The organism is Candidatus Ornithobacterium hominis, assembly GCF_900538215.1.
Classification (GTDB): domain Bacteria; phylum Bacteroidota; class Bacteroidia; order Flavobacteriales; family Weeksellaceae; genus Ornithobacterium; species Ornithobacterium hominis.
In genome coordinates, this window is record NZ_UNSD01000005.1 from 57672 (window position 1) to 173014 (window position 115343).

Annotated in this window: 106 protein-coding genes, 3 tRNA genes and 1 pseudogene (2 of these 110 cut by a window edge); 51 read left to right on the forward strand and 59 right to left on the reverse strand. The window is 35.6% G+C overall.

Annotated features, from left to right (window positions below; all coding sequences use genetic code 11):
* Positions 1–772, forward strand: the 3' portion of a protein-coding gene (gene alaS, locus D5J18_RS05335; RefSeq protein ID WP_119057987.1) for an alanine--tRNA ligase. 1841 nt of this gene lie to the left of the window's left edge; 772 of the gene's 2613 nt are visible here — the last part of the coding sequence; the start codon falls outside the window, past its left edge; its stop codon occupies positions 770–772.
* 171 nt (positions 773–943) lie between these two features.
* On the opposite strand, the gene D5J18_RS05340 is transcribed toward alaS, so the two are convergent.
* Positions 944–1270, reverse strand: a complete 327-nt coding sequence (locus D5J18_RS05340; RefSeq protein ID WP_119057988.1) for a DUF4286 family protein — start codon at positions 1268–1270, stop codon at positions 944–946.
* 58 nt (positions 1271–1328) lie between these two features.
* Here D5J18_RS05340 and D5J18_RS05345 point away from each other — a divergent pair, with 58 nt between their 5' ends.
* The 3 genes from D5J18_RS05345 to D5J18_RS05355 all read left to right on the forward strand — a co-directional run bounded on the left by D5J18_RS05345 (position 1329) and on the right by D5J18_RS05355 (position 5166).
* Positions 1329–2333, forward strand: coding sequence for a glycosyltransferase family 2 protein (locus D5J18_RS05345; protein WP_119057989.1), 1005 nt, complete (start codon positions 1329–1331; stop codon positions 2331–2333).
* Positions 2326–2769: a nucleoside deaminase gene (locus D5J18_RS05350; RefSeq protein WP_119057990.1), complete on the forward strand. Its 444-nt coding sequence runs from the start codon at positions 2326–2328 to the stop codon at positions 2767–2769. Before D5J18_RS05345 ends, D5J18_RS05350 begins: the two co-directional genes overlap by 8 nt.
* Before the next feature lie 126 nt (positions 2770–2895).
* Positions 2896–5166 carry a GH92 family glycosyl hydrolase gene (locus D5J18_RS05355; RefSeq protein WP_119057991.1) on the forward strand — a complete coding sequence of 757 codons (2271 nt, stop codon included), beginning with the start codon at positions 2896–2898 and terminating at the stop codon, positions 5164–5166.
* Positions 5167–5249: 83 nt separating this feature from the next.
* On the opposite strand, the gene rpoN is transcribed toward D5J18_RS05355, so the two are convergent.
* From rpoN to gcvP, 5 genes are all read right to left on the reverse strand, one after another.
* Positions 5250–6719: an RNA polymerase factor sigma-54 gene (gene rpoN / locus D5J18_RS05360; RefSeq protein WP_119057992.1), complete on the reverse strand. Its 1470-nt coding sequence runs from the start codon at positions 6717–6719 to the stop codon at positions 5250–5252.
* Between the two features lie 12 nt (positions 6720–6731).
* Complete coding sequence (gene asnS, locus D5J18_RS05365) at positions 6732–8180, reverse strand: asparagine--tRNA ligase (protein ID WP_119057993.1); 1449 nt, start codon at positions 8178–8180, stop codon at positions 6732–6734.
* A 149-nt stretch (positions 8181–8329) separates the two neighbouring features.
* On the reverse strand, positions 8330–9874 hold the full coding sequence (locus D5J18_RS05370) for a glycine--tRNA ligase (RefSeq protein WP_119057994.1): 1545 nt from the start codon (positions 9872–9874) through the stop codon (positions 8330–8332).
* A 169-nt stretch (positions 9875–10043) separates the two neighbouring features.
* Complete coding sequence (locus D5J18_RS05375; RefSeq protein ID WP_119057995.1) at positions 10044–10499, reverse strand: copper resistance protein NlpE; 456 nt, start codon at positions 10497–10499, stop codon at positions 10044–10046.
* 27 nt (positions 10500–10526) lie between these two features.
* Positions 10527–13400, reverse strand: coding sequence for an aminomethyl-transferring glycine dehydrogenase (gene gcvP, locus D5J18_RS05380; RefSeq protein WP_119057996.1), 2874 nt, complete (start codon positions 13398–13400; stop codon positions 10527–10529).
* A 102-nt stretch (positions 13401–13502) separates the two neighbouring features.
* Between gcvP and D5J18_RS05385 the strand changes: the two genes are divergently transcribed.
* From D5J18_RS05385 to obgE, 5 genes are all read left to right on the forward strand, one after another.
* Positions 13503–14303, forward strand: a complete 801-nt coding sequence (locus tag D5J18_RS05385) for a UbiA prenyltransferase family protein (protein ID WP_119057997.1) — start codon at positions 13503–13505, stop codon at positions 14301–14303.
* A gap of 58 nt (positions 14304–14361) precedes the next feature.
* Positions 14362–15018 carry a fructose-6-phosphate aldolase gene (gene fsa / locus D5J18_RS05390; protein ID WP_119057998.1) on the forward strand — a complete coding sequence of 219 codons (657 nt, stop codon included), beginning with the start codon at positions 14362–14364 and terminating at the stop codon, positions 15016–15018.
* A gap of 107 nt (positions 15019–15125) precedes the next feature.
* The gene (gene recF, locus D5J18_RS05395; protein WP_119057999.1) at positions 15126–16205 is read left to right on the forward strand and encodes a DNA replication/repair protein RecF; all 1080 of its coding nucleotides are present in this window, start codon (positions 15126–15128) and stop codon (positions 16203–16205) included.
* Between the two features lie 26 nt (positions 16206–16231).
* Complete coding sequence (locus tag D5J18_RS05400; protein WP_119058000.1) at positions 16232–16528, forward strand: DciA family protein; 297 nt, start codon at positions 16232–16234, stop codon at positions 16526–16528.
* The gene (gene obgE, locus D5J18_RS05405; protein WP_375730846.1) at positions 16528–17520 is read left to right on the forward strand and encodes a GTPase ObgE; all 993 of its coding nucleotides are present in this window, start codon (positions 16528–16530) and stop codon (positions 17518–17520) included. Before D5J18_RS05400 ends, obgE begins: the two co-directional genes overlap by 1 nt.
* Before the next feature lies 1 nt (position 17521).
* On the opposite strand, the gene D5J18_RS05410 is transcribed toward obgE, so the two are convergent.
* Positions 17522–18049 (reverse strand): hypothetical protein, encoded by a 528-nt coding sequence (locus D5J18_RS05410; protein ID WP_119058002.1) that lies wholly within the window; start codon positions 18047–18049, stop codon positions 17522–17524.
* A gap of 69 nt (positions 18050–18118) precedes the next feature.
* Between D5J18_RS05410 and D5J18_RS05415 the strand changes: the two genes are divergently transcribed.
* From D5J18_RS05415 to D5J18_RS05455, 9 genes are all read left to right on the forward strand, one after another.
* Positions 18119–18430, forward strand: a complete 312-nt coding sequence (locus D5J18_RS05415; protein ID WP_221407273.1) for a YbaB/EbfC family nucleoid-associated protein — start codon at positions 18119–18121, stop codon at positions 18428–18430.
* A 12-nt stretch (positions 18431–18442) separates the two neighbouring features.
* Positions 18443–19714, forward strand: a complete 1272-nt coding sequence (locus tag D5J18_RS05420; RefSeq protein ID WP_119058138.1) for an MFS transporter — start codon at positions 18443–18445, stop codon at positions 19712–19714.
* 93 nt (positions 19715–19807) lie between these two features.
* A complete protein-coding gene (gene gdhA, locus D5J18_RS05425; RefSeq protein ID WP_375730847.1) occupies positions 19808–21145 on the forward strand; it encodes an NADP-specific glutamate dehydrogenase in 1338 nt (445 codons plus the stop codon).
* 448 nt (positions 21146–21593) lie between these two features.
* Positions 21594–22823, forward strand: coding sequence for a phage tail-like protein (locus D5J18_RS05430; RefSeq protein WP_119058004.1), 1230 nt, complete (start codon positions 21594–21596; stop codon positions 22821–22823).
* A gap of 360 nt (positions 22824–23183) precedes the next feature.
* A complete protein-coding gene (gene dgt / locus D5J18_RS05435; protein ID WP_119058005.1) occupies positions 23184–24551 on the forward strand; it encodes a dGTP triphosphohydrolase in 1368 nt (455 codons plus the stop codon).
* 9 nt (positions 24552–24560) lie between these two features.
* Positions 24561–25826 carry a serine hydroxymethyltransferase gene (glyA, locus tag D5J18_RS05440; protein WP_119058006.1) on the forward strand — a complete coding sequence of 422 codons (1266 nt, stop codon included), beginning with the start codon at positions 24561–24563 and terminating at the stop codon, positions 25824–25826.
* A 73-nt stretch (positions 25827–25899) separates the two neighbouring features.
* Positions 25900–26823 (forward strand): N-acetylmuramoyl-L-alanine amidase, encoded by a 924-nt coding sequence (locus D5J18_RS05445; RefSeq protein ID WP_119058007.1) that lies wholly within the window; start codon positions 25900–25902, stop codon positions 26821–26823.
* A gap of 90 nt (positions 26824–26913) precedes the next feature.
* The gene (locus D5J18_RS05450) at positions 26914–27672 is read left to right on the forward strand and encodes a Rossmann-like and DUF2520 domain-containing protein (RefSeq protein WP_245952940.1); all 759 of its coding nucleotides are present in this window, start codon (positions 26914–26916) and stop codon (positions 27670–27672) included.
* A 30-nt stretch (positions 27673–27702) separates the two neighbouring features.
* The gene (locus tag D5J18_RS05455; protein ID WP_119058009.1) at positions 27703–28200 is read left to right on the forward strand and encodes a KdsC family phosphatase; all 498 of its coding nucleotides are present in this window, start codon (positions 27703–27705) and stop codon (positions 28198–28200) included.
* On the opposite strand, the gene D5J18_RS05460 is transcribed toward D5J18_RS05455, so the two are convergent.
* The 3 genes from D5J18_RS05460 to D5J18_RS05470 form a co-directional block, all read right to left on the reverse strand.
* A complete protein-coding gene (locus D5J18_RS05460) occupies positions 28197–28973 on the reverse strand; it encodes an amidohydrolase (RefSeq protein WP_119058010.1) in 777 nt (258 codons plus the stop codon). The genes D5J18_RS05455 and D5J18_RS05460 overlap by 4 nt on opposite strands.
* Positions 28974–28988: 15 nt before the next feature.
* Positions 28989–29648, reverse strand: a complete 660-nt coding sequence (locus D5J18_RS05465) for a phosphatase PAP2 family protein (protein ID WP_119058011.1) — start codon at positions 29646–29648, stop codon at positions 28989–28991.
* Positions 29649–29752: 104 nt separating this feature from the next.
* Positions 29753–31903, reverse strand: coding sequence for a S46 family peptidase (locus D5J18_RS05470; RefSeq protein ID WP_119058012.1), 2151 nt, complete (start codon positions 31901–31903; stop codon positions 29753–29755).
* A gap of 188 nt (positions 31904–32091) precedes the next feature.
* Here D5J18_RS05470 and rbp point away from each other — a divergent pair, with 188 nt between their 5' ends.
* From rbp to dnaJ, 3 genes are all read left to right on the forward strand, one after another.
* Complete coding sequence (gene rbp / locus D5J18_RS05475) at positions 32092–32376, forward strand: RNA-binding regulator (RefSeq protein ID WP_119058013.1); 285 nt, start codon at positions 32092–32094, stop codon at positions 32374–32376.
* A gap of 140 nt (positions 32377–32516) precedes the next feature.
* On the forward strand, positions 32517–33065 hold the full coding sequence (locus tag D5J18_RS05480) for a nucleotide exchange factor GrpE (protein WP_119058014.1): 549 nt from the start codon (positions 32517–32519) through the stop codon (positions 33063–33065).
* Between the two features lie 6 nt (positions 33066–33071).
* Positions 33072–34187: a molecular chaperone DnaJ gene (dnaJ, locus tag D5J18_RS05485; protein WP_119058015.1), complete on the forward strand. Its 1116-nt coding sequence runs from the start codon at positions 33072–33074 to the stop codon at positions 34185–34187.
* Between the two features lie 117 nt (positions 34188–34304).
* Here the strand turns inward: dnaJ and D5J18_RS05490 are convergent, their stop codons facing one another.
* From D5J18_RS05490 to D5J18_RS05510, 5 genes are read right to left on the reverse strand one after another with little or no spacing between them, the layout of a single operon-like run.
* Positions 34305–34544 carry a hypothetical protein gene (locus D5J18_RS05490; protein ID WP_119058016.1) on the reverse strand — a complete coding sequence of 80 codons (240 nt, stop codon included), beginning with the start codon at positions 34542–34544 and terminating at the stop codon, positions 34305–34307.
* 55 nt (positions 34545–34599) lie between these two features.
* Positions 34600–35157 (reverse strand): RdgB/HAM1 family non-canonical purine NTP pyrophosphatase, encoded by a 558-nt coding sequence (rdgB, locus tag D5J18_RS05495; RefSeq protein ID WP_119058017.1) that lies wholly within the window; start codon positions 35155–35157, stop codon positions 34600–34602.
* On the reverse strand, positions 35126–35953 hold the full coding sequence (locus D5J18_RS05500) for a CPBP family intramembrane glutamic endopeptidase (protein ID WP_119058018.1): 828 nt from the start codon (positions 35951–35953) through the stop codon (positions 35126–35128). The genes rdgB and D5J18_RS05500 overlap by 32 nt, the downstream gene beginning before the upstream one ends.
* On the reverse strand, positions 35946–36419 hold the full coding sequence (locus D5J18_RS05505) for a 23S rRNA (pseudouridine(1915)-N(3))-methyltransferase RlmH (RefSeq protein ID WP_119058019.1): 474 nt from the start codon (positions 36417–36419) through the stop codon (positions 35946–35948). Before D5J18_RS05505 ends, D5J18_RS05500 begins: the two co-directional genes overlap by 8 nt.
* On the reverse strand, positions 36416–37261 hold the full coding sequence (locus D5J18_RS05510; protein ID WP_245952941.1) for an ion transporter: 846 nt from the start codon (positions 37259–37261) through the stop codon (positions 36416–36418). The genes D5J18_RS05505 and D5J18_RS05510 overlap by 4 nt, the downstream gene beginning before the upstream one ends.
* 140 nt (positions 37262–37401) lie before the next feature.
* On the opposite strand from D5J18_RS05510, the gene D5J18_RS05515 reads away from it, so the two are divergent.
* Positions 37402–38229, forward strand: a complete 828-nt coding sequence (locus tag D5J18_RS05515) for an OmpA/MotB family protein (protein ID WP_119058020.1) — start codon at positions 37402–37404, stop codon at positions 38227–38229.
* Positions 38230–38231: 2 nt separating this feature from the next.
* Here D5J18_RS05515 and D5J18_RS05520 read toward each other — a convergent pair whose 3' ends face one another.
* Genes D5J18_RS05520 through dnaA form a run of 3 tightly spaced genes read right to left on the reverse strand, consistent with a single transcriptional unit; the run spans position 38232 to position 40829 of the window.
* Complete coding sequence (locus D5J18_RS05520; RefSeq protein WP_119058021.1) at positions 38232–38951, reverse strand: SAM-dependent methyltransferase; 720 nt, start codon at positions 38949–38951, stop codon at positions 38232–38234.
* Positions 38944–39405, reverse strand: coding sequence for a low molecular weight protein-tyrosine-phosphatase (locus tag D5J18_RS05525; RefSeq protein ID WP_119058022.1), 462 nt, complete (start codon positions 39403–39405; stop codon positions 38944–38946). The genes D5J18_RS05520 and D5J18_RS05525 overlap by 8 nt, the downstream gene beginning before the upstream one ends.
* A complete protein-coding gene (dnaA, locus tag D5J18_RS05530) occupies positions 39402–40829 on the reverse strand; it encodes a chromosomal replication initiator protein DnaA (protein ID WP_119058023.1) in 1428 nt (475 codons plus the stop codon). Before dnaA ends, D5J18_RS05525 begins: the two co-directional genes overlap by 4 nt.
* 140 nt (positions 40830–40969) lie before the next feature.
* Between dnaA and D5J18_RS05535 the strand changes: the two genes are divergently transcribed.
* Positions 40970–41389 (forward strand): acyl-CoA thioesterase, encoded by a 420-nt coding sequence (locus tag D5J18_RS05535; protein ID WP_119058024.1) that lies wholly within the window; start codon positions 40970–40972, stop codon positions 41387–41389.
* A 5-nt stretch (positions 41390–41394) separates the two neighbouring features.
* On the opposite strand, the gene D5J18_RS05540 is transcribed toward D5J18_RS05535, so the two are convergent.
* From D5J18_RS05540 to D5J18_RS05550, 3 genes are read right to left on the reverse strand one after another with little or no spacing between them, the layout of a single operon-like run.
* Positions 41395–42000 carry an IMPACT family protein gene (locus D5J18_RS05540; RefSeq protein ID WP_119058025.1) on the reverse strand — a complete coding sequence of 202 codons (606 nt, stop codon included), beginning with the start codon at positions 41998–42000 and terminating at the stop codon, positions 41395–41397.
* The gene (ribD, locus tag D5J18_RS05545) at positions 41969–42976 is read right to left on the reverse strand and encodes a bifunctional diaminohydroxyphosphoribosylaminopyrimidine deaminase/5-amino-6-(5-phosphoribosylamino)uracil reductase RibD (protein WP_119058026.1); all 1008 of its coding nucleotides are present in this window, start codon (positions 42974–42976) and stop codon (positions 41969–41971) included. Before ribD ends, D5J18_RS05540 begins: the two co-directional genes overlap by 32 nt.
* Before the next feature lies 1 nt (position 42977).
* The gene (locus D5J18_RS05550) at positions 42978–45011 is read right to left on the reverse strand and encodes a DUF349 domain-containing protein (RefSeq protein WP_119058027.1); all 2034 of its coding nucleotides are present in this window, start codon (positions 45009–45011) and stop codon (positions 42978–42980) included.
* 74 nt (positions 45012–45085) lie between these two features.
* On the opposite strand from D5J18_RS05550, the gene D5J18_RS05555 reads away from it, so the two are divergent.
* Positions 45086–45499 (forward strand): OsmC family protein, encoded by a 414-nt coding sequence (locus D5J18_RS05555; protein ID WP_119058028.1) that lies wholly within the window; start codon positions 45086–45088, stop codon positions 45497–45499.
* Here D5J18_RS05555 and D5J18_RS05560 read toward each other — a convergent pair.
* The 8 genes from D5J18_RS05560 to D5J18_RS05595 form a co-directional block, all read right to left on the reverse strand.
* Positions 45487–46242: a shikimate dehydrogenase family protein gene (locus tag D5J18_RS05560; RefSeq protein ID WP_119058029.1), complete on the reverse strand. Its 756-nt coding sequence runs from the start codon at positions 46240–46242 to the stop codon at positions 45487–45489. The genes D5J18_RS05555 and D5J18_RS05560 overlap by 13 nt on opposite strands.
* Positions 46217–47230: a DUF368 domain-containing protein gene (locus D5J18_RS05565; protein ID WP_119058030.1), complete on the reverse strand. Its 1014-nt coding sequence runs from the start codon at positions 47228–47230 to the stop codon at positions 46217–46219. The genes D5J18_RS05560 and D5J18_RS05565 overlap by 26 nt, the downstream gene beginning before the upstream one ends.
* Positions 47223–48227, reverse strand: a complete 1005-nt coding sequence (locus D5J18_RS05570) for a DUF368 domain-containing protein (protein ID WP_260377550.1) — start codon at positions 48225–48227, stop codon at positions 47223–47225. The genes D5J18_RS05565 and D5J18_RS05570 overlap by 8 nt, the downstream gene beginning before the upstream one ends.
* A gap of 38 nt (positions 48228–48265) precedes the next feature.
* The gene (murA, locus tag D5J18_RS05575; protein ID WP_119058032.1) at positions 48266–49582 is read right to left on the reverse strand and encodes a UDP-N-acetylglucosamine 1-carboxyvinyltransferase; all 1317 of its coding nucleotides are present in this window, start codon (positions 49580–49582) and stop codon (positions 48266–48268) included.
* Between the two features lie 3 nt (positions 49583–49585).
* The gene (locus D5J18_RS05580) at positions 49586–50221 is read right to left on the reverse strand and encodes a DUF4290 domain-containing protein (RefSeq protein ID WP_119058033.1); all 636 of its coding nucleotides are present in this window, start codon (positions 50219–50221) and stop codon (positions 49586–49588) included.
* A gap of 159 nt (positions 50222–50380) precedes the next feature.
* Positions 50381–50878: a dihydrofolate reductase gene (locus D5J18_RS05585; protein WP_119058034.1), complete on the reverse strand. Its 498-nt coding sequence runs from the start codon at positions 50876–50878 to the stop codon at positions 50381–50383.
* A complete protein-coding gene (locus D5J18_RS05590) occupies positions 50875–51825 on the reverse strand; it encodes a TerC/Alx family metal homeostasis membrane protein (protein ID WP_119058035.1) in 951 nt (316 codons plus the stop codon). The genes D5J18_RS05585 and D5J18_RS05590 overlap by 4 nt, the downstream gene beginning before the upstream one ends.
* A 6-nt stretch (positions 51826–51831) precedes the next feature.
* Positions 51832–52371 carry a hypothetical protein gene (locus tag D5J18_RS05595; RefSeq protein ID WP_119058036.1) on the reverse strand — a complete coding sequence of 180 codons (540 nt, stop codon included), beginning with the start codon at positions 52369–52371 and terminating at the stop codon, positions 51832–51834.
* Between the two features lie 57 nt (positions 52372–52428).
* On the opposite strand from D5J18_RS05595, the gene D5J18_RS05600 reads away from it, so the two are divergent.
* From D5J18_RS05600 to D5J18_RS08815, 4 genes are all read left to right on the forward strand, one after another.
* A complete protein-coding gene (locus D5J18_RS05600) occupies positions 52429–54618 on the forward strand; it encodes a RelA/SpoT family protein (protein ID WP_119058037.1) in 2190 nt (729 codons plus the stop codon).
* A gap of 36 nt (positions 54619–54654) precedes the next feature.
* The gene (locus tag D5J18_RS05605) at positions 54655–55116 is read left to right on the forward strand and encodes a Fur family transcriptional regulator (RefSeq protein ID WP_119058038.1); all 462 of its coding nucleotides are present in this window, start codon (positions 54655–54657) and stop codon (positions 55114–55116) included.
* Positions 55117–56673, forward strand: coding sequence for an OstA-like protein (locus D5J18_RS05610; RefSeq protein ID WP_119058039.1), 1557 nt, complete (start codon positions 55117–55119; stop codon positions 56671–56673). It abuts the gene before it with no gap.
* A 303-nt stretch (positions 56674–56976) separates the two neighbouring features.
* On the forward strand, positions 56977–57126 hold the full coding sequence (locus D5J18_RS08815; RefSeq protein WP_165844967.1) for a hypothetical protein: 150 nt from the start codon (positions 56977–56979) through the stop codon (positions 57124–57126).
* 310 nt (positions 57127–57436) lie between these two features.
* Here D5J18_RS08815 and D5J18_RS08890 read toward each other — a convergent pair.
* From D5J18_RS08890 to D5J18_RS05620, 3 genes and pseudogenes are all read right to left on the reverse strand, one after another.
* A pseudogene (locus D5J18_RS08890) lies at positions 57437–57583 on the reverse strand (transposase family protein); the annotation flags it as partial.
* A gap of 85 nt (positions 57584–57668) precedes the next feature.
* Positions 57669–57752 (reverse strand) — tRNA-Leu (locus D5J18_RS05615).
* An 18-nt stretch (positions 57753–57770) separates the two neighbouring features.
* Positions 57771–57846, reverse strand: a tRNA-Gly gene (locus D5J18_RS05620).
* Between the two features lie 573 nt (positions 57847–58419).
* Between D5J18_RS05620 and D5J18_RS05625 the strand changes: the two genes are divergently transcribed.
* Together D5J18_RS05625 and D5J18_RS05630 are read left to right on the forward strand one after the other, a co-directional pair.
* On the forward strand, positions 58420–58947 hold the full coding sequence (locus tag D5J18_RS05625) for a hypothetical protein (protein WP_119058040.1): 528 nt from the start codon (positions 58420–58422) through the stop codon (positions 58945–58947).
* Positions 58944–60128: an LOG family protein gene (locus D5J18_RS05630; protein WP_185124700.1), complete on the forward strand. Its 1185-nt coding sequence runs from the start codon at positions 58944–58946 to the stop codon at positions 60126–60128. The genes D5J18_RS05625 and D5J18_RS05630 overlap by 4 nt, the downstream gene beginning before the upstream one ends.
* Here D5J18_RS05630 and D5J18_RS05635 read toward each other — a convergent pair.
* Positions 60105–61526: an SLC13 family permease gene (locus tag D5J18_RS05635; protein WP_260377551.1), complete on the reverse strand. Its 1422-nt coding sequence runs from the start codon at positions 61524–61526 to the stop codon at positions 60105–60107. The two genes, D5J18_RS05630 and D5J18_RS05635, sit on opposite strands and share 24 nt — an antisense overlap.
* A gap of 285 nt (positions 61527–61811) precedes the next feature.
* Between D5J18_RS05635 and D5J18_RS05640 the strand changes: the two genes are divergently transcribed.
* The 4 genes from D5J18_RS05640 to truB are packed head-to-tail and all read left to right on the forward strand — an operon-like array spanning position 61812 to position 64503.
* Positions 61812–62708, forward strand: coding sequence for a cell division protein FtsX (locus D5J18_RS05640; protein ID WP_119058042.1), 897 nt, complete (start codon positions 61812–61814; stop codon positions 62706–62708).
* Positions 62705–62995 carry a DUF3098 domain-containing protein gene (locus tag D5J18_RS05645; protein WP_375730848.1) on the forward strand — a complete coding sequence of 97 codons (291 nt, stop codon included), beginning with the start codon at positions 62705–62707 and terminating at the stop codon, positions 62993–62995. The genes D5J18_RS05640 and D5J18_RS05645 overlap by 4 nt, the downstream gene beginning before the upstream one ends.
* Positions 62992–63807 (forward strand): undecaprenyl-diphosphate phosphatase, encoded by an 816-nt coding sequence (locus D5J18_RS05650; RefSeq protein ID WP_119058043.1) that lies wholly within the window; start codon positions 62992–62994, stop codon positions 63805–63807. The genes D5J18_RS05645 and D5J18_RS05650 overlap by 4 nt, the downstream gene beginning before the upstream one ends.
* The gene (truB, locus tag D5J18_RS05655; protein WP_119058044.1) at positions 63808–64503 is read left to right on the forward strand and encodes a tRNA pseudouridine(55) synthase TruB; all 696 of its coding nucleotides are present in this window, start codon (positions 63808–63810) and stop codon (positions 64501–64503) included. It abuts the gene before it with no gap.
* A 64-nt stretch (positions 64504–64567) separates the two neighbouring features.
* On the opposite strand, the gene hisE is transcribed toward truB, so the two are convergent.
* The gene (gene hisE, locus D5J18_RS05660) at positions 64568–64864 is read right to left on the reverse strand and encodes a phosphoribosyl-ATP diphosphatase (RefSeq protein WP_119058045.1); all 297 of its coding nucleotides are present in this window, start codon (positions 64862–64864) and stop codon (positions 64568–64570) included.
* Between the two features lie 334 nt (positions 64865–65198).
* A complete protein-coding gene (locus D5J18_RS05665) occupies positions 65199–67280 on the reverse strand; it encodes a S9 family peptidase (protein ID WP_260377552.1) in 2082 nt (693 codons plus the stop codon).
* A gap of 86 nt (positions 67281–67366) precedes the next feature.
* Between D5J18_RS05665 and D5J18_RS05670 the strand changes: the two genes are divergently transcribed.
* The gene (locus D5J18_RS05670; protein WP_119058047.1) at positions 67367–67855 is read left to right on the forward strand and encodes a TrmH family RNA methyltransferase; all 489 of its coding nucleotides are present in this window, start codon (positions 67367–67369) and stop codon (positions 67853–67855) included.
* Here D5J18_RS05670 and D5J18_RS05675 read toward each other — a convergent pair.
* From D5J18_RS05675 to D5J18_RS05690, 4 genes are all read right to left on the reverse strand, one after another.
* Entirely contained in the window at positions 67850–69655 is a 1806-nt protein-coding gene (locus D5J18_RS05675) for a hypothetical protein (RefSeq protein ID WP_119058048.1), read from the reverse strand. The two genes, D5J18_RS05670 and D5J18_RS05675, sit on opposite strands and share 6 nt — an antisense overlap.
* A gap of 67 nt (positions 69656–69722) precedes the next feature.
* Positions 69723–71036 (reverse strand): 4Fe-4S dicluster domain-containing protein, encoded by a 1314-nt coding sequence (locus tag D5J18_RS05680; RefSeq protein ID WP_119058049.1) that lies wholly within the window; start codon positions 71034–71036, stop codon positions 69723–69725.
* Positions 71037–71065: 29 nt separating this feature from the next.
* On the reverse strand, positions 71066–72043 hold the full coding sequence (locus D5J18_RS05685; RefSeq protein ID WP_165844968.1) for an MlaD family protein: 978 nt from the start codon (positions 72041–72043) through the stop codon (positions 71066–71068).
* Positions 72044–72188: 145 nt separating this feature from the next.
* Positions 72189–73529: an N-acetylmuramoyl-L-alanine amidase gene (locus D5J18_RS05690; protein WP_260377553.1), complete on the reverse strand. Its 1341-nt coding sequence runs from the start codon at positions 73527–73529 to the stop codon at positions 72189–72191.
* Between the two features lie 111 nt (positions 73530–73640).
* Between D5J18_RS05690 and D5J18_RS05695 the strand changes: the two genes are divergently transcribed.
* The 3 genes from D5J18_RS05695 to D5J18_RS05705 are packed head-to-tail and all read left to right on the forward strand — an operon-like array spanning position 73641 to position 77034.
* Positions 73641–76208 (forward strand): putative LPS assembly protein LptD, encoded by a 2568-nt coding sequence (locus D5J18_RS05695; protein WP_133298109.1) that lies wholly within the window; start codon positions 73641–73643, stop codon positions 76206–76208.
* 2 nt (positions 76209–76210) lie between these two features.
* Positions 76211–76588: a RidA family protein gene (locus tag D5J18_RS05700; RefSeq protein WP_119058053.1), complete on the forward strand. Its 378-nt coding sequence runs from the start codon at positions 76211–76213 to the stop codon at positions 76586–76588.
* On the forward strand, positions 76588–77034 hold the full coding sequence (locus tag D5J18_RS05705) for a hypothetical protein (protein ID WP_119058054.1): 447 nt from the start codon (positions 76588–76590) through the stop codon (positions 77032–77034). The genes D5J18_RS05700 and D5J18_RS05705 overlap by 1 nt, the downstream gene beginning before the upstream one ends.
* 25 nt (positions 77035–77059) lie before the next feature.
* On the opposite strand, the gene D5J18_RS05710 is transcribed toward D5J18_RS05705, so the two are convergent.
* Together D5J18_RS05710 and D5J18_RS05715 are read right to left on the reverse strand one after the other, a co-directional pair.
* Positions 77060–78499, reverse strand: a complete 1440-nt coding sequence (locus D5J18_RS05710) for an ArnT family glycosyltransferase (RefSeq protein ID WP_119058055.1) — start codon at positions 78497–78499, stop codon at positions 77060–77062.
* Positions 78500–78503: 4 nt separating this feature from the next.
* Positions 78504–79253, reverse strand: coding sequence for a YaaA family protein (locus D5J18_RS05715; RefSeq protein WP_119058056.1), 750 nt, complete (start codon positions 79251–79253; stop codon positions 78504–78506).
* Positions 79254–79722: 469 nt separating this feature from the next.
* On the opposite strand from D5J18_RS05715, the gene pta reads away from it, so the two are divergent.
* Together pta and D5J18_RS05725 are read left to right on the forward strand one after the other, a co-directional pair.
* Positions 79723–81813 (forward strand): phosphate acetyltransferase, encoded by a 2091-nt coding sequence (gene pta, locus D5J18_RS05720; RefSeq protein WP_119058057.1) that lies wholly within the window; start codon positions 79723–79725, stop codon positions 81811–81813.
* Between the two features lie 6 nt (positions 81814–81819).
* Entirely contained in the window at positions 81820–83004 is a 1185-nt protein-coding gene (locus D5J18_RS05725) for an acetate/propionate family kinase (RefSeq protein ID WP_119058058.1), read from the forward strand.
* A 185-nt stretch (positions 83005–83189) separates the two neighbouring features.
* On the opposite strand, the gene porT is transcribed toward D5J18_RS05725, so the two are convergent.
* The 5 genes from porT to D5J18_RS05750 all read right to left on the reverse strand — a co-directional run bounded on the left by porT (position 83190) and on the right by D5J18_RS05750 (position 88126).
* Complete coding sequence (gene porT / locus D5J18_RS05730; RefSeq protein WP_119058059.1) at positions 83190–84005, reverse strand: type IX secretion/gliding motility protein PorT/SprT; 816 nt, start codon at positions 84003–84005, stop codon at positions 83190–83192.
* A gap of 24 nt (positions 84006–84029) precedes the next feature.
* Positions 84030–84758, reverse strand: coding sequence for a bifunctional demethylmenaquinone methyltransferase/2-methoxy-6-polyprenyl-1,4-benzoquinol methylase UbiE (gene ubiE, locus D5J18_RS05735; RefSeq protein ID WP_119058060.1), 729 nt, complete (start codon positions 84756–84758; stop codon positions 84030–84032).
* 6 nt (positions 84759–84764) lie between these two features.
* Complete coding sequence (locus D5J18_RS05740) at positions 84765–85328, reverse strand: hypothetical protein (protein ID WP_119058061.1); 564 nt, start codon at positions 85326–85328, stop codon at positions 84765–84767.
* 156 nt (positions 85329–85484) lie between these two features.
* Complete coding sequence (locus tag D5J18_RS05745; protein WP_119058062.1) at positions 85485–86759, reverse strand: acetyl-CoA hydrolase/transferase family protein; 1275 nt, start codon at positions 86757–86759, stop codon at positions 85485–85487.
* 233 nt (positions 86760–86992) lie between these two features.
* The gene (locus D5J18_RS05750) at positions 86993–88126 is read right to left on the reverse strand and encodes a M14 family zinc carboxypeptidase (RefSeq protein ID WP_119058063.1); all 1134 of its coding nucleotides are present in this window, start codon (positions 88124–88126) and stop codon (positions 86993–86995) included.
* Between the two features lie 262 nt (positions 88127–88388).
* Here D5J18_RS05750 and D5J18_RS05755 point away from each other — a divergent pair, with 262 nt between their 5' ends.
* Positions 88389–88844, forward strand: a complete 456-nt coding sequence (locus D5J18_RS05755; RefSeq protein ID WP_119058064.1) for a helix-turn-helix domain-containing protein — start codon at positions 88389–88391, stop codon at positions 88842–88844.
* Here D5J18_RS05755 and D5J18_RS05760 read toward each other — a convergent pair.
* Positions 88823–89944: a GNAT family N-acetyltransferase gene (locus D5J18_RS05760; RefSeq protein WP_119058065.1), complete on the reverse strand. Its 1122-nt coding sequence runs from the start codon at positions 89942–89944 to the stop codon at positions 88823–88825. The genes D5J18_RS05755 and D5J18_RS05760 overlap by 22 nt on opposite strands.
* 124 nt (positions 89945–90068) lie before the next feature.
* Here D5J18_RS05760 and D5J18_RS05765 point away from each other — a divergent pair, with 124 nt between their 5' ends.
* From D5J18_RS05765 to gap, 4 genes are all read left to right on the forward strand, one after another.
* Positions 90069–90758: a zinc metallopeptidase gene (locus tag D5J18_RS05765; RefSeq protein WP_119058066.1), complete on the forward strand. Its 690-nt coding sequence runs from the start codon at positions 90069–90071 to the stop codon at positions 90756–90758.
* 86 nt (positions 90759–90844) lie between these two features.
* A complete protein-coding gene (gene uvrB, locus D5J18_RS05770; RefSeq protein WP_119058067.1) occupies positions 90845–92848 on the forward strand; it encodes an excinuclease ABC subunit UvrB in 2004 nt (667 codons plus the stop codon).
* A 128-nt stretch (positions 92849–92976) separates the two neighbouring features.
* Entirely contained in the window at positions 92977–93963 is a 987-nt protein-coding gene (gene pfkA / locus D5J18_RS05775; RefSeq protein ID WP_119058068.1) for a 6-phosphofructokinase, read from the forward strand.
* A 24-nt stretch (positions 93964–93987) separates the two neighbouring features.
* Positions 93988–95010, forward strand: coding sequence for a type I glyceraldehyde-3-phosphate dehydrogenase (gene gap, locus D5J18_RS05780; protein ID WP_119058069.1), 1023 nt, complete (start codon positions 93988–93990; stop codon positions 95008–95010).
* 172 nt (positions 95011–95182) lie between these two features.
* Here gap and D5J18_RS05785 read toward each other — a convergent pair whose 3' ends face one another.
* Entirely contained in the window at positions 95183–95383 is a 201-nt protein-coding gene (locus D5J18_RS05785; protein ID WP_119058070.1) for a CsbD family protein, read from the reverse strand.
* Positions 95384–95498: 115 nt separating this feature from the next.
* Here D5J18_RS05785 and D5J18_RS05790 point away from each other — a divergent pair, with 115 nt between their 5' ends.
* Both D5J18_RS05790 and rocD read left to right on the forward strand, forming a co-directional pair.
* Entirely contained in the window at positions 95499–96164 is a 666-nt protein-coding gene (locus tag D5J18_RS05790; RefSeq protein ID WP_119058071.1) for an HAD family hydrolase, read from the forward strand.
* A gap of 306 nt (positions 96165–96470) precedes the next feature.
* A complete protein-coding gene (gene rocD, locus D5J18_RS05795; protein ID WP_119058072.1) occupies positions 96471–97718 on the forward strand; it encodes an ornithine--oxo-acid transaminase in 1248 nt (415 codons plus the stop codon).
* 195 nt (positions 97719–97913) lie between these two features.
* Here the strand turns inward: rocD and D5J18_RS05800 are convergent, their stop codons facing one another.
* From D5J18_RS05800 to D5J18_RS05830, 7 genes are all read right to left on the reverse strand, one after another.
* On the reverse strand, positions 97914–98618 hold the full coding sequence (locus tag D5J18_RS05800) for an SIR2 family NAD-dependent protein deacylase (protein ID WP_119058073.1): 705 nt from the start codon (positions 98616–98618) through the stop codon (positions 97914–97916).
* Positions 98608–100386 carry an AMP-dependent synthetase/ligase gene (locus D5J18_RS05805; RefSeq protein WP_119058074.1) on the reverse strand — a complete coding sequence of 593 codons (1779 nt, stop codon included), beginning with the start codon at positions 100384–100386 and terminating at the stop codon, positions 98608–98610. Before D5J18_RS05805 ends, D5J18_RS05800 begins: the two co-directional genes overlap by 11 nt.
* Before the next feature lie 38 nt (positions 100387–100424).
* On the reverse strand, positions 100425–101009 hold the full coding sequence (locus D5J18_RS05810) for a DUF8439 domain-containing protein (protein ID WP_119058075.1): 585 nt from the start codon (positions 101007–101009) through the stop codon (positions 100425–100427).
* Between the two features lie 68 nt (positions 101010–101077).
* A complete protein-coding gene (dnaX, locus tag D5J18_RS05815; RefSeq protein WP_119058076.1) occupies positions 101078–102172 on the reverse strand; it encodes a DNA polymerase III subunit gamma/tau in 1095 nt (364 codons plus the stop codon).
* Between the two features lie 64 nt (positions 102173–102236).
* Entirely contained in the window at positions 102237–103391 is a 1155-nt protein-coding gene (locus D5J18_RS05820; protein ID WP_119058077.1) for a cysteine desulfurase family protein, read from the reverse strand.
* Positions 103392–103476: 85 nt separating this feature from the next.
* The gene (locus tag D5J18_RS05825; protein ID WP_119058078.1) at positions 103477–103797 is read right to left on the reverse strand and encodes a hypothetical protein; all 321 of its coding nucleotides are present in this window, start codon (positions 103795–103797) and stop codon (positions 103477–103479) included.
* A 49-nt stretch (positions 103798–103846) separates the two neighbouring features.
* Complete coding sequence (locus D5J18_RS05830; protein WP_119058079.1) at positions 103847–104179, reverse strand: phage holin family protein; 333 nt, start codon at positions 104177–104179, stop codon at positions 103847–103849.
* A gap of 575 nt (positions 104180–104754) precedes the next feature.
* Between D5J18_RS05830 and D5J18_RS05835 the strand changes: the two genes are divergently transcribed.
* The 4 genes from D5J18_RS05835 (at position 104755) to metF (ending at position 111953) form a co-directional block, all read left to right on the forward strand.
* Positions 104755–105690, forward strand: coding sequence for an alpha/beta fold hydrolase (locus D5J18_RS05835; RefSeq protein WP_119058080.1), 936 nt, complete (start codon positions 104755–104757; stop codon positions 105688–105690).
* A 46-nt stretch (positions 105691–105736) separates the two neighbouring features.
* Entirely contained in the window at positions 105737–108157 is a 2421-nt protein-coding gene (thrA, locus tag D5J18_RS05840; RefSeq protein ID WP_119058081.1) for a bifunctional aspartate kinase/homoserine dehydrogenase I, read from the forward strand.
* Positions 108158–108263: 106 nt separating this feature from the next.
* Positions 108264–110765 (forward strand): M1 family metallopeptidase, encoded by a 2502-nt coding sequence (locus D5J18_RS05845; RefSeq protein WP_119058082.1) that lies wholly within the window; start codon positions 108264–108266, stop codon positions 110763–110765.
* Positions 110766–110999: 234 nt separating this feature from the next.
* Positions 111000–111953 (forward strand): methylenetetrahydrofolate reductase [NAD(P)H], encoded by a 954-nt coding sequence (gene metF / locus D5J18_RS05850; protein WP_119058083.1) that lies wholly within the window; start codon positions 111000–111002, stop codon positions 111951–111953.
* A gap of 335 nt (positions 111954–112288) precedes the next feature.
* Here metF and D5J18_RS05855 read toward each other — a convergent pair.
* The 4 genes from D5J18_RS05855 to D5J18_RS05870 form a co-directional block, all read right to left on the reverse strand.
* A tRNA-His gene (locus D5J18_RS05855) sits at positions 112289–112362 on the reverse strand.
* A gap of 67 nt (positions 112363–112429) precedes the next feature.
* The gene (bshB1, locus tag D5J18_RS05860) at positions 112430–113134 is read right to left on the reverse strand and encodes a bacillithiol biosynthesis deacetylase BshB1 (protein WP_119058084.1); all 705 of its coding nucleotides are present in this window, start codon (positions 113132–113134) and stop codon (positions 112430–112432) included.
* A 25-nt stretch (positions 113135–113159) separates the two neighbouring features.
* Positions 113160–113756 carry a glutathione peroxidase gene (locus D5J18_RS05865; protein WP_119058085.1) on the reverse strand — a complete coding sequence of 199 codons (597 nt, stop codon included), beginning with the start codon at positions 113754–113756 and terminating at the stop codon, positions 113160–113162.
* 41 nt (positions 113757–113797) lie between these two features.
* On the reverse strand, positions 113798–115343 hold the 3' portion of the coding sequence (locus D5J18_RS05870) for an ATP-dependent Clp protease ATP-binding subunit (RefSeq protein ID WP_119058086.1). 968 nt of this gene lie beyond the right edge of the window; 1546 of the gene's 2514 nt are visible here — the last part of the coding sequence; its start codon lies off the right edge, out of view; its stop codon occupies positions 113798–113800.

A 115343-nucleotide genomic window follows, 5' to 3' on the forward strand; every position in this document is an offset into this window, starting at 1 on the left:
CCGCATTAAAGAAGAAATTCCCCTAGAAGAAAATCGTGAAATTTCGCTTGCCAAAGCTTTGGAGAAAGGCGCTATGGCACTTTTTGGCGAGAAATATGGAGATAAAGTACGAATGATTCAGTTTGGAGATTCCAAAGAACTTTGTGGTGGAACTCACGCGGGGAATACGGCTGATTTGTTCACATTTAAAATTATTGCAGAAACATCATCGGCGGCGGGCATTCGCCGAATTGAAGCGGTAACAGGGCAAGGCGCTTTAGAATTCTATCAATCTTATCAAGCTAAATATGAGCAAATCGAAGAACTCATGGGGAATCCAGCGCATTTGAATGCCGCGATTGAAAAACTGATAGCCGAGAATCAAAAAAATCAAGAAAAAATTAAAGGCTTAGAAAAAATAGCCGTAGGCTTAGAGAAAGAAAAATGGCTAAAGGAAGAAAAAAACATCAAAGGAATTTCGAGCATTTTAGTCCAAACTGAAATGGATAATAGTGGCATCAAAGATTTGATTTTCAATTTGAAATCTGAAAATCCTGAACGCTTTATTCTAGTGATGAATACTCAGAATGATAAACCAACCCTTTCGGTGGGAGTGGGTAATGATTTAGTCAAAAAAAGAGGATTAAACGCAGGGCAATTGGTGCGTGAGTGGGCTAAAATCATCAAAGGCGGTGGCGGTGGCCAACCTGATTTTGCTAGTGCGGGGGGGAAAGAAGTAGCTCAATTACCTGAAGTTTTGAAAACGGCACAAAAGTTCCTAGAAAATTTGTAACCTGAACTCATAGCAATTTTTTACTTAATATGAAATAGAGCGAGGGCTAATGGAGAAAATTGATAAAAGATTTTGAGATAACAGCTGTCATAGCACATTGCAAGAAAAATAAAAAATAAATGTGGCATATGTGAGGTTAATAAAAATTTGAGCAATAGCAAGGAAGATTTATCAATTTCCGTTGGAATAATAGTCTTTTAGATATTCCATTTCGGTGGCAAAAGCAATCACTTTTTGCTGAAATTTTTGATTTAAATCAGCTAAAAATTTAGAGTATTCATTCTTTAAGAAAAAATGAAAATCTTCCTCGTTTTCAGAAAAAAATTGGATAGAATAATTGGTAGCATCGGGCTGTGGATGAGATAAAACTTTACTGAATCTTGCTGATTTGAAGCCACCTTTTTTCATCAGCTTTTTGATGAGATATTGCTCAAACCAAGTCAACCATTCTTCTTGAATGTCTTTTTCTACAATGTAAGTTATGTTAAAAATAATCATCGAAACAAAGATAGATTATTTAAAATTAATTAAATTCACTTTTCAATGAAGTAAAGCTATGAATTCACCCTTTTTTGCCATCATTATTGCTGTATATGAGCGAGAAGAAGAGTTAAAGAAACTTTTAGAAAGCATAGGGAATCAGGTTTTCAGAAATTTTGAAGTCATTGTAGTAGACGATGGTTCTCCTACGCCTCTGCAAGAAGTGGTGGAAGAATTTCAGCCGAGGCTAAGCATCAGATATTATTACAAAGAAAATTCAGGGCCTGGACAGAGCCGAAATTATGGGATGCAAAAATCTGAAGCTAACTATTACATTTTCTTAGACTCTGATACTATATTGCCACCGCAGTATTTGCAAGAAATTTCTAAAGCCTTAGAAAAAAATAAATATGATTTCTTCGGAGGGGCAGATGCTGCTGCAGAAGATTTCAATGCGTTGCAAAAAGCAATTTCATTTGCCATGACATCGATGATTTCAACAGGCGGTATCCGAGGAAGAAAACAATCAGTGATGAGGTTTCAGCCGAGGAGTTTCAATATGGGCATCTCACGTGAATGTTTTTCGGCAACGGGTGGTTTTTCCGATTTGCGTGTAGGCGAAGACCCAGACTTGAGCATGCGTCTTTGGGAGAAAGGATTTCGGTCTGGTTTCATTGAGAAAGCATGGGTATATCATCAGCGTAGGAATAATTTGAAATCTTTTGGTCGCCAGGTTCGTTCTTTTGGTCGTGCTCGCCCTGTGCTAAATCGTCGGCACCCACAATATCGGAAGTTGAGTTTTTGGTTTCCAAGCTTTTTCATTTTAGGCTTTTGTATAGCTATTTTACTTGCATTTTTTGGTATTTGGTGGCTGCTGATTTTCTATGGTTTCTATTTTTCAGTTGTTTTTATTTCAGCTTTTATAGAGACAAAAGGCTTGAAATCAGCGATTTTAGCCTGCTTAGCTGTTTTCATTCAAATGGAAATGTACGGCATTGGTTTTTTAGAAGCTCAAATTAAGTTAAATTTATTGCGTCAGAAGCCAGAAAAAGCTTTTCCACAACATTTTACCCATGATTGAATTATTTTCTCATGAATATTTTATGAAAAAAGCCTTACAGGAAGCTGAAATTGCTTTTGAGAAAGGTGAAATTCCTGTAGGAGCTATCATTGTAGCTCAAGACAAAATCATCGGGCGAGGGCATAATTTAACCGAACAGCTCACTGACGTGACAGCACATGCTGAAATACAAGCTATTACCGCGGCAAGCCAGTATTTGAACGGGAAGTATTTAAGGAACTGTAAATTATATGTGACTTTAGAGCCTTGCTGCATGTGTGCTGGGGCGCTTTATTGGAGTCAGATTGATGAGATTTATGTGGGGGCAAAGGATCTGAAGCGTGGTTTTTCTAACTTTAATGTCCCTTTGCATCCTAAAACTAAAATCAGATTTGGTGTTTTGGCTGAAGAAAGTTTAAATTTAATTCAAAAATTTTTCAAGAATAAAAGAAAATAGGCTGAAGATTTTTTTAAGCCTTAAAAAAAGTCTATTGAAATCCTAGAATTTGCTTCAAATTTAAAAATTTTTAAAGCCTTTAGAAATTATATGTTTTTGTATCTTTAGAAATCAAAAATATTTTAAATGAATCAATTTAAATTAACCCTATTGGTAGCATTGCTTTCAAGTCTCGCCATAGGGCAGCAAAAGTCCAGTCATCAGTCTGTCATTGAATATGTGAATCCGTTTATTGGGACATCCAATTACGGTGCGACTAATCCTGGAGCAATTGCACCCCGTGGGATGTTAAGTATTTCACCATTTAATGTGGCCTTTGATGCTAGCGGTAGAGAAATCCCACTAGAAAAAGACTCACAGTGGTTGTCTACGCCATATGTGCATGAAAATGAGTTTTTAACAGGTTTTACTCACGTTAATTTGAGCGGTGTTGGCTGCCCAGACTTGGGAGTGATTATCAGTATGCCGACTACGGGTGAAATAAAGACCAATCATTTAGATTACGGCTCAGCTTATGAGAATGAAAAAGCTGAACCAGGTTATTATTCAGTAGATTTAAAAAAATATGGCATCAAGACGGAAGTTACGGCAACCCAACGAGCGGGGATGAGTCGTTTTTATTTTCCTGCAGGAACTTCAAATGTGTTATTAAATTTAGGGCTAGGGCTAACAAATGAGCAAGGAGCAATGTTGAAATTTGTTTCACCCACCGAAGTGGAAGGTTTGCGTATGGTTGGTTCATTTTGCTATAATAGTGAGGAAAAAGCTTACCCAGTTTATTTTGTAGCGAAAGTTTCTAAAGAGCCGCAAAGGCGAGGAATCTGGAAAAAGCATCAGTTTTATGAAGGCTTAGAGGCTCAGTGGATGGGCTATAATGGCGAAACGAGAATGAAAGAAAACTTTAGCCGAGCAGTAGTAGGGGATAGCATTGGAGGCTACTTTTCTTATAATTTTAAGCAACCTACTGTGGTTGAATTAAAAGTTGGGATTTCTTATGTGAGTATAGAAAATGCACGGGAAAATTTAGAAAAAGAAATCGGTGAAAAAAACTTCACACAAGTTAAAATGATGACGCAAAGAGCTTGGGAAAAACAGCTTTCTGCAGTTGAAATCGAGAGTGATGATGAAAACAAGAAGAAGATTTTCTACTCAGGTTTGTATCATGCGTCGATTCACCCTAACATCTTCCATGATTTTAATGGCGATTACGTGAAATCTAATGGAGAAATCGGCCATACCGAAGGTGAACGTTATACCGTTTTTTCACTGTGGGATACTTACCGAAATTACCATCAACTCTTTAGTCTATTGTATCCAAAGCAGCAAATGCAGATGGTAAATTCAATGCTATCCATTTATGATGAGAGCGGTTGGTTGCCTAAATGGGAACTGAACTCCACAGAAACTTTTACAATGGTAGGCGACCCGGCAGCCATTGTTTTAGCAGATACTTATTTGAGAGGTTTAACGCAATTTGATGCTGAAAAGGCTTTCACAGCAATGAAAAAAAGTGCTGAAACACTAGAGGATAACCCTCTGAGACCAGGAATCAAAGAATATTTAGAGAAAGGATATCTGAGTGTGGATAGAGGTGTATCTGGCCCAGTTTCTACCACGCAAGAATATAATATTGCTGATTTTGCTATCGGGCAGATGGCAGAAGCTTTGGGCTATGCAGAAGAAGCAAAAAAATATAAAAAACAAAGCTTATCGTACCGAAATTTATTTGATAAAGAGTTTAATTTACTTCGCCCCAAGCATGCAAACGGGAACTGGTATTCGCCGTTTGACCCAGACAAAGGAGCAAACTTTGAGAAAAATGTGGGTTACATTGAGGGAAATGCATGGCAATACGCATTTATGGTTCCACATGATATGAGAGGACTCATCCAGTTGATGGGAGGCGAGAAAAAATTTGTGAAACAATTGAATGAAATATTTAATAATCAAAAGTTTGATATGGCAAATGAACCAGATATTGCTTACCCATATCTGTTTAATTATGTAAAAGGAGAGGAATGGCGAACACAAAAAAAGGTGGATGAATTATTGCAAAAATACTATAAAAATAAGCCTGATGGTTTGCCAGGGAATGATGATACTGGTGTGATGTCGGCTTGGATGATGTACGGAATGCTCGGATTTTATCCAGTGGCTCCGGCACAGCCGATTTATACATTTACTTCGCCAAAATTTGATAAAGTTACGCTGAACTTAGATACTGATTTCCACCCCAATGGGAAAATTGAAATTTTGTCTAACGCATCTGAAGGAGGGAAGTACATTCAGCAAATTTGGGTAGATGGGAAGGTTTATAAATCATACTTTATTACAGATCGGGTCTTGAAAAACGCAAGACAAATCCGTTTTGAATTAGGCGAAAATCCCAAAAAATAAAAATTAGAATATTTTTAGACCTTAAAAAACTGTTTCAATGGGTTTTGAGACAGTTTTTTTATGGGAAAATTTTTAAAGGCTTATTAAATTTCTTTTCGCAGCCGTGCTACAGGAATGCTGAGCTGTTCACGGTATTTGGCAACCGTACGGCGAGCGATAGAATAGCCGTTTTCTTTCAATTTTTTAGCTAATTTTTCGTCGGTAAGGGGTTTACGTTTATTTTCATTTTCTACGATTTCAGATAAGATTTTCTTTATTTCTCGTGTAGAAACTTCCTCGCCATCATCATTAGTCATACTTTCAGAGAAAAGTTCTTTTATCAAGAACGTTCCATATGGTGTGTTGACGTATTTAGAATTAGCTACCCGAGAAATGGTAGAAATATCCATATCGACGATTTCTGCAATATCCTTTAATATCATCGGGCGGATGTCTCTATCATCACCAGTCAAGAAATAATCCTTTTGGTAATTCATAATGGCCGTCATTGTAGCCATCAGTGTATTTTGCCGTTGTTGAATGGCTTCGATAAACCATTTGGCTGCATCTAATTTTTGTTTGACAAAAAGAACGGCTTTTTTTTGCTCTTTGTTCTTATTTTCGGATTTTTTATAAGTATCAAACATTTCTGCATATTGCCGAGAAACATGCAGTTGCGGAGCATTTCTCCCGTTCAGTGTCAATTCCAGTTCACCTTCAATGATACGGATTGTAAAATCAGGAACAATGTGCTCTATGATTTTAGTGTTTCCACCAAAAGCTTTTCCTGGCTTGGGGTTTAATCCTTCTATTTCTTCGATAGCATTGCGCAGTTCTTCCTCGTCAATGTCAAATTTTTTAAGCAATTTTTTGTAATGCTTCTTCGCAAAACTGTCAAACGATTGATTGATTAATTCATAAGCCAATTCCACCTCATCGGTTTGAGTTTTTCGTTTTAACTGTAAGAGCAAACATTCCTTTAAATCTCTAGCGCCAACACCAGTAGGGCTGAGCCGCTGAATGTAATCTTCTAGCAAATGCGTCAGATGTTCTTCTGTAGTAGAAATATTGAGATTAAAAGCTAAATCATCAACAATAGAACGAACTTCTCTGCGTAAATAGCCATCTTCATCCAAATTCCCGATGAGAAAATCAGCCAAAGCCAAATCCTGTTCATCCAGTCGAAACATGTGGAGTTGCTCTTTCAGGTGGTCATAGAAAGTGGTTCCCTGAGCGTAGGGAATACTTTTTTCGTCATCATCAGCGCTATAATTGTTGGTATAAGATTTATAAGAAGGAAATTCATCATCACTCAAATATTCATCCACATTAATTTCAATATCATCAATGCTATCACGTTCCGCCATCTCATCATTATACAATTCATCAGAATTATCTTTAAAGAGGTCATCTTCTTCATAATCTGGCTGATCCTCTAGAGCAGGATTTTCCTCCATTTCCTCTTTTACTCGTTGCTCGAAGGCTACAGTCGGCAATTGCACAAGTTTCATCAGCTGGATTTGCTGAGGAGATAATTTCTGTTGAAGTTTCTGTTGTAATTCTTGTTTTAGCATTTTGATAACAAGTTAAAATTCAGCGTTTTTAGGATATCGAGGGAAAGGAATAACATCACGGATATTTCCCATTCCTGTTACAAACAAGATTAATCGTTCTAAACCTAAGCCAAAGCCACTGTGTGGGACGCTACCAAATCTTCGTGTATCGAGATACCACCACAATTCCTTCTCATCGATATTATGTTCCGTCATTTTTTGTTTGAGAACATCCAAACGCTCCTCACGCTGCGAACCACCGATAATTTCTCCGATTCCAGGGAAAAGAACATCCATCGCACGAACAGTTTTTTGGTCATTGTTTAAACGCATGTAAAAAGCCTTAATCTTTGCAGGATAGTCAAATAAAATCACTGGAGAATTAAAGTGTTTTTCAACTAAATAACGCTCGTGTTCTGATTGCAAATCAGCACCCCATTCTTCGATTAAGTAATTAAATTTCTTCTTCTTATTAGGCTTACTATTTTTCAATATTTCAATAGCCTCAGTGTAAGAGAGACGCACAAATTTATTTTTCAGCACATATTGTAAGCGTTCTATCAGCCCCAGTTCAGTACGTTCATTTTTAGGTTTTTCCTTTTGAATTTGAGCAAAACGTTCGTCCAAAAATTGTAAATCATCTTGGCAATGCTGAAAAAGATATGCGATGACTGATTTTAGAAAATCTTCAGCCAAATCCATATTATCATCCAAATCATTGAAAGCTACCTCTGGCTCAATCATCCAAAACTCAGCTAAATGACGACTTGTATTTGAATTTTCAGCTCTAAAGGTAGGGCCAAAAGTATAAACTTTACCCAACCCCATTGCAGCAGCCTCAGCTTCTAATTGCCCCGAAACCGTCAAATTGGTTTTTTTACCAAAAAAATCTTGTGAATAATCAATTTCATTCGCCTCATTTTTAGGTAAATTCTCCAAAGAAAAGTTTGTGACATGAAACATCTCACCCGCCCCCTCAGCATCGCTTCCAGTAATGATGGGCGTATTGATATAGAAAAATCCTTTTTTGTTGAAATAATCATGAATTGCAAACATCGCATGATGGCGAATACGCATAATGGCACCGAACGTGTTGGTTCTGAACCTTAAATGCGCTTGCTCTCTTAGAAATTCTAAGCTGTGCTTTTTGGGCTGCAGAATAGTTTCTTGCACTTCCTCAGGATTCGCCTGGCCATATACGGATGTTTTCTGGGCTTGAATTTCAATTTCTTGCCCTCTCCCTTGGCTTTCAACGACAGAACCAATGACTTTGAGTGAAGAGCCAATGGTGATTTCTTTTAATTCCGTTTCACTCATTGAGTCAAAATCTACGACGATTTGAATGTTTTGCAACGAAGAACCATCATTTAAAGCAATAAAGCGATTGCTGCGGAAAGATTTTACCCAACCTTTTACGATAACGTCTTCGTGGATAGCATTTTTCCCTTTCTCGATTAATTCTTTAATAGTGTATAAAATCATGCTTTTTTACATATTTTGAATCTCTACAAATGTACTTAAATTTTAACACATATAAAGTCTTGAGGTATGATTTTTGATGAAAAAGATCAAAAATTCAAAAGGCTTAGGGAAAATTTTCTAAGCCTTTAAAAAAAAATCTACAAATTTTCTCACTCTAAATTTTTTAGTAAAGCATTTAAACTAACTCTTTTACTGAGGTAACTTCTGAGATTTTCAATTGAAATTCGTTCTTGACTCATGCTGTCGCGGTCTCTCACTGTTACTGTTTGATTTTCTAGAGAATCATGGTCGATAGTGATGCAAAATGGTGTGCCAATAGCATCGTGGCGGCGGTAGCGCTTACCGATACTATCTTTCTCATCAAACTCAATATTGAAATCAAACTTTAAATCATTTAAAATTTGATGAGCGAGCTCAGGTAATCCATCTTTTTTGATGAGTGGTAAAATTGCAGCTTTGATGGGCGCTAGTGCTGCTGGAATTTTTAGCACGACGCGCTCACTGCCGTCTTCCAGCTCTTCATTCTTCAAAGCGGAAGAAAATACGGCTAAAAACATTCGGTCGAGCCCAATGGAAGTTTCAATCACATAAGGAATATAATTTTTTTGCTGTTCGGGGTCAAAGTATTGTAATTTCTTTCCTGAATGTTGCTCATGTTGTCTTAAATCAAAATCAGTGCGGGAGTGAATTCCTTCCAATTCCTTAAACCCAAAAGGGAAATTAAATTCAATATCAGCTGCTGCATTGGCATAATGAGCCAATTTCTCATGATTGTGAAAACGGTAATTGGCCTCACCCAAGCCTAGATTGAGGTGCCATTGCATTCTTTTTTGCTTCCAAGCTTCGTAAGCTTCTAGCTCGGTACCTGGCGTCACAAAAAATTGCATCTCCATTTGCTCAAATTCTCGCATTCTAAATATAAATTGACGAGCGACAATTTCATTTCTAAAAGCTTTACCAATTTGAGCGATTCCGAAGGGAACTTTCATTCGCCCCGTGCGTTGAACATTCAAAAAATTCACAAAAATACCCTGAGCTGTTTCTGGCCTGAGGTACAAAGTCTGACTTTGCTCTGCGACTGAGCCTAGCTGCGTGCCAAACATCAGATTGAATTGCCTTACATCTGTCCAGTTTTTACTGCCACTCACGGGGTCTGCGATGCCTAATTCTTCGATCAATAATTTGACGTCAGCCAAGTCATTATCTGTTAACGATTTAGCCAATCGAGAAGATATTTCATTAATTTCAATCAAGTAGCGTTGAACTCTCGGGTTGGTTTTTTTGAACATTTCAGTATCAAATTCATCACCAAATCGCTTAGCTGCTTTAGTAATTTCTTTCTCGATTTTAGCTTCGATTTTAGCAATGTGGTCTTCTACCAAAACATCGGCACGATATCGTTTTTTGCTATCTTTGTTGTCAATCATCGGGTCGTTGAAAGCGTCTATATGCCCCGAAGCCTTCCAAGTGGTGGGGTGCATAAAAATAGCGGCATCAATTCCTACAATATTTTCGTGCAATTGAATCATACTCTTCCACCAATATTCTTTGATGTTGTTTTTTAGCAAAACACCGTTTTGTCCATAATCATAGGTTGCTGATAGACCGTCATAGATATCACTGGAGGGGAAAATGTATCCGTATTCTTTTGCATGAGAAATCACATTTTTGAGTTGATCTTCTTGTTGTGCCATATTTTTATTTTTTCGAATGAACAAAAGTAAACAATACGGTTAAATTTTTGAAGAAACTTAAATTTTTTTAAGGCTTAAAAAATTTTAAAATAAACTTTAAATCAAAAAATCCTCTAAATCTAAGGTTTCCCTTAAAAGTAGAGGATTGTTGATTTTTATAAAAAGAAAATTATTTCTTAACTAAAACATAAGTCTCTGCTGTTTCGCCAGTTACTTCAGTACCGTCTGCATTTAGCAATGTGATTTTACCTTCACTTACTTTGAAAGAAGCTGGAGCTTTATCTCCATTAGGAGTTAAAGTAAACTGAGTTTTATCTGCATTCCAAGTAATGGTACCGTCTTCTTTTGACTCGTTTTCACCTTCTGTTTCCAAGTATTTTTCTGATTTCATGTAAGTGTTGTCATGGTGTAACATGATTTCAGTTTCGATACCAGGGCAATCTGCGCAAGGCAAAGTTCCTGCATAGGTTCCAACCCAAGACTCTGTAGCAGCCATCTCATGGCTATCGTGAGTTTCATCTACTACAGAAACAGGTTCTTGAGTTTCTACATTTTCAGCTTTCTTTTCACATGAGGTTAATACAAATGCGGCAGCTGCAGCCATTAAAATTGTTTTTTTCATCATTTTTTAATAATATATTTAATTAGGTTTTTATTTATAATCTTCGGTTGGTGGACAAGTACAGATGAGGTTTCTGTCGCCATAAGCATCATCTATACGTGAAACACTTGGCCAAAATTTCCGCTCTCTTACCCATTCTAGCGGATAAGCGGCTTTTTGTCTTGAATATCCAAAACTCCATTTATCAGCTGTTAAAATTGCTGTGGTGTGAGGCGCATTTTTTAAGACATTATTGTCTTCTGGGTAGTTTCCATTTGCAATTTCATCAATTTCTTTTTTGATTTCGAGTAGAGCTTCAACAAATCGGTCTAGCTCTGCTTTACTTTCACTCTCGGTAGGCTCTATCATTAGCGTGCCCGCCACGGGGAAAGAAACTGTAGGAGCATGAAAACCATAATCCATTAGACGTTTAGCTATGTCTACAACTTCTATGCCATATTTTTTAAACGGACGAAAATCGATGATCATTTCATGCGCTACGCGACCATTTTTATTGGTAAACAAAACGTCATAAGCTGTTTCTAATCTTTTTTTGAGGTAATTGGCATTTAAAATGGCAAATTGTGTGCTGCGCTTCAATCCTGCGCTACCCAGTAATCGGATGTAGGAATATGAAATGCTGTGAATCAAAGCTGAGCCAAATGGGGCTGAGGAAATGGCATAAAGTCCTTTTTCTGTATCGCTTCCAGAGTTTACATTTGGATTGCCTGGTAAAAATTCCTTTAGATGTTCTGCTACACAAATCGGCCCAACACCAGGGCCACCGCCACCGTGTGGGATGGCAAAGGTTTTGTGTAAATTTAAATGACAAACATCTGCCCCGACATTGTACGGATTGGTTAAACCTACTTGAGCATTCATATTTGCACCATCCATGTAAACTTGGCCTCCATTTTCATGAATGATTTTTATTACTTCCTTGATGTTGTCATCAAAAAAACCGTAAGTAGAGGGGTAAGTAACCATCAGAGCAGCTAGTTCATTCTTATGTTTCTCTACTTTAGCTTTTAAATCTTCGATGTCAAATTCTCCATTCTCAAGATTTTTGACGATGACGACATTTAGTCCTGTCAATACAGCAGAAGCGGGATTGGTTCCGTGTGCGCTTTCTGGAATCACAACCACATTCCTTTGTGTTTGCCCAATGCTTTTCAGGTATTCTTTTATCACCATCAGCCCTGCGTATTCTCCTTGTGCACCTGAGTTTGGCTGGAGAGAAGTGCTGGCAAAGCCAGTAATTTCTGAAAGATAATTTTCTAAGTTATTAATTAGTGTTAAATACCCCTGTGTTTGATCTTGTGGGGCAAAGGGATGAATAGAGCCAAACTCTGCTTTACTCAGCGGTAGCATTTCTGCAGCAGCATTCAATTTCATAGTACAAGAGCCCAGTGGAATCATCGAGTGATTTAGGGCTAAGTCTTTCTTTTCTAGTCGCTTGATGTAGCGCATTAATTCTGTTTCGGTATGGTAGAGATTGAAATTTTCATGCGTTAAAAAATCAGAAGACCTTTTTAAGGCTTTAGGAATTTTGCTTTCAATCGTATCAGGCATTTCAAATTTATATTCTACACCTTGGTATTTAGCAAATCCGCTGATTAAATCTTTAAAGCCTTCGTCGGTAGCAACATCTAGATCGTCTAGCGAAATGCTCACAAAATCGGGATGAAAGAAATTAATGTTGATCTCGTAAGATTCCAATAGAGATTTTAATTGATAGCGGTCGATTCCTTTTGTCGAAACGCGAATTGTATCAAAAAAGTCATTATCTAAAACTTCAAAATTTAATTCTTTAAGAACTTGAGCTAAATAAACCGCCTTTTTATGAATTGTTTCGGCAATATACTTTAGGCCATTTGGCCCGTGGTAAACGGCATACATTCCTGCCATCACAGCTAGTAAAACTTGTGCAGTACAAATATTAGAGGTTGCTTTTTGGCGCTTGATGTGCTGTTCTCTTGTTTGCAAAGCCATACGCAGGGCAGGTTTTCCATTACTGTCTTGACTAAGTCCAATAATCCTCCCTGGGATTTCCCTTTTATATTTTTCTTGGCAAGCCATGTAAGCCGCATGTGGCCCACCGAACCCCATCGGAATCCCAAATCGTTGTGTTGTCCCGATAGCCGCATCTACACCAAATTCGCCAGGCGCTCTTAGTAAAACCAAGGAGAGAATATCTGCCGCCATAGCTACCTGTATTTCAGCATGGTGTGCTTTCTCTACAAAGTCAGAATAATCGTGGAGTTCGCCATGCTTCCCAGGATACTGAACTAAGGCGCCAAAAAAAGCACTAGTTAATTCAATATTTTCATGATTTCCTGTAACAATTTCTATACCTAAGCCAGAAGCTTTAGTCTCTAAGACAGATAAAGTTTGTGGTAAAATTAAATCAGAAACGAAAAATTTATTTACATTATTTTTCTTCTGCTCCCTTGTGCGTGAAGAAAAAAACATTGACATGGCCTCAGCTGCAGCGGTTCCTTCGTCTAGCAAAGAAGCATTGGCTATGGGAAGCGCCGTCAAGTCAGAGACCATCGTTTGGAAATTCAGTAAAGCTTGCAAGCGACCTTGAGCGATTTCTGCTTGGTAAGGCGTGTAAGCCGTGTACCACCCTGGGTTTTCTAAAATATTTCGCTGAATCACCGGTGGCAAAATCGTGTTGTGGTAGCCAAAACCAATGTAGCTTCTGTAAATTTTATTCAAAGACCCCAAAGCCTGCATATGACGAGAAAGCTCTAGCTCAGTCAAAGCGTTTGGTAAATTAATATCTTCGCTTATTCGGATATTTTCTGGCAAAGCTTCATTAATTAATTGGTCAATACTGCTAGCGCCAATGTTCTTTAGCATTTCCTCTTGGTCTGCGCCATGCACGCCAATGTGTCGGAGCGAAAAGTCGTTCGTATTCATGGATGAAAGATTTATTTTTAAAATTTAAAGAATAAATTTACATACTTTTGAATTTATCTAAAAATCATTGAGGCTTAAAGATTTCCACAATTTATTCAACCGATGCTAAAAAAATGGAAAATTCGATGGGTAGAAAACCAAATTTGGGTAGCGATATGTTGTACAGCATTGGCTTTCTTTATTCAATTAAATTTAAATGAAATCAACATCAATTTACTTATTATTCAATTTTTAGCAACACTATCGATGTACAGATTAGCCGTACATAGTCAGCAAATAAATTTTAAAATTTTCAGTTTTCATATTTTATTACCAAGTTTATTATCAGGTTTATTAGCAGCAATTATTGGTTTTGTTTATTTGAAGACAGAAACCCTATTGCTATTGGCTTTTTTAGCAGTGCTTAGCCTGCAATATTCGTTCCCACTTTTAGGTAAAAATTTCAGAAAAATTCAAAGGCTTAAAATTTTCATTATAGCCAGTATTTGGGCGAGTAGCATTGTTTTTCTTCCGATTTTAGATTCAGGTGAATTGATTGGAATTCAAACCCTTTTGCTGTGGGTTAGTATTTTTTTGTTTGTATTGGCTATTAGTATTCCTTTTGATTGGCGAGACTCAGATTCTGATGCTGCTGAGCTGAAAACCTTACCGCAAGAGCTAGGGAAAGAGCAAAGTTTGAAATTAGCAAATCGGGTACTTGTTTTATCAGTTCTGTTTTTCATTTTAGCACAGGAGACAATAGTTAATTCATTTATTTTCAGTTTTTTATTAACGGTGGTGCTAGCTTCTTTTTTATTCAAAAAATCCTCAAAATTTTCTAAAAAATACTTTGTAAGCTTTTGGGTTGAAATCCTATCTGCGATGCCCTTGCTCATTTATGGAATGCTTCAGCTTTTGAATTAAAAAATTTTCTAAGCCTTAAAAAAATAAAATCCTTAATTTTGAAGCAAATAAATATTGCATGAAATTTTTTATAGATACAGCCAATTTAAGCGAAATAGAAGAAGCTGCAGCTCTAGGAATTTTAGATGGCGTGACGACAAATCCGTCTCTCATGGCAAAAGAAGGCATCACGGGTGAAAAAAACATTTTAAATCATTATAAAAAAATATGTGAATTAGTCGACGGGGATGTGAGTGCAGAAGTCATCGCTACCGATTTTGATGGAATCATAAAGGAGGGTGAAACGCTAGCAGAACTTCATGAGCAAATCGTGGTGAAGGTTCCCATGATAAAGAATGGGCTGAAAGCGATTCATTATTTTTCTCAAAACGGCATTAGAACCAATTGCACTTTGGTTTTTTCGGCATCGCAAGCTCTTTTGGCAGCCAAAGCCGGGGCCACTTATGTTTCGCCGTTCGTTGGCAGATTAGATGACATATCCGCAGATGGCTTGCAGTTGATAGAAGATATTCGCGAGATTTATGATAATTATGAATTTATGACAGAAATTTTAGCAGCCTCTGTTCGTCATCCTATGCATATTCACCAGTGTGCATTGATTGGTGCAGATGTTGTTACCACACCACTGGCGGTGATTTCAGCTTTGCTCAATCATCCGTTGACAGACATTGGCTTAGAAAGATTTTTAAACGATTATAAAAAAGGAAATCTCTAAAGGCAGAAATGAATTTTTATTTTTTTTAAATTATTTAAGCCTTAAAAAATATTTAGTCAAAAAAAAACGACAAAAAGTAAATTGGCTCTAAGCCCGAAAGAAATTAAATGTATCTCAAGAAAATCCATCTCGTTCATTTTAAAAATTTTCAAGAAAAAAGTTATGATTTTTCGCCTAGAATCAATGCATTCGTGGGCAATAACGGCATGGGGAAGACCAATGTTCTGGATGCGATTTATTATTTAAGTTTTTTTAAAAGTTATTTTAATCACATCGATGCGCAGAATATACACTTTGGCGAAGAGTTTTTTTTTCTAGAAGGTTGGTTTGAGAAAAATGAAAAAGAAGAATGGGTGCAAGTCAGCGTAAAAAAAGGCGAAAAAAAACAAGTTCAGCGTAATAAAAAAAAATATGAGCGAATGGCAGACCACGTAGGGAGCTTCCCCGTAGTCATTATTTCGCCAGCAGACCGTGATTTAATTACAGAAGGAAGCGATGTTCGGCGTAAATTTATAGACCGAATTATCTCTCAGTCAGATGCGCTTTATTTGGCTGATTTACTCAGGTACAATAAGGTATTGCAGCAGCGAAATGCTTTGTTGAAATATTTTGCGGCCAATCGTACATTTAATGAATTGCAGCTTACTATTTTTGATAAAGAAATTTTAGAATTAAGCCAAAATATTTACCTCAAAAGAGAAGAGTTTTTGAAAGGATTCATCCCGATTTTTAAATCGTATTACGATCAAATTTCAACAGGTAAAGAAAGTGTTGATATTTCTTACCAAAGTCAATTGCAAGAAAACCCTACCGATTTCCTCAGAAAAGCCTTAGAAAAAGACCGACTTTTGCAACACACCACAGCGGGAGTACATAAAGATGATTTGGAATTTAAATTAGGGGGGAATCGAATTAAAAAATTTGGTTCACAAGGGCAGCAAAAATCTTTTTTAATAGCACTAAAGCTAGCGGAACTGGAAATGATAAAAAAACAGACGCAAATTACCCCGATTCTACTTTTAGATGATATTTTTGATAAACTAGATGAATCTCGGGTAGAGCAAATCATCAGTTTGGTAAATCATGAGCACTTCGGGCAAATATTTTTGAGCGATACACACCCTGAGCGGACAACGAAAGTTTTGAAAAAAATTAATGAAGAGCATCAGGTGTTTCATCTTTATTAAAAAATTTTTTAAGCCTTAAAAAAATTATGATGAGAAGGAGAAAAAATGAAATGACAGTAGGCGAGGCGGTAAAAGAATTTATCCGTTGGCACGGCATGGAAGAACGAGTACTACAGAGTATGGCAGAAGATGCATGGGAGGAGGAAATGGGTGGTTTTTTAAAGAGTTACACCGAGCGCATTTATGTGAAAAAACGTATTATGTATGTGAAGCTAAATTCACCAGCGCTGAAGGAAGAACTTTCTTTTGGAAAGAGTAAAATAATTGCTCATCTTAACGAAGGCATAGGAGAGGAATTTATTCAAGATTTAAAATTTTTATAATGCAAGATAACTTTATAGACCATGTGAAAATTAATGTCAGTAGCGGGAAAGGTGGAGCTGGCTCCTCGCATTTGCGCCGAGAGAAATACATACCCAAAGGCGGGCCTGATGGCGGTGATGGTGGTAGAGGTGGGCACGTAATTGTACGGGGGAACGACCAATTATGGACGCTTTTCCACTTACGCTATACTCGCCATTTGCACGCAGAGAATGGGAAGCCTGGCGGCAAGCAACGCTCTACGGGTGCAGATGGTGAAGATGTTTATATTGAAGTTCCGCTCGGCACGGTGGTGAAAGATGAAAATGGTGAACAAATTTTTGAAATTACGGAAAATCAACAGGAAAAAATCTTGCTAAAAGGTGGACGTGGAGGCTTAGGGAATTGGCATTTTCGCTCGGCAACTAACCAAACGCCGAGGTATGCCCAGCCCGGGGAAAATGGTGAAGAAATGAGCATAATTTTTGAACTAAAAGTGTTGGCAGATGTAGGATTGGTGGGATTCCCCAATGCAGGGAAATCTACGCTACTGTCTGTCATCACAGCAGCTAAACCTAAAATTGCTGATTATCAATTCACTACCTTAACTCCTAATTTGGGTATTGTAGAATACAGGAATCATCAATCTTTTGTAATGGCCGATATACCGGGAATTATTGAAGGAGCAGCAGAAGGGAAAGGCCTAGGGCATCGATTCCTCAGGCATATAGAGCGGAATGCAGTCTTGTTATTGCTCATTTCTGCCGATGCGGAGGATTACGCCAAAGAATATGAAATCCTAATCACGGAATTGAGAAATTACAATCCTGAATTACTAGATAAAGAGCGAGTTTTAGCTATTTCAAAAAGTGATATGTTGGATGATGAACTGAAAGAAGAAATTACCAAAAAATTACCAAAAGACGTTCCGCATGTTTTTATTTCATCAGTGGCACAACAGAATTTAAATCAATTAAAGGATTTACTGTGGAATAAAATAAAGAGCGAAAGCTGATTCAAATTTTTAAATTTCCCATTAAATTAGCCCAAAGCTGTGTATACTTCTTTCGATGTTTTTGAGGGTAAGAAAGTTGAATGGAATAAATCACGTTGACTTTGCTGTTAGCGTCCTCTTTCTCCTTTATCAGAATTCTCTCGTGGTAGATTTTCCCATCATTTTTACCAAAGCCTATGAAATTATAGCCATAAGGAACTCTAGCAGAATCTTGAATTTTGATTTGATTTTGTATGAAATGAAGATGAGGTTCTAGCCCTGCATTATCATAATCCAACTCTCCAAAAGCAACGATTTTAGCATCATCTAATTTATTGATAAAAGTTTTCCCATCACCATTGGCAGAGCTAGGCTGTGCAGAAAAATGACTGGGGTAACTGAAGCAAAAATTAAAACGATCATTGCAATACTCTATATAATTAAATAATTCTTCATTGGTGATTTCTAGAGGCTTGGCTTCCACAGATTCTATGTTTTTTGATTGGCAACAAAAGAAAATAAAGAATAGAAAAATATAATAGCAACGCATCGTGATAATTTATGCCAAAAATAGAAATAATCTCTTATTAAATAATTATATTGGCACAAAATTTTGAATATGGATATGATGAAAATGCTGGGGCAATTGCAAGAATCCCAACAGCGTGTAGAAACTCTAAAGAAGAAATTGAGCCAGGAAACGATAGAAGAAAAAACTGGAGATCAGTTGCTAAGCGTAGAGGTTTACAAAAACGGACGTTTAAAAAACATTCAAATCGATGATGAGTTGTTAGAAGATAAAGAACAATTGATTGATTATATAATTTTAACTTTAAATAAAGCCTTAGAAAAAGCACAAAAAGATTTTGATAATCAAGTAGAAGCAGAAGCAAGAAAAGGACTGCCGAGTATCCCTGGCATGGGATTTTAAATAATGGCAATAATGCTAAAGAAACAACAATGGGCTTGGGCTTTTTATGATTGGGCGAATAGCGTATATTCCTTGGTCATCACTACGGCTATTTTCCCAATTTATTATGGTGAAATTTTAGATGATACGGCGGGAGTAAAATTTTTAGGAATTTTATTTTCAGACAAAGATATACTGTACTCTTATTCCATCACCACATCATTCATCATTGTTGTTTTGATTTCACCAATTTTATCAGCTATTTCAGACCAAATGGGTGATAAAAAACGATTTCTCAAGATTTTTTCTTGGCTGGGAGCCACTGGTTGCGCTTCACTTTATTTTTTTACAGGCTTAGAAAATTTATGGATAGGAATCTTCGGGAGTATTTTAGCCAGCGTTGGCTACTGGGGGAGCTTGGTATTCTACAATGCCTACTTGCCAGAAATCGCTACCAAAGAAAAGCAAGATCAGTTATCTGCCGTTGGTTTTGTGTACGGATACATTGGTTCAGCAATTTTACTAATTATATGTTTAGCTCTCATTCTGTTTGTAGACACTTCACTCACGCGGTATTCATTTTTACTGGTAGCATTGTGGTGGATAGGTTTTGCACAAATTACCTTTCGGTATTTGCCAGCAAGTTACTCACAGCCAACTAGCAAAACTCAGAAATCTTTATTCAGCTCCGCACATTTGGAATTGATAAAAGTCGGGAAGAAACTTTTTAAGTACGAGCGTTTAAAGTATTTTCTCATTTCATTTTTCAGCTTGAGTATTGGGATCCAAACCATCAATTATATGGCAACTCGCTTTGGCGACCAAGAATTAGACCTGCCGGCGAAGAATTTAATTATCACAATTTTATTAATTCAATTTGTAGCCGTAGCAGGTTCTTATTTATTCTCGTGGCTATCTTTAAAGTTAGGAAACATCAAAGCTCTGCAATTAGGCTTATTGATATGGACGGGGATTTGCATCGGCGCCTTTCTCATGCGAAAAGACGACCCATGGGTCATGTATAAATTTTATGCACTAGGAGCCTTCGTAGGTTTAGTACTGGGCGGAGTCCAAGCCTTGGCACGGTCATTTTATTCCAAGTTATTACCACCTACGGGAGACAATGCCATTTACTTCAGTTTTTTTGACATTGTAGAGAAATTAGCACTGATTTTAGGCAGCTTTATTTTCGCTCAGGTTTTGTATCTCACGGGCAGCATGCAATATTCAGCTTTGTGCCTAGCTACATTCTTCATTCTTTCAATTTTTCTTTTAAAATTAATTTCAAAAAAAATAAAGGCTTAAAAAAAAACAGAAGTTTTATCATCAAAAGAATAAGAATTAAAATGGCTGAGAGGAAATTTAATTTTTTTAAATTTATACTTTAAAAATATAATCATGAGTTTACTAGAAAAATTTATTCAAAAAATAAAAGAAAATAACCCCAATGAACCCGAATTTCATCAAGCAGTAGAAGAAATAGCAGAATCTATTTTACCATTCATAGAAGAAAACGAAAGATACCAAAACAAAAAACTATTGGAACGCATAGCTGAGCCCGAGCGTATAATCATGTTCCGTGTGCCATGGGTAGATGACCAAGGCGAAATACAAGTAAACAAAGGTTACCGTATTGAGATGAATTCTGCCATAGGCCCTTACAAAGGAGGGATAAGATTTCACCCAAGTGTTAACCTTAGTATTTTGAAGTTTTTAGCCTTTGAGCAAACATTCAAAAATAGCTTAACGACATTACCGATGGGTGGAGGAAAAGGCGGCTCCAACTTTGACCCCAAAGGAAAATCTGATGCAGAAATCATGCGATTCTGCCAAAGCTTCATGGCAGAGCTTTATCGCCACATTGGCCCAAATACCGACATCCCAGCTGGTGATATAGGTGTAGGATCCAGAGAAATCGGTTACCTCTTTGGCATGTACAAAAAATTAGCCAATGAATTCACAGGAGTACTTACGGGCAAAGGATTAGAATATGGCGGGTCTTTGATAAGGCCAGAAGCCACTGGCTACGGTGTCATCTACTTTGTGCAGAATATGCTTGAGAGAATCGGAGAGAGTATTGACGGAAAGAGTTTTGTGATTTCAGGTTCAGGAAACGTAGCACAGTTTGCCGCAGAAAAAGCCATCGAGCTAGGCGGAAAAGTTTTAACTCTTTCAGACTCTTCAGGATATATTTATGATGAAAACGGAATCAATGAAGAAAAATTAGAATTCATCAAACAACTTAAAAACGAAAAGCGAGGGCGAATCAAAGAATACACCGAGCAATACAATGATGCTCAATATTTCGAAGACGAAAAACCATGGGGGCAAAAATGTGACATTGCACTGCCTTGCGCAACCCAAAACGAGATTCAGAAAGAAGATGCACAAAAGTTAGCCGATAATGGTGTGCAAGCCGTGGTAGAAGGCGCCAATATGCCATCTACGGCAGAGGCAATTCACATCTTCCGGAACAGTGGAATGCTTTATTCGCCAGGAAAAGCCAGTAACGCTGGCGGAGTAGCTACCTCTGGGCTAGAAATGTCTCAAAACTCACTGAGCCTTAATTGGAGTCGGGAAGAAGTTGATCAGCGGCTCAAAGATATTATGACAGACATTCATGAGCAGTGTGTGAAATACGGTAAAAAAGGAGATAAAATTGATTATATGAAAGGGGCTAATATCGCTGGATTTGTGAAAGTAGCCGAAGCCATGTTAGCACAAGGTGTAGTGTAAATGATCATTTAAGTTCACCTACCTCAAAACAAATTTGCATAATTCAAAAACGTAAAATACATTTGCGGGCAGGTTGAGAAAAGTGAAAAAATCTCAACGGAAAGTTTTAACAAAAAAATAACGAAATTTTAACAAATGAAATTTGTGAGTTTCAAAATAAAGTGTAAACACACACACACACACAAGTAATGAGCTAAACAACTCATTATCAGTAACTTATAATAATTTTTGCTTCCCCTCGGGAGCGAACCGCAAAACCGTGCAAGAAAATCTTGTGCGGTTTTTCTATTTTCACCTGTGTGGAAGTAGTAATTTCTTCAAAAAAAAAGAGCCTCACGGGTTGGGGCTCTTTCTAAATGAAGAAGCAAAAAAAAAGTTGAAAAAAACAGCAAAAATTTAATTAAGAAAAGAATAAATCAATAAAATATTAACCAAAAAATTAAAACAAATGAAGAAATTATTATTTTCTTTAGCCGTATTATCAGCGGTTGCGGCCACCGCTCAGGTGGGCATTAACACAGATGCTCCAGAGGCGACATTACAGGTGAAAGCAAAAAACACCAATGGCAATACGCCAGAGGGTATACTGACCCCGCAAGTAACGGGCGAAGCCCTTACGGCGATGCTAGCCAACTTGGGGGCAGAGCAAAACGGGATGCTTGTTTACGTAACTTCCCCTGCCACGACTTTAACAGAAGAAAATTATACCCAATTACCAGACCCTACAATAGCAAATGTGACTACACCAGGCTATTACCGCTTTAATTTTGATGGCACCACTGGTGATAAAAGCTTTGTAAAGCTAGAACCCAGTGGATTGCAAAAAACATTGGATTCTACCCTAGATGAAACTAATGTATATGGAGCTAGTAGATACATCAGCTATGGTTTTGTAGATGCTAAGAGGAGACCAGTTATTATAAATTATACAGGTCATGATGATCTTATTACTAGCAATATGGCAGGTATAGACATGACGATTCCTTTTGAGTCTACTGCCGATAACGTTGGAGTATTTGGCTTGAATAGTATAGGCATAGGGTCTGATGTAAAACTAAAGGGTAATAGGTCTGTAGCCATTGGCTATGGGGCAGAGGTGTTTGAACCTGGTCAAGGGCAATTTTATGGCCTTACAGCTATTGGGGCAAATTCTAAAGCATATGGGGGGCATGCTATTGCTATAGGAGGTGCCACCGCAGGCATAAAAGAGGCTGGAAATCATGGAGCTATTGCCATAGGGCTAACCACTAAATCTACGGGGCATTATTCTACAGCTATAGGAACTGCCGAAGCCACTGGTCTCCATAGCTTAGCTATACATGGAGTGGCTAAAGCTGGCTGGAGCACTGCTATAGGGGGAGATGCTGGTGCTAATGCTGACTATAGCACTGCTATAGGAGGGGGACAGGCTAATGCTGAGAATAGCATTGCTATAGGGCAATACGCTAAATCAGAAGTAGCGGGCGGAATAGCCATAGGATTTCACGCCACAGCCAACGAGGAATTTCCTTTAGTGATGACTTCTGAGCCATCTGGAGCAAGACTTGCGGTGAGTAAGGAAGGTGATTTGCATGTGGCTGGCATTGTTCTAGATTCCCCAAATGGGACAAAATGGATAATAACGGTAAGCGATAGTGGAGATTTAGTTGCGAAAGAGCACGTGGGAGATCGCCCATAGGTGATTTACGGCTAAGTGCCTTGGTTTTGTATACTTGGGTGCTAAATGCTTTTGGGTAAATATGGTACGGATGATGTGCTAAAACTGCGGCACGGATAGGAATGGAAATCCCGCAAAGGCAGCTGCGGCTACAAAAAATAAACGCCAAAGAGTGGAACACGCAGGTGTGAACTCTTTTGGCGTTATTTTTTTGTAAGCAGATGGCTGCGGAATTGGAATGGATAGCCGTGAATGCCGCCCCCCCCAAAAAAAAATGTTCAGGAAAAATTGTTGGTAAAATTTTTTTAAGGCTTAAAAAAAAATCCTTACTTAGAATTTACTATTTTTGGCAAGGCTTTAAAAAGAAAATTTTAATAATAGATGACTGATTTGAATAGACTTTATAGCGACCAGCGAACTTGGGCAACGGGGCAGGGGGCAAATCAGGATTATAGGACGGCATTTCAGCGGGATTATGATCGCATTATTTTTTCGCCAGCGTTCAGGAAGTTGCAAAACAAGACACAGGTTTTCCCGTTGCCGGGCACCACTTTTGTTCACAATCGGCTTACGCACTCGCTGGAGGTGGCGTCTGTGGGGCGGAGTTTGGGGCATTTGGTCGGGCATTTTTTTGCCTCGCGGTATAAGTCTGAACTGAGCAAGGAGAGTAGGTATTTTTATAGGCATAATTTGGCATACGTTATCTCGTCGGCTGCTTTGTGCCATGATATTGGGAACCCAGCGTTTGGGCATTCTGGGGAAGATGCTGTGGCTCAGTATTTTGTGGAGAATGAGGGGTTGATTCGCCCGCTGCTGAGCGAGGCTGAATGGCAGGATTTGACTCAGTTTGAGGGGAATGCCAATGCGATTCGTGTGTTGACGCATGCCCAAAGTGGGAAGTCTAAGGGCGGAATGCTATTGACTTATAGCACGCTTTCGGCGATTGCTAAATACCCGTGTGAGTCTTCGGCTAAGGATAAAAATTTTTTAAGGCTTAGGAAATTTGGGTTTTTCCAGTCGGAGAAAGAGATTTTTGTGAGAATGGCGGAGCAAACGGGGATGAAAAAAATTCAGGATTCGCCTGTTTCTTTTGCTCGGCATCCGTTTGTGTGGCTTACAGAGGCGGCGGATGATATTTGCTATAATATTATAGACTTTGAGGATGCGCATCGGCTTCAGATTATAGACCACGGGACTTGCCTTGAGCTTTTGAGAAATATAGTGGTGGAGCTGGGCGAGGTGCAACCTGAAGAAATTGAACGGAAGCTGAGCGAGGTGACTGATAAAAATGATGCGATAGCTTACCTGCGGGCAAAGGCGATAAGTGTTTTGACGCAACTGGTGTATGAGCGCTATGTGATTCATCATGAGAAGTTACTGGCGGGGGAGTTTGAGACGTCATTGTTTGATTTAATTTTGAATAAATCGGCGGCGTTGCAGCAGATTAGGGATTTTTCTTTTGAGCATATTTATCGTCACAAAAGTGTGATGGAAATCGAGTTGGCGGGTTATCGGGTGATGGGGACTTTGCTCAGCTACTTTGTTCCTGCAGTGGTAAAAGAAAAAAATCAGCGAACTAAAGAAGAAAGCTTAACTTTGTCTCTACTGCCAGAGCCACATCGCTATGAGGGGAAAGATGTGTATCATCAGATTTTGGGCGTTATAGATTTTATAACGATGATGACGGATGATGAGGCGCTGGAGTTCTACCGAAAAATGACGGGAATACAAATAGGAATAAATTTATAAAAATAAAGAATTATGGATAAAATTTTTGATTTAATTCAAAAGGAAAAAGAGAGGCAAACGAATGGTATAGAACTGATTGCATCAGAAAACTATGTGAGCGACGATGTGCTGAGGGCTTTGGGTTCTGTGCTGACGAATAAATATGCGGAGGGCTACCCTGGGAAGCGCTACTATGGCGGCTGTGAGGTTATAGACGAAGTAGAGCAACTCGCTATCGACCGCCTGAAGGAACTTTTTGGTGCAGAATATGCGAATGTTCAGCCGCATTCTGGTTCGCAAGCCAATGCGGCAGTTTATTTAGCTTGTCTAGCTGCGGGAGATAAGATTTTAGGTTTAGATTTATCTCACGGGGGGCATTTGACTCACGGTTCACCCGTGAATTTTTCAGGCATTCGGTTTGAGAATTATTTCTATGGGCTAGATAAAGAAACTAGCTTGATAGATTATGATGCGATGGAAGCTAAAGCTAAAGAAGTGAAGCCAAAAATGATTATTTGCGGGGCATCGGCATATTCTCGAGACATTGACTATGAGCGATTTAGAAAAGTAGCTGACGAGGTAGGAGCTGTGCTGATGGCAGATATTGCACACCCAGCGGGGCTGATTGCCAAGGGATTACTCAATAACCCAATGCCACACTGCCATATTGTAACTTCTACCACGCATAAAACTTTACGCGGGCCACGGGGAGGAATCATCATGCTAGGGAATGATTTTGAAAATCCATTTGGCAAGAAAAGAGCAGGGAAACTTAAAATGATGTCTGAATTACTAAATTCAGCTGTTTTCCCAGGAAATCAAGGCGGCCCATTAGAAAATGTGATTGCCGCAAAAGCCATTGCCTTTGGCGAAGGCTTGAGCCCAGCATTTAAAACCTATGGTGAAAATATCATAAAAAATTCTAAAAAATTAGCAGAGCATTTGATGGAAATGGGCTATGAAATCGTATCTGGCGGAACAGAAAATCACTGTATGCTGATTGACTTGAGAAATAAAAACGTGAACGGGAAAATAGCCGAGAAAGCCTTGGTAGATGCTGACATTACGTGCAATAAAAATATGGTTCCGTTTGATACCGAGTCGCCGTTCATCACCAGTGGAATTCGCTTGGGTTCGGCAGCCGTGACAACTCGTGGACTGAAAGAAAATGATATGGAAACGATTGCTAATTTCATTAACAAAGTGATTGAAAATCATGATAATGAGCAGGTAATAAAAGAAGTCCGCGCCGATGTAAATGACTTGATGAAGAGTAAACCACTATTCCAAATATGAAAAAAATTTTTTAAGCCTTTAGAAAAAAAAATAAAGGCTTAAATTTTTCTCAATTAGTTATTTAAGATTTATTATGCTTCAAAAAAATATTTTCGCTCTTTTGGTGTTGGTATTGCTAGCCTCCTGTTCCCCAACGCAAAGAATTCAGGTAAAAACCGTTGAAAAAACCATTCGAGATACGGTTTACATCAAAGAAATCAGCAAGGTAGAAGACCGAGTTTACCAAGCGGCAGTTTTGAAGAATTATAACGTCAATGCAGATTCTTTACCCTCAATTGGGCAAGATTATCGGGTGAAATTTTTGATTTTGCATTACACGGCTCTTGATTACCCGACTTCGATGCGCGTTCTGACCAAGCAAGCGGTAAGCTCACATTATTTAATCAATGATAAAAATGATAAAGAAATCGATATTTTGGTGAGTGAAGATGCGAGAGCTTGGCATGCGGGTGTGAGCTTCTGGGGTGGGCGGGTGAATTTAAACGATTCAAGCATAGGGATTGAAATCGTGAATCAAGGTTCTACCGAATGTGATGGGAAAAAATGTTTTTTTGCTTATCCTGATTATCAAATAAAAAAAGTAGCCGCTTTGGCTAAAAACATCATCGAGCGTTATGAAATTGCACCTGATTATGTTTTAGGGCATAGCGATGTAGCCCCACAACGGAAAAATGACCCTGGGCCACTATTCCCATGGGAAAAATTGTATAGAGATTACCAAATCGGTGCGTGGTATGAGGAATATGATAAGCAATTTTATGAAGCACAATTCTTACCTGAACTTCTCAACGATTCTATTTTTATAAAAACCGTACAAGAAGATTTTGCTCGCTACGGTTATGAAATTGAAGCAAATGGCGAGTGGACGAAAAAATCGAAGAGAGTAGTCAGTGCTTTTCAAATGCACTTTCGCCCAGCGAATTATGACGGCGTTTTAGACCGAGAAACTTGGGCGATTTTAAAAGCTTTGATAAAAAAATATAAAACCAAAATCTAATCTCAAGGAATCGCTTTAAAAATACTTACACGAAGTTATTTTAATCTTTGATTAATTCTTTATTTTTGTTAAAATTAAAATCAGAAGATCATGACGATTTCAATTTTAGGATCGGGAAATGTAGCACATCATTTGGTGCGGGCCATGATTCAAAACACGATTCAAGTAAAGCAAATCTACAATCGCTCACTTGATAAAGCTGCGGAGTTGGGCGAAGCAAATCATATTGAATATACGGATGATATTAAAAAGTTACAGCGAGCAGACGTGTTCATTATAGCAACGGCTGATGATGCGATAGAAGAATTGAGTCAGCAAATTCCTTTTCCTGATGCGATTGTGGCACACACCAGTGGCACGTCAAGTATTGAAAGGCTGAAGGGAAATTTTAAGAAAGGGGTGATTTATCCGCTACAAACTTTCTCCAAAGATCGTTATGTGAAATATGATGAAATTCCTTTCTTCATAGAAGCAGAAAATCCTGAAATTTTAAAAGCCTTAAAAAATTTAGCTAAAAAAATAACGCATCGGGTTTATGAATTAAATTCAGAAAAAAGAAAAGAAATACATTTAGCAGCGGTTTTTGTATGCAATTTTGTCAATTATTTATACGGTATTGGGAAAGATTTAGTCGAGAAAGAAGGTTTGCCGTTTTCAGTTTTGCAAGCATTGATTCTAGAAACTGCCGAAAAAATCAAGGAGCTAAATCCATACGAAGCACAAACTGGGCCAGCGGTGCGCGGTGATGAGAAAACGATTGCTCAGCATTTGGAATTGCTAAATGATATGCCTCGTAAAAAAGCTATTTACGAGCTTTTGACGAAATCCATCCAAGAAAAATATACATGAATTATACATGAATTATAAATGAATTATAACATGAGTTACAAGGAGAAATTAAAAGAAATTAAAGCTTTGGTTTTTGATGTCGACGGTGTCTTTACCAACGGCAAAGTTTACCTGGAAAGCGATGGCAGCTTGGGTAGAAAGATGGACGTAAAAGATGGTTTTGCGGTGCAATATGCGGTGAGAAAAAATATACCAATGGGGATAATAAGTGGCGGGAAAAATGAAAAAGTGAGAACCCGCTTCAAGGATTTAGGCATTACGGATGTTTATTTAGATTCGCAGGATAAGCTTGATGATTTCAAAGATTTTTATTTCAAATATGATTTGAAGCCGACAGAAATTCTATACATGGGCGATGATATTCTTGATTTGGAAGTGATGAGAAATTGTGGTTTAGCGGCGTGTCCAGCTGATGCTGTACCAGAAGTAAAAAGAGAGGCACACTATATTTCGCCCAAAAACGGGGGAGATGGCTGTGTGAGAGATGTGATAGAGCAACTTTTGAAAATAAAAAACTTGTGGGTTTAAAAATTTAGATAAAACTCATCAGCATCTTTGAGGAAAGGGAATTTTTCTCGAATTTTTTTAAGGCTTAAAAAATCTAAACTAAATTGTAAAACGCATTCGTGTGGTTGGAATGGTTCTATTTTTTCACCCAAAGGATTGATGACTTGGGACTTACCGTTGTAGGCAATCCCATTTCCATCTATTCCAGTGCGGTTAACTCCAACTACAAAGCATTGATTTTCAATAGCTCGAGCTTTTAATAATTGATTCCAAGCATTGATTCGAGATTTGGGCCAATTTGCAATGTAAAATAAAACTTCATAATCATTTTTATTTCTTGCAAAAACTGGAAATCTCAAATCATAGCAAATCTGTGGCAAGAAACTCCAATTCTGGTAACTGAAAATTTTCCGACTTTTCCCTGCGGAATAAAATTTATCTTCTCCTGCAAAGGAAAAAAGATGTCTTTTATCATAAATTTGGAAAGTTTCGTTGGGTTCCACCCAATACATTCGATTGTAGAAGCTTCCTTTTTCTTCCACAGGAATGCTACCTACGACAAGTGCCTGGTGTTTTTTGGCTAATTTTTGTAGAAATTGGAAAGATTCTCCGAATGTTTTTTCTGCTATTTTTTCTACATTCATACTAAATCCCGTAGAAAACATTTCAGGCAGGAAAATAATATCTGAATCAGAGAAATAGGATTCAAGAGCCTGAATTTGTTGAAAGTTTTTAGCTGGATTTTCCCATGAAATATCGTATTGTAATAATTTGATGTTTAGCGTTTTAGTCATGTGAGATTCATGAAGTTATTCTTTGTTTTTTAGCTTATTTGGGGAGAAGATTCTTCTTTGCAATGCGTCGCAGTTAATTCTATTGACGATAGCATAGCTGATAAAAAATGCGCTAACGCCCAACATTCCGCCTGCAATGGTGTCTTCTATAAAATGCTGAGACAAATAAACTCTAGAATAAGCTCCTAAAATGCCCATGAATGCAAAAAGAATTTGGAGAGATTTATTTTTGTAGAATAGATAGGCTAAAAAAAGAAAAAAAGCAATACTTGTGGCAGAATGCCCTGATGGGAAGGAATAATGAGAGTTTAAAGAAACGCCCTCGATAAGATGTAAATCCTTTGGCGTAAAAAAATTAATAGGGCGAAGTATATCTCCTATGATTATTTTTTTAAAGAACTGAACGCTAAGCCCTGCAATCAAGAAATTTAGGATACCGAGGAGTAAATTTTTTAGAGATTTTTTGTATAAAACGTACGGGATGAAAATCAATGAAACAGCTCCGTAGCCGATGTGTGTATAGTATTTGAAAAAAAAGTCTAAAGCAGGTGTGTTAAAGGTATTTAAGAGCTGATGCAATTCTACTTTTGAATAAAATTGTGTGAGAATTGTAGCTAAAATAAAGTATAAAAATATAAGACTTAAAAAATATTTTAATTTCCTGAAAATCATCATACAAGTTAATTAACTGCCCCAATTATAAATTTTCACAATTGGGGCAGCTTGAATTTAAATTTAAATGAATTTTAAATGAACTTGCAAAGTTAAAAACTTTTTGATTAATCTACAAAATCAAGTTCAGAGATGATTCTATCGGCACCAGATAGTTGCTCGATGATAAACATCACATAGCGAATGTCTACATTGATGGTGCGTTGCAAATCTTTTTCAAACTCAATGTCACCACTCATAGCTTCCCAGTTTCCGTCAAAAGCTAAGCCCAGTAATTCGCCATTCCCGCCAATCACAGGAGAGCCAGAGTTTCCACCAGTGATGTCATTATCAGTCAAGAAACAAACAGGCATGTTCCCATTTTCATCTGCCCATTGCCCAAAAGTCTGAGTGTTATAAAGACGAATGAGTTCGGTTGGCATATCAAATTCAGAATTAGGCAAGAATTTTCTCATACCGCCCTTCAAAGTAGTGTAGTAATTTGAAGAAACATCGCTTGGCCGTGTAGGATTCTCTGGCAAAGAAACTACTTTCCCCGTACTCAAGCGCATAGTGAAATTGGCATCGGGGTAGAACACCTTGTTTGGTTGAGATTCTCTCAAGGCTTGAATGAATAAACGATAGGCTTTCTCATATTTTTCTTCCGCTTGTCTTACATTTTCTGGCACATTTTGATAAGAATGAATCAAACCAGCTGAAATCTTAAAAATAGGGTCATTGTTAAACGCTTCTAAATCATTGTTAGCAAAAGCTTGCTTGAGCGCTGTAGCATTTCTGAAAATTGAATTTTCATAGTTCGCTTCTACAAATTGACTGAAGTTTCCATATTCTTTTAAAGCATCTTTTAAGGCTTTATGATGATAAATTTCAGCCGTATTTTCATAATATTTTTGAAGCAAAACGGCTAAAGCTTCTCGCTCCAGTTCAGTGCTAAAGTTCTCATACTGAGATTCGATTCTTTCATGAACTTGAGGTAGCATATTTTTTTGATTTTCGGCATCTTGACGGTGATAAGTATCAAAAAGATTTTTCATTCGGTAAGCAGCCAATACCAGAGAACTACCTGGCAATACTCCACGAGAAATATAAGTTTGGTTAGCTATATAATCATTAGAGATTTGATAATAATTTTGAATATCTTTTAGCACATTGCCGTATTTAGCTTTTCGAGTTGGGTCATTATCAATCCATTGTGTTAGATTTTTTTCAATTTCTTTTTTCTTATCATAAGTTCTTAGCTTATTCAGAGCCTGGGTCATGCCAATACGATTTTTCCAGTAGTTATCGATGCTTGCATATTTAGAAGCATAATTTAAATTAATTGCATTATCACTATCCATATATTTTTTTAGAACCTCTCTAGCATTAGCCGCCGCATCAATCCAAGCAGGAAACTCGATATCTAGCGCTTGCTGAATTCCAAATGAAGACATATAACGCTCTGTACTACCAGGATATCCTATAGTCATAGCAAAATCGCCAGGCTTCACACCACCTTTTTTGATGGGCAAATGATGTTTTGGCTTCAAAGGAACATTAGACGGAGAATATTCAGCTGGATTTCCGTTGGCATCTGCATAAACTCTAAAGATTGAAAAATCCCCAGTATGTCTTGGCCATTCCCAATTGTCGTAAGTTCCACCATATTTTCCTACCGATTCTGGTGGAGTCCCAACCAATCGGACATCATGATAATCTTGATATACAAAATAATAGAACTCATTACCTCCATAGAAATCTTTCACAACGACCTCATACCTACCATTTTCATTATTTTCTCTCTTAATTTTTTCAATCTCAGCATTTATGATTTCTCCTCTTTGTTCTGACGTCATCTTGTCATTCAACTGGCGCACGATTCTGCTGGTCACATTATCCATTCTTACCAAAAAACGAACATAAAGATTGTCAGGCTTTAATTCTTCCTCAAAGCTTTTTGCCCAAAAACCATCATGTAAATAATCATTTTCTGGCGTAGAAAGCTGTGCAATAGCCCCGTACCCACAGTGGTGATTGGTAAAAACTAAACCTTGATTAGAAACCACTTCACCAGTACAATAGCCCCCAAAACTGACGATAGCATCTTTTAAACTTGCTTGGTTAACACTATAGATTTCTTCGGGCGTCAAATGTAAACCTTCTTTTTGCCAGTCAGAATATTTTAATCGGTCAATAAAAGCCATTAGCCACATTCCTTCATCTGCAAAAGTGAAAACACCACTAAAACAAAAAATTAGTGATAGAACAATTCTCTTCATTATCTATAAAAATTAAAATTTCCCCAAAAATAATAAAACCTAACTGGCATTTAAAAACTTAACTGAAATAAATAATGCATATGATGAAAATAAGTCTATCTTTGCAAAACGTTTAAAGTGGTTTTTCTATCAAAAGTTTATTTGTTGGCATTCCATTTTGGCCGATTAAATAAAAAAATAAATAGATTATGAACATTTTTGTAACAAAATTAAACCGAGAAACCACTGACGAAGATTTAAGAGAATTATTTGAAAACTACGGCACTGTAGACTCTTCAAAAATCATCATCGACAGAGAAACTGGAAGATCCAAATGCTTTGGCTTTGTGGAAATGCCCAATGATGATGAAGCTAGAGAGGCTATAGAAAATTTAAATGAAACTGATTTTCAGAATTTTAATATCGTTGTGAAAAAAGCAAATCCAAAACCTAACAACGAAGGTAGAGATAGTAGAAATAACTACAGGAGATAAAAATTTTTAAAGCCTTAAAAAAATCCGAATTTTTAGACCGTTGTCAGAGAATTCGGATTTTTTCTGTCATATTGGCATCAAAAAAGGAATGGCAAACAATTTGTTTTTTTTAAAGTTTTATAAAAGTAAAATAAAATAATATGAGCCAAGAGCAACAGAATAAACATCAAGAATTAGATGAAAATGAAGAATTGACCACTGATGAAGCGACTGAAAATCAAAATCAAAAAAATAAAGTTTTGAAAGAACCGAGCATTCAAGAACAACTAGAAGAAGAAAAAAATAAGTACGTAAGGTTGTACGCAGAGTTTGATAACTTCAAAAAAAGAAGCCTAAAAGAAAGAGAAGAGCAACGTTTTTTGGCTAATCAATCCCTGATGGAAACCTTGCTTCCTGTTTTAGATGATTTTGAAAGAGCCATTAAAGAACTCAAAAAAGAAGAAGAAGAAAACATGCTAAAAGGAATTGAACTCATTCAGCAAAAATTAGTGGAAAGCTTAGAAAAAAAAGGCTTAAAAAAATTAGAAGTTGAAAATGGAAATGAATTTGATGCAGAATTACACGAGGCTGTGACACAGGTTGATTCACCAAGTGAAGAGATGAAAGGAAAAATCATTGACATTATAGAAACAGGATATCAATTAGGGGAGAGAGTGATTCGTTACCCCAAAGTTGTAGTCGGTAAATAAAGATTTATGTCAAAAAGAGATTATTACGAAATTTTAGGTGTAGAAAGAACAGCCACACAAGCTGAAATCAAAAAGGCTTATCGTAAAATAGCCCTACAAAACCACCCTGATAGAAATCCAGGGAATAAAGCTGCAGAAGAAAAATTCAAAGAAGCGGCAGAAGCTTACGAAGTCTTGAGTGATGATAATAAACGCCAGCGCTACGACCAGTTTGGCCATGCAGGTATGGGCGGTGCAGGCGGCTTTGGCGGAGGTGGTATGAATATGGAAGATATCTTTGCTAATTTTGGAGACATCTTTGGGAGTGCCTTCGGTGGCGGAGGTTTTGGATTCGGTGGTGGAAGAAGCCAACGCCAACCCAGAGGTTCTAATCTGAGAATCAGAGTTAAGCTTAATTTGCAAGAGATGGTGGAAGGCGTGACCAAAAAAATGAAAGTGACACGAATGGTCTTAGCTGATGGAGCTACGTTTAAAACTTGCCCTACATGTAAGGGTAGTGGGCAACAGGTGCGTATAATAAATACGCCACTCGGGCAAATGCAGACTGCGACAACTTGTGGCACTTGTAGCGGAACGGGCAAAATTGCAGATAAAATTCCAAATGGAGTTAATAAGCAAGGTTTAATTAAAAAAGATGAAACCGTGGAGGTGAAAATCCCAGCTGGAGCAAGAGAGGGAATCCAAATGCAGGTAAGAGGCAAAGGAAATGAGGCAGCTTTTGGCGGCCCAGCAGGTGATTTGCTGGTAGTGATAGAGGAGGAGCAACATGCTGAAATTCACCGTGATGGGAATAATTTGCATTACGATTTATTCGTTGGGTTACCAGATGTAATTTTAGGAGCAGATGTAGAAGTTCCTACTGCCACAGGAAAAGCAAAAATTAAAATTGAACCAGGAACGCAATCAGGTAAAGTGCTTCGCCTGAAAGGTAAAGGTTTACCGAGTTTAGAAGGCTATGGCACGGGGGATTTGTTCATTCATGTCAATGCCTTTATTCCTAAGAAATTAAGTTCAGAGGAGATTAAATTTTTTGAAAAAATGCGTGGAAATGAAAATTTTGAACCTGACCAAGAGAATAAATCTAAATCATTTTTTGATAAAGTTAAAGAAATATTTGATTAATTCTATAGAAAAAAATTAGGAAAAAAAGTTATACAGAGACAATGAAAAAGCCATTTCAGTAAAATTGAGATGGCTTTTTTTTAAGGCTTTAAAAAAAAATAAAAATTTTAATCAAATTTATTCAGTAACAACTTCTGTGGGCTGAATTGCTGTAGAGTCAATCCCTAAACTATCTGCTGGGGCTAGAATTTGTATGTTGTCTTGTTCTACTTTGTTTTCATGATGGATTTCCTCTACAATAGTATGGTTATCAATTGCATTTGGGTCTGCTGGTAAGACCATTTTGTTACCATTTTCGTTGAATTTGCAACTTGTTGCTAAGGCAAATATGGGAATGAAAAGTAATAATTTTCTCATGGTTAAAAAATTTTGAAAGTGCTAAAGTAATTAAAAATATAAAATTTAAGTAAGTCTAAGATAAAAATTCTATCAATTTTTCTAAAGCTAAGGCACGGTGTGAGATTTTATTTTTTTCTTCAGCACCGATTTGGGCAAATGTTTTTTCGTAGCCGTGGGGTACAAAAATAGGGTCGTAGCCAAAGCCTTTTTCGCCACGAGTTTCTGTTATTATTTTCCCATGTATTTTCCCTTCAAAATAGTGAGGTTCAACATTTTGTATTAGGCAAATCACAGTCATGAAAAATGCGTCAGCCGACTGCCCATTAAGTTTACGGATCAATTTTTCAATATTTTTTTTATCATTTTTTTCCCCAGAATAGCGAGCAGAATAAATGCCTGGCTCCATATTTAGAGATGGAACGCACAAGCCAGAATCTTCTGAAATTACGGGATGTTGATATTTATTGAAAAAATATTTAGCCTTTAAAAAAGCGTTTTCTCTAAACGTATTTCCCGTTTCTTCCACATTATCTTTATCATTTAAATCATCAAGACTTTTGATTTCCCAGTGGGGTAGAATTTTCCTGATTTCTTTGGTTTTATTTGGATTCTGAGTAGCGAAGATGAGCATGAGGGGTAATTTTAATCATGGTATAAATGAGTATAAAAAAGAGGAGCAAAGAGCTGCCTATCAATAAAAAATTTTCTTCAAAAAAAGGTTCTTCTACATTTTGACTTTTTAGACTGAAAACAAAGCTGATAAAATTATTGATAAAATGCAAAAAAATGCAAAGTAATAAAGAGCCTGTGCGCCAGTAAATAAATCCGAAACAAATGCCTAAAATCCCTGCTCCTATGAATTGCCAAGGATTGAGATGAGCGAAACCAAACAAAATTCCGCTAAAGAAAATGGCCCAAATAGGATGTGTTTTAGAATTTAATAAGCCTTGTAAAATAAAGCCTCTGAAGATGCTTTCTTCTAAAATTGGCGCTAAAATACAAATGGTAATGAATGCAGAAATGGGTTTACTGAGAATAATTTTGAATGTTTCTATAAAGCCTTGATAAATTTCTTCTAAAAAGGGAATGCCCTCGGTGGGAATCAAACTGGTTGTGTATTCGCTGAAGGGTAAAATTGAAGCATAAATTCCAATGGCGAGCAACCACCATTTCCACTTCAACCCCGTAAGTAGCATGTCTTTGTAGACTTGAAAGGGTAATTTCTTTAAATAAAAAAGTAAAACTAAAGCTAGGCTAAATCCTGTAAGAAATGATAAGACAAAGCCTAAGTCTTCGAGCCCTAAGTAGTTGAAAATAAACCCAACGATGCTTCCAGCAACTTGAGCGGTTAATACGAGAATAAAACAGGCGATAACCTCCCAAAAACTTAGGCTGTAGTTGTATTTTTGATTAAGAAATTTATTCATGATGATATTTTTTGTTGGTCAAAATAGAGTAAGCTCGGTAAAGTTGTTCAATGAAAAAAAGACGAATCATCTGATGTGTAAACGTCATTGCCGAAAGAGAAACTTTTTCGTTGGCACGTTGTATTATTTCATCTCCAAAGCCATAGGGCCCTCCGATGATAAAAACGATGCTTTGTTGATTAGAAATTAACTTTTGATTGATGTAGTTAGCAAAATCTTTTGAAGTAAATGATTTTCCTTTTTCGTCTAGCAAAATGATAAAATCACTGAAGTTGATTTGCTCTAAAATTAACTTTGCTTCTTGGTTTTTTTGTTCAATTTCAGAAAGAGAACTTCTATTTTTGAGCTCTTTTATTTCAAGGCTTTCAAAATTAAAAATTTTAGGCAATCGCTCTTTATAGTAGCTAAATAAACTTATAATTTCTTTTTGGCTAGTTTTGCCAACTGATATTAATTTGATTTTCATTCTTCTAATAATTCATAGCCACATCGGTGGCAGTGTTTAGCATCGGGCAAGTGGTGTTCTTCGCCACAGTTTTTGCAGACTTCAGTTACTAAATTTTCTTCTTTTTGTATCTTTCTTGTCAGCTCAGAGGTAACGATACCAGTAGGCACGGCAATGATTGAATAACCTAAAATCATGATGCAAGAAGCTAAAAATTGCCCCAATGGAGTGATGGGCGAGATGTCGCCATAGCCTACCGTAGTCAAAGTAACGATGCACCAATAGATGCTAATGGGGATGTTATCAAACCCAGACTCAGGATTGCTGCCTTCAACCAAAAACATGGCTGTCCCAATGACGCAGACAATTAAGATTAAAAATAATAAAAAGTATGAAATTTTGTACCAACTTGCGCGTAGGCTATAAGCTAAAGTGTTGCGAGCATCTAAAAAATGTACTAATTTAAATATTCTAAAAACTCGTAAGAGCCGCATCACCCGAAAAACCATAAAGAATTGAGAACCGTGGATGAGAAATTCTAAATAAGTAGGCAAAATGGATAATAAATCAATAATACCATAAAAACTCTTTGCATATGAACTTGGTTTTTTGACGGAGTATAGACGAAATAGGTATTCTAGCGAAAAAAGAAAAGTTAAAAACCATTCGATGGTCACAAAAATATTGTGATATTTGAATTTGTAGGTATCAACAGAATCTAGCATCAGCAAAACGATACTGATAACGATGACTATGAGTAAAGCGACATCAAAAAATTTACCCCAATAGGTATTGGATTCAAAAATGATGCTATGTGCTTTTTTTCTGAAGTTTTCTTTTTTATTAATAGATTTTTTAGTCACAAAACCAATAATGAGAATATTGATATGCGAAACTACTAAATTTTACATAAAAGTTGGGGTTTAATTTTAAGTTTTAAAAATTAATTATTATTTTAGTGAACTGAATAGAAGGAAATATATAAAAGAAAATTATAAAAATAATGAAGAAAACATTAATTTTAGCCGGGTTTTCAGCTTTGATGATGACGAGCTGTGTAAGTAAGAAAAAATATGACGAGTTGCAGTCAGAATTTGAAAAAGTTTTTGCTGCTCAGCAAACTTGTAACAATCAGTTGACGCGTTGCGAAAGTGATAGATCATCTATCCAAGCACAATTGGATGCCTCTAAAGCAAATTTAAATTCACTACAAAGTGCGCTAGACCAGTGTTTAAATGCCCAAAGCACAGGAAATGTAAACATTACTAAATTAATTGAGCAAATTGATGCATCAAATTCTTATATCAAACAATTGATTGCTAGTAAAAGTAAGAGCGATTCACTAAACATGGTCTTGACTAATAATCTTACAAGATCTTTATCTAGAGATGAGATGAGAGATATTGATGTGCAAGTGCAGAAGGGAGTTGTGTTTATCTCACTGTCTGACAATATGTTATATCGTTCAGGAAGTTATGAGATTTCATCTGAGGCTAATGAAGTTTTGGGTAAAATTGCTAAGATTATCAAAGACTACCCAACTTATGATGTGATGGTAGAAGGTAATACTGATAATGTGCCAATTTCTAAAACTAATATTAGAAATAACTGGGATCTGAGCGCGTTGCGTGCTTCATCTGTCGTGCAAGCTTTGCAAGAGCAGCATGGAGTTGATCCTAAGCGTATGACTGCTGGTGGTAGAGGTGAATACAATAGTATTTCATCTAACGACACCCCAAGCGGAAGAGCAGAAAATAGAAGAACAGAAATTATTATTCTTCCTAATTTAGAGCAATTTATGGAATTAATTGGTCAAGCACCAAGAGGTTAATTTCAATCAAAAGAATTTTGAATAATGAAAATGGCAGGCCTTTTATGAAGGTCTGTCTTTTTTTTACGCCACTCATCAACACTACAAGTCTCAATTAATTGAGTAGGTAACGTGAGATCGCAACTTATCGAGAGAATGGTGCTTGGCTTAAGAGTACTCAAAATATCTTTCAGTAACTGATTATTGCGGTAGGGAGTTTCCATAAAAATTTGAGCACTCCCATTTTGCTCACTTAGTTTTTCTAAATTCTTTAAGTTATTTTTACGTTCACGTGAATCAATAGGTAAATAGCCGTTAAAACAAAAATTTTGACCATTCAGCCCAGAGGAAACCAATGCCAACAAAATGGAGGAAGGACCAATGAGCGGCTCAACACTAAAACCTAGTGAATGTACCAACTGTAGAAATTGACTGCCAGGGTCAGCAATTCCAGGCATCCCAGCTTCAGAAATAATACCGATATTTTGTTGATTTTTTAAAGGCTTTAGAAATTCTGGGATAATTTCTTTTGGAGTTTTTTTGTTTAAAATTTCAATTTTCAGATCCTGTTGAGACTTATCTGGGCAAACTTTTTTGATAAATCGGCGTGCAGATTTCTCATTTTCTACCAAAAAATGAATTAAATTTTGGATAACTTCTATATTATAAGGCGGGAAAACCTGAGAAGATGTGCTGTTTTCACCCAAAAAATTAGGAATTAAATAAACGATAGGCTTATCCATTTCTTCTGTCGTAATCTTCTATAATTTTATCAGTTGCACGATCTAGCATTTCAAAAACATGATGAAATCCATCTTTGCCGCCATAGTAAGGGTCGGGAACATTTTGATTCATTCCAGGTGAAACCAAATTCATGATGAGTTCAACTTTGTACTGGTCTTTATGATTTCTAGCTAAATCCATCACGGTATTGTAATTCCCTGAATCCATTACATAAATGGCATCAAAAGTATCGAAATCCTCTGTTATGAATTTTCGACTTCTTTGGTCTGTGATATCAATATTGTTTAGTTCTGCAATCTCAATAGAGCGAGGATCGGGCAATTCACCGACATGTAAACCGTTGGTACCAGCAGAGTCAACTTCTATATTACGATTACCAATCTTATTTCTTAAAATTCCCTCTGCGAGAGGAGAACGGCAAATATTCCCTAAACAAAGCATTAAAATTCTCATTCCGCAATACCAATTTTTCTTCTTAAATCATCTACATAACCTTTAAAAACTTTATCCGTTTCAGCTAGATTTTTCACTGTTTTGCAAGCGTGTAAAACAGTAGCATGATCTCTTTTACCAATTTGTGTGCCAATGCTTTGCAAAGAAGCATTGGTGTATTGTTTAGAGAAGTACATAGCCAATTGGCGTGCTTGTACAATATCTCTTTTGCGAGTTTTGGATTGAACTTTCTCAACAGGAATTTTAAAGTAATCACATACCACATTTTGAATATAATCAATTGAAATTTCTTTTCGCTGATTTTTGATTAAATCGCTTAAAACCTTTTCAGCTAAATCAACTGTAATTTCTTTTCGGTTCAGCACAGAACGAGCCACCAAAGAGTTTAAAGCGCCTTCTATTTCACGGATGTTGGTTTTAATATTTTTTGCAATATAAGTCGTGACTTCAGGGTCTAATTCAATGCCACCTTTCTCCAACTTACTTTTTAGAATTTCTAGACGAAGCTCATACTCAGGGATTTGCAAATCAGCAGAAAGACCCCATTTAAACCTTGAAATCAATCGCTGGTCTACATCTTGTATATCTACTGGAGCTTTATCAGAAGTCAAAACCAATTGATTCCCACGCTGATGTAAATCATTGAAAATATGGAAAAAAACATCTTGAGTTCCCTTTTTGCCCGATAAAAATTGAACGTCATCAATGATTAAAACATCAATCATTTGATAAAAATTCACAAAATCATTTCGATTGTTGCTACGCGTGGCACTCTGATACTGGTTAGAGAATTTTTCCATAGAAACGTATAATACCGTTTTCTCAGGGTGTTTTTCTTTGACTTCAAGTCCAATGGCATGCGCCAAGTGTGTTTTGCCCAAGCCAACTCCCCCGTAAATAAACAGCGGGTTGAAGGATGTTCCTCCTGGGCGTTTAGCAATTGCTTTCCCCGCAGAACGTGCCAGTCGATTAGTCTCACCTTCGATGAAGCTATTAAAACTATAATTAATATTAAGTTGGGAGTCAATTTTCAACTTCTGAATTCCAGGAATTGCAAACGGACTCTTGATTTTATTACTACTCAGAGGAGCATCCAGCTCTTGCTTTAGAACTTTCTCTTTATTACTACTCGGGATATTAACAGTGTAAGGATCTTTATTCGTTATTTTTTTCTCCATCACTATACTATAGATCAACTTAGCATCTTTACCCAATTCCTTTTGTAAAGAAGCCTTTAGAAGCTTGATGTAATGTTCCTCAAGCCATTCATAAAAGAACTTGCTAGGAACTTGTACCGTTAAAATATTACCATCTAATTTAGTGGCTTTAGTCGGTTCAAACCAAGTATGAAACGCTTGTTCAGATATGTTGTCTTGTATGAATGATAAGCAATTGCCCCATACAGAAGCTGCTGTTTTTGACATTGAAAAATACTATTTTGATTAAACAAAAAAATGCTCTTATTTTTGAGCTTGATTGGAGCAAAATTGTGAAAAAATATTGAACTAAAAAAAGTGATTTGCTATTGACTTTTTAATTTTTTTTCCTTATAAATGAATAAAATATGAATAATTTACAACTAAGCATTTCAACCCTAGTAAGATACGCAGAAACAGATCAAATGGGGTACGTTTATCATGGCAATTATGCTACTTTTTTTGAAATGGGGCGAGTACATTTTTTGCGTGAAATAGGATTGAATTACAGTGATTTAGAGCATTCGGGAATTATGCTTCCTGTTCTAAATCTCACCTGCCAATATCATGCACCAGCTTTATTTGATGATGAGATACAGATCATCACAGAATTAGCTGAAATACCGAGCGACTTTAGAATAAAATTCAATTATAAAATCCTAAATCAAGCTCAAAAGTTATTAACAACAGGAAGCACAGAGCTGGTTTTTGTCAGTACCACGACCCGAAAACCAATACGCTGCCCTGAATTTTTCCGTGAGAAAATTCAAGATTTTTTTAAGGCTTAGAAAAATTAAATTTTTTTCAAATCTATCAAATGTTGAATTTCTTCAAAAGCATTTCGTTGCATCAATTCTTTGTTTTTGGGGACTTCAAAATGAAATTCAACTAAATCAATGAAATTTTGCTGCGTGATTTCAGCATTTAGACTTTCCAAAATTTTTTGAACTTCGTTTTGTTGAGCATATTCAAATCTGATGAAATATTTTTCTTTTTGAATAAAGCTTATTTTTTCAGCTTCAGCTAAAGTCAGTTCAGCAGCTTTTTTATAAGCTTGAATTAGCCCTCCAACGCCCAGTTTTGTGCCACCAAAATAGCGAATTATAACCACAAGGGTGTAAGTCAATTCGGCAGAACGAATTTGATTGTAAATAGGAATACCCGCCGAGCCACTGGGCTCGCCATCATCATTAGCGCGGTAAATTTCACCATCAAAACCCAAGCGATAAGCATAGCAATGGTGGGTCGCATCGGGATAGATCTCTTTTAATTCTAGAAGTTTAGCATTGATTTCATCTTCATTTTCAACCGAAAAAGCAAATCCAATGAATTTGCTTCCCTTTTCCTTCATCAGAATTTCTTTCACATCATTTTTGATACTCTGGCAGCTTAAATTCATGATTAAAATAGGTAGTTAAAGTCTCTTTTTGAATTAAATTTATTTTTTGTCTTTTGCTGAAATTTGTAATTTCGGGAGCTTTAATGCCTTCTTGCCAAATGGAGGGGGAGGTGATGATTCTTGCTTCATCCCACAAATTAAAATCGATAAAGCTTTGTAGTGTTTTGGCTCCTCCTTCTATAATAAGAGAGTATGTTCCGTTTTTATATAAAATTTTTAAAGCTTTAGAAAATTCATCTTTATCCAGCGCTATATTTTCTTTGAAAAAAGATTCAAATTCATCAAAACTTTCATTGTTTTTTTTAAGGCTTAGAAAAAATTTTTTAGGATTCAGCCCCGCCCATAATCTCACATTTAATTGAGGTTGGTCGATTTCTAAAGTTTTTCTGCCAACTAAAATACCATCTTCTTGGCTTCGCCAAAAATGAACTAGTTGCTTTGCATAAACTGATGAAATCCATTGTTGGGAATCATCAATCGGTGCAAAAAAATGATTTTGTGTCTGTGCCCATTTTAAGATTATATATGGTCTGGATTTCAATTGATTGGTGAAAAATCTCCGATTGAGATGCAGGCATTCGGAAGATAAAATACCTGTTTTTACTTTGGTGTGATGATTTTTTAAATATTCAATTCCTTGCCCATTGACATGGCTGGCTAAATCAGTTGTTCCTATATAAACTCGAGGGATTTTGTGCTGAGCAATTGCATGTGCACAAGGCGGCGTTTTACCAAAATGAGAACAAGGTTCTAAATTGACATAGAGACTGGAGAATGGTAGTAAATCTTTATTTTCTACGGAGTTAATAGCATTGATTTCAGCATGATTTTCACCAGCTTTTTGATGCCAACCTTCGCCAATAATCTTGCCTTCATGCACAATCACGCAGCCTACCAGCGGATTGGGGAGAGTTGTTCCCAATCCGTTTTTGGCTAATTGCAGGCAGCGTTGCATCATGCTTTTGTGGAAGCTCATTTTATTCCTCCTCAGCTTTGGCTCCTGCGATGGCTTCTAAGTTGATTAACTTAAGGTCATGAAACTGAGCTTTTAAATCTTTGAGTTCATTTTCCTTTTTATCAATACTATTTTTAGCACTTTTAAATAGAGGATTGCTTTCATCAGCATTAGAGAAAAAGGATAAATTATTTTGTAATTGAGTTACTTCTTTTTGCAACTCATCGATTTGTTTTTTCAGGTCAAATTTTAATTTTTTCAGGTGAGCATCATCCAGATTTTCTTTAATATTTTCTATTTTTTGATTCCATTGTGCATTTTTTATTGCATTTTCATTCAAGCCAGCCTTTTTCAGTAACTGTCCTGAAATTTTCTGAAACTCTTTATTAATATCTTGTTTACCGTTGGGCACAAAACCAATGGATGAAAACTGAACGCTGAAATTATTGACCCAAGCAAGCAGTTCATCTTTATCTTTTGGCGGAGTAGCCTCTTTCATTTCTTGAATGATTTGCTCTTTTTTATCAAGATTTTTTCTTTGCTCCTCTAGTTTCTCGTTGTTTCGATTTTTATAACGCTCAAAAAATTCATTGTTGGCGGCGCTAAACTCTTCCCATAATTGGTCAGATAATTTACGCGGAACATGCCCGATTTTTTTCCAATCGTTTTGAATTCTTTTTATCACATTCACAGACTCAGCCCAGTTGGTGCTATAGCGGTGTTCCTGAGCGATTTCAATTAATTTTTTCTTAGCCTCAATGTTTTCAGATTGCTCTTTTTTCATATCCTTGTAGTAGGCATTTTTCTGCTGATTAAATTCTCTACAAGCTTCTTTAAACTTATCCCAAGTAGGCTGATTTTTATCCTTTGGTACCCGCCCAATTGCAAAGAAATCGTCGCGTAATTTTTTTAAGGCTTTAATTTTTTTCTGCCAAAGATTATGCGAATTGATTTTTTCTTCAGTAGTTAAATTTTTGATACTTTCAATTACATCAAGCTTCAATTCTAGATTTTCTTCTTGTTTTTTCTGAATCTGTTCAGCCAATTCATTTTTTCTATCATGAATTTGATTGGTTAAATTTTTAAATTCTTGCCAAGTCGGCTCACGATGCTCCTCTGCTACAGGCACAGCCTCTTCTTTCCACATTCTATGCAGGTATTGTAGTTCATTCAACGCCTTTTGAATGTTATCTTCTCCCAGCAGATTTTTAGTTCTTTCTATGATAGATTTTCTCACGCTCAAGTTATGGTCATAGTCCATTTTTCTCAATTCTTGATTTAAATCCAGAAACTCATAGAAATTATCTAAATGATGGTAATAGTTTTTGAAGATATCATTAGCATTTGATTTTGGGATTTGGCCAGCATTGTGCCAGCGGGTTTTTAATTCCCTAAATTTTTTAAAAATATTTTGGTTGCTATCTGCGGGTTCCATATAAAGAGCTTTGAGTTCAGCAATGATGTTTTCTCGCTCCTTTAGATTTTTCTTTTGCTCTTGCTCTATCGATTCGTAATGATTTCTCAATTTACTTTTATGTTCAAAAAATAATTTATCAAAATCCCGTTTATCCTTATTTTCAAAACGGAAATCTATCTCATTTCCACCTTGTTCTAGGAATTTTTCTTTTGCAATTTGCTCCATTTCCTCAAACTTTTGAGTAAAAGTATTTTTCAGCTGTTGGAAGCTTTTTTTAGTATGAACCACAGCATATTTTCCTATCAGCATAGAAGCCTCACCCACAAGCTGAGCCAAGCTCATATCATCGTAATCTTTCTGTTCAGGAATTTTATTGGCGTCCTCATCATCGGCAAAACCTTCATTCTCCTCTTGGCTATTTTCATTTAATTCTTCAGCGTGTTGGTCTAAGTCTGCATTTTCATCAAAATCATTTTCAGTAGCTGTAGAAACGTCCGCTTCATTTTTAAGACGAAGTTCCTCTTTTTGAGGCGTATTTTCCTCGGTAGATTTCACCGAATTTTCTTCATGATTACTGAGTTGCGCATTCAAATTTTCTTTTCCATCTGCATTTTGCAGGTTTTGATTATCGTTTGACATGGTGTTGAATTTTATTAAGCTGTTGAAACAAATCTAATGAATATCTTTAAATTTACATAAACTTATTATAATTTATGAATCAAAAAAGTACTGCTCAAGTTACATATTTGGGCGAATTGAGAACTGAAGCGACGCACACCCACTCGATGGCAAAAATCATTACCGATGCACCGACAGATAATCATGGCAAAGGAGAAGCTTTTTCACCAACAGACTTGGTTTCTGCCGCCTTGTGTAGTTGTATGATGACGCTTATGGGCATCAAGGCAGGCGGCAATGGATGGGATTTAGGGGAAATCAAAGCAGAGGTTTATAAAATCATGGAATCTTCGCCTCGAAGAATTGCTAAAATTAAAATTAATTTTGAATTAAATTCTAATTTGGATGAAGAGCAAAAAAAAATCATCGAAAAAACAGCACTGAATTGCCCTGTAGCTAAAAGTCTATCGGCAGATTTAGAGCAAGAAATAGATTTTCATTGGCTGTAATTTTGCCAAATGGCATAGGAAGCTTCCGCCTGAAGTTCCAGCATTTCAAGCCCATTTTTGATTTGTGCTCCATGTTTTTTTGAAGCCTTTAAAAATAAAGACTCAGCAGGATTGTAAATCAAATCATAGCACAAATGATTTTTATTTAAGAAATGATAAGGAATCTCAGGTTTTTCTTCGGGGTAATGTGCTGAACCCAGCGGAGTGGTATTGATGATAATTTTGAATTCTTCTATGATTTCTGAACTTAAATCTTGGTAAGAAATGATGTTTTTTTGAGAATTTCGTGAAACGATTTGTGACTTGATATTCAGCTGATAACAAGCCTCTTCTACAGCAGCAGCTGCACCGCCATTGCCTAAGATAAGAGCCTTGGTGTGGTGTTTTTTTAGTATTTTCTTTAAAGAATCACGGAATCCGATGACATCAGTATTGTACCCGATTTTCTTTTCGCCATCAAAAGCGATGGTATTCACAGCATTGATTTTTTTGGCAATGGGGTCAAGTTGATCTAAAAATGGAATCACAGTGTGTTTGTAGGGAATCGTTATGTTGCATCCCTTGAGATTTTCTTTTTTGAAAATCTTTTTAACTTGCTGAATTTCTTCTAAATCAAAAATGAGATATTCTGCATTTTTTTTTAAGGCTTTAAATTTTTTTTCAAAAAACTTTGGTGAGAAAGAGTAAGAAATATTTTTACCTACCAAGCCATAAGTTTCAAAATTTGGATGCTTTTTTCTCATAAAAATTGAAAATAACAATGGATAGGATTCCTAAAATAATTACCCCAATTTGGTAATAAAATTCTAAACCAACCTCTGGCATATAGCGTGTGTAGCCTAAAAGCTGCTGCTGCTCATTCAAATCTTGTGATTTCCAGGGCCACGCAGCTCCTAAACTGGCTATGATGAATCCCATAAGCCAACCTAAGACAATGTTGTGATAATTTTTGAGCAAATAACCCATGATTTTAGAAAAAGAAACGAGCCCTACCAGTGAACCTATCGCAAAAACAGCCATGATTTTTAGGAGATGAACTCGTGTGGTATATTCCTCTGGTGTTACTGTTCCTAAATTTTGCCAGTCATTGTTGAAAATGGCTAAAATGGTGTAAAATAAATTGTTAACAGATTCAACTAGTAATAAATTGTAGTTTCCTAAAATGATTAAAATAAAAGAGCCAGAAAAACCAGGTAAAGTCATTCCACTGACGCTGATGATGCCGCACAAGAGGATAAACCATAGATTTTCGTTAGGCAACATGGGGTCTAAAAAACTGATGTATAAACCGATGGTGGCTCCGATGATGATTCCCAAAAAGACATTGCGGCTAAAGCGTGTAATTTTATCCCAAACGTAGTAAGCAGAGCCGATAATCATTCCAAAGAAAAAACTCCAAACACTGATTTGGTATCCCAGTCCATTTTGACTCACAGGTCGCATGATGTAGTCTAAAAGTAGTGAAATGGTGAAAAATGCAGAAACGGAGCCAAAATTGACGGCAAAAAGAAATTTGAAATTGATGTACTGCAGAAATTGACTCCAGCGCCTGTTCCAAAGGAGCTTCCATGCTTTTGAATTAAATTTTTGGAAACTGTAAATTAATTCTTCATAAAAACCAGTAACGAGTGCTACCATTCCGCCAGAAACGCCTGGGATTTTATTGGCAGTACCCATCAGCAAGCCCTTAAACCATAGAATGAAATAACTCAGAAATGTACGATTACCCATTTTGTTTTTTTGCGATAAATTCTATTGTGAATAAAATAGAGAATCCAATGATAGCAAAAATGATGCTGAAAAATAGTTGATTGGATACTTGTGGATTGATCTGCTCGTAGAAAAATGGAGAAATATTTCTCTCGATGTAAGACATGGCATTCGTATCAGGATTATTTGAATGAGAGAAGTAAGCCGTCAAACTACGGTATGGTGCTAAAAATTTTTCTCCTGCCTGGATGCCTTCTTCTTTTACAAAAATTTGTTCATCAACTTTCCAAGGCCAAATTTTCCAAAGTGAACCAATTAAAAAGCCAACCAAAACAGCGATAAACGAATCGTGAAATTGGGCTAATAAATAATTTAAAAGTTTAGAAAATGCTAAAAGCCCCGTAATCGCTCCTAATGCAACGATGGTGAGCAAAAGTAAATTCCTATCTGCAATCCCCGCAATGATGATGGAGTAAGCTCCTAAAATTAATAAGATAAAACTGCCTGAGATTCCAGGTAAAATCATGGCGCAAGCTGCTATAGCTCCTGCAAAAAATAAATAGATATGATTGTCGTTCGATGCTAAAGGGGGTAAAATGCTAATCCAAAAAATAAAAGCAGCACCTAAAAAAAGCATAATAAATTCTACCCAACGCCAGCGTGTGATTTCTTTGGCAACATAAAAAATGCTAGCCACAATCAATCCAAAAAAGAAACTCCAAAGTTGAATCGGGTAGTGATGCATCAAATAAGTTATCAATTTGGCTAAAGAGAGAATACTGGTAGCAATTCCTGCTAGTAAAACAATCAAAAAATTTCCGTTGATTTTTTCCCAAGCCTTAGCAAAACCTTCTTTTTGCAAAGTCTTGATGAGCTCAAGATTGATGTTGCTGATGCTGCTTAGCAGATTGTCATAAATTCCAGTGATGAATGCAATAGTTCCGCCCGATACGCCAGGGACGACATCAGCCGCACCCATGGCTATCCCTTTCAAATAAATCCAAAGATGCTTTTTCATAGAAATTTTCATTAAAATTTTTTAAGCCTTAAATTTTTTTATTCAAATCTTTTAATTTCGGCACCGATTTTTTGGAGACGTTCTTCAATATTTTCATAGCCACGGTCAATTTGGTCGATATTATGAATGTAACTTTTTCCTTTGGCAGAAAGAGCTGCAATCAGAAGTGCTATCCCAGAACGAATATCAGGCGAAGTCAACGTCGTCCCTTGCAATTCAGTTTCATGGTTTAAGCCAATTACAGTAGCTCGATGCGGGTCGCATAAGATGATTTGTGCTCCCATATCTATCAATTTGTCAACAAAAAAGAGTCGACTTTCAAACATCTTCTGGTGAATCAAAATACTCCCTTTGGCTTGGGTGGCAATGACTAATATGATACTCAATAAATCAGGAGTGAAGCCTGGCCAGGGTGCATCTGAGACGTTGAGTATAGACCCATCCATGAAGGTTTCTATTTCATAATTTTCTTGGCGAGGGATAAAAATATCATCATTTATTTTCTCGAGTTTGATGCCTAATTTCCTGAAAACAGAAGGAATGATTCCTAAATTCTCCCAGCTCACATTTTTGATGGTCACTTCAGATTTTGTCATAGCAGCTAGCCCAATCCAGCTACCGATTTCTACCATGTCGGGCAAAATACGATGTTCTGTCCCATTCAATTTCTCTACACCTTCAATGCTAAGGTAATTGCTTTTCACGCCACTGATTTTAGCTCCCATACGATTTAGCATTTCACAAAGTTGTTGAATGTATGGCTCACAAGCTGCATTGTAAATTTTTGTAGTTCCTTCGGCCAAAACGGCTGCTAAAATAATGTTAGCCGTTCCAGTAACGGAGGCTTCTTCCAAAAGCATTTCAGTTCCTTTCAGTCGTGCGCCATCAGGTACACGCAGCGTGTAGAAGTGATTTTCTTTTTCATAACTATATTCAGCACCGAGCTCCATAAAGCCTTTAAAATGTGTGTCTAATCTTCTTCTTCCGATTTTGTCTCCGCCAGGCTTGGGCATGTGTGCAAAACCATAGCGAGCGAGCAAAGCCCCCATCAACATTACAGACCCACGCAAAGCTGCTCCATCTTTTTTGAAACCTTCAGATTTCAAATAGTCTAGATGCAAATCTTTGGCTTGGAATGTGTAATCTCCTTTGCTATTTTTGGTTATTTTAACGTCTAAATAGCTTAAAATCTCTATCAGACGATTGACATCTTGTATGTCTGGAATATTGGAAATACGTACAGGTTGATCAGTCAACAGCACGGCACATAAGATTTGTAAAGCTTCATTTTTAGCACCTTGAGGTGTGATTTCTCCTTTCAAGCTTTTACCTCCTTTAATTTCAAAATAAGCCATAAATTAATTTCTTCTTTTTCCTCTTTTTGGTCTTCTGAAAGTAGAATAATTTTTTTTGCTTCGCCCGTTGGTCAAATCATTTTTAGAAGAAAGATTCACATCATAATCAGAGGCTTTCTCCATTTTTTCTAAATCCAATTTCCCGTTAGATAAATCTTTTAATTGATTGTAAATAACTTGATCGTCTACCTGATCTTTGTTCCAAAGCAGGTAACTCTTTTTCATTTGGTTAGCAATATTTTTGACTAAACCTAATTTCTTATCACCTTCTTCCCATTCTATAGCAACATCAATCATTTTCTTTATATTTTTACCATAGTAACGATATTTGTTAGAGTACTTAGGGTATTTCAGCGGCTGCGGAGGCGACTGAAATGTTTCTTTATCTGGGATAGGGAAAGGTGAATCTACGTCTAAATCAAACTCAGCCATGATGAATAATTGGTCCCAAAGCTTGTGCTGAAAATCAGTGACGTCTCTCAAATAAGTATTGAGATTCCCCATGACTTCAATGATGGCTTCTGCAAATAAATTACGCTCTTCTCTGTCTTCTATCGTTTTACAATAGCCGATCATGCGGTGAATGTGCCTGCCGTATTCGGGTATGATTAAATCTTTCTTTAGCGTATTATATTGCATGTTTTATTTTATAAATTATTGCGGCTGTAAAAGTATGATTTTTAAACTAATTTTTGAAATAGATTTTTTTTAAGGCTTAAAAAATTTGTCTAAATATTTTAAAATTTATTCTACAATAAATTTACCGCTCATAGAAGCTTAGGAACGAACAAGTTAAGATTAATGCCAACTCTTTGAGTTTTGTTTGTTTAAATAAGTATTATAAGTTATTTTATATTTTTTATCACTTCCTGCTTTAGAATCGACTAGCTCCCAATCTTTTTCTTTAATTTCAGGAAAAAAAGCATCGCCCTCAAAGGTTTCATGCACTCTTGTAATTTCTAAACGGTCAGTAATACTTAATGTTTGCTCAAAAACCTTACCACCACCGATGATGAAAATATCTTTATTTTTAGACTTAGCAATCTCTAAGGCTTCCTCTAAATTTTGCACCCAAATTACATTTTCTGTATTTCTTTGATTTTGAGAGCTTAGCACAATATGTAAACGCCCTGGCAGCGGTGAGGGGAAAGATTCAAAAGTTTTGCGCCCCATAATCATAGGATTTCCTAGTGTAATTTTTTTAAAGCGTTTTAAATCCTCAGGGATATGCCAAATTAAATCTCCGTCTTTTCCCAAAATATTATTTTCTGAAATGGCTGCAATTTGGATGATCATGCGTTTTGATTTTTTTTCAAAGAAACAAAAATACCGACTAAAATACAGAAAACAATAAATCCTAGGGATAAAAACTCTGGGATTTCATAATGATGCATCAAAATTAATTTTATACCAATGTATAGTAATATGGCAAATACACTATACTTCAAGTAATGGAATTTTTCGAGCATATTGGCGAGAAAAAAGTACATAGACCTCAGCCCCAATGTTGCAAAAATAGTAGCGCAAAAGACAATCAGTGAGTCTTGTGAAATGGCAAGAATAGCAGGAATGCTGTCTACGGCAAAGAGTAAATCGGTAAACTCAATCATAATTAAAGCCCCAAAAAGAGGCGTGGCAACTTTTTTCCCATTTTCGATGGTAAAGAATTTATTTCCGTCTAAAGTTTTACTGATGTTAAAGTTACTTTCCAGCCATTGAGCGAACGCCGAGGGCTTCTCTTCCTCGTTTCCGTTTAGTTCATCATACAACATTTTAAAGGCTGTGAAGATGAGAAATGCCCCAAAAACATAAACAATCCAAGAAATTTTGTTGAATAATACGACGCCAACGGCTATCATCAAACCTCGGAAGACAATAGCTCCAATGATCCCCCAAAATAAAGCTTTGTGCTGGTATTTCAGTGGGATTTTATGGCTAGCAAAAATCATGGCAATCACAAATAGATTGTCAACGCTCAGCGATAGCTCAATGAGATACCCCGTGACGTATTTTAAAACCGCTTGGTGAGGGGTTAAATCAGTTGGGTTATGAACCCAATTATTTTTGTAAATCAGGTAAATAACTCCACTAAAACTCAACGCAATGAAGACCCAAAAAATGGTTTCTATGGTGGTTTTTCGATTTGAAATTTGATCGTTTTTATGTAAAACTAAAAGATCAAAAGCTAAAAGACTTCCAATGAAAATAAATAATAAAGCCCAAACAATAAAATGAATATCCATAAAAAATTATAAAGCAATTATTACACCACTAAATGTGTTGAATGGAGAATTAAAAATACTTTTATTCTCATTATAAAGCACATTATACATCAGCCCAATTTGGTAGCCAACCCTTCCATTTGTGCGGTAGCCACCGCCGAGCCACAAAGCTGCTTCTTCATCACTCACTTTTTTTTCATTCAATCCATCCATATAAAATTTTCTTGTGCCATTAAAATATTCTAAATGAGCATGTGTAAATATATTTTGTAACAGACTATAGTTGAGAAAAGGACCGCCTGAAAATAAATTATTTTTAAAATAATTGCTCTTCTGGTAAGCATAGCCTAAACTGGTTCCTAAAAGGAGTTTTGGGCTGACTTGGTAACCTAGATTTGGGGAGATCCCAAAGCTAAAGTAAGAATTGTTTCCAAAATTTAAACCGATGTTTCCACCCAGTCGCCATGCACTTTTTGGCGGTGTTTCTGCCTGTGTTGCCTGAGCCTGAACTGAAAGACCGATGGCTAGAAACAAAAAGTAGATAAATAAACTTCGTTTTTGTATCATTAGTTTTTATTAATTTTAGTATTTGAAACCAAAAATAAGACTTACGAAAGGAATATCATGCAAAATGAGATAGAAAAATATGAAATAGCTCGTCGATACAAGGATATGCTGAGAAATACATACCGAAAACTTAACGATGAGGACAAGGATTTGATTCGTAAAGCTTTTGATTTAGCGGCAGATGCTCATAAAGAGCAGAGAAGGAAATCAGGTGAACCTTATATTTTTCATCCGATTTCTGTAGCTCAAATCGTGGCAGATGAAATTGGGCTAGGGGCAACAAGCATTGCCTGTGCGCTGATGCATGATGTTGTGGAAGATACAGAATATACTTTGGCAGATATTGAAAGATTATTTGGCAATAAAATAGCAAAGATTATAGATGGTTTAACTAAAATTTCGGTTTTAAATAATCAAGAATTATCTATTCAGTCAGAGAATTTCCGTAAATTATTACTTACGCTTTCAGAAGATATACGCGTTATCATTATCAAAATCGCAGATCGCCTACACAATATGCGCACACTGGGTTCTATGCCCGAAAAAAAACAACTTAAAATTGCCTCTGAGACAACCTTTATTTACGCCCCATTGGCACATCGTATGGGGTTGTATAATATAAAAAGTGAATTAGAAGATTTAAGCCTAAAGTACACCAATCCCAAAGATTATTTTGATATTGCTCGTCAGCTTGAGGATACTCAAAAAGAAAGAAGAAAATACATTCAAGAGTTTAGCGATAAGATTTCTAATGTACTGAACCAAGAGGGTTTAAGCTATGAAATCAAAGGGAGACCGAAGTCGATAAATTCTATTTACCGAAAGATGAATAGCCAAAATATTTCTTTTGATGAGGTTTACGACAAATTTGCCATTCGAATTATTTACAAATCTGAGCCAAAGGATGAAAAATTTATAGCTTGGAAGATTTATTCCATCATTACAGATATTTATAGCCCCAACCCACGCCGTCTAAGAGATTGGATTATCCAGCCGAAATCTACTGGCTACGAGTCTTTGCATATCACCGTTATGGGACCTGGCGGTAAGTGGGTAGAGGTACAAATCCGATCAGAAAGGATGGATGAAATTGCAGAAAAAGGCATTGCGGCACACTACAAATATAAAGAAAATTATAAGGTAGAAGAAAATAAGGTTGACCGCTGGATAAACCAAGTGCGAGAAATTCTAGAGAATCAAGACAATCAGGAGACTTCAGAATTTATAGATAATTTTAAATTAAATCTTTACTCCAAAGAAATTTATGTTTTCACCCCACAGGGTGATGTGATTTCTCTGCCCAAAGGCTCTTCGCCCCTAGACTTTGCTTATGCTATCCATACCAATGTGGGTGATAGCTGCTTGGGAGCTAAAATCAATGGAAAACTTTACCCACTTTCGCATGAACTAAATAGTGGAGACCAGGTAGAAATTATCACTTCACAAAACCAAAAACCTAAAATGGATTGGCTGGATTATGTGAAGACAGGAAGAGCAAAAACAAAAATTAAGGCATCGCTCAACGCTGAAAAAAGACTTATATCAGAAGAAGGGAAAGAAATTTTAACTCGTAAACTTAGAAGTTTAAAATTAAATTTAGATGAAAGCTTAGTAAATGATTTACAAACCTTTTTCAATGAGAAAAATAGTCAAAATTTATTTTTACACGTTCAGAATGGTGTAATTACCAATCAGGATTTGAAGCGTTTCGCTGATAAAAGAACAGGAGTTGTTGGCTTTCTCAATCGATTTAGGCAAAAAACAAATGCTAAAAAAAAGGAAATAAATGTAAAAAAAGGAGATATTTTAGTTTTTGGTGAAGAAGAAAAAAAATTAGATTATACCTTGGCCAATTGCTGTAATCCTATTTTGGGAGACGATGTATTTGGATTTATAACAGTAAATAGAGGCGTGAAAGTTCATAAAAAAAACTGTAGCAATGCTGTAGAGCTACGCGCCAACTACTCGTATCGGATTTTAAAAGCTCAGTGGGTAGACGGTGAAAAGCAAGAGTTTGAGACAGATATTTTAATCAAAGGAATAGACCGCAAAGGCTTGGTGAAGGACATTACAGATTTTTTGTCCAGCAATGCCAATATTGAAATGAAGGGTTTGAACTTCAAATCAATAGATGGAGTTTTTGAAGGGAATATTTCAATGATTATTGATAATAAATCTCATCTAGAAAAAATTATACACGGGATTAGCCATATTGATAGTGTAAGAAAAGTAAAACGTTCTAATTAAAAGAATTATTTTTAAATTTGTAATAATTAAAGAAGAATGGAAAATCAGCAGAGTTCAAACAAAAAAAATAATTTTGAAATTGTAAAAGAAGTTTTGACGCATTTTTTGGATGAAAATAAACACCGAAAAACTCCAGAACGCTATGCTATTTTAGAAGAAATTTATTCTACCGATGAACATTTTGATATTGATGAGCTTTACATGAAAATGAAAGCTAAAAAATATCGTGTGAGTCGGGCAACTTTATACAACACGATAGAGCTCTTGATTGATGCTAAGTTAGTGCGCAAACATTTGTTTGGTAATTCACAACAAGCACGTTTTGAGAAATCCTATTTTGATAATCAGCACGACCACGTCCTGTTGACTGATACGGGTGAAGTTTTAGAATTTTGTGACCCTAGAATTCAAAGTATTAAAAATACGATAGAAGAAGTCTTTAATATCAATATAGAAAAACACAGTTTATACCTTTACGGAACTCGTAAAAAACCTTAAATGAGAGTTTTTATTCTTCTCTTTTTATTTCTAAGTATTTGGGTAAGAGCGCAGCAAAAGCAAGGGAAAATACAGCATATCCATAGTGATAAAATCGAGCAGTTTCGAGATAAATACCCAGGGCAAATTCTACTATCTGGGAGCGTTCGGATGGAGCACAATGGAGCCATTTTGGAAGCTGATAGCATTCTCTTTGATGAGAAAAATAATTATGCAAAAGCTTTCTCTAATGTGCACATGATTAGCTCTGCCAATGACCTCACAGCAGATCAGGTAGACTATGATGCTAATCTACAATTGGCAGTAGCAGAAGGAAACGTCGTTTTACGAGATGCTGAGCAGACGCTCTATACCGACCAATTGAACTATGATCGAAAATTAAACAAAGCCTATTACACCACAGGCGGAACGATTGCTAGCAACGAGAGCATCATCAACAGCCGCTCGGGAGAATATGATATCAATAAGCAGATCAATAGCTTTGATTCAGATATTGTGATTAACAATAAAGATTACCTGATTACCAGCAAAAGTTTAAAGCATTATTCTAAAGGTAAATATGTTGAATTTTTTGATGAAACTTTTATCCAGAGTAAAAACACCCCGACACGTTTTATTAAAACATCTAAAGGGACATATTATCTAGATGAAAAGAAAGCATACTTGGAAAATAATAGCTCTGTGCATTCTGATGGAAAAATGTTGCAAGCAGATAAACTTTTTTACAATCAGTTGACGGGTTTTGGTAAAGGAGAAGGAAATGTTTTTTTAAATGACCCTAATGAAAAAAGATTTATCAAAGGTGATTATGCTGAGGCGTTCAAAGAATTAGATAGCGCTTTTGTGACGGGAAATGCCTTGGCCGTAAGAGCATTTGAAGAAGATTCACTTTATCTCCATTCTGATACACTGATGGCTTCAAAATCAGATTCATTGAGTTTGATTCGGGCTTTTCATCAAGCTAAATTTTTCAAAACCAATATGCAAGGCAAGGCAGATAGCATTGTACTTTCAGAAAGCCAAGGAAAATTAAGCTTCTTTAGCGACCCTGTAATTTGGAGCGGCTTGCATCAGATTACGGGCGATACCATTCATGTTTTCATCAATACAGCACAAGAGAAATTAGACTCCATACAAGTTCGTTCCAACGCTTTTGCAATTTCTAAAAGAGATTCGCTCAGCAAAGAAGAATTCCATCAAGTAAAAAGCAGACAAATGCTTGCCATTATTATCAACGAACAATTAGATTGGGTGCAAGCAGATGGAAATGCTCAATCACTAATCTATTTAGAGGAAGAGAAAAAAGATACATTAACGCAAGCACTTGAGAAAAATTTAGTAGGAATCAACCGCTCAGACTGTGCCACGATAGAAGCTAAGTTCAAAAAAAGTGATATACAAATTATTTCATGTTTAGGAGGCGCAAACTCCAAGATTGTCCCTCCGCACAAATTCAGTGAGATAGAACTCTTTTTACCCAAATTTATCTGGCGAGAAAAAGAACGCTTTAAATCCTGGCAAGAAATCATGCCAACGCAACTTAAGTTAAATGACTGAGCTGTAATTACTTTTTTAAGATGATAACTTTATTAATCCATCAAGGTTCTAATTTTCAAAAAAAATAATCTTTGACAACGAATAATTATCAAAAATTTTTTAAGCCTTAAAAAAAATTAAAAACTGAGTTCAATTAAAGATTTTATTCAAATCTAAATTTTTTGAGTCAAAAAAAGTATCAAATATGAATTTTAACTAGCTTAAATTTAATAAATAATAAGTTGTTTTGAGAATCTTTCAGAAAACTTTAAATTATTCCCATAGAATGTTTTTGATTTCATATATTTACTTCAAAATAAAAAAATGAAAAATATAGCCCTTATTTTACTTATTCTCATTGCTCTTGTTATGATTTTACTTGGTTATCAAAATCAAATGCTTCCGCCAGCGCTCACAGGCATAGGATTTATACTCATTGCTTATCTTTTGTGGAGCGATAAAACTAAGGTTTAAAAATTAAAAAAAGAATGTAAATGGCCGTCCTTAATTGCGGCGGTTTTTTTTGGCTTCACTTATTAATTTTTTAAGGGTCATAAAACAAAAAGTACATAAAATTAACGTGAATAATGGATAAGAAAAAGTTGTGAAAAAGAAGTAAGATATTTATATTAGTGGTTGAATAACAGTTGATTACAATAAACACTTACTCCTATATGCGAAGATGAAATTACAGGAATTCATGTAACTATCAATGATTTTAACCAACTTTTTGAAAAAGAAATTAAACAACTCCATATTATATAAATTTAGATAACGACCCCATTTAAACTTTTTTTGGATTGAATTTTTTAAGAGCTATAACCATAAAAGCAAGGTAATTAAGCCCCAACCAACTACTTACTGTTGTATCAAACCTGTTAAGCGATTATCTCAAACTATCTAGCCAAGCATTTGTTCTTTCAATACGAAAATAAATCAAAGTAATTTAAAAGAAATAACAGCTACTCTTAAAAAAATAAAACCGTTGAAAATCAAATGATTAACAACGGTTTCAGTACCCGAGGCGGGACTTGAACCCGCACAGCCTAATGGCCACAGGATTTTAAGTCCTGCGTGTCTACCAATTCCACCACCCGGGCGGCTATTGACCTAAAAATTGGAGCGGGAAACGAGATTCGAACTCGCGACCCCGACCTTGGCAAGGTCGTGCTCTACCAACTGAGCTATTTTCGCATTTCTCTCCTTGGAGTTGAATTGGATGGCAAATATAGAATAGATTTATATTTCCACCAAATTTTTTTACTATTTTTTTTTAATTTAAGTCTGTAATGTATTATGAAAAAGTTACTCGAATACTAAATTCTATCGTATTTAATTGATTACCAATAAAATAAAGTTACAAATAACTTTGAGGGAAATAGCAAAATAGTTTTGAATGAATAAAAAATATCAAGTTCAGAAAACTTTATATTACTAATCTAAGGGGCGTAAAACAAAAAGTACAGAAAAGAGAAATAGAGAAAAGCTGATGAAAACGGATTAAATAAAGGGATTGAGGACATTTTGCCCTCTTTTTTTATTTTAAAAACCATTTAAACACATTGGACATGCATTTTGTTTTGAGGATTATAGTTTGTTCAAATTTTTGATTAAAACTTATTCATCTGCAAAATTTCCCAAAAAATTTAAGCCTTAAAAAAAAATCATCAAAATCTCTTCTTCTTCTTTCATTCAAAGGAGATTTATGCACATTGGGAATTATCATTCATCAAATTATAATTAGCTTTGCAGTAAATCAACTGATTTATGTCTAAGAGTTTAAATTCCACCAAAAAAGAAAACGGAGAAAATTTCGAGCAATGCTCCATCTGTGAGAAAAGCTTGATAAAAGATTTGTTTTTTGTAGAAAAAGCTTACCAAAGAAATTTGAATGGAGAGGGTTTTTTCATTCTATTTGAATTTGCTATTTGCCAAACTTGTAAACAAGAATTAGGGCTTAAATTATCAAAGGAATCGTTCCAAAAGATGCAAAATTATCTTTTAGCACATCAAGCTCAAATACAGAAAAACACCCAAAAAGAATCAGCAGAAATTTGCTCTTTCTCAGGGCGAGAATTAAGCGAAGGAGAAGCTTTTCATCAAGTTTTTATGATACAAAACGGGACTCCACTGGGAGCTCCTATTTCTATGAGCGATGTAATTATGGAAGAATATCAAGCACTTTTGTCAGAGAAAACCAAAGATTTTTTTGAAGAATTTTATCATGAGTATATTGATGTTCCACCAGCAATGGCGAGATTACTAAACCCGAAGCAAAAAACAGTCTTACTATGAGTGGTGAAAACAAAGAAATCTTTATTCGAAATTATAGAGATTGGGAAAATTTTTTAAGCCTTCAAAAAAATTTTAAGCAAGTTTATGTACAAGATATTGATTTTAGAGAAAAAGGAACAGATTTTTCAGGCCTAGCACTCAAGAATACCACTTTCTTTGGCTGCCGACTGAATCGCCAACAAACCAAAGACTTAGTGGAGGCTGGTGCATTTGTTTACCCTAAATTTGAGCACTTGCCATATAATCCCAATCGGCAGAACTTGTACACGCATCAAGAGCTTTTGGCTAAATTTGACCAAGAAAGTGAGGATTCTGTTGATTTGAAAATTTATGAATCTTTTAAGGAAACTCGCTACACGCCAAGTATTCAAGATGCAATGGCACAACGCCTGCATGATTTCAATATAGATGAAAGTTTAAGACGGCTTATTCTTTACGATGAAAAAGGCATGACAGAAAAAAAGGCTGTGGGCTTTATGGGCGGGCATAGTGCACGAAGAGGCAGTGAATATTATGTAAAAGTAGCACAAACCGCTAAATTGATGACAGAAAATGGATACTACATCGTTTCTGGTGGAGGGCCGGGCATTATGGAAGCAGCGAACTTGGGTGCTTATTTTGGTGGGAAAACGAATGAAGAATTGGCGGATGCCATTGAAATTTTAAGTGATTTAGATTTTCCAGTGGATTTAGCAAATCCGAAAGATTATTTAGCTCAAAATTATGTGGCTCAGGCTCAGAAGGTTCTAAAGAAATATCCTGACGGGCAAGAGAATTTAGCGATTCCTACATGGTTTTATGGCCACGAACCGACGAATGTATTTGCTTCTCATATTGCTAAATATTTTTCAAATTCTATAAGAGAAGATACTTTGCTGGCTATTTGCCTCTACGGTGTTGTATTTGCTCCAGGAAGCGCAGGGACGACGCAAGAAATCTTTCAAGAAGCGGCTCAAAATCATTATGGCACATTTGGCTACATTAGCCCAATGGTATTTTTGGGCAAATCAAGGTATGTAGAGGAAACTTCTTTGTATTCTGTTTTGCATCAATTGGCTGTGGGGAAAAAATATAAAAAACTCCTGTACCTAGCAGATGAGCCTGCCTTGGTACTGGAGTTTATTGAAAATCACCCGCCACAGCCAGTAGAGGATGGGTTAGATTATATTCATGAACTTTAAACCTAATAGCCATAGAATCGTTAAAATCGGGCCTAAAAATCCAATACTGATTCCTCCATATTTGAAGTCACTTTGTTCTAATTTCCCTGTGCTGTAAGCAATGGCATTTGGTGGGGTAGAAACAGGTAAGAATAATGCACAAGAAGCACTTAGCCCGATGACTAAAGCCATTTCTAATGAGCCAACTCCAGGTAAAATAGTAGCTACTGGAATCAAAATCGTAGCTGTTGCGGTGTTGCTCATTATATTGGAAAATAGAACGGTGGCAAAGGCAAATATCAACATAATAATGATAGGATTGAATTCTATACCGTCTAATTTACTGACGAATAAATCAGCCAAGCCACTCAGCTGAATAGCTAAGCCTAAAGATAATCCACCTGCGACTAGCATCAATGTGTCCCAAGGTAATTTGCGGACATCTTCACCAGTGATGATGCTGACCATGGGTAGTAAAATGATGGGAATTCCTGAAACTGCCGCTGCTGGAATCCCATGCCAAGAACTGGTTAACCATAAAAGAATAGTAATACCAAGTACAATAAGTACAAATTTCTTATTAAACTTATCTAATTTGCTTTCTAAATTAGATTGATTTAAGAAAGATAAGTCAAGTTCAATGTTTTTTAACTTAAAAATTTGAGTTAAAACTAGCCAAAATATAACTATTAAAACTAAAGAAGTGGGTATACCATAAATCATCCAATCTAGGAAAGTAATTGGTTTTATATTATGATGAATTTCAGATAAAGTATTGATGGCATCGACGGCAATTGCATTGGGAGGTGAGCCAATAATGGTTCCCATACCTCCGATGGATGCCGCTGCTGGAATCCCGATGAGTAGAGCCTTTGCCATACTGTTCTCTTTAGGTAAAGTGTTGATAAAGGGCATGATGGAGGCAATCATCATAGCTGTTGTAGCTGTATTAGACATAATCATAGAAGCAATCCCCGTTGCTAACATTAGTGCAAACAAGATGTTTTTAGGTTTTTTGTCCACCACAGAAATACTCATTTTGAAAAGATCATAATCTAATCGCGTCTTTCTCAAGCCTTCTGCTAAGAAAAAACCTCCTAACATTAGCCAAATAACAGAGTTAGACCATGTCTGCACAAATTGTCTTACGTCAATATACCCTTCTTCCCCCATGACATTGGTGTCTTCTCGGCCAATTAAGAAAATCAATAGACCAACAATCAGCAACCCGACAGCAAAGGGCGGAATTGCCTCTGTGACCCAAAGAGCAATAGCTAGGAATAAAATAAAAACCACATAAGTTTGAACCGTCGTTAAATTCGGTTCATAATTAGTGATTAAAAACGATAGTCCAAATGCAAAAATGATACTTAACAAGAAAAAGATAACCCTTTTTTGAACATCGATAATTTGTCTCATTTTGTGGCCAAAAATTTGTGCGGCTCGCCTTGAATCTCCCATAAAAATTTAACTTTTATAAATTTATTACGTTTACAAATATGATAGACTTTTTTTAAAGTAAAAATGATAATTCTTACTTTTTTGATAATCTTTTAATAACCTGTTTAAAATAAGACATAATACAATTTCTAAAAAGAATATTTAACTAAAATTTAAGAACTTCTATAAGCCAGAAAATATTAAGAAACGTTAATCTTCTGATGTGAAAGAATATTTTTTTAAATTGCAACAAATTTCAGAAATATGTCAAGAGCAAGTGATCGAATGTATCAAAGCCGCCTGCGGTCTTCCAATATCACCGTGGTAGTAAGTATTGCATTGGTTTTGTTTTTATTAGGTTTATTTGGACTTATTGTAGTTAATTCAAATGACTATGCCGAACACCTCAAAAATCAATTTGAAATCGAAGCTTATTTCAAAGAAGCTAAAGACCAAAGAGATATAGACAAAGAAAAAGAAACACATCAAGCTTTTGTAGATTCTCTGAGACAAAGAGCCTTTATCAAATCAGTAAAATATGTGAATAAACAAGAGGCTTTGTCGATTGCTAAAAATCAATTGGGGCTCAAAAAAGAAGATGTAGATTTATTCGAAGAAGGGCTCTTCCCGCCCAGTGTTTTAATGACTATTAAACCCCAGTATGTAGACAGTGCCCAAGTTGATAGCATTACAAAAATAATTTCTGGTTATGAGATAATTGATAGTGTAAACGATACCTCTAGCTTAGCAGGAATTTATCAACGGATAGACAATATTATTTACTGGTTAGTGGGCTTGGCAGCTGTATTTTTGATTATTTCTATTGTTTTGATTAATAATTCTTTAAGGCTTAAAATATTTGCAAAAAGATTCACAATCAAAACCATGCAACTGGTAGGAGCCAAACGTCGATTTATCATAGCACCGTTTGTTATACAAAGCTTTTTATTAGGACTTTTGGGTGCTATACTAGCACTTTTAGCCTTAGGTATACTTTGGTATTATGCTGCACCAAAGCTACATTTATCCATTTGGCATAATGACTTCATTTGGATTATCATTGGGATTTTAGCTGTAGGGATTTTGATTGCCGTAGTCAGTACATTCTTAGCCTCTTGGCGATATTTGAAATTGAGAACAGATCAACTTTATTACTCATGATGAAACCAAAAACACCTTTACCTAGCGAATTTTTATTTCGTAAACAAAATTATTTTTTAATGTTGGTAGGTCTCTGTGTCATTGCTTTAGGCTTTTTTTTGATGACAGGACACGATGCCAATACTCGCCCTGATGGTACTTTTGACCCTAACTATTGGAACGAAGATATATTTTCTTGGCGAAGAATTCGCTTAGCACCTTTCCTAGTTTTATTAGGATTTGTGATAGAAATTGCAGCCATTCTTTATCCCTTTGATGGATTGTTGAAAAGAAAACAAAATCAATGAATTATTTAGAAGCAATCATCATTTCTATTATCGAAGGTTTAACGGAATATTTACCTGTTTCATCCACGGCACATATGATTTTCACCAGTTCCATTTTTGGAATTCAAGAAGATGAATTTGTAAAAATGTTCCAAGTCAGCATTCAATTTGGAGCCATTCTAGCAGTTGTTTTCCTTTATTGGAAGAAGTTTTTTGATTTCTCTAAATTAAACTTTTACATCAAGTTAGCCACGGCTGTTCTCCCAGCTTTGGTTTTTGGCTATTTATTTGATGATTTAATCGAGGAAATTATGGGAGATCCCGTGCCGATTGCCATAGTTTTAATTTTGGGTGGAATAGTTTTACTTTTTATTGACCAGTTTTTTAACACACCAACGACTTTCCGTGAGTCAGAGATGAGCATCAAACAAGCCGTCACCATTGGCTTTTGGCAATGTTTAGCCATGATGCCAGGCACGAGTCGCTCAGCGGCATCCATCATTGGAGGTATGCAGCAAAAACTAAATCGAGAGACCGCAGCAGAATTTTCTTTTTTTTTAGCCGTCCCGACGATGTTGGCTGTGACAGTATATTCAATTTTTGTAAAAAAATGGGGTGAAGGTACAGCAATGGTGAAAGGCTATGAGATGATATTCGCAGACCAACAGCACATGATTTTATTTCTAATGGGGAATATAATAGCTTTCATTGTATCCATATTTGCCATTAAATTTTTCATTGAGATGATAAAAAAATACGGTTTTAGAATCTGGGGCTGGTATCGTATCGTTGTTGGGATAATATTATTGATTTATTTCACACAATTTCAATAAATGGCATTCAGTTTAGACGAATTGAGAGAAGGGCAGGTTTTCATTATCAATAAACCCTTGGATTGGACGAGTTTTGATGTTGTGAAGAAAATCAGGTACAACATCCGTAAGGCTCATCAATTAAAGAAATTTAAAGTTGGGCACGCTGGCACGCTTGATCCTAAAGCCACGGGAGTTCTAGTTATTTGCGTAGGTAAATTCACAAAACGCATCACCGAATTTCAGTCGCAGACTAAAACCTACCGAGCAAAACTCAAGCTTGGTGCCACTACTGAAAGTTATGATACCGAGCAACCTGAAAATCAAACATTCCCAGTCAAACATATTACCTTAGAAAAAATTTCTAAAGCCTTAAAAAATTTTGAAGGAAAAATTACTCAAATTCCACCAGCGCACTCAGCCATAAAAGTTAATGGCACACGAGTTTACAAATTGGCAAGGGCAGGAGAGCAGGTAGAAATTCCTCCACGGGAAGTCCATATTCACCGCATCGAAATTCTCCATTTTGAAATGCCTTTTCTAGAAATTGAAGTCGTGTGCGAGAAAGGAACTTACATTCGTACATTAGCTCATGACATTGGTTTGGCGCTAGATTCAGGAGCTTATTTGACGCAACTTTGCCGAACACAGTCAGGAGAGTTTAATTTAGAAAAATCAGATAATTCACCGCTGGATCCAGATTTTTTCAAGCCTTAAAAAAATACAAAAAAATTAAGATTTTAAAATTTCATCCAAAAACTTAGGGATACTAAGTTGAAACCTAAGCATCTTTATGTCGATTTTTTAAAATTAATAAAACATCGCGTAGAGAAAAGCCTCTGTTGTGCAATGCCAGTAAGTAGTAATATAATACATCGGCAGATTCTTCCAAAAAATCTTCATCAGATTCTTCGCCAGAAGCGATGACCATTTCTACCGCTTCTTCACCCATTTTTTTCGCAATTTGAGCAGCTCCAGAGCGGTATTTTTTTCTAATCCGTTTATACTCAGAATCATTGAGCTTGGCTTCTTCCATTTGGTGTTCCAATTTTTTAAGAAACGGAAATTTTTTTGACATAGAAAAATCGATTTTACGCAAGCAATTTAAAATTTATAATTAGAAATACCATCCAAATCTATACTGAATCTGAAATATTTTTTAAGGCTTAGATTTTTTATATTTTTGTCAAATATTTTAGAAGTAATTAATAGTTTTCCAATTCAAAATAGGCTAAAAATTGAAAATTTAGTCGATGCTAATTTTAAAAAAAATGTAAAAGTTAAAGGTCCTAATAACCCCGCAAAGTTGATTGTATTTTATGTTGTTTAATAAAAATTTCTAAAGCTTAAAAAAAACGGGTAAACTAATTATTTACCCGATTTTCTATTAAAAATTTTCAAGCCTTTAGAAATTATTTTTTAATTCCTTCTAGCTTGAATAAGAAAGCATATTCTAAGGCTAAATCTTTCAGGTAATCAAACCGACCAGAAGCACCGCCATGGCCATAATCCATCTCTGTTTTGAAGAGGATAACGTTCTTGCCCTTCTGGTGGTCACGCAATTTAGCTACCCATTTTGCTGGTTCAAAATACTGTACTTGGCTGTCGTGTAAACCAGTTGTTACTAATAAATTAGGGTAAGATTTGTTTTCTATATTTTCATAAGGCGAATAAGATTTCATGTAGTCATAAGCTACTTTTTCATTGGGATTTCCCCACTCGTCATATTCATTGGTTGTGAGGGGGATGCCCTCGTCTAGCATCGTGTTGACCACATCTACAAACGGAACTTGAGCAATTATCCCGTTCCACATATTGGGTTTCATATTGATGACCGCCCCCATCAGCAATCCGCCAGCACTACCGCCCTGTGCATACAAATGCTGAGGGGAGGTAAATTTTTCTTGAATTAAAAATTTACCAGCATCGATGAAATCAGTAAATGTATTTATTTTCTTCATCATTTTCCCGTCTTCGTACCATTGTCTTCCCATTTCTTCGCCCCCACGAATATGTGCAATGGCAAAGATGAAGCCACGGTTGAGCAATGCTAATCGGCTAGAACTGAAGGTTGCCTCCATTGATGCTCCGTAGCTGCCATAGCCGTAAAGTAAAAGTGGATTTTTTCCATTTTTTTCTAAACCTTTTCTATAGACTAAAGAAATAGGGATTTTGGTGCCGTCTTTAGCGGTAGCGTACAAATATTCTGAAGCGTAATTGTTTTTATCAAAATCACCCAAGACTTCTTGCTGTTTCAGTAATTTTCTTTTGCCTGTACGCATATTTTGTTCAAAAATAGAGGCAGGGGTTACCATTGAATTGTAAGCAAAACGGAGTTCTTCGGTAAAATACTCAGCGTTGCCTGTGGTGTAAACTGAATAAGTAGGCTCGTCAAAAGATAAAAGTTTCTCTTGCCCAGTTTGGCGATTTTTGATGACCAAACGCATTAAACCATTAAAACGTTCTGTGATGACTAAATAATTTTTGAATTCATCAACACTTTCTATCAAAACGTCTTCACGATGCGGAATAATTGCTTTCCAATTTTCTTGTCGGGTGGCATGGAGTGGTGTTTCCATGAGCTTGAAATTCAAGGCATTTTGATTAGTCAATACCAAAAAACGATCTTCTAAAGGTACAACGCTATAGAGTACATTTTTGATTCGAGGCTGAAAAACTTTAAATTCATCCATCGGTGCATTAGCATCTAAATATCTCTCTTCTGAAGAAGTAGTAGCTGATGAGTGAATGAAAATATATTGATTGTTCTTTGATTTATAAACACCGATGTAATTGGTATTATCTTCTTCGTGGTAAACGACAATATCTTTGGACGCATCTTCACCCAAACGATGGCGCATAATGTTCTCGGTCAACAATGTCGTTTCATTATTTTTAGTGTAAAAAACGGTTTGATTATCATTCGCCCAAACGGTAGAACCAGTCGTGTTGCTAATGCCATCATTGTAAACTTTTCCAGTTTTTAAATCTTTGAAGTAAATTTGATATTGGCGGCGAGAAACTTCATCTACACCATAGGCAAGCCAATGATTATCAGGGCTAATAGAAAAACCACGCACGCTAAAGTAAGCTTTACCTTTGGCCATTTCATCTACGTCGAGCAGAATTTCTTCTGGCGCATCAAGACTAGCTTTTTTTCTACAATATTTGAAATATTGCTCACCATCTTCGGTGCGAGAATAGTAATAATAGCCGTTTTTGAAAACAGGCACACTTTCGTCTTTCTCTTTGATGCGAGATTTCATTTCATCAAAAAGCACTTGTTGAAAATTTCGAGTATCTGCCATCATTTGATCTACGTATCGATTTTCCTCTTCCAAATATTGAATGATTTGTGTGCTATCTGCTGTTTTTTTGAAGTAAGCATTCATCCAATAGTAAGGGTCGTTGACTTGTTCACCGTGGATATCTCGCAGATGGTTTTTCTTTTCTGCATCAGGCGGATTGACCGCAGGCCATTCTTGTGCTGTCATAAAAATTTTAAAGCTTAAAAATATTAAAATAAAAATACCTTTTTTCATTGATAAGATTTTCACAAATTTACACAAAAATCGAGGAAATGTTGCATCAATTGAATCATGAAGAAATTAGAATTAAAGAAAAAGAGTTTGAAATTATTCTCGTGCTGTGTAATATCGAGAAAACACAAAATGTAGGCATGATATTGCGTTCGGCTGTAATTAGTGGAGTGGCTGAAGTTTATACAATGGGAGAGAGCAATTACCCGACTCATAAATTGAAGAAAATTAGTAGAAATGCAGAAAATTTTCTAAGCCTTAAAAAAAATAGTATAGAAAGTTTAGAAGAAAATTTCCCACGAGAAAAATTTACATGGGCTGCGTTAGAATACACTGATGAGAGTTCAGCGATAGAAAATTTTAAAGCCTTAAAAAATATTTTGCTATTTGTAGGAAATGAAAAGCGTGGAATTCCTGAGGAGATATTAAATAAAACTGATGTTCACCTGCACTTGGAAATGTATGGGAACATCAGTAGTTACAATGTAGCAGTAGCAACTTCTATTGCACTGTATCAATTAAGATTATGAGACCTCCTTTTCGCTCAGTTCAAGTTCTATTTGTTGTAGCTGCTCTTTATATTCTTTTAGTTGCTCCAAGGACTGATTTTTGACATTTGAAAAATACTGATTCACAGTTTGAAATAGGTTTTCATAATAACTGATTCCGCTGTGGAGATTTTTCATGTATTTATCAAAATAACGTAAATCTTTTTTAGAGATTTCTTTTCCTTTTTTTATAATTTCTTTGTGCAGATGCTTTATATAGCATTGCAATTCTTTGATGAACATATGCGGGCGGTGGGGGAAATTCATGACATTATTTCGTCCATAGACATGCCCCACCATTTCTTTCAGGCTCACAATGTGGTCATAATAAGCCATATTGGGGCCAGGGCAAACGGATACGCCTGGGCCTTCTACCTTGTAGTCTAAATCATACTTTAGCAGACTGCTTGTCCCCAGCCCAACGCAAATGCAACTCTTTTCGGTAATTTTAGCATATTCACTGGTGATTTCAGCTTCATTTTTTTCAGCTGAAACAATTGCTGCTAATTTTTTGCTTTGGTATTGGCGAGAAGCGGTACAAATAGCTTTTTCGGTAAATTCTGTATTGGAAACCAAGTATTTTTTTGGGCAAGGACTTCCTGGGCGGCCAGCCGCAATTCTATCAGCTTTTTCTACATCTTTGGTATTTCCTTTCAAATTATTGAATGGCACTCCTAGAGGTGAAATATCACTTGTATATAAATCTTCTTCTTTTGCTTGTGCTAATTTTTCTAAAGTTTCATCATCAACGGTAGATGCCTCTGGGCAAAGCAAAAAAGGTGTTCCCCAACCCACAGCATCGATGTTGTAATTATTTCTCAAGAAATCATGTTCTTCATTGGTTCCTACGCCGCCTTGTGCTGTGATTTTAAAATCTAATTTGTTCAGAGGAATGGTTCTCCCTGCTTCTTCTAAGCCTTTCTCAAAAACTTTTCTAATTTCCTCTGATAGAGACATTCTATTGTTTTTAAATTCTTCCAAAATAGGCCCTATCAAGTAGCCGTCGGTAGCGAAAGCATGCCCGCCGCAGTTCAAACCAGACTCGATGCGATATTCTGATACCCAAAGTCCTTTTTTAGCTAAAAATTTACCTTGAATCAAGGCTGAACGGTAGTCACTTACTTTTAGCACAATTTTCTTTTTAAAATTTCCTTCAGCATCAGGGAAGAACTCGTCCAATTCTGCCATGTAGCCAAAAAGTTTGGGATTCATGCCAGCAGATAAAATTAAATTAGACTGTACTTTACTCTTGGCAAATCCACGTACAGCGGCATGAGCATCGTTGAATTCATCAGGCAAAGCTTTATTTTTTTTATAATTAATTTTATCCAGCTTTGTCATGACATTGACGTCAATGCTACCAGATTTTAGATGCTCTTTTAGCCAAAGAGAAATTTCCTCTTTAGAAATTTTCATTAAATCCAAGTCTGAGAATTTTTTCTTTAATTCAGAATAAGAGGGGAGAAGTTCAAAATATTTAAAAACTTCAGTTTTTGTTTCTTCATTGAATTGATGAAAAGCTTGAATTTTCTCATTCACCAAATCATGAATCAGGTCTAAATAAAGTGTAATTCTTTTAGCACGAGGGTCGTCATGATTATCTTCTACAGCCTGAAATGGTTTATTAAATTTTTTAGAATAAAATTTTCTAAGTTTCTCGATGAGCATATCATCGCTCAACGACATTACAGAATCAATTCCGAAAGGAGCTAATTTGAGAGGGCTGTCTAGCGTGAAACCGATGCCCATAACGGGAATATAAAAACTATGTGGGTAATTCATAAAGATAAACTTGACTGGTACTTGACTGGTAAATATACAATTTTAATGCAAAAATGTGTTTTTAATTTTAATTATTCCAATTTAAGCGATCTGAATTGTTGAATGGCCATGGAGTACCTTTATTTTCAACGTTTTGCATCATCAGATTAATTTCCATGGGTGCCTCAGATTTTTCCATGACTAAAAATTGGCGAAGCTTAATGATAATAGATAAAGGGTCAATACTAATGGGGCAAGCTTCTGTGCAAGCATTGCAACTGGTGCAAGCCCAAATTTCTTCTGATGAAATGTAGTCGCCAAGTAGTTTTTTATTATCATCTTTGAACTGACCATTTCTATCTATATTTTTGCTAACCTCTTCTATACGATCTCGGGTATCCATCATGATTTTTCGCGGAGATAATCGTTTACCTGTAATGTTTGCGGGGCATTCTGCTGTGCAACGGCCGCACTCGGTGCAGGAGTAAGCGTTTAGTAGCTGGACTTTATTTAAATCAAAAATATCTTGTGCTCCGAACTTTTCTGATGCTTGATTTTCATTATTGGGCGAAGCAGCAAAAGGGTCTACTTCGGGGTTCATCATCAATTCAACTTCCTTTTTGACACTGGCTAAATTCTCAAGCTTTGCCTTAGGGGAGATTTTAGAATACCAAACATTGGGAAAAGCGCTCAAAATGTGAAAATGTTTAGAATAATAAAGATAGTTTAAGAAAAATAATATCCCAATAATGTGAAGCCACCACATCCCACGTTCTATCACATGTAAAGTAGAGGGATGAAAATCTTGAAAAAATGAAAATAAATGTTGACTGATGGGGAAGCTCCCAGCTAATTCTAAACCTTGGTTGGCATTATTCCAATAGTCTGCTCCGTTCATAGTAAGAAATAGAAGCATTAAAATAAATTCGATGTAAAGAATTATATTTCCATCTTCTTTGGGCCATCCATTCATTTCTTTTTTGAAAAAACGTTTGACTTTTGTAATATTTCTACGACACCAAAAGATGAAAACACTCCCTACGACAATAAGCGCCAATACTTCGAAACTGCCAATTAAGAAATCATAAAAAAGACCGAGGAAACTAAAGATGCGATGGGTGCCAAAGATTCCGTCGATGATGATTTCTAAAACTTCAATATTGATGATGATGAATCCTAAATAAACCAAAATATGGAGAATCCCTGGAATTGGCCGAACGACCATTTTTGATTGCCCCAAGGCAATGCGAGCCATTTTTTTCCAGCGAATAGATTTATTGTCTTGTGGTAGATTCCCTGTCCCAAGATGAATGTTTCTAATAACTTTTTTGATGTTAATGACAAAAAAAGCAATAGCACCAATGAACGTGATAAGAAAAAGAAACTGAAAAAAATAAGACATGGATGAGCTAAGAAATTATGAGAATAAAATCATTCTATTGGTTCTTTTATTTTTTTACCAAAAATAGAAAATTGCAAATACCTGTCGGGTCTTTTTTGTAAATCTTCGATTAAAATATCTAATTTCTGTGAAGTAGATTCTAAATTATTGTAGAGGTGAGGGTCATTGATTATTTTATTCAAAGAACCATCTGAGTTTTCAATTCGATTGATGATAGATTTTAAATCATTGGTGGCTAGATTTAAATTTTTTAAGGTTTGGTCAATTTCAGATTGGTTAATTCTATCAGCAACTTTTCCGTATTTATCCAAAGTTTTATCTGCGGTAGCCAAGGCTGAATTAGCTGTTTTAGTTAAGCCTGAAATTTCACTGTTAACCGTACCGATTAGCTTATCGCTACTTTTAGAAAGAACTGAAACCGATTTAGCAGAAGCTTCTATCGCTTTGATGGATTGGTCTAAGCTTAGAAGTACCGTTTTCAAACTTCGGTTGGTTGTAGAATCAGCCAAAGCACCGTAATTAACTAATGCATGGTTCAAGGTAATTAGCACACTATCTAGGCGATTTTGTGTGGGTTTTAATTTGTTTGAAAGCATAGTCATTAATGACTCATTGGTAGCGGCAATCAATGTGTCTCCACTTTTTGCTTTAGGGCCATTGTAGTTGAGGTTTAATTTTATCATTTTACCCTTCATCAGCCCTGGCTCATAGATTTCGGCAACAGTATTTTTAGAGAAGTCAATATCTCGATTTATGACCATTTTTACTACAAAGTAAAGACTATCAGGTTCTTCTATGATTTCAATATCCTCTACAGCTCCGACTTTCAGACCATTTATATTGACAGGTTTTGTAGCTAATAGACCATCTACATTGCTGTATTTTACATAGAAAACTCTACCAGATGTAAATAGATTTCTCCCTTGTAAAAAAGTAAATACCCAAAAAAAACTGAGTAAAGCGACAACTGCTATGATACCAATTTTTACTTCTTTTGTTAGTTTCAATTTGAAAAATTTAACGCCAAAGATATTAAAAAAATAAATTTAAATTCAGAATGTGATTAAATTTTAGCGAAATATTTACACTTATTTTGCTTATATTTTTTAAGGCTTAAAAAATTTTAAAACTATTTAGAGTAAATACAGATTTTCATTCTTTTTTTCCATTGATGAATTTTACAATAAAAGCATCTTGAAATCCCGCTTTTTTAATCTTAGGCAACTCTTTTTCGGCCTCGTTTTCAGAAGAAAACCACCCATAGTAGTAGCGATAAAGCTTATTTTCTTCATATACATCAACGGGGGAAATCCCTTTCAGCTGAGGTGCATTATCAGAGAATTTTTTGCTAGAAGTGAGAATTTGTATACGGTAGATGTTTTTTTGCTCTTGAGTTTCTTTTTCTTGAGCATTTGTATTTATAGGAACTTCAACCACAAAGGCATCAGGAAAGCCTTTTCTTTTGACGTAATTAAGAAGTTCCTCTTTTTTGGAAATAAAAGAAGTTTGACCGTAAAAATATTTGTATAAGCCGTTTTCTTCTAAAACTTCTACGGGGTCTAGCCCTTTCAGTTGAATGGATTTTGCACGCAGTTTCTTATTGCTGGTGAGGAATTGAATTTTGAAATATTTATCTTCTACTGGTTTTTCAATTTTAGGTTTTTCAGTAACTTTTTTTAGTGGTTCATTAGCCCCCATTTCATTTCTTTGCCGTTTATCCCATTCCGTTTTATAATATTTAAATGCATTGAAAATTGATTCAGCTGAGTTTTTTTTCCCCTCTTTACTCGCTAGGTATTTCCCCTCGGCAGGGTTGCTAATGAATCCAACCTCTATCAAAACAGAAGGAGTTGCCGTACGCCATAAAACCACGAAACCAGCTTGTTTTACACCACGGCTTAGCCTTTTATCTTTATTGATGAAATTATCCTCTACAGCTTTTGCGAAAAGTAAAGAGTTACTCAAATGCACATTTTGCATCAAAGTCAAACCAATCAGAGATTCGGGTTTATTGGGGTCAAAATTTGAATATCTTTCTTCATGATTTTCTTCCAATAAAATAACGGAATTTTCTTTTTTCACGACGTTTAAATTAGCACTAGAGCGGTGATCTTCAGTTCCTAAAACAAAGGTTTCAGACCCATATGCCGTTGGTCTAGCCGAGTTGCAGTGCACTGAAATAAAGAAATCTGCATGATTTCGATTGGCTATATCAGCGCGACCAGCCAGAGTCACAAACGTGTCGTCCTCTCGTGTGTAAATAACTTTTACATCATCAAAGTTTTTCTTGATAAGTTTGCCTAGCTCTAATACAATATCTAAAGTTATGTTTTTTTCAACATCGGCCACTCCGGCAGCGCCTGAATCATGCCCACCATGTCCTGCATCTAAAACTAAAACAAATTCTTTCTTTAAATCCTGTGCCAAGATAGGATTTATCAGAGCTATCAGCAGTACAATGAATGATTTTTTTAATACGTTTTTCTTTTTCATATTCATCCAGGCATTTATTTTAGTATTTTTGTCAAAATTTCTCACAAAAATAATAATTAAAAGAAATTGAAGTACAAGGTCAAATACAAAATTATTGTTATAATTTTCTTATTGATTTGGGATTTTACAAAATCACAAACCCAAGATTCAATTGCTGGAAATAATCCCGGTAAGGCTATTCTGGATACGATTGCTACAGATACAATTCCCCAGAGGAATGGTTTTTTGGATGTCGTAGAATCTACTTCTGATGAGCAATACCAAAATGCGAAAGAACGATTCACACTATTATTAAAAAATGCCGTAGTCACTTATACAGATTTGAAAATTGAAGCAGATTACATCAAAATGATGTGGGATAGCGGTAATATCTATGCTATTGGAAAAAAAGATAGTACAGGTAAAATAGTGGAGCCTAGCATCTTTACACAAAATGGAAAGAAAGTTGAATACAATAGCTTTGTGTACAATGTGAAGACAAAAAAAGGAAAGGCTTTTAATGTGCGTACGGAAGAGTCTATGGGTGGAGACCAAGGTGTCGTAGTAGCTGAGATTGTGCGCCAATACAGCGATAGCGTTTCTGGAATGAAAAATGTTGCGTACACGACAGATGAATATTTCATTAGCAAAAAAGATAGTGTAGCAGACTACCACCTGCAAACACGTGTTGCGAAACTAATTCAAGGTGAGACAAGGCGTGTTGTTACTGGCCCTATTGTGATGAAAATATATAACGTCACCACTCCATTGGTTTTACCATTTTCCTACCTACCTTTAGGGACAGACCGTAGCACAGGCTTGCTCATGCCTAGTTTTGGTGAGAGAGAAAGTGTGGGCTTCTATATAGAAGGTGCTGGGATTTATTTGCCACTTGGCGATTATATGGACTTGAGCTTGACTGGAGATATTTATACCAAAGGAAGTTATGGACTGCACGCCGTCTCACAATACAAAAAAAGATATAAATTCCTAGGAAACTTTCGTTTAGATTGGGAGAAAAGAGTGACAGGAATCAAAGGTTTGCCCTCTTATTCCACAGGTAAAATTTATCGAGTCTACTGGAGTCATTCACAAGATACAAAAGCCAACCCTAACTTTCGTTTTGCAGCCAATGTTAACTTCAGCAGTAGTAAATATTACCGAAATAGTATCAATAATCTTAACTCATTAAATGGTGATATTTTAACCAACACTACCAGTTCGTCTATTTCTCTTAATAAAACTTGGCCAGGAACACCTTTCTCTGCTTCCATGACTTTACGGCATTCTCAGCAAATGAATGCAAGCAGGGACCAAGCCAATCCTGTGACGCTCAATTTACCGCAATTTACATTAAACATGAACCGTATTTACCCGTTTGCACCACGCACGGGAACGAAAAAAGGTCTTTTTCAGAATTTAAATTTTTCTTATAATTTCAATTTATCTAATACAATTTATACCAACGACGAAGATTTTTTTGGTAAAAAAATGTTTGATAATATGAAAAACGGAGCAGAACACGTTATAAACATCAATACAGGCACAACGATTTTCAATTACTTCCCGCTCAATTTTTCTGCGGGCTATAGAGAAGTTTGGTCATTAAAGAGCCTGAGAAGATATTATGACAATGCTCAAGATAAAGTTATAGATGAAGAAGTGAATGGATTCAATACATTTCGAGTTTTTAATATTTCAACCAATACGCAAACCACACTATACGGTCAGCTGAATTTTGGGACTAATGAAGATAACAAATTAATCAAAGCGATTCGCCATGTTATTACCCCCAGCATAGGATTTAGTTTCACGCCAGATTTTTCTAAAGATTTCTGGGGGTACTATTCCAATTACATAGATAAAGAAGGAAATGAAATCATGTATTCTAGATTTAGCAACGGCATCTATGGCGGGCCTTCAAGAGGTTTAAGCCAAAGCTTAAACTTTAGTTTAGACAATAATTTAGAACTTAAAGTTAGATCAAGAAATGACTCAACTTCTGTGAAAAAAATTAAAATATTTGATTATTTAAACATCAATGCCAGTTATAACTTTGCCAGCGATAGCATGAAATTATCTCCAATATCAATGCGAGGAGCTACACGAATTTTAGACAATAAAATGACGCTAAATTACGGGGCAACCATCAACCCTTACCGAATGATAGTCAACAATGCAAATCCCAACGGTCTACTAGTAAATCAAATTGGTGGCTTTACAATTTCTAACTACAATTTCAATACGAGTTATAGCATAGGTAATAGCACTTTTGGCGAGAGAAAAATGGATTTTGACAGGCGAGGGCGTGTACGGCAAGACGTGTATTATTTTGATAAAAATGATTATGCACAATTTCTAATGCCTTGGAATGTCAACTTTGGCATTACGCACAACGTATCTAGGACGGGTGCTGGCAAAACACGAAAGTCAACATCTCTTAATCTGAATGGAACCATTTCACCGACGCCATACTGGCGCATTTCTGCCAACACCAACTTTGATTTGCAAACAGGGAAGGTATCCTACACCACAATAAACTTTAATCGTGATTTACGCAGTTTCAATATCAATTTCAGCATGGTACCTTTTGGGCAATATAAAACATGGAACTTTTTTGTCGGCATTAAAGCGAATTTCTTGAGCGATGCGCTTAAATACGAAGAGCGAAATTTTAATACTAATTTAAGTGATTTTTAAAGATGAAATACATTTCAACAAAACAAGCACCACAAGCCGTCGGGCCATACAGCCAAGCAGTTATAGCCAACGGGATTTTGTACATTTCTGGCCAGATTCCTTTTCATCCCGAAACAAATACTTTAGTTTCAGGCAATGTTAAAGAGCAAACGCAACAAGTAATGGAAAACCTAAAAGCCATCTTGGCTGAAGCAGGCTCAGCGTTCAGCAAAGTCATCAAATGCAGTATCTTCCTGAAGGATATGAATGATTTTGCTGTAGTCAATGAGGTTTATGGAGACTACTTCGATTCAAAACATTTACCAGCACGGGAAACAGTAGAAGTCAGCCGTTTGCCCAAAGACGTTTTGGTAGAAATATCTCTAATAGCCGTAGCGTAATGACTGAAAATCTTATAAAAAATACTTTAGCCATTTTAATTGGACTTAGTATAGCAATGACAATCATTCTATTAGGTGCCACTGCAAATAAGCAATGGTTTGATGAGCTTAACAATATAGAAATACAGACAAAAAGCGACATCTTCCTCTATTGGAAAGACGTCGTAGCTCAGGCGCCGCCCAACTTCTTCATCGCATTGCTCATCGCTTACGGCATCGGTTCGATTGTAGGCGGAGTGGGCACAGCCATGTTTGTTCCGCAAGCCAAGCAAGCCTATGCCATGCTTATTGGGTTTATTTTATTTGGAATTGCAGTGTTGGACTACTTCTTTATAAATCAGCATCCTACCTGGTACTTCATCAGCCTTTTGTTTGTGTTTTTCCCATTCTCTTGGTTAGGTGGAAAAGCGGTAGATGAAATTCAAAAAAGAAATAAAATTTTATGAAAATTTTTTAAGCCTTAAAAAAAATTCATTTTCGTTCTAAAATCACAGCATTTTTAGTTTCATAAACTTTTTGATAAGCCTTATAGAATCCGAAAAAAGGATTATTTGGATTTTTATTTCTTTCTAAATAATCTTTTTTCTCGATAATGAATTTCGGTTGTAAATCATTGAAAATGTAATTTAATTCAACCGCTGGTGATTTTCTTGGTGATTTCAAATATAGATAAGCCGTCTCTCGGTACACATTTGTAGGGTGCGTTACCACGGGTGTGGGAGGTTGGGTTTGGGTCAGCCAATAGCCCAAATGACTTTTCATGAAAAATAAATTTTTCTCAAGAGGGTGATTTTTTTCTAGCCAATCACTGATTTCAAAAGCATCGCCCATCAACCAAGAAGATGTAGTATACTGATGCTGAATCAATTTGAAATATTGAAAATAACTTTCACTGGCAGCTAGGATGAAAAATAGGGTAATGAATTTTTGAACTTTTTGATAGCGAATTTTAACAAAATAATTTTCAATCAAATAAACAAAAATTACACATAAAAAGGGGTAAATCTGAATCAAATAATGCCCGTTAATTTTCCCACTTTTCAAAAACATGAAAATCATTCCAAACAAAACACCGCTCAAAAGGATGGCGTTTCGCCCAAAAGATTTTTTCTGAAGATTAAAAAAAATGAATGAAAATGTAAGGCTTAGAAAAATAAAAATCGAAGGCAATGTGGAAATAACGTCCGCCCAATCTGCATCTGAATAAGCGAGTGAAGCTTTAATGACTGTTTGGTAAAGAAAGTGTAAATCGTTTTTTAGAAAATAAGGAAAGGCTGCTAAAAAAAGTACTGAAAACCCGCTAATTATAATGATGAAATAATTTAATTTTTTTTTAAGGCTTAAAAAATTTTGCTCAAAAAAATAGGAGAGAAGCAAAACCACTACGGCTGGGTAAGCTAAGTTCAGTCGGCAAATGAATGCTAAGCCAAACCCAAAACCGATGATGATTGTGTTTTTCCAATTCAAAGGTTTTAGCAAATAATAGAATGCTAATAAAAAAGGTAAAATCCCGATGTGCTCTGACATCACACCTTGCATCGTGCCAAAAACCGAGAGTAAATAAATACAGAGAATTCCTGCCCAAAAAGCTGATTTTTTCTCTACAAAATTTAGACTAATTTTATAGCAAAACCAAGCTGAAAATGTAACTAAAATAACACCACTTAAGCGAATGAGCCATAGTTTTTTACCAAATAAACTGAGAAGGGCTCCGAAATAATAAAAAATTCCTGGTGGTTTTAAATCCCACAAATCGTAGTAAGGCAAAAAGCCATCTGCCAAGTGTTGCCCTACTAGAATGAATGTACTCTCATCATGATCTATTGCATCTAAAAAGAAAAAGGGAAATCGAAGCAAAAATGCAATGATGAAATAGATTAAAAAAATCTTTTTTGAAACAAAGCTTCTCATCTATCTATCGGCGAGTGAAAATCAAAGTTTTTTCGGTAGATAATTCATCATTGAAGAGATAATCCATACCGTTGAAAGCTTTAATTCCGTCTAGATTTTGAATGTTATTTTCGGCACAATAACGTGCCATAGCTCCTCGTGCTTTTTTGAAATAAACGGTGATTTGTTTATACTTTCCGTTTTTGAAATCCATGAATTTCAAGTCATAAACCCGTCCTTTTAATTTTTTTTGGTTCAAAGATTTCATGTATTCCATGCTTGATAAATCAAGTAGAATTTCATCTTTTTGGGTATTTTGATTCACAAAATCAGTCAGTTTTTCTTGCCAAAATTGGTCTAATCTTTTGTCGTCCCAGAGCTTGGTTCCCATCTCTAGCCGATAAGGCATCACAGCACTGTGGGGCGATAAAATTCCGTATAAGCCAGATAGGATATAAAGATTTTTTTTCAAGTATTCTTTTGCTGCATTGCTCAATTTCTCATCAGTCAAGCCTCGGTAAACTTCTCCATCAAACATTTGTGCAGCGGCTAATTTTTCTTGAGGGTTTGAACTCCATACTTGATTTCTTTCGTAGTTCATCTCAGCAATATCACTTGAAATTCCCATTAAATTCTCTAATTTTTGTGGGCTTTTTTCTCGTAATTCTTGCATGATTTTTTTAGCCTCATCAATGAATTTTGGCGTTTGTAGAGAGCCCCATTCATTGCTGAAATCAGTTTGAAGCCGCTTGGCAGGGGAGAGAAATAATTTCATAAAGATAAAAGTATAAAGTTAATCATTGTGTCAGATAAAATTAGGCTCAAAAGGCTACCCTTCTTCTTAGTAAGTTTAAAGTTCTAACAAAACCAATTACTATGGGCAAAAATAGTCATTTTCCATGAAAAGAGTCTGCAATGATTAATATTTCTATCAAATACAAATTCATCAAGCAACTGAATTTTTTAAGCCTTAAAAAATTTTGGTATAATTTCTTCTAAAGCTGGTCGCAGAACTGATGAAATAAGGTTTCAATTAACTTAAATTCAACTAAAAATAATTAAGTTAATTAATTGCATTTAACTGTAAATCAATGTTATGAAATCATTTTAACCTTTTAAGCAACTGACTTTTTTTATAATGCACTACGGGTTATTTTTACTGAAATTTATCATGGTTTTAAGTGCATTGTTTTTCAATTAAATTTCTTAAAATTTCTTACTTTTGCCAGTAACACAATTGTTCTATGAATAAAGGAATTTACATTGCAACGCTAGAACCACACAGCGGAAAATCAATCATTACTTTAGGTTTAATGAATGCACTTCTGGGGCGAATGGCAAAGGTAGGCTACTTCCGGCCAGTGGTGAGCTCAGAGGATAAAAACGCTGATAATCATATCAATACTTTTATAGATAAATTCAATATTTCGATTCCTTATGAAGAGATGTATGGTGTGACGCGCGATGTTTTGATTGAGAATAGAAATTCCAATCGTATTGGCGAGTCGTTAGACATCATTATTGAGAAGTACAAAAAAATTGAAAGCCAATTTGATTTTGTGTTGGTAGAGGGAACTGACTTTATTGGCGAAAGCAGCGTTTTTGAGTTTGATTGGAACGTTAATATTGCCAAAAATTTAGGGCTTCCAACCTTGATTGTAAGCAGTGGAGTAGGGAAGGGTTTCAAGGAATTTAATCGAAATTTGGAAATGGCTTATCAAATCTACAACAGCGAAGACGTAGAGGTAGTGGGTGTCGTGGCAAATAAAATTCAACCTGAAAATATTGAGGAATTAAAAGGGTATTTAGATAATTTCCTACCTGAAAAGGTGGAAAAAATCATTATCCCGATGGTTGATAAGCTAAAAAACCCGACGGTAGCAGAAATAGCCAATCACTTGGGTGCGAAACTTTTGTTTGGAGAAGAATTACTTTCAAATCTCACTGGGAAATTTGCTGTAGGAGCGATGCAATTGCCACATTTTTTAAATCATATTCAAGAAAATGGCTTAGTCATCACACCAGGGGATCGGGCAGACATCATTTTAGGTTCTATACAGGCACATATTTCTAGCAATTACCCACAGCTTTCTGGTATTGTATTGACTGGTGGTATTTTGCCAGAGGAAACCATAAATCAATTATTGACTGGTTTAGAAAAATTAATTCCGATACTGAGTGTTGAAACGGGAACTTTTGAGACCACGCAACTCATCGGTAGTATTCCATCTAGAGTAACTTCTGATAATCAATCAAAAATTGAAGCTTTAGTCAATACATTTAATCAATATGTTAACCCAGAAGCTTTAATTCAAAACATTAACCAGTTTCAGAATAAAATTCGTACGCCAAGAATGTTTCAATATGATCTCATCAATATGGCACGCAAGGAGAAAAAGAAAATTGTTTTGCCAGAAGCTTTAGATGAAAGAATTCTAAGTGCAACGGCTCGTTTGAGCAAAATGGGGTTGGTTGATATTGTTTTGTTGGGGAACGAGGAGGAAATTAATAATAAGATTAAAAATCTAAATTTAAATATTGATTTCAGTTCAGTAGAAATCATAGATCCACATAACTTTGAGCGTTTTGAAGAGTACACAGAGACATTCTACGAGCTACGAAAACACAAAGGAATCAATAAGCAAATGGCAGAAGACACAATGTATGATGTCTCCTATTTTGGTACGATGATGATTTATAAAAATGATGCTCACGGGATGGTGAGTGGTGCGGTTCATACGACGCAACACACGATTCGCCCTGCCTTGCAATTTATCAAAACCAAGCCTGGATGTTCCATAGTTTCTTCAGTCTTCTTTATGTGTTTAGATGACCGAGTTTCTGTGATGGGAGATTGTGCCATCAACCCTAACCCGACAGCAGAGCAGTTGGCTGAAATTGCAATATCTTCGGCTGATAGCTCCAAAGCCTTTGGTATAGAACCACGCATTGCCATGCTTTCTTATTCTAGCGGAAGCAGTGGGAAAGGAGAGGACGTAGATCGTGTACGCGAGGCTACAAAAATTGTGAAAGAAAAAAGACCAGATCTTAAAGTGGAAGGTCCGATTCAATATGATGCTGCTGTAGATGCCAGCGTTGGACTGAAAAAATTACCTGACTCAGAAGTGGCAGGAAGCGCCAATGTGTTGATTTTCCCTGATTTAAATACTGGGAATAATACTTACAAAGCTGTGCAGCGTGAAACTGGAGCTATAGCAATTGGCCCGATGTTGCAAGGTTTAAATAAACCAGTAAACGATTTGAGTAGAGGTTGTACTACAGAAGACGTATTTAACACAATTATATTAACAGCAATTCAAGCACAAGATTATTAAAATTCTATGAAAATACTCATTATTAATTCTGGTAGTTCATCTATAAAATTTCAACTGATAGATATGCCAGCAGAAACCGTACTTGCCAGTGGATTAATTGAAAGAATAGGTTTAGAAGAAGGTATAGTTAATTATAAAACCGACCAAAACCAAAAGAAAATTCTACAGCCGATTCCTACGCACGAGTTTGGACTCAAGGTTGTAGCAGATTTGCTTCAAAATGAAGAAGTAGGCGTAATCAAGAATGCTGATGAAATCGAGGCCGTGGGACATCGTGTGGTTCACGGAGGCAAGAAATTTACTCAAACGACTTTAATCAATCAGTCGGTGAAAGATAGTATTCAAGAACTTTTTGACTTGGCTCCGCTGCACAACCCAGCGAATTTAAAAGGAATTGAAGTTGCTGAAAATATTTTTGATAAAGCACAGCAAATTGCCGTTTTTGACACTTCTTTCCACCAAACTATGCCTGAGAAAGCGTATAAATATGCTTTAGCTGATGATTTCTATACCGAAAAAGACATTCGTGTATATGGTTTCCATGGTATTTCACACAAATATGTTTCAGAAAAAGCCATAGAGTATTTAGGGAAAAAAGATAGTAAAATTATTTGTCTACACTTGGGCAATGGTTGCAGTGCGACAGCTGTCCTCAACGGGAAAAGTATCGACCACAGCTTAGGCTTCGGGCCCAATGAAGGCTTCATTATGGGAACTCGTACTGGCTCACTAGACCAAGGAATTATTTTCTATTTGATGAATAAATACAATTACTCTGCCGAAGAATTAAATCGAATTTTCACTAAAGAAAGTGGAATGTTGGGTATGACGGGCTTTAGCGATTTACGCGATATCGAAGACCGTGCAGAGAAAGGTGATGAAAAATGTCAATTGGCACTAGAAATGAATGCTTACCGTATCAAAAAAGAAATTGGAAGTTATGCGGCAGCCATGAATGGGCTAGATGCTCTAGTGTTTACAGCTGGAATTGGTGAAAACAGTGACATCATTAGAGATTTGGTTTGTAGAGATATGGATTACTTTGGGATTGAGCTGAACCCAGAATTAAATAAAATTCGTGCAAAAGAAATCAGAGAAATTCAAAAAGAGACTGCGAGAGTGAAAATTATTGTGATTCCAACCAATGAAGAATTAGAAATTGCTAAGCAAACTTTTCAACTTTTGAATTAAAAGCCCCACTTCAGTAATTATCGGTCATTAAAATTTATAGGAAACGATTAATAAAAAATAAGTTAAGCTGCACAAAATTTTCTCATAATAATCTAAATATTAGTGATTTAAAAATCCTAAATACACCGAAGGTAAATATATTAAAATTATTTACCTTCTAATTTTTCTTAAGCCTTAAAAAATTTTTATTCAAATTTTAAGCTAAATAAAATCGCTCTGGTTTTCAATGACTTGACAGAACCTGCCCAAATTTGGGGCGTGTCTATATCGTCAGGAATCAATTCGTTGTTTAGTAAAAAAACTCCTTTGACTGAAGGTGTCAACCTAAATCGATTGAAATAAATACTAATACCAGTTTCAATTTGGTAATTGTAATTATTACTTTTCAAACGGAAAATTCCATCTTCATTATCATCTTGGGAATTTTGATTGCTTTGCAAATTTGCCATATACCCAAAACCAGCTTGAACATAAGGCCGAGTGTTGAACCAGCGGTCACCATGCAGCTGAATGAAAAGTGGTAAATCTAGATAAGTAGATTTGACTGCTCTCGTTTTTGAACCTTCAGTTGCAGTAAATGTTCCTGAACTAAAATGTGGGTCATAAGGATTGTTAGGGTCTGGTTTGTTGTAAGTTTTCCCTACTTCTATGTGATTAAAGTGTAAAATACGCTCAGTGAAATGAATCCCTGGCTGAATGAAAAGATCGAAATATTCACTGACTTTCATCCGCCCCATCAATCCAGCAGAGAACCCCAACTTATTATCAGAATAAACATTGAATTTCCCGTAAGAATTGATGCCAACACCCGTAGGATTTAATTGATTTTGATGAACAGGGTGGACATTAAAATTAAAGTGATTTAAACCAATAAAGTACCCCCAAGAAAAACGCTGCTGGTCTAGCTCAGTAAATTTATCTTTTTTATCATAATTTACTCTGAATTGTGCCTGAATTGTGCAGAAACAAAAGAAAACCAATAGTGTTATAAAATTTTTCATCTTCATAATTTTGGTGAAGTTAAATTACTTGATTGCTTCATATATACTTGAGATACCAAAGGTAAGTTTTTTATCTTTGACTTGCTTAAATTGATTTTTCTTCAAAATATTGAGCATTTCTTCACCATGCGGAAAGGCGGAAACCGACTCAGGCAAATAGGTATAGGCACGGCTATCTTTGGAGAATAATTGACCGATTGCAGGCAAAATACGGTATGAATAAAATTGATACAATTGCTTCATAGGAAATTTCTGTGGTTGAGAAAATTCTAAAATAAATAATTTCCCGCCTGGTTTTAGCACACGGTAGAATTCAGTTAAACCTTGGTCTAAATTTTCAAAATTTCTTACCCCAAAAGCGACTGTTATAGCATCAAAGAAATCATCATCAAACGGCATATTTTCTGCATCTCCCTGAATCATTTCTATGCGATTTTGTAAGTTTTTTTTACTTATTTTCTGCTTCCCAATTTGTAACATACCAGCAGAGAGATCGTAGCCTGTGATTTTTGAAGCCTTTATTTTTCTTGCTAAGGCAATGGCTAAGTCACCAGTCCCAGTGGCGACGTCAAGAATTTTTTCAGGATTTTCTTTTTTGGCTTTACTCACAACTTGGTTTCGCCAAAGCACATCTATGCGAGCCGAAAGCAAGCGGTTTAGGAAATCGTATTTAGAAGAAATATTATCAAACATTTCTTCCACTTCATTTTTTTTGGATTTTTGGGTATTGTATGGTTTTATTTTTTGTGACATATTAGTTTATTCAAAGTGTTCAAAATAAAATTGTTTAAAATCACCTTCACGGAATATCTTGGTTCGCAAAGTATCATTCAAAGAACTTTTGGTGAGCGAAGGGAAATTTTCATTCAAATTGTAATAAAAATCTTCAATGTAAAAAGAACTATCAATTTTTAAAGGGCCAAAATATTTTTTACCTTGGTAAGTGGTTTTATTATGCTCAAAGATGGAATCTACATTTACCTTAACACCATAAGGCAAGCCAAAGATAAAATATGTTTGATGACCGATATTGACTAAACCTCTCAGTTTCTTTACCTCGATTTTTTGTTGACTGATGAGCGAATCTTTCTCATTTTTCACAATAATATGGTGAATTCCTTTGCCCAAAGGTATAGGCAAAGTTTGATGAGCTGCTAGGGTGTAAACCGTATGCCCAACTTGAATTTTATAACTCTCATCGGAATTATTATCTAAAAGATATTCGCTTTTTTTGGCTAAAAAGTGTTGATAAATGTAGACTGAGGCAACCAGCATGATTGCCGCAATAATGAATCCAATAAGATTGGGACTAACTTTTTTCATTTCTTAAAATTCCCCAAATTTAAAAATTAATATGGAAATCCCGTAGCGCATTGCCAGGCAAGATTTATTTTTAGGCTATTAATATTTCTATTTTAGCCAAAAAAATAGGTAAAACAAAATGTCATGAACCCAAAAAAAAATTAAGGCTTTAAAAATTTAAATTTTAATGTGAAGAATTTCAAAAGCTTGTTTTTCCAATAATTCTCTATCATCGGGGTGAGCAATAGATATAAGCAATCTAGCTCTTTCCTTTAAACTTTTCCCAAAAAGATTTATAACTCCATACTCTGTAGCGATATAATGTACATGCGCACGAGTTGTTGTGACGGCTGCTCCTAATTTGAGCTGGGGTACGATTTTAGATTTTCCATTCTTGGTTCTTGCACTAAAAGCAAAAATAGGCTTTCCGCCTTCTGAATGTGCCGCTCCACGCACGTAGTCAATCTGTCCGCCAACGCCAGAGAAATGATAACTGCCAATAGATTCCGCACAAACCTGCCCTGTTAAATCAACTTCCACAGCACTATTTATAGCGGTTACCTTAGGGTTTTGCCTGATGATAGAAGTATCGTTGGTGTAAGCAGCTTCTTTGAATTGAACAATAGGATTTTCATTAATGAAATCATAGAGTTTCTGGCTGCCCAAGGCAAAACAACTGACAATCTTACCTGGTTTGATTTTCTTCTCCTCACCAGTGATGACACCTGATTCCACCAAAGGTAAAATTCCGTCAGAAAACATCTCGGTATGAATCCCTAGGCGCTGATGATTTTTCAAATTATCTAAAACTACATTGGGAATAGCACCTATGCCAATTTGCAAAGTAGCCCCATCTTCTATCAATTCAGCAACATTCGCCCCGATTTTCTTTTCGCTAGCATTAGGCTCAGGCAACTTTATCGAGTTTAGCGGCTCATTATGTTCTACAGCCACATCAATTTTACTTTTATGTATAAAGCCATCGCCATGCACTCTGGGCACTAGAGGGTTAACCAGTGCAATGATTTTTTTAGCAGTCTCTGTTGCAGGCAACGAAATATCAACCGAAGCACCGAGAGAGCAGAACCCATGCTCATCTGGTGGTGAAACATGAATCAAAGCCACATCTATCGGCAAGATATTTTTTCTAAATAACTGATGCACTTCGCTCAAAAAAATAGGAGTGTAGGTAGCTAAACTTTCATTAACAGCATTTCTTACATTCTGACCTACAAAAAACACATTTGTTTTAAATGATTGATTATAAGGCTCCATCACATATTTTGCAGAACCCTCTGTATGAATTGAAACGATTTCTACATTTTCTAATCTTTCATACTCATCTGCCATCGCATCAATTAGAGGGCTAGGAGCCATTCCAGCACTATGAATGAACACACGATCCCCTGATTTAATAAGGCTTACAGCTTCTTTTAAACTTTTGTAAATCATTCTCGAAAATTTATGCCGTTAATTTACTAAATAAAAATAATATTTTAAATCATTTTAAAATTTTCTAAGGCTTAAAAATTTTAGAATTTCCTCGTAGTATTTCTTATTCAGTTTTTATTTCTCTTGTATTTTTTCCAACAGATTATAAATCCTTACTGAATTATAATATATAATATCTTTTCATTTGCTATTTCAGCATAGAATGTTTTGCCCATAATATATATTATGTTAAATTATAGTTTTATTTCTCTGATTTTTCCATTTTCTATTTTTATATTCTTCCCCAAGACAAAATCTGCCTTCATCCCACGTTGAGGAATTTCATAGCCTAACTCATTATTTCTTAAAATCTGCCCCTGTGCATCAAAAATCTCATAGCCGATGGCCATATTTAAATCACCAATTTCAATTACTTCTGCAATTATTTTCACTTGTTCATCAATGAATTCATCCCGAAATCGGATACCTAATGCCGTGATTACCTCCTGATTATTCTGAATAATTTTCACATTTTTTAAAATTAAATCATAAGCCCCCTCAGAATTTAACGGTAATTCTTGATACGCTTCAAAATTTTTTAAAGGCTTAGAAAAATCAATTTGTAATAAAGAATAAAAAAAATAAAATAATTGCTCCCTAATTCGGTTACGCTGCAAGTCATTTAGGCAATACCCTGCTTCAACTAAAATAGTTGGGACGCTTTTCTGAAAATTATCACCCGCAGCTAAAGGGTAAAATGAATCATTAAATTTAGCTAAATTTACATTTGTAAACTCCCTCATTTTGCTAATAATTGCAGCCAAATATTTTTTAGCTAAAATACAATTTTCATTCATCAAATGTTGACCAACAACTGGTGAAAGTATTGCTATTTCCGTTGATTTCAAATTATTTTTGGTATAAAATAAATTCCTTTGATCATGTAAATTAAATATACATTTGTAACCTTTCTTAAAAATATATGATTTTAAGATTTTTATTTCTGGAGTAGATTCTTGTATAAAATCTCGATTTAAATCAACTCCACTGGCAGAATATCGACTCCAAACCGCAGCCCCATCAGGGTTAAGCTGTGGAATCCAATCCAATTGAAATTGGTTTAAAAACTTCGGCTGCTCTTTATCTAAATAATGAAATAAATCTAATAATGCTCTTGTATTTGTACTTTCATTTCCGTGCATTTGAGACCAAAAAGCAAATTTCATCGGCCCATTCCCGAGGCTAACGCTATAAATATCTCTATTTTGTTGGCTCTTCCCTAGAACTTGATAATTCCAGTTTTTTCTCTGGATAAATTCTTTTAATTTTTTAGGATTTACGTATTTATTTTCAAATCCTGGAACACGATAATTTAAATATTGAATCATATTCAAAGATATTTATATTTCTAAAAAATAAATGTAGTTTACATTTATAACTCTTAAGTTTAATTCACATTTGTGTCTAAAATATTAGCTGTAATTTTGTCATGCTGCTTTTGAAGATTTTAAAAACTATATAATTAAATTTAATAATGATTTGTATTTCAATTAATTAATACATTTAATTTAATTGAATAGATTAACTTAACTTTAAGTTTAATGGAATAATTATTTTAAGTATATTTATCGCTTGAAAATAACAATGTAAATGAAGTCTAAGAAAATTTTAGAAAGTATTTTAGAAGTTTACAATATTAACGCAACGGAATTAGCTGAAAAAATAGAAGTTCAGCGTTCAGGTTTATCTCACATTATGACAGGGAGAAATAATTTAAGTCTTGATTTTATTGTGAAGATAAAAAACACTTTTCCCGAGCTGCGTTGGGATTTTTTGATTCACGGGAAGTTACCGATGTTTGAACGTGATGAGAGAAAAGAAGAAAATCATTCTTCAAAAATGAATGAGAATAATGATTTGTTTCAAGAAAAACACGGAGTCGGAAACTCATCTCCTAGCCTTTTTGATGAAATTGGAGAGGAAGTATTGCAGAAAATTCAACCTGAAAAAGGAAAAATTTCTAAAGGCTTAAAAAAAATTGAACAAATCGTTATTTTTTACACCGACGGCAGTTTCACAGCCTATCAAGATAATTCTTTACAATAGCTTTTTCGGGTTTTGTGTAGCGTTGGCTTTAAATCTTTCCAAAGCAATTGAATACTCTTGTTTTCAATTAATTCAGGGTTGGTTTCAATGTATTTTATTCCATATTTTTGAAAGGTATTAAACATTTCATTAAAAACTAAAGCGGTGATTCCTTTGTTCTGATACTGAGGGTCGATGCCAATGAGGTAAAAAGCTGCGGCATCATTTTTCTTGGATGCTTGCATAAAGTAATACCACCCAAAGGGGAAAATCCGTCCGTTGGCTTTTTGTAGAGCTTTAGAATAGCTAGGCATTGTAATGGCAAAGGCAATCAATTTATCATCTTTATTGGCTACGGCTGTCACAAAATCAGTATTGATAAAGCCAATGTATTTTTCTTTGTAATGTTTGATTTGCTCAGGCTGAAAAGGCACATAACTGCTTAATTCTCCGTAGGTTTTATCCATCAAATCAAACATAGAATCTGCTATTTTCAGCAAATCTTTTTTTGATTTAATCTCTTTGATTTTTAACTCATAGCGTTCTTTTATTATAGCTGAAAATTTAGCTACTCGCTTAGGTTTTTCAGCAGGTACATGCATTTCATACTCTACCCAAGTTTTGGCAACTTCATACTGATAATGAAGCAAATGAGATTCATAATAAGGTGCATTATAAAGCGTCACCATGGTAGGTAACTTGTCAAAACCTTTGGTTAGCAATCCAGCTTTATCTAAATTAGAGAAACCAACGGGACCTTCTATTTTTTTCAAGCCTTTAGAAATTATAAAGTCTTCTGCTTTTTTTAGCAAAGCAGCGCTCACATCATAATCATCAATAAAGTCAAACCAACCAAAGCGCCCTTGCTCCTTCCCTAGCTCATTGACTTCTTTCCAGTTGACAATCGCTGCAATTCGCCCTACTACTTTCCCGTTTTTTAAGGCTAAATAATATTCTGCTTCAGCATGTTGAAATACAGGGTTTTTATCAAAATCTAAGGCGGCTAATTCTTCTTGATTTAGTGGTGGCACAAAATAAGGATAATCTCTATAGAGTTTTTTTGGGAATTCGATAAATTTCAGTAAATCTTTTCGACGGTTGCTAATTTTTATAATTTCCATTCAATTTTATAATGCAAATTCAAAAATATGATTTTTTTTAATATTTTGAATGAAGAAGCTTCTCTACATTTTATATTCCAAAAAGGCATTATATTTGTAAAAGTATAAATCCAAAAAAAAGACCATGAATTTTTATTACATATTAATAATAGTGATCTCAGCTGTAAGTTACTATGTTAGCTGGAAATTAAAATCAAAGTTTAAAAAATATTCAAACGTTAACCTCAGCAACGGAATGAGTGGAAAAGAAATCGCTGAGAAGATGTTGGCTGATAACAATATTCATGATGTGCGCGTCATCAGTACACAAGGGCAATTGACAGATCATTACAATCCTGCAAATAAAACGGTAAACCTCTCAGAAGTAGTTTATTATGAAAGAAATGCAGCGGCGGCGGCTGTAGCTGCTCACGAATGTGGCCATGCGGTGCAACATAAGGTGGGTTACTCTTGGCTACAATTTCGCTCAAAAATGGTACCGATGGTCAACATCAGCTCACAGCTATCAATGTGGCTCATCATGGGTGGTATTTTCCTTTATTATAACATGGGGAATCCTTGGATTTTAACGTTTGGTGTATTAGCCTTTGCAGTAGTAACATTATTTACTTTTGTAACTTTACCTGTAGAATACGATGCGAGCAATCGTGCGTTGGCTTGGATGCAACAAAACGGCATTGTACAACCGCAGGAGTACAGTGCGGCTAGAGATTCGCTCAAATGGGCTGCAAGAACCTATTTGGTTGCTGCTTTGGGGTCATTGGCACAATTGATCTACTTCGCTAGCATTCTTTTAGGCGGGAAAAGAGATTAAAAAGTTGCTTTTAAACTAAAAGTCTTGATAAATAATTTCAATAAGTAATTTCAATAAAATTTTATAAAGGCTTTAAAAATTTCTATATGAATTTTAATTTGCAATCTGATTTTCAACCTACTGGAGACCAGCCCAAAGCTATAAAACAACTAAAAAATGGTATCCTAAATCAAGATAAATACCAAGTGCTACTGGGAGTTACAGGTTCGGGGAAGACATTTACGATTGCCAATGTGGTAAAAGAAGTTCAGCGGCCAACCTTGATTTTAGCGCACAATAAAACTTTGGCGGCTCAACTTTATATAGAGTTCAAAGAGTTTTTCCCTAATAATGCGATAGAATATTTTGTTTCTTACTACGATTATTACCAGCCAGAAGCTTATATTCCCCACTCTTCTACATACATCGAGAAGGATTTAAGCATCAATGAAGAAATTGAAAAACTACGACTCAGCACTACATCTTCGCTCCTCTCTGGGCGGCGAGATGTGCTAGTTGTAGCGTCCGTCTCATGCTTGTATGGCATTGGAAACCCAACAGAATTTCACAAAAGTGTCATTCAGCTAGAGAAAGGAATGAAAATCAACCGTACGCACTTTTTGCATCAGCTAGTCAATAGTTTATATGCGAGAACCACAGGAGAATTTGCACGAGGTCACTTTCGTGTTCAAGGTGATACCATCGAAATTTTCCCAGCCTATGCTGATGATGGACTTCGTGTCCACTTTTACGGTGAACGCATCGAAGAAATTGAAACCTTCAACGTTCCCAACGGGAAAAGAGTCGCAGGTTTTGATAAAATTAATCTATACCCAGCCAATCTTTTTGTTACTTCCAAAGAAACAATGAATGGTGCAATTCAGAACATTCAAACAGATTTAGGAAAACAAGTTAATTTTTTTCAAGAAATAGGAAAAAATTTAGAAGCAAAACGACTCAAAGAACGCACAGAGTTTGACGTTGAAATGATGAAAGAATTAGGCTACTGCTCTGGGATAGAAAACTATTCCCGTTATTTGGACGGCAGATTACCTGGCACACGGCCTTTTTGCCTGCTCGACTACTTCCCAGATGATTATTTGATGGTGATAGATGAATCGCACGTAACCGTTCCTCAAGTTCATGCAATGTACGGTGGTGACCGTAGCCGAAAAGAGAATTTAGTAGAATACGGCTTTCGTCTGCCAGCAGCTATGGACAATCGACCACTGAAATTTGAAGAATTTGAAGGCTTACAAAATCAAGTGATTTACGTCTCTGCGACACCTGCCGATTATGAATTAAAATTGGGTGAAGGTGTTGTTGTAGAGCAAGTTATACGCCCAACAGGTTTGCTAGACCCCATCATTGAAGTACGCCCATCTCTCAACCAAATGGATGATCTGATGGAAGAAATTCAAAAACGTGCTGAAATTGATGAACGAACGCTTGTCACCACCTTGACTAAACGAATGGCAGAAGAATTGACCAAGTACTTGACACGCTATGGCGTTAGAACCCAGTATATTCATTCTGATGTCGATACATTAGACCGCGTACAAATCATGCAAGACTTGCGTGAAGGTTTATACGACGTCTTGGTGGGCGTGAATTTATTGCGTGAAGGCTTAGATTTGCCAGAGGTAAGCTTGGTAGCCATTTTAGATGCTGACAAAGAGGGTTTTTTGAGAAATAATCGTTCGCTAACGCAAACAGTAGGTCGCGCTGCACGAAACGTAAACGGAAAAGCAATCATGTATGCTGATAAAATCACGGCAAGTATGCAAAGTTGTATTGATGAAACAGAACGTCGCAGAGAAATCCAAATTCAATATAATAAGAAACATAATCTTGAACCAAAAGCTTTGGTGAAAAAGATTAATCGCATCAAAAAAGAAGTCGATTTCGAGAATAACCCTTACGTGCAGAAATCTGTGATGAAAATAGCTGCAGAAGACCAAGTGGATTATCAAAATCAAGATTTAAACAAAGTGATAGAGAAAAAAACACAACAAATGCAAAAGGCAGCAAAGGATTTAGACTTCATTCAAGCAGCAAAGCTCAGAGATGAAATCAATGTCTTGAAAGAAAAATTAGGAATAGAAATTTAAAATTAATTTTTTAAAAATTTTTTAAGCCTTAAAAAATTTCACTAGAATTTTACCCCACAAAAATCATAAAAATATCAGTACAATAAAAATGTTAAATTTCATTATATTTGTGACTGAAATTTTAATCGATGGGGAAACAAAATATTAATACAATCGGAGTTATGACTTCTGGTGGAGATGCACCAGGAATGAATGCTGCGCTGCGTGCCGTGGTGCGTGCTAGTATTTATAACGGGCTAAATTGTAAGGGGATTCGCCTAGGCTACCAAGGCTTGATAGAGGATAATATATTTTCGATGGGGCCAAGAAGCGTAAGCAATATCATTAACCGCGGAGGAACAATTTTAAAAACAGCTCGTTCTAAAGAGTTCACAACTAAAGAAGGCCGCAAAAAAGCTTACGAAAACCTAAAAAAAAATGGTATTGACGCACTAGTAGTGATTGGTGGAGATGGCTCTTTTACCGGGGCTAAAATATTCAGTGAAGAGCATGACGTCAAAGTGATTGGAATTCCTGGGACGATAGATAATGATATTTTTGGTACGGATTTCACGATAGGGTACGATACGGCACTAAATACAGTTATAAATGCTATTGACAAAATTCGTGATACAGCGCAATCTCACAATCGTGTATTTTTCGTAGAGGTTATGGGGAGAGATGCTGGTTTTATTGCATTGAATTCGGGGATCGCATGTGGGGCTCAAGATATTTTAATCCCAGAGAGAAAAGATAAAATTGAGGAGATGTTTGACTCAATGGAACGAGGTAGAAAGACAGGAAAACTCTCAAGTATAATTGTTGTAGCAGAAGGTGAAGAATTGGGCGGTGTTTATGATTTAGCTAAATTTACCAAAATAAAATATCCTGACTATGATATCCGTGTGACGGTCTTAGGGCATATTCAGCGAGGAGGAGACCCTAGCTGCGCAGACCGCGTGCTGGCAAGTAGGCTGGGAATTGCAGCTGTGGAAGGATTATTGCAAGGTAAAACAAGAGTAATGGCTGGGGTCAGAAGTAATAAAATTGTATTTACGCCTATAGAAGAGGCTATTCAAAAACATAACGAAATTGATCAGGAACTCATAAAAGTTTCAGATATATTAGCAAGATAATTTATAAATTTAACATCAATAATTATGGCAAAAGTTAAAGTAGCAATCAATGGATTTGGTAGAATAGGTCGTTTAGCTTTCCGCTTAATGGAAGACGACAATGATTTTGATATTGTAGCAATCAACGATCTTACCGATGCAAAAACATTAGGTCATTTATTAAAGTATGACTCTACACAAGGTAAATTCAAAACAGACTCACTAGAAGTAAAAGAAGATAAATTAATCGTAGATGGTAGAGAAATTACCATTTATAGTCAAAAAGACCCAGAGCAACTTCCTTGGGAAGAATTAGGAATTGATGTCGTTTTAGAATGTACTGGCTTCTTCAGAACCAAAGAAGCCGCTGAAAAACACATCAAGGCTGGAGCTAAAAAAGTGATTATCTCTGCTCCCGCCAAAGGTGATATGAAAACCATCGTTTACAACGTAAACCATGATATTTTAGATGGTAGCGAAACCGTTCTTTCTGGTGCTTCTTGCACTACAAACTGCTTGGCACCTGTAGCTAAAGTTTTGAATGATAAATTTGGTTTACTCTCTGGTTTGATGACAACAGTCCACGGCTATACTAATGATCAAAATACACTAGATGGGCCACATAGTGACTTGAGAAGAGCGCGTGCAGCAGCAGCTAATATCGTCCCTACTACAACTGGTGCCGCCGCCGCAGTTGGTTTAGTCTTACCTGAATTGAAAGGGAAATTAGATGGAATGGCTCTTCGCGTTCCCGTACCAACTGGTTCCTTAGTTGATTTAACTGCTCGTTTAAATAAAAAAGTAACAAAAGAAGACGTTAATAATGCTATCATTGCAGCAGCAGATGGAGATTTGAAAGATACCCTAGGATATACTGACGAGCCTATTGTTTCTTCAGATATTATAGGAATAACTTACGGCTCTTATTTTGATCTTCTTTCTACAGAAGTTTTAGAAGATGAGAATGGCGAGCAACTAGTAAAAATCATTACTTGGTATGATAATGAAATGTCTTATACCGCTCAATTAGTTAGATTGACTAAGCATTTTGCAGAACTAATTTCATAAATTTTTTAAGGCTTAAAAAAAATCCCGTAAAATTTCTTGCGGGATTTTTTTAGACTCCTTTTTTTACACAGAAACTTAAAAGTCAATATTTATTAAAATTTATAAAGGCTTAAAAAAAAAATAAAAACTCCCGCAAACGCAGGAGTTAAACTGAAAATTATAATTAAGATAATTAGCCAACGTTATCGTTAAACCAATCTTTAATATCTTCTACTGCTTGGCCAGTTTTCTTTTGAATTCTACCAAATAATTCATCTGATTTTCCCTCTTCGTATAATAAGTCATCATCAGTCAAATCAGCCCATTGTTGCTTAGCTTTTCCTTTCAGTTGATTCCAGTTTCCTTTTAACTTTGTTTCAAATGAATTGTCCATAATATTAGTTTTAAATTGTTATAACTTTTTAATTTCAAAAGGTATTCCATAAATTTATCAAATTTGTTAATTCGTTGTTAATTATATTTTTTATCTTTGTGAAAAACGAAAGAAAATGCTCAAAGCAGTACTTTTTGATATGGATGGAGTGATTGTCGATACAGAACCATTGCATAGAAAAGCTTATTACTCAATGTTTGATGATTTTAATATTGAAGTTTCAGAAGAATTATTCCAGACTTTTACGGGGAAATCAACGCAACATGTCTGTGAAACTCTGATAGATAAATTTGGACTTAAAAATCAACCTCAAGAGCTGATTAATGTTAAAAGAAAGTTTTTTAAACATTTATTTGATAACGACCCAAATTTTGATTTAATTCCTGGTGTTTTAGATTTAATTAAAAATTTATACCAAAATAATATTACGTTGATTTTAGCCAGTTCAGCAAGCATGAATACGATAAACTGGGTTTTTGAAAAATTTGAGCTCACCCCCTATTTTACTGATAAAATTAGTGGTGCTTCACTCAAAGAATCAAAACCTCACCCAGAAATTTTTGAAATTGCAGCAAAATTAGCCAAGGCTCAAAAATCAGAATGCATCGTGATAGAAGATTCTACCAGCGGGTTAAAAGCTGCTCATGCAGCAGAAATTTACGCTGTAGCTTATCGGAGTAAGAATAGCCATAATCAAGATTATTCTTTGGCTGGAACAGTTATTTCTGATTTCTCAGAAATCGACGCAAAAAAATTGAATGGATTAATTACTAAACATTAATTTTTGTTTTTTTATCTATTTGATTTTAAATAAAATAAGGAAAGTTCTAATACCTATGCACACAGCAGTAGAGATTGGTTGCCGTTTCTAATCAGAAATCTAAGCCACCTTGCCATATATTTCCTCTATTTTTTCACAATTTCTTTTTTATAAATTTCATTATACTCTTGAGCGGATACATAGATAAGCTAAACGAAGAATAATTAAGTCAAATCATTAATTAATTTATCAAATTCGCTAATAAATTGTCTTAATTTTAGTAATTTTGATTTAGAACATTATAAAAACAAATAAAATTTAATCTTTATGGGAAATACTCACAATCAAAATTCACAATATTATATAGATTTAGAATATAAGCACGGTGCTCATAATTATCATCCGCTTCCAGTTGTTTTAGAAAAAGGAGAAGGTGTTTTTGTGTGGGATGTTGAGGGCAAACAATATTATGATTTTTTATCTGCCTATTCAGCGGTCAATCAAGGGCATTGCCACCCCAAAATTATTCAAGCCTTAAAAAATCAGGCAGAGAAGTTAACGCTTACTTCTCGAGCTTTTTACAATTCAGAATTGGGCAAATACGAGAAATACATCACTGAACTTTTAGATTTTGATAAAGTTTTACCGATGAACTCGGGCGCAGAAGCAGTAGAAACTGCATTAAAAATTTGTCGCAAATGGGGCTATACGCAAAAGGGTGTAGACGAAGAAAAAGCTGTGATTGTAGTAGCCAAAGGGAATTTCCATGGGCGAACAACCACCATTATTTCTTTCTCCAATGACGATAATGCTCGTGATGATTTTGGGCCTTATACTTCTGGGTTCATCAGCGTGGAATATGATAATGCTGAAGCTTTAGAAAAAATCTTGCAAGAAAACTCAAATGTAGTTGGCTTTTTAGTAGAACCGATTCAGGGTGAGGCTGGCGTCTATGTGCCTTCAGATGGGTATTTGAAAGCTTGCTATGATTTGTGTAAAAAACACAATGTGCTCTTCATTGCAGATGAAATTCAAACAGGAATTGCTCGTACAGGCAAAATGTTGGCGTGCGACTATGAAAATATAAAACCTGATATTTTAACGCTGGGTAAAGCGATTTCAGGGGGTGTTTACCCAGTTTCTGCTGTTTTAGCGAACGATGAAATTATGAATGTCATTCAACCTGGGCAGCATGGCTCTACCTTTGGTGGAAACCCGATGGCCTGTGCAGTGGCAACGGCCGCTCTTGAGGTTATTTTAGATGAAAATTTAGCTGAAAAAGCTTATAAACTAGGGAATTTATTCCGACAAGAGATGCAAAAAATTGTTGATGAAAATCCAAATCTTCTCACAAAAGTTCGTGGGAAAGGTCTATTGAATGCCATCGTCATAAACGATACGGAAGAAAGTTCTACAGCTTGGGATATTTGTATAAAACTGAAAAACAACGGATTATTAGCAAAACCAACACACGGGAATATCATTCGTTTTGCCCCGCCATTGGTAATTACCGAAGAGCAATTGTTGGATTGTCTTCGTATCATTAGAGAAACCATAGAAAATTTTAAGGCTTAAAAAATTTATTTAATGTCTCTTTTGAACTAAAATAGAAAAAAAGCTGTTTCAATAAATTTTGAGATGGCTTTTTTTTTTCACACATTTTATCTTAATGAATTTTAATCTCTTTTGGTTTGTAAACAAGGTGGAAAACAGATTATTGGATTTTTTTCTTCCGAATTAAATTTTATTTTTATAAAAGTATATTATTTTTTAAGGCTTTAAAAAAATTTTTAAAATTTCATTTAATTCTTCTATTCCCGCAATTGCTTTTTTCTGAATATGATGAATTTTTTGGTTAAAACTAGGGAATTCAATTGGAGAAGGGTCAATCAAATAAACTGGAACATTTGTCGCTACCTCATGCACCAAACCCGCTGCTGGGTAAACTTGCAGAGAAGTTCCAATTATTAAAAGAATATCTGCTTTTTGGGCTTCTTCTATTGCTTTTTGCATCTGAGGGACTGCTTCCCCAAACCAAACAATATGCGGACGCAGTTGCCCGCCATCGCTGTGTAAATCACCCCATTGAATATCTTTTTCGTATTCGAAAGCAATTTCGTCATTGAACACGCTGCGTGCTTTTTTGAGTTCGCCATGCAAATGAATAATATTTTTTGAGCCTGCTCTTTCATGTAAATCATCGACATTTTGTGTAATGATAATCACCTCAAAATCATCTTCTAAGGTTTTCAAAAAATGATGAGCTGCATTGGGTTCTACATCTTTGAGTTGTTTTTTTCTTAAATTATAAAATTTTAAAACTAATTTAGGATTTTCTTCAAAGGCTTCTGGCGTTGCAATTTGAGAAATATCATAATCTTCCCACAAACCTCCCGAGTCTCTAAAGGTTTTTAATCCACTTTCTTGTGAAATTCCAGCACCTGTGAGTACGAGTATTTTGGGTTTAATTTTCATACAACTCGTTATAGAGAGCAATATATCTCTCTTTGATATTTTTTCGTTTCATCTTCAGCGTTGGAGTCAATAAATCATTATCAATCGTCCATTCTTCTGGAGTCAAAACAAAGCGTTTCACTTGTTCCCAATGCCCAAAATGCTTGTTTTTATCATCAATTCCTTTCTGAATTTCATCTATAACTTGTTTATTTTCAGTAATTTTCTTGGGGTCTAAATCTAGATTGAGATTATTTTTCTCAGCCCAATTTCTGATATAATCAAAGTTTGGCTGAATGATAGCACACGGCATCTTTTGCCCTTCGCCCACCACCATAATTTGTGCAATGAATGGAATCTCTAGCATCTTATTCTGAATCGGTTCTGGAGCAATGTATTTCCCACCACTGGTTTTGAAGATTTGTTTCTTCCGATCGGTGATTTTTAATATACCCTTTGAATTTATCACGCCTATATCTCCAGTTTTGAAATAGCCTTCTGGAGTGAAAGCTTCTTTTGTTTTCGTTGGATTTTTATAATATCCTTTAAAAACACTCGGTGCTTTTACTAAAATTTCGCCATCTTCAGCTATCTTCACATCTACATTTTTGAGTGGTTTACCCACACTCCCAATCTCAAATCCATTTTTATTAAATGAATTTACGCTTATCACGGGGGAAGTTTCCGTCAACCCATAGCCTTCTAAAATTGGAATACCTGCCGCCCAAAACATTCGGTTTAGTTGTTCTGATAGTTTAGCACTACCACTAACTAAAGTCACCATTTTACCTCCTAAACCTTCTCTCCATTTACTGAATACCAATTTGTTAGCAACTTTATATTTTAAATACCAAGAGAGAGGTTTATCTTTTCTCAAAGGGTCATAATCTTCAATTAGATTTAAAGCCCATGCAAAAATTTTACTTTTTACAGCTCCAGAGTTCATACCTGTTTCATAAATTTTCCCATAGACTTTTTCAATAACTCTAGGCACCACCGTCATAACCTGTGGAGAAATTTCTTTTAAATTATCACCAATTTTATCCATATTTTCTGCATAGTAAATAGAAATTCCACTGTATTGATATAAATAAATTATCATTCGCTCAAAAACATGGCAAATTGGCAAAAAACTCAAAGCTTTAGGTTTTTCGCCCAGTGGCGGAATTCGTTTACGAGATGCAATCACATTCGAGACCAAATTTTTATGACTTAACATGACTCCTTTTGGTTTACCAGTCGTGCCAGAAGTATAAATCAGTGTAGCCAAATCATCCTCTTTTACACTATTTTTGATTTGTTCTACTTCATTTTGGTTTTCATTTTTATTGCCTGAATCTAAAATTTCTTCCCAATGAGAAAAGTCTTGTAATTTTTCTATACTGTAAATATATTCTAATGAAGGTGTTTTCTTTTGAGTTTCTGAAACTTTAGAGATTAATTCTAAATTTGAGGCAAAACAGACTTTCACTTCTGCATCGTTGAAAATATATTCATATTCCTCGGCAGAAATTGTAGAATATACAGGAACAGAAATAGCTCCAACTTGCTGAATACCAATGTCTAAAAAGTTCCACTCAGGGCAGTTATTATCTACCACGATAGCAATTTTATCACCTTTTTTAATCCCAATTTTAAGTAGTCCTCTACTTACGCTATTTGCGATGTCAATATATTCTTGCGTAGAGTAAGTTTTCCATGTTTCCCCAGTTTTTTTCGCCAAACAAACTTCCAAAGTTTGTTTTTCCTGTTGGTTGTATAATATATCAAAAAGTCGTTTAATTTCCATCTGTTATAAAGTATAATGATTGCAAAGTACTAAAAAAATTAAAAATATCTCGGAGTGTTATCAATATCTAAATCAAAAATTTTCTGAAGCCTTAATAAATTTTCATTTTTTTCAGCCATTTCATTAAAAATATCTCGCCGTGATTTGATGTGCTTTTTATCTGAAGCTTCATCCTTTACTTTCTTTAATACTTGAATGTAATAATTATTTAAATTTTCTCTAAAAAAAATCACAAATTGCTCTCTCAAATTTTCAAACTCAATTGCCATCGACTCAGAATCAAAGCTCAATACAATATCATTACTCTTATTGATTTCCCATTCTGCCGTTTGCAAAACGTTAAAAGCTGGGCGGTTATGATTTTTAATTTTTTCTAAAAACTCATTCCAAAGTCGGAGAAAATCATGCTTGGTGAACTCTTCATTAGGCAGCTCTTTCTCCTCTTTTGCCATATCGCTCTCCTCTTTTTTTGCTATTAATTTTTCTGCCTCTGCATTAATGCTAAAAATCGGATTTTGCCTGCGAATAGCCATTTTTTTAGGCTCTGTAGGTAGCTCATTGCCACTGGTTTCTGTTTTTGAGATTATATTTTCTTGCAAAACATTTTTCCCAGCTCCAGCCAAATTTTCCTGAGCTGGCGTAGCAGTAGTTTTTTGCTCTTTTTTAGAAGTCTTAAAAAATATAGAGGGGATTATTCTAAACTTTTTTTTTTTAAGATTGTATTATCCTCTGCCGTCAAACTCGCTAATTGCATTAAAGCTAACTCAACTGTAAGTCTTTGATTTTTAGAGTTTTTATAATCAATATCGGCTTTATTACAAATTTCAATACCTTGCAATAGAAAATTTAAATTACAAATTTGAGCTTGTTTTAAATACTTTTGAGCTGTTTTCTCACCCACATCCAATAGGGATTGCGTCTCAGCGTGTTTAGCTACGAGCAAATCTCTTAGATGACTTCCCAATCCACTGATAAATAATTGGGCATCAAAACCTTTCTGTAAAATTTCTTCCAATTGGAGCAAAACTTTTGGGATTTCATTTCCGATTAAATGTTGTGTTACAGAGAAATAAGTTTCATAATCCAATACATTCAAAGTCTCAGTCACCACTTGCATCGAAACATTTCCGTTGCCAAAAGTCACTAAACGGTCAAAAATTGAAAGCGCATCACGCAAAGCTCCATCTGCTTTTTGAGCAATTAAATGCAGTGCATCATCTTCGTATTCAATATTTTCTTGAGCAGCAATTTTCTTCAAGTGATTCTTGATATCAATAATGCTAATTCTCTTAAAATCATAAATTTGGCATCGAGATAAAATCGTTGGAATGATTTTGTGTTTTTCTGTTGTTGCTAAAATAAAAATAGCATGCGCTGGTGGTTCCTCTAGAGTTTTCAAAAAAGCATTAAATGCTTGATTAGACAACATATGAACCTCATCTATAATGTAAACTTTGTATTGCCCCACCTGTGGCGGAAAACGCACTTGGTCAACCAGCGAGCGAATGTCATCTACGGAGTTATTAGAAGCTGCATCCAATTCAAAAATATTGAATGCAAAATCAGAATCTTTGCTGTCATCAGTGGTAGATTCATTAATTTTTCGGGCTAAAATCCTTGCACAAGTTGTTTTTCCCACACCCCGTGGCCCGCAAAATAATAAAGCTTGAGCTAAATGATTATTCTCAATCGCATGCTCTAAAGTCTTTGCAATTACCTCCTGACCAACGACTTCATCAAAAGTTTGGGGTCTGTATTTTCTAGCTGAAACAACGTAATTATCCATAAATCTGACCAAAGATACGTATATTGAAAATTTTTTAAGCCTTTAAAAATTAATTTTCTTTTGCTTAATTTCTAGCTTTTTGTTTTTCAGCGATTTCCACCAAAGATTGAACTAAATAATCTATTTCTTCCTCAGAATTATAAATACTAAATGAAAGGCGTAAAGGTGTAGTCGCTTTCAAAACAGAAGCCTCATGCAAAGCAGTAATTACCGCACTGGCTTTGCTCGCCCCCGAACTACAAGCACTACCTTGCGAGGCGGCAATGCCCTTTAGATCCAATTCAAAGCCAATCAATGAGTCATGGAATGGCAATAGAACACTTAAAATTGTGTATAAACTTTCCTCTAGATCAGCACTTTTCCCATTATAAATGATATCAGGAAATGCTTGATTTAGTTTTTTTATCGTGTATTTTTTTAAGCTTTTAATTTTTTTGATTTCATTGTCAAAATTTTGATTAGCCATCTCAAATGCTTTCCCCATGCCTAAGATTCCGTGTAAATTTTCGGTGCCTGATCTTAAATTCCGTTCCTGCCCTCCCCCAGTAATTTGAGCTTTTAATCCTGTTCCTTTTTTGATGTAGGCAAAACCTGCACCTTTTGGCCCGTGGTATTTATGGGCGCTACTGCTAGCAAAGTGCACTGGCAATTCATGGAGATTGATGGCGAAATGCCCTAAGGTTTGCACCATATCTGAGTGGAAATAGGCTTGATTTTCTTCGCATATTTTTCCTATTTTCTCAATATCATAAATATTCCCAATTTCATTATTGGCATGCATTAGGGTTACTAATGTCTTTTTCGGGGAATCTTTTAAGTATTTTTCTAAGGTTTCAAAATCAAGGTTTCCATCTTTTTTGATGGGTAATAAAAGTAATTCTAAATCTTTTTTGCTACAAACTTCTTTTGTCGTTTCTGCCACACACTTGTGTTCTAAAACACTGGTAATGATTCGCTCTACACCGAGATGCTCGACTACACTTCTGATGATTAAATTATTTGCTTCTGTACCGCAAGAAGTAAAAATAATTTCTGAAGCGTTTACCCCAGTGTATTTGGCAATATCTTTCCTAACTTTTTCAATTTCTGCTTTACTTTCACGACCAAAAAAATGTGTAGAAGAAGGATTACCAAATTTTTCTTTCATTCCATTTATCATCGCATCGATGACTTCTTCGTGCATTTGTGTAGTTGCAGCACTGTCAAAATATACTTTCATTTTATTTGGGGTTTACAATCAGTTGTTTAATTTTTGTAGTATTAACTTTATAAATCAATGTAGAATAAGTCAAAGCCATCGTAAGCTAATCATTAGGCCTAGGCGAAAACAAGGTTAAATCTACGACTAAATTTTGATTTTCGATTTTTGGGTTTTCTAAAATACCTGAATAGCCTCCGCTTCTTCTCATCCCTAAATTGATGATAATCAATGAGATTTTATTAAAATCAATATCAGATAAAACTTGATGAGAAGAAATTCTGCGTTTCTGAAGTTCTTTTTCAAATTCTTCTTTGGAATGAATAAGCTTTTGATTAAATTCATTCAACCCATTCTGGTTTTGTGTATAAATTTTTTCTAATTTAAGTTTGCTCTCCTCCACTGGCACATCAAGTTTCTGTAGCATGCAGGAGTGAAAAATTAAAGCTCCCTTAAACCTAAAATATTTTTAAACACTAAATTAAAGATTGTAAAATTGAGGTGACTAAAGAGAGCAACAAACTAAAAATCAATGCCCACCAAAATCCATTAACATTGAACCCGTCTAGGAAATAAGCAGCTATTAAGATAATCAATGCATTGATAACTAAGATAAATAAACCTAAAGTTAAAATAGTAATGGGTAAGCTGAAGAAAATTAAAATAGGCTTGACGATGGCGTTTAAAATCCCTAAAACAATAGAAAAAAAGATGGCTTGTGTGAAGCTTCCAAAACTAACACCACTTAAAACATTAGCTAAAAAATATGAAGCCACCGCTGTGATTAAAATATTGATAATAATACTCATTATTTTTTTGATGCCAAATTTACTAAAATTTAATAAGCTTTTAAAAATTTAGTGAACATATTAATCGTCAGATTTTAATTTTTAGCATGATAAGATCTTATAAATAAAGGTGATAAATAGTTTTTTTAGGCTTATTAAATTTTTTTAGGCTTATTAAATTTTTTTCAATATCTCTTTAGAAACAAATAATAAAAGTGCTGAGTAACCTGCCTTTGGAAAATAAAATAAAAAGTTGCTCATATCAAATCTTTTGTTTTATTTTGCAAGTACAAATGAAACAACGAGTACAAAATATGATAATGTCTATGATGATGCAATTTAATCTTGCAGCGCATGGGTAATGTCTAAATTTTAATAAAAATCCAAGAGCCGCTGCATTATTATTGTAGCGGTTTTTTATTTTTAATTAAATTAAACTAAAAATGAATTTCAAACCAAATATACCAATGCGAATGATGATGGAGATGATGATGCACCAACAGAAGTATATTGCCTAAATTTAAATAACTAATTCTATTTAATCCCTTTGGCAATACAATGTCAAGGGATTTTTTTTTAAGCCTTTAAAAAAAATAATGAAAAAAATTAAAATTTCAACTAAATCAAAAAGTGCTGAAATTTTTCAGGTAAATTTATCGTACGAGATGTTTGGCTGCCCGCTGGGGCATGCGCCCATTGTTTTGGTAAATCACGCACTGACGGGGAATTCTACCGTGGCAGGCAAAAAAGGCTGGTGGAAAAGTTTAATCGGCGACAGGAAGGTTATTGATAATCAAAAGTTTACAATTTTAGCCTTCAATATTCCAGGCAATGGCTACGATGGTGTTTTGGTAGATAATTATAAAGATTTCACGGTGAAGTGTATTTCTAATTTATTTTTACAAGGCTTAAAAAATTTGAATATCAATAAAATTCACACCATGATTGGTGGCTCATTGGGTGGCGCAATTGCTTGGCAAATGGCGTATGACGCTCCTGATTTGTTTGAAAATTTAATTCCAGTGGTTACAGATTTTCAGACGAGCGATTGGGTGCGTGCACAAAGTTATTTGCAAGATAGAATTTTGAATTTTTCTAAAAACCCAATCCAAGACGCTCGTGTAAACGCCATGTTGGTGTACCGAACACCTTTTTCTATCAACCATCGTTTCCAAAATCAGTTCGATACCGAAAAGAATGAGTTCAAAGTCAATGATTGGCTAGATTATCATGGTAGAGCGCTCGAAAATCGTTTTCAACTAAAAGCTTACCGATTGATGAATCATTTGATTTCTACGATTGATGTGGCACCAAATGCAGCTGATTTAGATAAAATTAAAAGTAATATTCACATCGTTTCAGTAAATACGGATTTGTTTTTCACCGCGGAACGCAACCGAAAAACATATAAAATTTTAAAAGGCTTAAAAAATAATGTGTATTATCACGAAATCCAGTCCATTCACGGGCATGACGCTTTTTTGATGGAATATGAGCAGTTAAACCAAATGCTGAAACCCATTTTTGAATAATTGAAGAATAATTTAAATTAACATTTTTTTATAAAATTAAATAATTATGAAGATCATAAAATTTGGTGGAAAATCCTTAGAAAACGGAAAAGGAATCTCGCAAACTATAAAAATAATACAAAGAAATTACCAACAAAACACTAACTTAGCCATTGTCGTCAGTGCAAGAGGAAAAGCAACCGACGAACTTTTGCATTTGATTGCCTTGGCAAAAAAGGGAGAAGATTTTTCGGCTGAATGGGCTGATTTCCAAACAAAACAGAATCATTTATCACTAATTTCACTACAAAAGTATTTTGATGAAGTAGAAACTTTGCTTTCTGGCATCAAATTGCTAGAAGAATGTTCGGACAAAACACAAGATAGAATTTTAGCTTACGGTGAAATCATCAGCGTGAATTACCTTACGGCTCAATTAGAGAAAAATGGTATTGCGGCTAAGGCAATTGATGCAGGAGATTTATTTTTAACGAATGATGAATTTGGCAATGCAGCAGTAAATTTCGCTATTTCTGAAGCTAAAACTCAAGCATATTTCAATTCACTGGAACCTCATATTTTACCGATTGTTACAGGATTTATTGCTAAAAACAGCCATGGCGAACGTACAACTTTGGGCAGAAATGGTAGCAATTATTCAGCATCTTTGTTAGCAAATTTTTTGAATGCTGATTTGCTTGAAAACTATACGCACGTTGATGGGATTTTCACTGGAAATCCTGATGAAATTCATGAAGCAATAAAAATCGAACAACTTTCTTATGCTGATGCTGCTGAATTGGCTCAATTTGGTGCGAATATTTTACACGCCAAAACTATAGAACCACTTCAGCAAAAGAATATTGCGTTGAAGATTTTAAATACCTTTGGCGATGATGCACAAACGGGAACTTTAATCTCGGCTAATCCAGAAGATAAAACGGTGCGTGCCTTGGCTTCGTTAAAGAATAAAGCCTTGATTCATTTTAAAGGGAAAGGTTTGCTTGGAAAAGTGGGCGTTGATGGAAGAATTTTTAAAGCCTTTCAAAATAATAACATCAGTGTTGGGATGATTTCGCAAGGCTCTTCAGAGCGTGGTATTGCGATGGTAGTGAGCGAAGACCAAGCAGAAAAAGCGGTAAAAAGTTTGAAACAAGAATTTAAAGAAGATATTGAAAAAGGTGATGTAGATGAGATTTTTGCTGAAAAAGGTTTAGGTGTTTTGGCTATTATTGGGTTGAATCTCAATCTGTTTGATAAGCCTTATCGTTCTTTGGTTCGAAATCAAATCACGCCTAAATTGTTTAACAATACAATTACAGGCAACACGATTTGCTTGCTTTTAACCGAAAAGGAACTGAACAAAGCGATTCAGGTCATTCACGGCGAATTATTTGACCAACCGAAAAAAGTTCATATCGCGGTGATAGGTCACGGATTGGTAGGTAAAACGCTGATTGAACAGATTTTAGTTCAAAGAAAATCTATCTTGGAAGAAAAAAATATTGATTTAAGAATTTTTGCCATAGCCAATTCACAGAAGGTACTTTTGGCAGTAAACGGGGTTCAAGAAAATTGGGAAGAATTAAAGAAAAAAATACCACAAAATACTGATATTCAAAAACATATAATTTCATTTGCTCAACAAAATGCATTAGAAAATTTAATCATGATAGATAATACCGCTAGCGAAAATGTAGCTAAATCCTATGCTTTGTTTGCCGAAAATGGTTTTGATATTGTTTCGTCCAACAAAATTGCGAATACGTTGCCTTATAGTGATTATCAAAAATTCAGAAAAATATTAAGAAGAAACAATAAAAAATATTATTACGAAACCAATGTCGGTGCAGGTTTGCCGTTGATTGATACCATTAAATTATTACATCTTTCAGGCGAAAATATTACTCGAATCAAAGGTGTTTTCAGCGGTTCGTTGAGTTATTTATTCAATCACTATTCTATTGAAAATAAGACATTTGAAGAAGTGGTTTTGGAAGCTAAAGAGAAAGGCTATACCGAACCAGACCCAAGAGAAGATTTGAGTGGAAATGATGTAGCTCGTAAACTTTTGATTTTGGCAAGGGAACTTAAAATTCCGAGTGAATTTGAAGATGTGCAGATTCAAAATTTAATTCCAGAAGCTTTAAAATCACTTCCAAAAGAAGAGTTTTTTGAAAGAATGCACGAGATGAATCCGATTTATCAACAAGAAAAAGATGCATTGCAAGATAATGAGGTTCTGCGTTATGTGGGTGATTTACAATGGGATAATGAAAATCAAACCAGCAGTTTAGAAGTGAAATTAGTAAAAGCGTCTCAGGCTTCGGCTTTGGGGCAAATCAAAGGTGCTGATTCTATTTTTGAAATCTATACCGAAAGTTATGGCGATCAGCCTTTGGTGATTCAAGGAGCTGGAGCTGGTGCCAAAGTTACGGCTCGTGGCGTTTTTGGTGATGTGCTACGAATTTCAGAAATTTTAGATTAAATCACTTTTAAATTTTCAAGAAAATGTTTGCTTTGAAGTAATTAATTTTATCTTAGTTTGAGTATTCTTTAATTAAAACCATTCTTTTTTATTTATTTTTGTATTTATGAAAAATATAATTTTACTATTTGTTTTATTATCAGGAGTTTGCTGGGGGCAAAATTTTAAGCCTTATAAAAATAGCACTTATCAACCTGAAGCCGAAAAAATTAATAAGCTTGTTCACACCGATTTAAATGTGCAGTTGGATTTTGAGAAAGAATTGCTTTATGGCACCGCGGAAATCACACTACAACCCCACTTCTACCCGACTGATTCCTTGAGTTTAGATGCTCAAAAAATGATTATTCATGAGGTGGCACTCGTCAACCCAATTGGGAAGAAGAAGTTGAATTACAGCTATAATGAGCGTAAGCTAAACATACAGTTAGACCAAAAATACAATAGAAATCAAACGTATAAAATTTTCATCAAATACACAGCCCAACCTAATGAAATTAAAGGTGAAGGCAACCAGGCTATCAGTGGCGAAAAAGGGCTTTACTTCATCAATTCTAAAAAACAAGACCCGAGTAAACCGATACAAGCTTGGACACAAGGTGAACCAAAATCCAGTTCGGTTTGGTTCCCAACAATTGATGAGCCTAATCAAAAAACAACACAAAAAATCGCTATTACAGTTCCTGATGAGTTTGTGACTTTGTCTAATGGAACGATGACCGATACTAAGAAAAATGATAACGGAACGCGTACCGATACTTGGATTCAAAAGCAAAAACATGCACCATACCTATTCTTTATGGGTGTAGGTGATTTTGCTGTAATCAAAGACCAATGGAAGGGTAAACCTGTTAATTATTACGTGGAATTGCCTTACGCTGATGTTGCTAAAGATATTTTTGGCCAAACTCCTGTGATGATTAGTTTTTTTTCAGAAAAATTTGGTTATGAATTCCCATGGGATAAATACTCGCAAATGGCTGTGCGTGACTTCATTAGCGGAGCGATGGAAAATACCACAGCCGTTTCTCACATGGAAGTTGTACAGCAAAAGCGAGGCGCATTGATTGATGAAAACATTTGGGAAGATGTCATCGTTCATGAGTTAGCCCACCACTGGTTTGGCGATTTAGTAACGACTGAAAGCTGGGCAAATTTAACACTGAATGAATCTTTTGCCAATTACAGCGAATACCTATGGCGAGAACACGCTTACGGAAAAGATTATGCCGATGCTCATCGCTGGAAGGATTTAAGCGCTTACTTGCTGGGAGATAATTTTAACAAAGATTTGGTACGTTTTCATCACGAGAATTCTGGCGATATGTTTGATGCAGTTTCGTACAACAAAGGTGGCTATATTCTGCACATGCTGAGAAGTTTCTTGGGGGATGAAGCTTTTTTTGAAGGCTTAAAAAATTATTTAAAAAATAATGAATTTTCTACCGCAGAAGCACATATGCTACGCATTGAATTAGAAAAAGTTTCAGGAAAAGACCTCAATTGGTTTTTCAATCAATGGTTTTTTGGGCACGGTCATCCAAAATTGAAAGTGATAACAGAAAATTTGGATAATCAAGTCAAAATAAATTTACGCCAAACTCAGAATTCACCTTTATTCGCATTTCCTTTAGCGATTGATTTATTTTTCAACGGAGAAAAAGAGCGCCATTATGTCTGGGTCAAAAATCAAGAACTCAATTCTTTTACCTTTGATGTTCAGCGACAACCCGATTTAGTTATAGTCAATGCAGACTATGATATTGTGGCAGAAATTGAAGAGGAAAAAAACGTGCAACAATATGCTCACCAGTATCTTTGGGCTAAAGACGAATATACTTCAAGATTTTTGGCTTTAGAGCAACTTGGGCAAGCAAAAAACATTGATTCTTTAGCTTTAAAAGCCATCATTGCTGCCTTGGACGACCCCTATTTTGGTTTACGCATGAAGGCGATTGAAATGCTTGATGTTTCCAATGAAGGAATTAAGATTAAAGCTTTAGAAAAATTAAAATATTTAGCACAATATGACGATAAAACTTTAGTGAAAGCAGCTGCGTTACGTGCATTGAATCAAATCAATGACCCTGTATTTATAGATATTTTTAATCATTCACTAAAGTCACCAAGTTATGCCGTACAAAGTGCTGCCCTAAACTACTTGATGAGCCATGACCGTGAGAACGCTATTCAAAAAGCAAGAGGTTTAGACAATGAAGTTATCGTTGGAAGTGCAGAATTACTAGAAATTTTCTTACCTGAATGGATTGAAAAAAAGGAGCTCTCTCACCAGCGTTCTATTGCAGAATTGGCTGCAATTTATCAACTTATCCCCTATCAAAAACCCAAGTTTTCTAATGTAGCTCAAAAAGCTTTTGACTGGATCATGACAACCGATAGTCATACCGCAACATTCAGAGCAGCAGAGATTTATAAACAATATTACCAATATTTGAAGAATAGCCAGCCAGAAGTTATTCCTTTCTTGCAAAATATGGCTAAGGAAGCTCTGCGCAAAAAGAAATCAACTTTTGCTAAAAATCCCACAGAAAGTTTAAAAAAACAAGTAGAAATTTTAGAAAATGCTGTTAATACCATTAGCAACTAATACCTATTCACGAATATTTTGTGTTTTTTCACAGAAATTGGAGCAGAAGATTTAGTGCAAAAGATGAATTAGATGATTATAATGCTGCTATTTGAGTTTTGACCAAAACTATATTAAAAAAACATTTAAAAACAGATTTTAGAACAAATTATAAATTGCAAAAATTAATCAACGAATTCATTAAATACCCCAAAAAATGAAAAATAGAAAAACAAATCACTAGCAACCAAAAACATGAAAGTAACAGAACATATTCAAAATGCAAAAGAGAAAACACTTTTTTCTTTTGAAATTCTCCCGCCTAAAAAGGGTGAAAATGTAGATTCTGTATTGAAAAATATTGAACCTCTTTTGCAATACAATCCATCTTTTATTGATGTAACTTACCACAGAGAAGAATTGGTTTACAACGAGTTCCCAGATGGGAGGATAACCAAACATTCTATCAACAGAAGACCAGGAACACTGGGGACGACCAGTATTATTCAGCATAAATTTGGCGTAGATGCTATTCCGCATATTTTGTGTGGTGGATTTTCTAAATCAGATACAGAAAACATGTTAATTGATTTGAATTTCATTGGAATACATAATGTTATGGCACTTCGTGGAGATGCCTCACCGCACGAAACTTATTTTTCTGCTCATCCCAACGGTAATCGCTTTGCAAATGAATTAGTGAAGCAAATTGTGAATTTAAATAATGGCGAATACATTGACGGGCATACCACTAGCAACAAAACGAATTTCCAAATTGGTGTGGCAGGCTATCCCGAAAAGCATATGGAAGCTCCTAATTTACAGAATGATATGAAATATCTGAAACAAAAAATTGATGCTGGAGCAGAATACATTGTCACGCAAATGTTTTTTGATAATCAAGCATATTTTGATTTTGTAGAAAAATGCCGTGCAGCAGAGATCCATGTGCCGATAATCCCTGGCCTGAAGCCGATTAGCACACACAGACATTTAAATATAATTCCGCATAGATTTCATATTGATTTGCCTCAAAATCTAATTGATGATATTGAAAATGCCAAAACCACCAAAGAAATCAAAGCGATTGGTATTCAGCACTGTATCCAACAATGTGAGGAATTATTAGACTTTGGCGTCCCAGCATTACATTTCTATTCTATGGGCAAAGCTAAAAATGTGGAAGAAGTAGTAAAAGAATTTTTTTAAGCCTTAAAAAATTTTCAGAAAATTAGACTTTAGCCAGTAAAATGGCTTAGCCAAATAGCTTCATTAAATTTCTTTTTCAAAAAGTTGGTTAAAATCATTGATAGTTACATGAATTCCTGTAATTTCATCTTTGCATATAGGAGCAAGTGTTATTGTAATTAACTGGTATTCAACCAATAATATAAATATCTTACTCCTTTTCACAACTTTTTCTTATCCATTATCCACGTTAATTTTATGTACTTTTTGTTTTATGACCCTTAAAAAATTAATAAGTGAATCCAAAAAAAAATCCACTAATAGAACAATTCTTATCTACTAGTGGAGTAAAAAAGGGTGGCAGATGGGTTTCGAACCCACGACCTCCGGAACCACAATCCGGCGCTCTAACCAGCTGAGCTACAGCCACCATGAAAATCAGGATGCAAATATACTAAATCTTATTTTATTCACAAAAAATATCTGCAAATTTAAATTTAGTGTAAAAAATCTAACGGAGAACTCACTCCCAAAGCTGCTTGGGTTTGGAAGCCTTCGCCTGCTTCTTTCCAAATTAAACGCCCTAAGTCTTCTGCTCGAGAACGAATTAAATTCAAGAAATTTTGAGCTGAAATTGCTGTCTCTGGTTCTTGACTTTCTGGGTTATAAAATTGTGATTTATAAGCTAAACAGGCTTCTATTTTTTGCCCCAAATGCCCTGAAATATCTACGATGAAGTCTGGTTGAAAATTTTGCCATTGCATGTAATGGAAAATATGCTTTGGCCGCCATACTTCTTGTCCCGTGTCTATACTCTTCAAGCCTGAGAGAAAACAAGCGTCATGCACTAATTTAGCGGCTTTCCCGTGGTCTATATGGCGATCTTCTAATGCTGAAGCTAGTACAATTTCTGGGCGATATTTTCTGATGATTTGAATAACTTTTAATTGATTTTCTTCATTATTTTCAAAAAATCCATCTCGCATTTCTAGATTTTCTCTTACCTCGACATTTAGTAGCTCTGCAGCTTTTTCGGCTTCTTGCAATCGAATTTCAGGCGTTCCGCGTGTGCCTAACTCTCCTCGCGTCAAATCAAAAATACCTGTTTTTTTCCCTAGAGCAGCTAATTTTAGCAATGTGCCGCCACAGCCCAATTCAACATCATCTGGGTGTGGCCCAGTCGCTAATACATCTAATTTCATATTATTTTTTAAGGCTTTATAAATTTTATGACTTTATCCAACTTTGAATTTTCTCATCCATTGGATTTGTCTTTGAGTAATAAACTTCTGCCAAGCTTCCGTCTGGATTGATTAAATATTTTTGGAAATTCCATTTGACTTCCGAATCCATTTTTCCATTTTTGTTTTTTTGAGTCAGAAATTGGTACAATGGATGCTGCGCCTCTCCTATTACCGATATTTTGCTCATCATCGGAAAAGTTACTTTGAATTGCTGTGTACAAAATTGTTTAATCTTCTGATTATCACCAGGTTCTTGCTCGCCAAAATCATTCGCTGGGAACCCAATAACCGTGAAATTTTGATTTTTATACGCTTCATACAATTTTTGTAAATCTTCGTATTGTGATGTAAATCCACATTCAGAAGCGGTATTTACTACCAAAATTTTTTTCCCTTTCAATTGCTTTAAATCAAAATCATTTCCATCAATATCCTTTACAGTAAAATCAAAAAAGCTTAGTTTTTCTTTGGGCTCTGTTTCTTGTATTTCTGCTATCTCTGGGGAGCTTTGATTTGATTGTTTTTTCTCACAAGAAAATAAAATTATACAACTAACAATTGTTATTAAATGCTTCTTCATAATTATTTTTTTTTAAGGCTTAAAAATTTTTAAATATTTTTTTATAAAATTTCAATTTTAACTCCGTTTTTTTCTTCATTTAATTGAATCGTAACGTGGTCTTTTTCTTTAACTTTACCGCTAATTATTTCCTCTGCCAATGGGTCTTCAATGTATTTTTGGATGGCTCTTTTCAGCGGTCTAGCTCCGTAATCTTTATCAAAACCTTTTTCAGCAATAAAGTTCTTTGCCTCATCAGTCAACTCTACTTGATAACCTAAATCTCCTAAGCGGTAATATAGCTTTTTCAATTCAATATCAATGATTTTTAAAATATCTTCTTTTTCTAAAGCGTTAAAAATAATGACATCATCGATTCGGTTGAGGAATTCGGGAGCAAAACTTTTTTTCAATGCATTCTGTATTGTACTTTTTGCGCGTTCATCAACACTTTCCATTCGTGCAGCTGTTCCAAAGCCTACCCCATCGCCAAATTCCTTGAGTTGCCGAGTTCCGATATTGGATGTTAAAATAATCACGGTGTTTCTGAAATCAATTTTTCGCCCAATACTATCGGTCACGTGTCCATCGTCCAAAATTTGTAATAAAATATTGAATACATCAGGATGTGCTTTTTCAATTTCATCAAGCAACAAGACAGAATACGGCTTTCGCCTCACCGCCTCGGTCAATTGCCCGCCTTCTTCATAGCCCACGTAGCCTGGAGGCGCTCCTACTAAACGAGAAACCGCAAATTTCTCCATGTATTCGCTCATGTCTACCCGAATCAAGCTGTCTTCTGAATCAAATAATTCCTTAGCTAAAACCTTGGCTAACTGAGTTTTACCAACGCCTGTTGTTCCTAAGAAAATGAATGACCCTATGGGGCGATTGGGGTCCTTCAGCCCGGCACGGTTTCGCTGAATAGCTTTTACAACTTTTTCTACAGCTTCGTTTTGGCCAATTAATTTTGATTGAATCACATTAGTCATTTCTGCCAGTTTCTTCATTTCTCCTTCTGCCACACGTTGCACTGGGATTCCACTCATCATCGATACCACTTCTGCCACGTTGTCTTCATCTACGGTTTCACGATTTTCTTCAGCTTTGTCTTTCCAGCGGTTTTGTGCTTTTTTGAGTTCTGATTCAGCTTCTTTTTCGTTATCTCGTAGACGAGCGGCTTCTTCATATTTTTGAGATTTTACAGCAATTTCTTTTTCTTCACGAGCTTTATTTAATTTTTCTTCTAAATCTAAAATCTCTTGGGGGACTTTGATGTTTTTAATATGCACGCGAGAACCTGCTTCATCTAGCGCATCAATGGCTTTGTCTGGCAAATAACGGTCTGTGATATATCGTGAAGTCAAACTCACACAAGCTTCTAGCGCTTTGTCTGTATAAATTACATTGTGATGATCTTCGTAGCGGTCTTTGATTTGCTTTAAAATCTGGATGGTCTCTTCTGAGCTGGTTGGTTCCACTATTACTTTTTGGAAACGACGTTCTAAAGCGCCATCTTTCTCGATGTACTGGCGGTATTCGTCTAAAGTTGTCGCACCAATACACTGAATTTCGCCTCGTGCTAAAGCGGGTTTAAACATATTCGAT

Bases quoted from the DNA above. Each gene is read 5' to 3' on its own strand.
- D5J18_RS05540 (WP_119058025.1), bottom strand. From the start codon at position 42,000: ATGAATTTAAGCTGCCAGAGTATCAAAAATGATGTGAAAGAAATTCTG.
- D5J18_RS05725 (WP_119058058.1), top strand. From the start codon at position 81,820: ATGAAAATACTCATTATTAATTCTGGTAGTTCATCTATAAAATTTCAA.
- D5J18_RS05680 (WP_119058049.1), bottom strand. From the start codon at position 71,036: ATGTCTTATTTTTTTCAGTTTCTTTTTCTTATCACGTTCATTGGTGCT.
- rdgB (WP_119058017.1), bottom strand. From the start codon at position 35,157: ATGCTCATCTTCGCTACTCAGAATCCAAATAAAACCAAAGAAATCAGG.
- D5J18_RS05455 (WP_119058009.1), top strand. From the start codon at position 27,703: ATGAGTTACAAGGAGAAATTAAAAGAAATTAAAGCTTTGGTTTTTGAT.
- D5J18_RS08815 (WP_165844967.1), top strand. From the start codon at position 56,977: ATGAAAAATATAGCCCTTATTTTACTTATTCTCATTGCTCTTGTTATG.
- D5J18_RS05560 (WP_119058029.1), bottom strand. From the start codon at position 46,242: ATGAGAAAAAAGCATCCAAATTTTGAAACTTATGGCTTGGTAGGTAAA.
- D5J18_RS05610 (WP_119058039.1), top strand. From the start codon at position 55,117: ATGAGAGTTTTTATTCTTCTCTTTTTATTTCTAAGTATTTGGGTAAGA.
- D5J18_RS05865 (WP_119058085.1), bottom strand. From the start codon at position 113,756: ATGAAGAAGCATTTAATAACAATTGTTAGTTGTATAATTTTATTTTCT.
- D5J18_RS05525 (WP_119058022.1), bottom strand. From the start codon at position 39,405: ATGAGAATTTTAATGCTTTGTTTAGGGAATATTTGCCGTTCTCCTCTC.
- D5J18_RS05375 (WP_119057995.1), bottom strand. From the start codon at position 10,499: ATGATGAAAAAAACAATTTTAATGGCTGCAGCTGCCGCATTTGTATTA.
- D5J18_RS05420 (WP_119058138.1), top strand. From the start codon at position 18,443: ATGCTAAAGAAACAACAATGGGCTTGGGCTTTTTATGATTGGGCGAAT.
- D5J18_RS05635 (WP_260377551.1), bottom strand. From the start codon at position 61,526: ATGAGACAAATTATCGATGTTCAAAAAAGGGTTATCTTTTTCTTGTTA.
- D5J18_RS05535 (WP_119058024.1), top strand. From the start codon at position 40,970: ATGAATAATTTACAACTAAGCATTTCAACCCTAGTAAGATACGCAGAA.
- D5J18_RS05785 (WP_119058070.1), bottom strand. From the start codon at position 95,383: ATGGACAATTCATTTGAAACAAAGTTAAAAGGAAACTGGAATCAACTG.
- D5J18_RS05600 (WP_119058037.1), top strand. From the start codon at position 52,429: ATGCAAAATGAGATAGAAAAATATGAAATAGCTCGTCGATACAAGGAT.
- D5J18_RS05675 (WP_119058048.1), bottom strand. From the start codon at position 69,655: ATGAATTACCCACATAGTTTTTATATTCCCGTTATGGGCATCGGTTTC.
- D5J18_RS05410 (WP_119058002.1), bottom strand. From the start codon at position 18,049: ATGCGTTGCTATTATATTTTTCTATTCTTTATTTTCTTTTGTTGCCAA.
- D5J18_RS05370 (WP_119057994.1), bottom strand. From the start codon at position 9,874: ATGGCACAACAAGAAGATCAACTCAAAAATGTGATTTCTCATGCAAAA.
- D5J18_RS05340 (WP_119057988.1), bottom strand. From the start codon at position 1,270: ATGATTATTTTTAACATAACTTACATTGTAGAAAAAGACATTCAAGAA.
- D5J18_RS05465 (WP_119058011.1), bottom strand. From the start codon at position 29,648: ATGATGATTTTCAGGAAATTAAAATATTTTTTAAGTCTTATATTTTTA.
- D5J18_RS05470 (WP_119058012.1), bottom strand. From the start codon at position 31,903: ATGAAGAGAATTGTTCTATCACTAATTTTTTGTTTTAGTGGTGTTTTC.
- D5J18_RS05630 (WP_185124700.1), top strand. From the start codon at position 58,944: ATGAGTGGTGAAAACAAAGAAATCTTTATTCGAAATTATAGAGATTGG.
- dnaJ (WP_119058015.1), top strand. From the start codon at position 33,072: ATGTCAAAAAGAGATTATTACGAAATTTTAGGTGTAGAAAGAACAGCC.
- dnaX (WP_119058076.1), bottom strand. From the start codon at position 102,172: ATGGATAATTACGTTGTTTCAGCTAGAAAATACAGACCCCAAACTTTT.
- D5J18_RS05430 (WP_119058004.1), top strand. From the start codon at position 21,594: ATGAAGAAATTATTATTTTCTTTAGCCGTATTATCAGCGGTTGCGGCC.
- D5J18_RS05515 (WP_119058020.1), top strand. From the start codon at position 37,402: ATGAAGAAAACATTAATTTTAGCCGGGTTTTCAGCTTTGATGATGACG.
- D5J18_RS05590 (WP_119058035.1), bottom strand. From the start codon at position 51,825: ATGGATATTCATTTTATTGTTTGGGCTTTATTATTTATTTTCATTGGA.
- D5J18_RS05710 (WP_119058055.1), bottom strand. From the start codon at position 78,499: ATGAGAAGCTTTGTTTCAAAAAAGATTTTTTTAATCTATTTCATCATT.
- rocD (WP_119058072.1), top strand. From the start codon at position 96,471: ATGGGAAATACTCACAATCAAAATTCACAATATTATATAGATTTAGAA.
- D5J18_RS05745 (WP_119058062.1), bottom strand. From the start codon at position 86,759: ATGATTTACAAAAGTTTAAAAGAAGCTGTAAGCCTTATTAAATCAGGG.
- D5J18_RS05645 (WP_375730848.1), top strand. From the start codon at position 62,705: ATGATGAAACCAAAAACACCTTTACCTAGCGAATTTTTATTTCGTAAA.
- uvrB (WP_119058067.1), top strand. From the start codon at position 90,845: ATGAATTTTAATTTGCAATCTGATTTTCAACCTACTGGAGACCAGCCC.
- D5J18_RS05845 (WP_119058082.1), top strand. From the start codon at position 108,264: ATGAAAAATATAATTTTACTATTTGTTTTATTATCAGGAGTTTGCTGG.
- rbp (WP_119058013.1), top strand. From the start codon at position 32,092: ATGAACATTTTTGTAACAAAATTAAACCGAGAAACCACTGACGAAGAT.
- D5J18_RS05445 (WP_119058007.1), top strand. From the start codon at position 25,900: ATGCTTCAAAAAAATATTTTCGCTCTTTTGGTGTTGGTATTGCTAGCC.
- D5J18_RS05550 (WP_119058027.1), bottom strand. From the start codon at position 45,011: ATGTCAAACGATAATCAAAACCTGCAAAATGCAGATGGAAAAGAAAAT.
- dnaA (WP_119058023.1), bottom strand. From the start codon at position 40,829: ATGTCAAAAACAGCAGCTTCTGTATGGGGCAATTGCTTATCATTCATA.
- D5J18_RS05585 (WP_119058034.1), bottom strand. From the start codon at position 50,878: ATGATCATCCAAATTGCAGCCATTTCAGAAAATAATATTTTGGGAAAA.
- recF (WP_119057999.1), top strand. From the start codon at position 15,126: ATGTATCTCAAGAAAATCCATCTCGTTCATTTTAAAAATTTTCAAGAA.
- ribD (WP_119058026.1), bottom strand. From the start codon at position 42,976: ATGAGCTTCCACAAAAGCATGATGCAACGCTGCCTGCAATTAGCCAAA.
- D5J18_RS05625 (WP_119058040.1), top strand. From the start codon at position 58,420: ATGTCTAAGAGTTTAAATTCCACCAAAAAAGAAAACGGAGAAAATTTC.
- obgE (WP_375730846.1), top strand. From the start codon at position 16,528: ATGCAAGATAACTTTATAGACCATGTGAAAATTAATGTCAGTAGCGGG.
- D5J18_RS05385 (WP_119057997.1), top strand. From the start codon at position 13,503: ATGCTAAAAAAATGGAAAATTCGATGGGTAGAAAACCAAATTTGGGTA.
- D5J18_RS05700 (WP_119058053.1), top strand. From the start codon at position 76,211: ATGAAATACATTTCAACAAAACAAGCACCACAAGCCGTCGGGCCATAC.
- porT (WP_119058059.1), bottom strand. From the start codon at position 84,005: ATGAAAAATTTTATAACACTATTGGTTTTCTTTTGTTTCTGCACAATT.
- asnS (WP_119057993.1), bottom strand. From the start codon at position 8,180: ATGATTTTATACACTATTAAAGAATTAATCGAGAAAGGGAAAAATGCT.
- D5J18_RS05415 (WP_221407273.1), top strand. From the start codon at position 18,119: ATGGATATGATGAAAATGCTGGGGCAATTGCAAGAATCCCAACAGCGT.
- ubiE (WP_119058060.1), bottom strand. From the start codon at position 84,758: ATGTCACAAAAAATAAAACCATACAATACCCAAAAATCCAAAAAAAAT.
- gcvP (WP_119057996.1), bottom strand. From the start codon at position 13,400: ATGAATACGAACGACTTTTCGCTCCGACACATTGGCGTGCATGGCGCA.
- D5J18_RS05690 (WP_260377553.1), bottom strand. From the start codon at position 73,529: ATGAAAAAGAAAAACGTATTAAAAAAATCATTCATTGTACTGCTGATA.
- D5J18_RS05830 (WP_119058079.1), bottom strand. From the start codon at position 104,179: ATGAGTATTATTATCAATATTTTAATCACAGCGGTGGCTTCATATTTT.
- D5J18_RS05500 (WP_119058018.1), bottom strand. From the start codon at position 35,953: ATGAATAAATTTCTTAATCAAAAATACAACTACAGCCTAAGTTTTTGG.
- D5J18_RS05805 (WP_119058074.1), bottom strand. From the start codon at position 100,386: ATGGAAATTAAACGACTTTTTGATATATTATACAACCAACAGGAAAAA.
- D5J18_RS05355 (WP_119057991.1), top strand. From the start codon at position 2,896: ATGAATCAATTTAAATTAACCCTATTGGTAGCATTGCTTTCAAGTCTC.
- D5J18_RS05755 (WP_119058064.1), top strand. From the start codon at position 88,389: ATGAAGTCTAAGAAAATTTTAGAAAGTATTTTAGAAGTTTACAATATT.
- D5J18_RS05450 (WP_245952940.1), top strand. From the start codon at position 26,914: ATGACGATTTCAATTTTAGGATCGGGAAATGTAGCACATCATTTGGTG.
- pta (WP_119058057.1), top strand. From the start codon at position 79,723: ATGAATAAAGGAATTTACATTGCAACGCTAGAACCACACAGCGGAAAA.
- hisE (WP_119058045.1), bottom strand. From the start codon at position 64,864: ATGTCAAAAAAATTTCCGTTTCTTAAAAAATTGGAACACCAAATGGAA.
- D5J18_RS05800 (WP_119058073.1), bottom strand. From the start codon at position 98,618: ATGAAAATTAAACCCAAAATACTCGTACTCACAGGTGCTGGAATTTCA.
- bshB1 (WP_119058084.1), bottom strand. From the start codon at position 113,134: ATGAAATTAGATGTATTAGCGACTGGGCCACACCCAGATGATGTTGAA.
- D5J18_RS05595 (WP_119058036.1), bottom strand. From the start codon at position 52,371: ATGATACAAAAACGAAGTTTATTTATCTACTTTTTGTTTCTAGCCATC.
- D5J18_RS05345 (WP_119057989.1), top strand. From the start codon at position 1,329: ATGAATTCACCCTTTTTTGCCATCATTATTGCTGTATATGAGCGAGAA.
- D5J18_RS05765 (WP_119058066.1), top strand. From the start codon at position 90,069: ATGAATTTTTATTACATATTAATAATAGTGATCTCAGCTGTAAGTTAC.
- D5J18_RS05740 (WP_119058061.1), bottom strand. From the start codon at position 85,328: ATGAAAAAAGTTAGTCCCAATCTTATTGGATTCATTATTGCGGCAATC.
- truB (WP_119058044.1), top strand. From the start codon at position 63,808: ATGGCATTCAGTTTAGACGAATTGAGAGAAGGGCAGGTTTTCATTATC.
- D5J18_RS05520 (WP_119058021.1), bottom strand. From the start codon at position 38,951: ATGGATAAGCCTATCGTTTATTTAATTCCTAATTTTTTGGGTGAAAAC.
- D5J18_RS05790 (WP_119058071.1), top strand. From the start codon at position 95,499: ATGCTCAAAGCAGTACTTTTTGATATGGATGGAGTGATTGTCGATACA.
- gap (WP_119058069.1), top strand. From the start codon at position 93,988: ATGGCAAAAGTTAAAGTAGCAATCAATGGATTTGGTAGAATAGGTCGT.
- murA (WP_119058032.1), bottom strand. From the start codon at position 49,582: ATGGCTTATTTTGAAATTAAAGGAGGTAAAAGCTTGAAAGGAGAAATC.
- D5J18_RS05715 (WP_119058056.1), bottom strand. From the start codon at position 79,253: ATGAAATTATTTCTCTCCCCTGCCAAGCGGCTTCAAACTGATTTCAGC.
- fsa (WP_119057998.1), top strand. From the start codon at position 14,362: ATGAAATTTTTTATAGATACAGCCAATTTAAGCGAAATAGAAGAAGCT.
- D5J18_RS05400 (WP_119058000.1), top strand. From the start codon at position 16,232: ATGATGAGAAGGAGAAAAAATGAAATGACAGTAGGCGAGGCGGTAAAA.
- D5J18_RS05350 (WP_119057990.1), top strand. From the start codon at position 2,326: ATGATTGAATTATTTTCTCATGAATATTTTATGAAAAAAGCCTTACAG.
- D5J18_RS05570 (WP_260377550.1), bottom strand. From the start codon at position 48,227: ATGAAAAAGCATCTTTGGATTTATTTGAAAGGGATAGCCATGGGTGCG.
- gdhA (WP_375730847.1), top strand. From the start codon at position 19,808: ATGAGTTTACTAGAAAAATTTATTCAAAAAATAAAAGAAAATAACCCC.
- D5J18_RS05505 (WP_119058019.1), bottom strand. From the start codon at position 36,419: ATGAAAATCAAATTAATATCAGTTGGCAAAACTAGCCAAAAAGAAATT.
- D5J18_RS05705 (WP_119058054.1), top strand. From the start codon at position 76,588: ATGACTGAAAATCTTATAAAAAATACTTTAGCCATTTTAATTGGACTT.
- pfkA (WP_119058068.1), top strand. From the start codon at position 92,977: ATGGGGAAACAAAATATTAATACAATCGGAGTTATGACTTCTGGTGGA.
- D5J18_RS05835 (WP_119058080.1), top strand. From the start codon at position 104,755: ATGAAAAAAATTAAAATTTCAACTAAATCAAAAAGTGCTGAAATTTTT.
- D5J18_RS05665 (WP_260377552.1), bottom strand. From the start codon at position 67,280: ATGACAGCACAAGAATGGCCTGCGGTCAATCCGCCTGATGCAGAAAAG.
- D5J18_RS05490 (WP_119058016.1), bottom strand. From the start codon at position 34,544: ATGAGAAAATTATTACTTTTCATTCCCATATTTGCCTTAGCAACAAGT.
- D5J18_RS05555 (WP_119058028.1), top strand. From the start codon at position 45,086: ATGAATCAAAAAAGTACTGCTCAAGTTACATATTTGGGCGAATTGAGA.
- D5J18_RS05460 (WP_119058010.1), bottom strand. From the start codon at position 28,973: ATGACTAAAACGCTAAACATCAAATTATTACAATACGATATTTCATGG.
- D5J18_RS05640 (WP_119058042.1), top strand. From the start codon at position 61,812: ATGTCAAGAGCAAGTGATCGAATGTATCAAAGCCGCCTGCGGTCTTCC.
- D5J18_RS05670 (WP_119058047.1), top strand. From the start codon at position 67,367: ATGTTGCATCAATTGAATCATGAAGAAATTAGAATTAAAGAAAAAGAG.
- D5J18_RS05605 (WP_119058038.1), top strand. From the start codon at position 54,655: ATGGAAAATCAGCAGAGTTCAAACAAAAAAAATAATTTTGAAATTGTA.
- thrA (WP_119058081.1), top strand. From the start codon at position 105,737: ATGAAGATCATAAAATTTGGTGGAAAATCCTTAGAAAACGGAAAAGGA.
- D5J18_RS05750 (WP_119058063.1), bottom strand. From the start codon at position 88,126: ATGATTCAATATTTAAATTATCGTGTTCCAGGATTTGAAAATAAATAC.
- D5J18_RS05480 (WP_119058014.1), top strand. From the start codon at position 32,517: ATGAGCCAAGAGCAACAGAATAAACATCAAGAATTAGATGAAAATGAA.
- D5J18_RS05580 (WP_119058033.1), bottom strand. From the start codon at position 50,221: ATGCAATATAATACGCTAAAGAAAGATTTAATCATACCCGAATACGGC.
- metF (WP_119058083.1), top strand. From the start codon at position 111,000: ATGAAAGTAACAGAACATATTCAAAATGCAAAAGAGAAAACACTTTTT.
- D5J18_RS05760 (WP_119058065.1), bottom strand. From the start codon at position 89,944: ATGGAAATTATAAAAATTAGCAACCGTCGAAAAGATTTACTGAAATTT.
- rpoN (WP_119057992.1), bottom strand. From the start codon at position 6,719: ATGCTAAAACAAGAATTACAACAGAAACTTCAACAGAAATTATCTCCT.
- D5J18_RS05565 (WP_119058030.1), bottom strand. From the start codon at position 47,230: ATGGGTAATCGTACATTTCTGAGTTATTTCATTCTATGGTTTAAGGGC.
- dgt (WP_119058005.1), top strand. From the start codon at position 23,184: ATGACTGATTTGAATAGACTTTATAGCGACCAGCGAACTTGGGCAACG.
- D5J18_RS05820 (WP_119058077.1), bottom strand. From the start codon at position 103,391: ATGAAAGTATATTTTGACAGTGCTGCAACTACACAAATGCACGAAGAA.
- D5J18_RS05650 (WP_119058043.1), top strand. From the start codon at position 62,992: ATGAATTATTTAGAAGCAATCATCATTTCTATTATCGAAGGTTTAACG.
- D5J18_RS05825 (WP_119058078.1), bottom strand. From the start codon at position 103,797: ATGCTACAGAAACTTGATGTGCCAGTGGAGGAGAGCAAACTTAAATTA.